Below are 97,343 nucleotides of genomic sequence, written 5' to 3'. Positions count from 1 at the left end.
TGGTGCCCTCCTCCGTCGCATGTGGCGCGCGGCCACGGTTGGTGGTACGACCATTGTCGCCCGACCCACGGAGCCGCGACAGGGGGAGGGCCCAATGTTCAGCTCATATCGTCTTGGGAAAAAAGTGCCTGTCCCTATTTTCCCTGGGAAAATAGGGACAGGCACTTTTTTCCCATTTTGCGGGCCCGCTCCGGATATGGGCAACCTGACGTCTGCGGGAACAGTCCCAATCGTTTTAGGGACGCACAGCAACGCAACCCCACCGCAGCGAACCTGTCCCCCGAGACGCCAAAGTGGCGCCTGCCACCCCGTCCCAACAGAGGCCACAAGGCCTGTCCCGGGAGAGGACATTTTGTCCCCTGGGACCCCCGTCCCCAATGGGGACAGAGCGGCGCCGGCGGGGGAAGTTCCCGCCGGCGCCGTGTTACACGTTGCAGCTCGAGACCTACTCCGCAGAGCGGGCGGAGAGGCTCATCATGAGGGCGGCCATCTCGGCACGCGTGCAAGCGCGGGTCGGCTGCAGCTCGCGCGCGCCGTCCGCGGTCTCGACACCGGAGAGTACGCCCTCGGCGACAGCCCAGGACAAGGCGTCAGACGCCCAAGGGGAAACCTCATCGGCATCGGGGAACGCGGAGAGGTCCGTGCGGGCAGACACATCGGCTCCCAGCACCGACGCGGCGTTCATGAGGACGCAGGCCGCCTGCTCGCGGGTGAGCGGGTCATCCGGCCCGAAGGAGCTCCCGTCGCCGTACCCGTTGAACACGCCGACACCAAGCGCCCAAGAAACACAAGAGGCGTACCAGGCGCCACCGTCGCAGTCCCCCGGCAGCCCAGACACATCCACATCAGGCTTGCCCGCCACGTTGTACAGCACCGCGGCCATCTGCGCGCGGGTGAGCGAGTCGTCCGTACCGAAGCGCCCCGAGCCGTCGGCGTAGCCGGTCATGATGCCGTGCAGCCACGTCCAGCGCACGGCCTCGGAGTACCACAGGTCCTCGTCGGCATCGGCAAACGGCAGCGCATGGCTGCGCGCATCGAGCGCGATGAGCCACGAGGAGGCATGGTCGATCGCAAGGCGAACGGTGCCGTCCTCATCCACAACACCGGACACCTCGAAGTCCAGCGCTTCCGCATCGTCGTCGTAGCGGTACAGGTTGGCATACATACCCGCGACGTCCTCACCCATGGGCGCGACAAGCGTCGCCTTGAAGCCAAACGGGCCATCGTGCTTGAGAGTGAGCTGCACCGTGCCTGCCTCGCCTGTGACAGAATTGATGAGGTTTACAGGGATGGTGCTGGTATTCAGGCTCACACCCATGTCAAGGTCGGTCAGGTCGGCGTTCTCCGGGATGTCCTGGCCGTTGACGGTCCAGGTGACGCCATTGCTCAGGCTGATCTCCAGGGTCACATCCCGGCCTGCCAGCTCCTCGAACACTTCTTTGTCCAGCTTGGTCTGGCCGGTGCGGAGGGTGATCTCCACGGTGCTGCCTTCCTTGGCGCTCTCGATCTTGTCCACGGCCTGCTGGCTGGGGGTCTTGCTGGGGGTGGTGGAGCCGCCGCTGGAATTGCGGTCAAAAATCGCCTGGATCTCCACATTTCCCGCAGGCATGGTGAATTGGTTATTCTGAATGGTGACGGTATTGGGAACAACGCTCCATCCATCAAAGTGGTACCCGCTGTCGGGGGTGGCGGTGAGGGTGACGGTTTCGCCCGCTGCCGCCGTGTTTTTGTCGGCGATGGCTGTGCCGTTACCCGACACATTGACAGTGACCGTATAGACCTGTTCAAACTTTGCGGTGAGGGTGCTGTCGCTGGTAGCGACGAAGGTAAAGGGATTGTCGCTACTCACCGACTGACCGCTCTGACCCACCCAGCCCACGAAGCGGTAGCCTGGATTGTTGGTAGCGGTGAGGGTGACAGATGTACCCTCTGTGTAATTGCCGCCGCCGGACACGCTGCCCGAACCTGCGGGGGTTACATCGGCCCTGATAGTGTAGGTGGTCGGTGGTGTATATGTCTCAACCGTCAGGGTGGCGGCTTGGCTGATGACGCTGACGCCGCCGGCGCTCTTCACCACGCAGCGGTATTGGTTGCCGCTCATACTGGTAGTGGTGCTGCTTATGGTATAGCTGGCGCTGGTTTCTTGGGAAATATCTGTCCAGTCACTTCCGCTGGCCGCAGTTTTCTGCTGCCACTGGTAGGTCGGGGTTTCACTCCCTGCGCTGGCCTCCACAGTAAAGGTGGCGCTTTGGCCCTTGGTCACCGTCTGGTCTGTGGGCTGGGCGGTGATGCTGGGGGTCGTGACCTCCGTGCCGTCGCTCAGGTTGCCCGACACGGTGCCGCCGTCCTCCACATTGATGGTGCCGTTGTTGGTCAATTTCTCATTGCAGTCGAGCTTGGAACCATCCGGGACGGTCAGGGTTTCGTCATTACCGATCTCCAAGTCCTCCTGCAAGGTCACATCGCCGTAGACAGTGCCGTTCTTGCCGTTAAAGACGATACCTCCGTTGCCATCGCCGCCTGCACCAACCTGAACACCCGTTTCCTCATTGTTAGTCAGTATTTTACTGTTTCTTGTATCTACCACTGCGTTGCCGCTGACGGTCAGGCTGGAAGTGCCAGCATTGCTCGTGCCAGACCAATAATAGTAAATTCCGACATTACCATTGCCACCGGTGGTCAGGCTGCCATTATTTACCGTAATAGTAGAAGTGGATGATGCGTCGGTACTAGAAATTAGATAAACTCCATACTGGGCAGGAGATGAAGCTGTAACATCCGCACCGTCGATATCCAGGTTCGTATTCTTTGAACTACATAGCGTAATTCCTGAATTACTCCCTTTCGGTTCGACATCTAAGCTGCCAGGACCCTTAATAGACAAGGAGGCATTTCCAGTCGTGGACTCTACACGAATCCCGCCGGTTCCCGTTATGGTACTATCTCCTTGTAATTCTATTTTGAGAGAAACATCGGCAGTTTGACTAAAGGCAATCACGCTACCTTCGTAGGTGTAACCTTCTGCAACATTCACAGTTCCATCGTAAGAAATCTCCGCCTGATTCAGCGTAAGGGTGACGCTGTCGGCGTCATAGTAAAACTGACCGCTGGAAGGACCTGTGCCCTCAACCTTTGTCCAAGTTCCATTTTGGTTTGCATAGCAGCCGCTTTCTTTGATTTGCTGACCGCCTACATACAGGTCAATTTCGTCCGCCGCCAGCGCCGTGACGGGCAGCAGGCCCAGGCAGAAGGCCAGGACGCAAAACAGGCTCAAAAATCGTTTTTTCATCTCACACTTCCTCCTTGGCTCTCACAGGGATTAAGGCGGCGATGGCCGCGGCCGCTGCAAGGACCGCGCCGATGGCAGCGAAAATGGCCCACCGCCGATTCCGCCGGTTGATCTCTCCAATGCGCCGCTTGACTGCGGCAACCCGTTCTTCCGTGGTTCGCATCATATTCCGCCTCCAATCTCCAAATTCCGAATGGTCAGCGCCCCGTCGGGGCGAGTGGTATAGCGGCTGTCCAGTTCTGACAGTGCCGCCACCAGTTCCGAGGCAGGCCGGGCCGTACAGCCCTGGGCCACCTGCTCCTGGGGTACCTCGTCCCCCTGGACGGACAGGCGCTGGTCATAGATGTTGTTATCAAACAGACGCGTCGTTGATGTTCAGGGAGACGTTGCCTGTTCCGCTTTTGACATATATTCCGTAACCAGAACCAGATACTCCCAGGCTGCCATTGTTTTCACCCGAAATAGTCAGGGTGGCGTTTGTACCATAGCTGGACGCGTCTATCTCTGCATTTAAAAAAATCCCATAGGTGCCTGTGATGGTATTCGTGCCAATCAGTTCGATGGTCAGGGCAACTGGTTGATCTTGGCTGCACAGAGCATAGATCCCGGCAGTGTGTGGATTATAGTATTGATGATAATTTCCTGTAATACTCGCACCTTTTAGCGTCAGGGTGGCGTTGGTAGGATTGTATCTGACACTCCAATTAGCAGAATTGTCGGTGGCATTTTCGACCCGTGTTAGCCCCCCACTGTTATCTGTAGTCCAGTAGGTGGTACTACTGCCACTTATAACCTGCCGATTTCCAACATAAAGCGTATTAGGCGCATCTTCTCCCGCCGCCAGCGCCGTGGCGGGCAGCGCGAGGGCGGAGACCACGAGCGCCGCGAGCAGCAGGCTCAACGACAGGGCTGCGGCGGCCAGCCGGCTCCGCCTCCGCGCGCCGCCCGTTTCCGACCGTTCGTTTCGTCTGATGTTCGGTGTCATGTCGCATGTTCCCCTCTCGGCGCATCGGGCCGCGTCGCCGGCGGCGGCAGGCCCGCGTGCCGCCTCTCGCGCCACGGCGATCGCCGTGCCCGCCGGGAGCGGCACCGGGATACTCTCGGCTTCATTATCCCAGCGCGCGGCCGGGCGCACATCACCCGCCCAAGGGGCGGACACGGGTGGTGGGCTCATGCGAGCATGAAGCGAGCGAGGTCCCTCCTGCTCGAGACGCCGAGCTTTCGCATGGACGCGGAGAGGCAGCTCTTCACCGTGTTCACGGAGACGCCCAGGTGCTCCGCGATCTGGGCGTTGGTCCAGTCGCGGGCCGCGAGCATGCACGCCGCGAACTCCGTGGTGGTGAGGTTGTCGGCGACGTCGTCGCCGGTCGCCGGGTTGTGGATGCGCCGCCACCCTGCGGAGAAGCGGTAGGTGATGTCGATGATGCGGCGGAAGTCGTCGGGCCACGCGGGCTTTATCGCCGCCTCGAGCATGCCGCCCAGAAGCCCGTGGTGCTCGCCGAAGCCCTCGATGAGGCCGTCGGGGCGCGCGAGCTCCCACGCGGCGAGAAGATGCGCGCGGGCCTCGTCGACGCGCCGCAGGGACACGAGGTCCATCACGGCGACAAGGTGCAGGTAGATCGACGGGATGGGGTGCACCGCGCCCTGAGCGAGCAACGCGGCCTCCGCGATGCCGAGGCTGCGGGCGTAGTCGCCCGAGAGGTATACGGCGTGCGCGCGCACGTAGAGCGCGAATGCGCGCAGGCCCGGGGACAGGAGCGGGAGCAGGGCGTCGGTGTCGGATACCGACGCGGGGACGGGCAGGTGCAGCAGCACGCTCGCCGTCTGCGCGATGAACGCCTCGGCGGCGCTGGCGCGCGGGTCGGCGGCGGACGTTTCGGCAAGGGCGCCGCGCGCCGCCGCAAGCGCCCGCTGAGCCCGGTCGATGCGGCCGAGTGGCAGGTTGGCATAGGCGCAGATCAGACAGGCCGACAGGCGCGCGCCCAGGTCCTCGTGGCAAAAGTAGGGCTCCGCGGCCGCCGCGGCGTCCTCGGCACGACCGCTGAAGTAGGCAAGCTCGGCCCGGGCGATGTCGCGGGCTGCGCCCTCGGGGAAGGACGCGGCGGCTTCCGCCGCGCTCCCGGGGACGAACGGCGTTGCCATGAGCGGCATGAGGCCGTCGAGGGGGAAGGGGGGCACACCGGCTCCGGCGTCTGCCGCATCATCGGTTTTGACATCGGTTTCCCCCGCGGGAGCCGGGGCGGCAACCGCGTGCGATGTGCTTGAGCGGCGCGGGTCGTCCGGCTTGGGCGCATCCTCGGGAATGCGCCACGCGCGACCGAAGCGCTCGGCGCCCGCGACGCGGCCCTCCGCACAGAGGACCTGCACGCGCCGGGGCGTGACGCCCCACTTCCTCGCGGCCTCCGCCGCCGTCATCCAGCCCATGGCGCCTCCGCTCCCTCGGTCTTTTCCCCATCATACTTGAACTGGCTTCGCGTACGCGAACACTTCGGCGCATGGCGGCTTTGTGACGCGACCGTAGCCTGTGCCCATCTGATGGGTGCGGGGTGGTTCTTTGCCCGCCCTACTGCAAGGACAGGCAGGTGGGTGGCTTGCAGGCCGAGGCGGGGCTCGAAGAGCAACGCGCGACGCGGCAGCCGTCGGAGCTGCAGAGCGGGCAGGCGTAGCAGTCCGCCCAGCAGGGCACAACGCCGAGGAGATCGTGGTCCGAGGATCGATGTCGCAGGCAAGCTTTTACCGCCAATGGCGGTAAAATGATGGCGGTAAAAGGAGGCGGCATGGCATACGAACCACCTTTTGAGCAGACAACCGAAATCAGCAACCTCTGCATGGAGATCGCCGAGCTCGTCGGCATGATCCACCCCACCTCGGAACTCAGCACGAGCCCGACGCTCCACCGCGAGCTCCGGATACGCACCATCCGCTCATCGCTCATGATCGAGGGCAACACCCTCTCTGAAGAGGCGGTGACCGCCATCATGGACGGCAAGCGCGCGCTGGGGCCAGCCAAGGACATCCTCGAAGTAAAGAACGCCCAGCGCGCCTACGCCCTCGCTCCGTCGCTCGATCCGTACAGCGTGGAGGACTTCTTGCGCGCGCATCGCGAAATGATGGAGGGGCTCGTCGAGGGCGCCGGCTGCTTCCGCGCCAAAAACGCCGGCGTCTTCGATGGGACCGAGCTCATCCATGCGGGAACGCCAGCCGGCTACGTCCCCAGCGTCATCGCCGACCTGTTCGCCTGGCTCGCCTCGACAGACCTCCATCCGCTTCTCTCCTCCTGCATCTTCCACTACGAATTCGAGTTCATCCACCCGTTCGCCGACGGGAACGGTAGGACGGGAAGGCTCTGGCACACGATGCTCCTCGCCCGCTGGCGTCCGGCCCTCGCTTGGCTCCCCGTCGAGAGCGTCATCCGAGAGCGCCAGCAGGACTACTACGCCGCGCTCGCGCAATCAAACCGCGACGGCTCGTCGGAGGCGTTCGTCACGTTCATGCTCAGGGTCATCCGCGACGCGCTGCGACCCTTCGCGACCCCCGAAGAAAAGCGACGTGAGCGAGGGCAACGGGCGCTCTCCTACTTCGCGGCGCACCCAAAGGGAACGGTACCCGAGCTGGCGGACGAGCTCGGCTGCTCCAAGCGCTCCGCCGAGCGCATCGTGGCCAAGCTGCGCGAAGACGGGCTGCTCGTTCGCGAAGGCAGCGCCCGCGGCGGAAGGTGGGTCGTCCCAGGCCGCCCCGATGGCGCCGATGCGCTCTAAGGCGGCTCAACGATTAACTTTGGACCAATACGCATCACATCGTGGCAATCCCGGCAGCAACGATGGCACGATGCAGACAAGACCTCCCATGCAAACAAGCGCGCCTTATCACCACTCAGCAATCAGATCGCACACTCCCATTGCCACTCGTCTACGTGGCGTACCGCCGTCTCGCCATTCACCGGAATCGGTCGGTTCTTGAGCGACTGAGTTGAACTCAAAAGCGAACTCAACCCCCTCCCTATCGGTCAGCGTCTCTCCGAGACAACCCACACAACACGAGGAAGGCAGACATCTCTAGCATAGACGGGCTCAGCAATTACCGCCGAGGCTTTCTACCGAGTTTCCTGCCCGATAGGTCGTCGACCTGCCGCGCCCCCACACAGCCCATGGGGTCGACTTCTCAGAGAGCGCGCTCCGCCGCCGTCGGGCGGTGCTCCAGCATGAGGCCAAGCCGCCCGACCTCGTCCAGGACCCTGAGGGCGGCGCGGTAGCGCTCGCGCCTTTCGGAGAGCGCCGCCTCGTCGGGCCGCCCGTAGCCCTCGAACCGCGTCTCGTCCAGGTTGTGCGCGAGGTCGGCGCGCCTGATCGTGCGGGCGACCGGGTTGGTGGCGAGGGCGCCCACATAGTCGCGGTAAGGCACGGCGGGATCGCGCGTGAGCAGGCGCAGGGCATCGGTCACCTCCGGCGGAAACTCGCGCTCCAGATCCTCGAGCGTTACGGGCGTGTCCTCCACCACGTCGTGCAGCAGGGCGACGCAGGTCGTGGTCTCGTCGGACATCTCGCACTTCGAGGTAGCGCTGCGCGAGCCGTACGACAGAACCCTCCGCGAGACGCGTTCCCGCCCACCGCCGTGGATGCCGACACCATCCGGCTGGCGTGCGACCTGCGCCCGAAGGCGGCGGAGACCGTACGGAGACAATGTTGAGACCTCCGTGGAGCACTACGTGCGCGAGGCCTGCCCACCACCCCGGGGCGTCCGCGATGGTCGGGGCGTTGAGGGTCGTCCACTCGCGTGCGGGCAGGCAGAAGGTCGCCGCCGAGCTCAATCGGACGTCCTCCCGGATGATACGCTCAAACGCACTGCCGATGAAGGAGGCGGCGCGGACGATTCGCGGGGAGCGGAAGACGTACTCAACCAGTTCTCCACGAGGCCGTCGAGCGGGATCCTCAAAGGGCATGAACACGGCTATCCAGTCACCCAGACGCGCCTCGAGGACTTCAGAAACATCGGGTGCTTCGCCACGATGATATTCCCCCGACCGGGCAGGCTCGGCTTCTCCGGCTGGCATCGACGTGCGCCGCCCGCCAAAATCGCCGAAAAGCCAGTTTTCATGGCGAGACGGGGCGCTCGTCGGCAACGTCACCCCTGCGGCGAACCCAAAGACGAAAGCGCGAGGCGGCAGCCCTGGGCCGAGCGCCCGCCGGAAGGAGTGCGGCATGGCAGGCCGCATGCGATGCGCAGCCACCCCAGCGCCTATCTCCCCTATCCCCTCGTGCAGATCTTGGTGACCCACAGCTGCAGGGCGAGCGCCGAGTCGGCAGAGCCCTTCAGGGCGGATTCGACCTCGACGGCGTCCGACAGCGCATCGATAAGCTCACTCATCTTGAAGCGCCGCGCCCACGTGAGGTGGTTTTTCACCTGCCAGCTCTGGACGCCGAGCACAGAGGCGAGCTCGCGGCCCGTTCCGCGCGCATCGAGCGCCTTGGCGGTAATGAGTTCGCGCAGCCGCGTTACCAACAGCGAAAACAGGCGCACCTCGCTGCGGTCCGGCTGGAGCGCCAGCAGCTCGAGGGCGCGCGGCAGGTCGCGGGCAGACACCGCGTTCAGGAAGTCCCAGGGCTTGACCTCGGCGGTGCGCATCACCAGGCGCTCGACGTCGGCAAGCGTGATCTCGGGGCCCTCCACCATCTGCGAGAGGCGCTTGAGCTCGTTGTCGAGCATGCGCGACTGCTCGCCGGCGCGGCTCACCAGCGCCTCGGCCGCCGGCAGCCCGATGGTCTTGCCGTGCGCGCGCGCCATCGACACGACCTGCTTGGGCATCTCCCACGCCTTCTTGGGCGTGCAGTCGACCACGGCCTTCTTGTCGATCTTGGCGATCGCCTTGTACAGCCGCGTGTTCTTGGCAAGCGTGTTCGCCACCACCAGGCACACGGTGGTGGGCGACGGGTCGGCGAAGTACTCCACGAGCGGCTCGCTCACGGCCTTGGGCAAGCGATCGCAGCCGTCCAGAATCACCAAGCGGAAGTCCGAGCCCATCGGGAAGGTGTTCAGCGAGGCGATGATGTCGTCGATGGCGGGATCGCGCGTCATATCCCGCTCGTCGAGGTTGAACTCGGCCATGCCGCTCTTCTCGAGGCGCGCCTTCATGCGCTCGATCGCGCGCGAGCGCTTGTACTCGTCGGCGCCCACGATGAGATACGCGGGCAGCAGCGCAGATGCGGCCATGGGTTCAGATCCTTCCTTCTCGGCGTTGCCCTATTCTACCCGCACGGGGCGCTGGGTGCGCACGCGGATTCCATCTGGGCACGACTCGACCGTGACATCGCCCGCATCGATCGTGCAGAGCATGCGCGCCCCGCTGCGCTCGACGGCCTCGACGCATTCCTCTGCGGGATGGCCGTAGGAGTTGCCCCGCCCCGCGCTCGCGATGGCAAGCGCGGGATCGAGCCGATCGAGCACCGCATCGTCCACCGATTCCGCCGAACCGTGATGACCGAGTTTGAGCACGTCCACACGACCCACCTCGGCTGCGTACAGCCGCTCCTGGTCCACCTCGGTGTCGCCGGTCAGCAGCGCATCGAGCCGGCCCGCCCGGCCCTTGTAGTCGACATCCAGCGCCAGCGACTCGGCGTTCTCGGTACCGACGACCTCCTTGCGCGGCCATACGGCCGTGCAGGCGAACCCGCCCACGACGAGCCGGTCGCCGACGCCGATCTCCTCGATGTCGGCAGCGCGGTTCCCGAGAGCGCCAACCGCCTCTTCCGGAATCCCCTCCGCGGCGCCGTTGGCAACAACGATACGGTCGACCTGCACCGTCTCCAGAATAGCTGGAAGTCCGCCCCAGTGATCGCGATCCCAGTGCGAGATGACCACCGTGTCGATCTGGTACACGTGGTTGCGCGCAAGGGCGCTCACCGCGGCATCGTCCACCCCCGCATCCATGAGCAGGCAGGCGGGGCCTTCGCGCACGAGGATCGCATCGGCCTGGCCGACGTCGAGCACCGTGATGGACGCGGGCGCGAACAGCAGCCAGTAGCCGAACCACGATCCGGCAAGCGCGCACGTTCCTCCAGCGCCCCATGCGATCTGGCACCTCGTCGGATCTGGCCAGCGGACATATACTGCCGCCGCAAGCGCGTAGAGCAAAAGCAGGTGTGCGTCCTCGATGGCAACGGGAATCGACGCGAGCGGGACGGACGAGAGCGCCTCGGCGGCAAAGATCGAAAGGGTTGCCAACGCGGAGGGAACCTCCATGACGCTCGCGGCCCAGGGCGCCACAAGGCATACGGGCACGGCGATAAGCCCCGCGATGAGCAGAGCGCTCATCAACGGCCCGACGACGAGGTTCGCAAGCGGCGCGATGAGCGAAAGCTGGCCGAACACCGGCAGCGTCAACGGCAGGGTCGCCCACTGCGCAGCCAGGGTGAGCGACAGGGCCTCGGCCACCATGGCGGGAAGCCCCAGGCGCGCGAGCAAACACGAAAGATAGCGGCCGAACACCTGGATGAACAGGACGCTTGCCGCCGACAGCTGAAAACCGAGGTCGTAGACAACGCCCGGGCGCACGACGATGAACGCGATGACCGTGATCGAAAGCGAGGACAACCCATGCCCACGGCGCCGTCCGCCCTGGGCCGTCATGGTCAGGCATACCATGGCGGCAGAACGCACCGCCGAGGGCGCAGCGCCGGTGAACACCACGTAGCACACGGCCATGGTCCCGATGATCGCGAAGCGCGTGCCGCGCGAGCACCGGGTGCGCGCAAGAGCCCGCTGGACGAACGACGCGATGAGCGCGAGATGGCTTCCCGACACCGCCACGAGATGCGACAGGCCGGTCGCGCTGAACACGCGCGACGCGTCGGAGTCGGAAAGCTCGGTCGTGCTGCCGCAGACGGTGCCCGCCACGAGGGCACGCGCCGGGCCGCTCTCGGGCGCGATAACGCCCAGCGCCGCGCGTCGCAGATCACGCAGGATGTCGATGCCCGCGGGCTCCCTGACGTTCAGGATGCGCATCGCGTCGACCGACGCAACCTCCCCGCGCATGAAGCGCGAACGCGCCCACTCGCTCGCATCGAGCGGCTCTATGCGCCCCACGATCGAAAGGCGACTGCCGATGGCAAACGCCTCATCCGCCGTAAGGCGCACCTTGGCGGCAAGGGCGCCGGTCTTGCCATCGCGCGCCTCCGCCGTGCACGAGATGCCGTATACGCCCCGGCTCGGCTCGGAGACGGCCGTGAACTCGTAGGCGCTCGCCGGCAATGCCATGCGGGCGCTGTCGGCCTCGAGCCCGCCCAGGTAGAAGGCAGACGCCAACGCCGCCGCGACCGACGCGGCTCCCGCCCAGCGCATCATGCTTGCCACAAAACGCGGCAGCCGGCGACGCAAGCAATACGTCGCAAGCGCCGCAGCGGCGCCCGCCGCGCAGCATGCGGCGGGCGCCGTACCGTTCAGCCAAGGCTCGGCCCTCAAGCACCTTCCCTGCCACCCAAGTTCCAGCAGAACCGCCGCGACCGCAAGCGCGGCGACGGCACCAGCAAACGAAGGCGGAAGGTACGGCCTGCTCGGCAGCTCCTCCCTCTCGCCCATGGTCACACGCAGATGAGCGACGAGAGCTTCTCGAACTTCTTCTCGCCGATGCCCGAGACGCGCATGATGTCCTCGACCGAGGCGAAGGGTCCGTTCTGCGTGCGATCGTCGATGATGGATTGCGCGGTCGAGGGGCCGATCCCGGGCAGCGCGTCGAGCTCATCGAGGCCGGCGCTGTTGATGTTGACGGGCGATGGCGCCGCGCTGCCCGAGGTCTCCAAGCCCGTAGCCCCCGTCGTCCCCGTAGCCCCCGCTGCCGCGGCATCGGCCCCCGATGTCGCCTCCTCCCCCTGCAGGGGCACGAACACCTGCGCGCCGTCCGCCAGGGGCGCCGCCCGGTTGATCTTCGACGCATCCGCCTCGGGGAGCAAGCCGCCCGCCGCGGCGATCGCATCGTTCACGCGTGCTCCTTGCGCAAGCGTCACCACCGAGGGGTTCACGACCGCACCGGCAACGTCGACGACGATCGTCGTGGGCACCGCGACCTCGACTTCTCCCCCATCGCCTTCTGCCGTCTCCGACGCGGCTCCGTCGCCCGAATCGTCTCCTGCAGCCGCGCCCTCGTCACCGGCCCCCGCGTCGTCATCGGCACGCAGCTCCTCGGTGCCCTCTGCGCCCTCGTCCTGGCGCTCGATGACCACCCCGCCCGCCTGCAGGGCCCCAAGGGCGCAGACCCCGGCGAGCAGGGCCAGCACAAGGGCCGCCACCGCCAGATACAGCGGACGGTCCTTCACCAGCCCCGCGGCACGCGCCATGCCGCTCTCATCACGCATCTCAACCTGTGCCATACCGCCACCTCCTTCCCGCCATGGTTTCACGGCGGGAGCATGCGGCGGCAGACGAAGCGCAATCGAATCCCCGCGGCCTTACGGGCATCTATACGCCATCTTGCCCTGCTGTCGGATTCGGGTGAGAACCAGCCAGATCGCAGGCCCAACGCATACGAAAAAGCCCCCTGGCTCATCCCGAAGCGACGTCGGAGAGACCCAGGGGGAAAAATGTGAAGAAACGCCTTCGAAAAACGCGTTTAGCCGCGCGGCGCCAACGTGTCGTGGCGCTCCGAAAGCGCGCGGGGCGCATGGTAGCAGGGCGCCGGGTAGTCGATGTACTCGGCGGCCTCGACCAGCTGCTCGATCATGGCATCGTGGTCGAACATGTCCCATGCCGCATGGACCGCGTCCATCTTGGCATGGGTCTCGGGACGCCGCGGCATGAACAGCGTGCAGCAGTCCGGCGCGTCCTGCGTCGAGATCTCGTAGGTGCCGATCTCCTTGGCGCGCGCGATGATCTCCTGCTTATCGGAGCCGATCAGCGGCCTGAACACCGGAAGGTCGACGACCTCGTTGACCGCCATGATGTTCTCGAGCGTCTGAGACGCCACCTGGCCGAGCGACTCGCCCGTGACGATAGCCTTGGCGCCCTCGAGGGCAGCCAGGCGCTCGGTCACGGCATACATGACGCGGCGGTACATGATCACGCGCAGGTCGCTCGGGCACGCAAGCGAGATCTCGCGCTGGCAGTCGCCGAAGGGGACGACGTACACGCGGCCGATCTGCACCGCGGGCGCCAGAGCCGAGACGATGTCCTGAACCAAAAACTCGCTCGTATCGGAGGTCTGCGGACGGCCCGAGAAGTGCACGGGCACCGGAACGGCGCCGCGGCGGGCGAGCATCCACGTGGCAACGGGCGAATCGATGCCGCTCGAGAGCAAGGTCATGACCTTGCCCGCACTGCCCTGGGGCAGGCCGCCCACGCCGCGGATGCTGCGCGCGTACACATAGACGCTGCCCTGCACCACCAGCACATGGACGGTGGCGTCGGGGTCGTGCATGCGCACGAGCTTGTCGGGATACGCCTCGCACAGCACCTCGCCCACCTGACGGTTCAAATCGATCGAGGTGAGCTCGTAGTCGGTATTGGACCGCTTTGCCGCGACCTTGAACGTGGTGAACTCCCCCGCCTCGGCAAGCGCCTTGACGGCGGCGTTGCAATACTCGTGCGGCTCGCGGTTCGTGTGGAACGCGAGCGACACGCGCGCCACGCCGGGCACGCGCGCGATCAGCTCGAAGGCGCGCTCGGCCTCGCCGGCCACGGAGAACGTGACCAGCAGGTGGCCGGAGATGCGCACGATCGTAGCCACGGAAAAGGCGGCCAAGGCCGCCTTGAGGTTATCCATGAGGATGCGCTCGAAATGAGCGCGGTTCTTTCCCTTGAGCCCGATCTCGTGATAGTGGACCAGGCAGACACGGCTTGCCATGGGGCCTTACGCCTCCGGCGTGCTGTGCCTGAGCGCATCGTGGAAGCGCTCGTGATCGAAGGAGATATCGCCGTCGAGGATCTCGTCCATCGCCATGGTGATGGTGTCGGCACCGGAGAGGGCGATCGTGATGTCGTCGACATCCTGCACCGCGAGCACGCGGCTGTGCTGGCCGCGCAGCATGCTGTTGATATCGCAGGCGCGCTTGGAAGCGAGCGAGGCCAGCAGGAAGCGGTTGTTCTCGGTCTTATCGAGCAGGTCGTCGATACGGGGCTTGATTACGGACACGGGGCCTCAGTTCCTTTCATGCTTCTTGATGACATCCAGGAGCTCCGCCGTGGAGCGCTCGAGGTCGTCGTTCACGACGATGTCGTCGTAGCGGTCGGACAGGGCCATCTCGCGCTCGGCGTTGGCAAGACGCAGGGACAGGGAGTCCTCGGTCTCGCTCCCGCGGGCGATCAGGCGCTCCTTAAGGACAGAGAGCGAGGGAGGCATGATGAACAGCAGGACCGCCTCGGGGAAGCGCTCCTTAACCTGAAAGGCACCCTGAACGTCGATCTCGAGCACGAGCGACTGGCCGGAGGCGAGCTTGGAGGAGACCTCGCTCACCAGCGTGCCGTAGCGGTGCCCGTGGACCTCGGCCCACTCGACGAACTCGCCGGCGTCCACGCGGCGGGCGAACTCGTCATCGGACAGGAAATAGTAGTTCAGGCCATCTACCTCGCCCTCGCGCGGCTCCCTCGTGGTAGCAGAAACCGTCAGGCCGAGATCGGGGTACTGCTCGCGCACGCGCGCGACCAAGGTACCCTTTCCCGCACCTGACGGACCGGAAATCACAAAGAGCTTAGGGCTTACGCAGCACACTTACTTGGAGAGCTGCTCGAGCAGCTGCTCGCGCTGACGGACGCCGAGGCCCTGGACGCGACGGGTGGCAGAGATGCCCAGCTCGTCCATGATCTTGGCAGCCTTGGCCTTGCCGTAACCCGGCAGCGACTCGATGAGGGTGGAAACCTTCATGCGGGAAGCGATCGGATCGTCGGAGTTGAGGACGGACTCGAGGGTGACCTCACCCTTCTTGATCTTCTCGCGAAGCTCGGCGCGGGCGTGACGGGCGGCAGCGGCCTTCTCGAGAGCGGCCTTGCGCTGCTCATCGGTGAGCTGAGGAAGCGCCATGATACCTCCAATACGTAGGTTTACATATGATTCTACGCGTCTGCGCACGTAGACCAGTGGTTTTCGTGCACGCGCGGAACTACCTTAGTCGATGTTCCTGCAAGTTTCAAGCAAAACCGCAGGAAGATACGACAAACGGTCACGCGCTCCATAGAACGTACGCGACCGGGGGCGGCGAGGGATGCCCGCGCCGCCCCGTGCGCTAAGCCTGCTCGACAAGCTCGGCGACGATGGCCTCGAAGGCCGCTACCGGGTCATCTGCACTGGTAATAGGCCTGCCGACCACGATATGGCTCGCGCCGCCAGCGATAGCGGCAGCGGGCGTGGCCACGCGGCTCTGGTCGCCGAGGGCTGCGCCGGCGGGACGAACGCCCGGCGTGACGATGAGCGCATCCTCACCTAGAAGTTCACGCATGCGGGTCGCTTCCTGCGGAGAGCACACGACGCCGTCGATACCGTTATCGCGCGCGAGCCGCGCCAGACGGTCGGCCTCGTCGGCCACCGGGGCGTCGACGCCGATGGAATCGAGCGCCTGCTGGTCCATGCTCGTGAGCACCGTGACGGCGATCACCTTGGCGCGCTCGCCATCGCCGGCGGCGGCAGCGGCGCCCTCGACGGCGGCGGCCATCATGGGACCCGCGCCGAGACCATGGACGGTCAGCAGGTCGGCGCCCGTGGACGCGGCTGCCTCGGCGGCGCCGCGCACCTGATGCGGGATGTCATGGAGCTTGAGGTCCAAGAACACCTTGAAGCCGCGCTCGCGAATCTCGCGCACGATGGCGGGGCCCTCGGCGTAGAAGAGCGTCATGCCGACCTTGAGCCAGCAAGCATGGCCTGAAAGCGCGTCGGCCAGCTCGAGGGCGCGCTCGCGCCCGCAGTCGATGGCGACGATCACGCGCTCGCGCGCATCGGTCTCTAGCATATGACGGCCCCCCTGAGCTCGTTGATGTCGGACACGCCCTGGCTTTCGGCCCACTCCTCGAGCTCGTGCAGGATGCGAACCGAGGAGGTGGGGTCGTTGAAGTTGGCCATGCCGACCGAGACGCAGGTCGCGCCGGCAAGGATGAACTCGGCCGCGTCCTCGCCGGTCATGACGCCGCCCACGCCGTTGATGGGCAGGTCGACGGCGTTGGCGACCTCCCAGACCATGCGCACGGCGATGTGGTGGCACAGCGGGCCCGACATACCGCCCGTGGGCTTGGACAGACGCGAGCGCCTGGTGTGGACGTCGATGGCCATGCCCGAGATGGAGTTGATCACCGAAAGGCCGTCGGCGCCCTCCGCCTCGAGGGCGCGGGCGATCTCGGCCACATTGACCGGGGCCATCTTGACGAGCAGCGGCTTGTCGGTGACCTTTCGGCAGGCGCGCATGACCTCGGCGGCGCCCGCAGGCGTCGAGCCGCACGCGGCGCCACCCGCGGCGATATTCGGGCAGCTCACGTTGATCTCGAAGCCGGCGGCCCAGGGGCACAGCTCGCAGAACAGCTCGAGCGCGCGGACGTACTCCTCGGTGGAGTGGCCGGCGACCTGGCAGATGACCTGCGTGCCCTTAGCGGTGAGGTCGGCCAGGTACTCGCCGGACTCCTCGGCAAAACCGCGGACGCCGGGGTTCTGCAGGCCCACGGAGTTCATCATGCCGCCGGGGATCTCGCACATGCGCGGAGCGGGGTTGCCCGGCCACGGCTCGGCGGCGCAGCCCTTCGTGGTGATGGCGCCCAGGTCGCTCACGTTGATGAACGGCTCGAACTGCCATCCCTGGCCGAACGTGCCGGCAGCCGTATTGATGGGATTCTTCATCTTGATGCCGCCGAAGTCGACGGCCATGCTCACCTGGCTCACCAGACCACCACCTTGCTCGCATCGAACACGGGGCCGCACATGCAGGCGCCCTTCATACCCTCGGTCGTCTCGACGTTGCACGTGTTGCAGGCGCCGAAGCCGCAGCTCATCATGCGCTCGAGCGAGGCCTCGCAGTACACGCCCGCACCGACAGCAGCCTCAGCCACCTTTTGCATCATGATGCCGGGGCCGCAGGTCGCCACGTAGCCGTAGGCGCCCTGCTCGAGCAGCTCGGTGGCGACGTCGGTCACGAAGCCGTGACGGCCCTCGGTGCCGTCGTCGGTGGCGACCTCGATGCGCTCGGCACCGAGGGCGTCGAGCTCGGACTCGCCGACGAGCACATCGGCGCTCTTGGCGCCAAGGCAGACATCGAACGGGATGCCCACGCTCCTCAGCGCGGCCGCCAGCGGAACGAGGGGCGGAACGCCAATGCCGCCGCCCACGAGCAGCGCGCGGGAACAGCCCTCGGGAACAGTCCAGCCATGACCACCCGGGCCGAGCACCGTGGAGTAGTCGCCCGGCTTCATGGCCGAAAGGCGACGCGTGCCGTCGCCCACGACGGCATACCAGACCTCGACCGTGCCGGTGCCCTCGTCGGCGCGCGCGTAAGACAGCGGGATGCGCAGCAGCGACTGGGCGTTGCCGGGCACATCGAAGTTCATGAACTGGCCGGGCTTGATGGCGGAGGCGAGAGCCGGGGCCTCGATGACGAGCGAGAAGATGCCCTGGGCGATCTTGTCGTTCGAGACGACCCTGAACTCATGCAGCCGCGCGGAAGAAGGTTGGGGCATACGCTGTTCCTCTCCTCGGTTGGATCTCTGCAGTACGCAAGCGGGCCGCGGCCCCTTTCCGCCGAAGCGAAAGGGGGACGAGCGGCCCGCGGTGTTGCCTATGGGCACTCCGGCAGCATGCAGCGCCGGGCGGCACCCTCAAAAGCTATGTTAGCAGACGACGCCGTCGCGCATCGTCGCCACGCCGCCCACGAACACGTCCGTGGCACGGCCGGTGAGCTCGGCACCCTTGAAGCCCGAGTTCTTGGCCTGGCTCTCGAAGTCGGCCTCGTCCACCGTCCAGGTGGCCTCGGGATCGAAGACGGTGATGTCGGCGAGCGAGCCGGCGGCGATGGTGACCTGCTCCAGGCCGAGGATGCGGCGCGGGCCGATGGCCATGAGCTCGACCATGCGGTCGTAGCCGATCTTGCCGGTCTTGACGAGGTTCGTCAGCACGAGGCCGAGCGAGGTCTCCAGGCCGGTCATGCCGAAGGGAGCGAGCTCGAACTCTCGGGACTTCTCCCAATCGGCGTGCGGGGCGTGATCGGTCGCGATGGCATCCACGGTGCCGTCGGCAACGGCCTCGACGAGCGCGGCGGCATCGTCGGCGGTGCGCAGCGGCGGATTCACCTTGAGGCAGGTGTCGTAGGTGCCGGTGATGGCGTCCTCGGTGAGGAACATGTGGTGCGGGGTGGCCTCGCAGGTCACGGGCAGGCCCTTGGCCTTGGCCTCGCGCACGAGCTCGATGCCGTGGGCGGTCGAGATGTGCTGGATGTGCAGCTTGGCGCCGGTGAGCTCGGCGATGGCGATGTCGCGGGCGATCTGGATCTCCTCGCCGACCGCCGGCCAGCCGAGCAGGCCCAGGCGCGTGGAGGCGACGCCCTCGTTGACCATGCCGTCACCCACGAGGTCCTCGTCCTGGCAGTGGCTCATGAAGGTCTTGCCGAACATCTTGCCGTAGTCCATGGCGCGGCGCAGCATGCCGGCGCCCTGAACGCCGCGGCCGTCGTCGGTGAACGCGACGCAGCCGTGGGCGACCATGTCGCCCATCTCGGAGATGATCTCGCCCTTGAGGCCCTTGGTCATGGCGCCCGCAGGGTACACGCGGCAGTGGCCCTTCGCGGCGGCGACGGACTTCACGTACTCGATCGTCACGCCGTTATCGGTCACCGGATCGGTGTTGGGCATCGAGCACACGCCGGTGAAGCCACCGTGCGCGGCGGCACGCGTGCCGCTCTCGATGTCCTCCTTGTGCTCGTAGCCCGGCTCGCGCAGGTGGACATGCATGTCCACGAGGCCGGGAACGAGATACTTGCCGGTGAGGTCGATGACCTCGGCGCCAGCGGCGTCGATGCCCTCCCCCACCTGCGCGATGCGTTCGCCGTCGATGAGCACGTCAGCGACTCCGTCGATGCCGGCAGCGGGATCGACGATATGGGCGTTCTTAAGAAGCAAGGCCATTATCGGCACCTCCAAGCAGCAGATACAGGGCGGCCATGCGCACGCAGATGCCCGCATAGACCTGGTCCAGGATGACCGAGCGCTCGGGATGGTCGGCCATGTAGGAATCGAACTCCACGCCGCGGTTGATCGGGCCGGGGTGGCAGATGATCGCGTCCGGCTTCATCAGGTGCTCGCGCTTCTTGGTGAGGCCGAAGAGCTGATGGTACTCGCGCAGGCTCGGGAACGGCGCGCCCTCGAGGCGCTCGCGCTGGATGCGGAGCATGTAGACGACGTCGAGCTCGGGCAGGACATCGTCCAGGCAGTAGCTCACGTGATCGGCGCCCAGGACCTCCGGGCAGGCGGGAATGAGCGTGCCGGGGGCCACGATGGTGACCTCGGCGCCCATGATCTTCAGGGCGGGGATGAGCGAGCCGCACACGCGGGAGTGCGCGATGTCGCCCACGATGCCGACCTTCAGGCCGTTGAAGTCGTGCTTGCGCTCCCAGATGGAGTACAGGTCAAGCAGGGCCTGGGTGGGATGGCCGTGCTTGCCGTCGCCGGCGTCGATGACCGAAACCGGGCTGGACTGGGTGATCATGTAGGGCGCGCCGGCGTGCTTGTCGCGCACGACGATCATGTCGATCTTGTAGGAGTTGAGCGTCATGACCGTGTCGATGAGGCTCTCGCCCTTGACCGTGGAGGTCGAGGAGCCGCCGAAGTTCAGGGTGTCGGCGGACAGGCGCTTCTCGGCGAGCTCGAAGGAGCTGCGGGTACGGGTGGACGGCTCGTTGAACATGTTGACGATCGTCTTGCCCTTGAGCGTGGGAACCTTCTTGATGGCGCGCTCGTTCACCTGCGAGAAGGCCTTGGCCGTCTCGAGGATGGTCATAAGATCGGTATCGGAGTACTCCGTGATATCGATCAGGTGCTTATGATTGAAAGCCATGGGTGCTACTCCCCTCCCAGCGGCGCGGAGCCGACGTGGGCGCCAGCCGCGACTTCCGTGATCTCGACGGCCGTGCGGCCATCGACATCCTTGAGGTACAGGCGGACGTTCTCCTCATGGGAGGACGGAACGTTCTTGCCCACGAAATCGGGGCAGATGGGCAGCTCGCGATGGCCGCGATCGACCAGCACCGCCAGCTCGACACGGGAAGGACGACCGAGGTCCATGATGGCGTCGAGCGCGCAGCGGATGGTGCGGCCCGTGTAGAGGATGTCGTCGACCAGCACGATGCGCTTGCCATCGACATCGAAGGGGATGTTCGTGGCGTGGACCTCCGGCGAGAAGTGGGTCAAGAAGTCATCGCGGTAGAAGCTGATATCGAGGCTGCCCAGGGGAACATCCACCCCCTCGATCTCCTTGATGCGCTCCACGAGCTCCTTGGCGAGCAGGTCGCCGCGGGTCACGATGCCGACGACGGCAAGGTTCTCGCAGCCCTCGTTGCGCTCGAGAATCTCGTGCGCGATACGCGTCATCGCGCGCGAGACCGCAGCCTCGTCCATGATGACTGCCTTGGGTGAAGACGTGCTCATCAAACTCCTTCCCTTAGGTAGGGGCGGCAGGCAGAACCTGGCCGCACATGAAAAAAGATGCCCGACCGCGCACGGCGAGACATCCACAGGAAAGAGCTGAGAACAGCTTTTATGTTGCTCCTTGCGGTATCTCGTACGCGCTTAAAGGTCGAAACTCAGTATAGCCGCGCCCGTCGTCGAGACGCCTGACTGAATAAAAGATTTCGTCAGCTGCATATAATCCCCCGCAAACGGCAGGAAACGCGCATGTCCCCATCCGCCCCGCCACGATTCGTCCACATCTCCCCCATGTCCACTTTCAGGACGGAGATGTTTTCGGACATTTCGCCCGTACAAGACGAGGGGACGCCTCGCGTGCGTCCCCTCGCTCCTGTCAACCTATGGGTTCGGCGGCGTATCGGCCTGTTCCTAGTCGAGCCAGACTTGATCGTCGGCAAGCTGCTCGAAGAAGATGCGGCCCTGGTACTTCTCGTCGCGGGCGCTGTGCACCTTGAAGGCGGCGCGGCCGTCGTCGATGAAGCCGACCATCTGCACCTTGCCCAAGCGGTGGCTCATGATGTAGCGGAAGCTGTTGGCCATGCCGCTCATCTGCGCCTTGGCCTCGCCCACGATGCGGATGCCCTCGGCGAGCGGCACCTGCAGATGGTCCTCGAACCCGGCGGGAACGCGGCACTGATACAGGTAGTAGGGCACCACGCCGATGGAAACGAGACCGGTCATGAGCTCGCGCAGGGTCTTGGCATCGTCGTTCACGCCGCGCAGGAGGACGCCCTCGTTGCGGACCGTGCAGCCAGCCTCGCGCAGCAGGCGGATGGCGGTGTACGCCTCTTCCGTGATCTCGCGCGGATGGTTGAACTGCGTGACGACGATGATGGCCTTCGCCTTGGCGTAGCGCGCAAGGAGCGCGAGCAGCTCGCCGTCGTCCTCGGTGATGCGCTGCGGGAAGGTCGCGGGAACGCTCGTGGTAAAGCGGATGTAGTCGACGTTCGGCAGGAACGCGAACGCCTTCAGGTACTCGCCGATGCGCTCGTTGGTGTTCAGGAAGGCATCGCCGCCGGACACCGAGATGTTGTCGATCTCGGGGTGGTCGCCGATGTACTCGGCGAGCTTGGGGATGCGCAGCGACGCCTCGTCCTCATCGAGGCGCGCAAAGTCGCGGCGATAGCAATGGCGCGCGTAGCCGAGGGCCTGATTGTTGGAGATGATCAGCACGGACTTCTGGTACTTGTGCTGGCCGCCCTGGATGACCGACTCGGTGTTCTTGCCGGCCTCGGCATCGATGGTCGCCGGGACGCTCAGGTCGGGCACGACCATCTTCTTGATGGGATCGTCCGCATCGAGACGGTTCATGAGACGCAAGTAATACGGAGTGACGAGGATCGGATAGTTCTCCTCGAAGGGCGCGAGCTCGGCGTAGCGCTCGTCGCTGATCCCCAGAGGCTCTTTCAGGTCGGACAGGCTGCGATAGCTCTCGTCCAGAAGTTTCTGCCAACGCTTCATTGCATGACCTCGCTTCGATTACTGCCGGGACGCGTGGCCCTTAAGCCCGCGCCTGAACGGCGCCCCTACATCGCACGGAAGCCGGCGATGCCGAGCTTCCTCGCAAGAAGCGGACATCCCTGGCGGGGTGCCCGCAAACCGTGGTCCGGTATGGTCTTATAGATACCAGCATTAGCTGTTCTTTATGCGTTTCTCCCGCTGTATGGTCGTAATTCGGCTGCAACCGGATGAAGCGGACAGCCGCATCGAGCATGACAGTTAGGACGGGGCCCAGTGTCATAAAAAAGTCCCCGAAATTGCCTCTTGCGCGGCTCGAGGATTTGCCTATACTATTTCTTGTTGCGAACAGGCAACCGAGATTCCTCGATAGCTCAATGGTAGAGCCCGCGGCTGTTAACCGCGTTGTTGTAGGTTCGAGTCCTACTCGAGGAGCCAGAACTTGATGCCCCGTCAGCTCAGCTGGCGGGGTTTTTGTTTGATGGGGCGCTCTCCCCGTTCTAGGGATTGTTTTACAGTGCTCATCCAGCCCCTCTGCCCCATGGTGGCATTCGTGGCGAGCAGGCGCACGCGCCGATCGTCCGCCCACCTTAGGCTCAGCATCCCATTACCTTCAAGCTGTATACTGTGTCCCGTCATCCAAAGCCATGTAGGCAGGAGATTCCTGATGTTTCTTCGCATGGTAGCCACGATGTTTTGCACGCTTTGTCTTGCCGCCCTATCTGGTTGCTCGCAAACGGGCGGTGGAGAGAACGGGCCGGTCGCCCATTACGAATACGTGCGCATCATCTCGGTTGATCGGAAAAGTCAATCCGCCAATGTTTGCATCCTTGAGTGGCCAGACGATATGGACATCGCGCAAAGCGCGCTTGCTGCGGGTGCCGAGGGCATGGCAGACTTTGAAGGCATGATGCCAACCGAGCTGCCGGCAGCGGGCGAAAAAGTGATTCTATACTGGATCGGAACGCCATCGGAAGAAAGCTCTTTTCCCATCGATGTGTATAGATGGAATACCGTGGAGAACTTCATAGCGGGCATGGAAGAAGGCTGGGAGCAGCCGAGTGCTTCATAGCGAGCGTGTTGCCACGCCACATTGCAGCGTGAACGGCCATTAAACTTGTCGCGGACCGTCGAAGAAAGGGCTCACATTCCCGCATTCGAAGCGACAACATGCCTAGCGATCCTGCACGAGGGCGTCCCGACTAAAAAGTTCGTCAAAAAAGGCTTGCGCACGGCAGGTATTTGGCTATACTAATCTTCGTTGCATAGCCGCAACCACATTCCTCGATAGCTCAATGGTAGAGCCCGCGGCTGTTAACCGCGTTGTTGTAGGTTCGAGTCCTACTCGAGGAGCCAGAACTTGATACCCCGTCAGCCCAGCTGGCGGGGTTTTTCATGACAGTCAGGACGGTTCCCAGTGTCATGAAACCGGAGTTCGGAAGCCATGCTCCCAATCGCTCCGATTCATGACACTGGGAACCGTCCTGACTGTCATGAAAAAGGGCCCCGAAGGGCCCTTGTTTTGACTAGCTTTCGATGTAGTCCTTGAGCTTGCTCGAGCGGCTCGGATGGCGCAGCTTGGCGAGCGTCTTGGACTCGATCTGGCGGATGCGCTCGCGGGTGACGCCGAACTCGCGGCCGACCTCCTCGAGCGTGCGCGGATGGCCGTCGACGAGGCCGAAGCGCAGCTCGATGACCTTGCGCTCGCGGTCCGCAAGCGAATCGAGCACCTGCGTGAGCTGCTCCTGCAGCATCGAGAAGCTCGCGGCATCGGGCGGAACCTCCGCGTTGGAATCCTCGATGAAGTCACCCAGCTGGGAATCCTCTTCCTCACCGATAGGCGTCTCGAGCGAGACGGGCTCCTGGCTGATCTTCTGGATCTCGCGCACGCGGTCGGCGCTCATGTCCATCTCGGCGCCGATCTCCTCGGGCGTCGGGTCGCGACCGAGGTCCTGAAGCAGCTGGCGCTGCACGCGGACGAGCTTGTTGATGGTCTCGACCATGTGCACCGGAATGCGGATGGTACGGGCCTGGTCGGCGATGGCGCGCGTGATGGCCTGGCGGATCCACCAGGTGGCATACGTCGAGAACTTGAAGCCCTTCTCGTAATCGAACTTCTCCACGGCGCGGATCAGGCCGAGGTTGCCCTCCTGGATCAGATCGAGGAACAGCATGCCGCGACCGACATAGCGCTTGGCGATGGACACGACCAGACGGAGGTTCGCCGAGATCAGGGCCTGCTTGGCCTCGAGACCGACCTGCTCGACGCGGGTCAGGCGGCGCATCTCGGCGCGCGTGAGCTCGAGCTCGCCGGCGTCGGCCGCCTCGAGCTTGCTCGTGGCGTCGAGTCCGGCCTCGATCTTCATGGCGAGATCGACCTCGTCGGCGGCCGTCAGAAGATCGACCTTGCCGATCTCCTTGAGGTACATGCGCACGGGGTCGCCGGTGAGCATGACGGTGGAAGCGTCGATGCCGCGAGCGCGCGAACGGGAACGCGAGGTGCGCACGCGGGACTTGCGCTTCGTCTTGACCGACGCCATCTCGGCATCGGCGTTCTTGGCAACCTTGATCTCGTGGTCCTCGATGCTCTCGTCGCCGAGTTCATCGTCGTCGAGGACATCGTCGGTATCGTCCACGCCGAGCCCGGGATCATCATCTTCAGACGCGGACACGATGTCCACGCCATGGTCCCGCAGGCTTCGGTACACGGAGTTCAGCTGTGCATCGGACACATCGACATCTTTGAGGGCGACCTGGATGTCGTCCTCGGTCACGGTACCGGTCCTCGACCCCTGGTCCAGGAGCTTTTCGATATACGAATCGAGCTCGGTACCCATGCTATCGGTCTTTTTAGGCACAGATTCTCCCTTCATGACACGGACCCACTACTTTAGCACAACGTTCTATACCCGCCTAGCCGAAAGATGAGCATTCGTCAAGGATTCTCCCCACAGACGGCAGAGCTTCGCGGATACCCGTTTCTTCCCGCCGGCGGCCGGCATCGCGCCTCCCCTATCCCGCATCGATCGTCCGGAACGGATCGGCCACGCCCTCGACGGCTCGTTCGAGCTCGCGCACGCGCGCGGCGTCGCGGCTCGCCTGAATGGCCATCTCGCGCCGCTCCTCGGGCGTGAGGCTGCGGTCGCTGCGCAGGCGCGCCTGCATGGAGCGCATCCGTCGCCGCGCGGTATACAGCTCGAGCGTATCGAGCAGAAACTCGATATTCGTCTCGGTGGGGTGCGCGCTCGTGGCGGCGATGGTGCCCGCGCTCACGAGCTGCGGCGCCTCGGGGCACACGGCACGCACCGCTGCCATCACATCGGCAACGGCCGTTCCATCCGGCGTGGCGAGCACCGCCCAGGCGATGGCCTCGCCGCGCGGGTCGACCCAATCGATCTCGGTGATGCGCTCGGCAAACGGCCTGAAGCTATCGGGATAGGTCGTAAGCAGGCACAGAAGTTCGCGCTCGCCCGTGAGGGAACGGCGCTCGAGATCGGTCAGGACCGTCGGCTGCGCGTCCTCGCGGGGCAGCGCGACCTCGCCCGCCGGAGCGGACCCACCCGCCTCGGGCGGCAGGTAGTCGTAGGGCTCCTCGTCCTCCGGATACTCGCCGTACGGCACGCTCGGGTCGCCCGGAACGGCATCGCGAGCCGGCGTGCCGGCGGGACGCTGCCCACCGGACCCCGAGTTCGCACCTGCGCCGCGCGCCTGGACGGCAGCCCTCCTGCTCTCGCGCTCGCGGGCAGTCCGCTCCTCGCGCTCCACCTCGCGGAACACGCGCGCGGCCGCCTGGCGCACCATGTCGACATCGGCACCCACGCGGTCGGCGATCTGCATGTAATACGTATCGATCATGTAGCTCGACCGAAGCGGGTAGATGAGGCGGCAGGCGTCCTCGAGCGCGCGGGCGCGACCGCCCGGCGTGGACGTGTCGGCGCGCTCCTCGAGCTTGCGGAACACGAAGTCGAGCAGCGGCTCGGCGCCCTCGAGCAGCCCACGGAGCTCCTCGCCGCCGCGCTGGGCGATGAAGTCGGCAGGATCGAGGTCGTCGGGCAGAATCACGCAGCGCAGGTCGATCGACCCATGCTCCACGAACTGGATGGCGCGCTCGGCGGCCTTCTGACCTGCGGCATCGCCGTCGAACAGGTAGACAATCCGCTTGGCGAAGCGCGAGAGCGTCTTCACGTGGTGCTCGGTGAGCGCCGTGCCGAGCGTCGCCACGACGTTTTTGATCCCGGCCTCCCAGCAGCCGATGGCATCGGTATAGCCTTCGACCACCACGGCCTCGTTGGCGGCCACGATATGCTCCTTGGCCCAGTTGAAGCCGTACAGGTTGCGCTTCTTATGGAAGACGGAGGTCTCGGCGGTATTCAGGTACTTGGGCTCGCCCTGCCCCATGATGCGGCCGCCGAACGCGATACAGCGGCCCTGCTCGTCGAAGATCGGGAACATCACGCGCTCGTAGAAGCGGTCGGACAGGCCACCGCGATCGCGCCGGATGGCCACGTTCGCGTCGATCATCTCCCGCGGCGTGAAGCCCTTCTGCGACAGATGCGCCACGAGCGCACCGCGCCCCGGGGCGTACCCGAGCCGATAGCGCTGGCAGATATCGGAGCCCAGGCCGCGCGAGGAGAAGTACTCGCGCCCACGGCCGTCCTTGCCGCGCATGAGCATCGTATGGTAGAAGGCGCAGGTCTCCTCGCACACGTCGATGATGCGCGAGCGCTTCGTGCCCTGGCGGGCCCGCGGGGCGTCGTCGGCGATCTCGATGCCGGCGCGGTCGGCGAGGTACCTGATGGACTCGGGGAACGAGAGGTTCTCGCGCTTCATGATGTAGGTGAAGCAATCGCCGCCCTCGCCGCAGCCGAAGCAGTGCCACACCTGCGTAGCGGGGATGATATGGAACGACGGCGTCTTCTCGCCATGGAAGGGGCAGCAGCCCCAGAACTCCTGGCCACGCGGCTTGAGCTCGACCGTCTCCTGAACAAGCTGGACCAGATCGGTCGCCGCGCGCACGCGGTCCTTGTCCTCGTCGGAAATCATCCGATCGCCACCCCGCTTCCACCGAAATCAGAACGGATCTCGTCGATGTTGGCGAGCACGGTCGAAACCAGCTCGTCGTTGGTCGCAAACACCCGGGACGGCCGGATGAACCGGCAGAACGCGAGCGCGATATCGTGGCCCCGAACGTTATCGGAAAGCCCGATGAGGTTCGCCTCGAGATGCGCCGAACCCGGAAGGGAGGCGAAGGTCGGCGGAAGCCCCACGTTCACGGCAGCGGGCCAGACGATGTCGTCGAGCAGCGCCAAGCCAGCGTAGACGCCATCGGCCGGCATCTGCATGGCGGCGTCCACGGAGATGTTCGCCGTGGGGAACCCCATGCCGGTGCCCTTGCCGCGGCCGCTCACCACCGTCCCGCGCACGAGGTGCGGGCGGCCGAGCTCATAGGCGGCACCCGCCACATCGCCCTCGGCAAGAAGCGAGCGGATGCGCGTCGCGGAAACCACGGTGCCGTCGGCGAGCACGAGCGTGTGGCCGAACACCTCGATACCATGCGCATCGCCCCACGAGCGCAGCGCGGCGACGTCGGATGCGCCGCCCGCGCCCATGCGGAAATCGCTCCCCACGTGCACGGCGCACACGTCGAGCGACGGCAGAAGCACCTGCTCGAAGAAGGCTGCGTGGTCGAGGCGCGCGAGCTCGGGCGTGAACGGGACCACGACCACGCCATCGACGCCCGAGGCGGCAAGCGCGCGCAGGCGGTCATCGAGACAAAGCAGCCGCGGCGCGGGACCGGGCCCCACCACGCAATCGGGATCGGGGTCGAAGGTGACCACGAAGGCGCCGGCGCCGCGCTCGCGCGCATCGGCGATGGTCTTGGCGATGAGCGTCTGGTGGCCGATATGGAAGCCGTCGAAGGCGCCGATGGCGATGACGGCCCGGCCGAGGGGCATCCCGCTGCCCGGCTCGAGGCGAACGACCGGGCAGGTGGACCCTGCAACCAAAAAGGCGCGCTGCAGCTCGCTGCGAGCCGGCATCATAGGCACACGCCCCCAATGGGCTGGGGAAACACGTCGGACATGGCGAGCCGTCCGCCCTCGAAGCGCGCGATGGCGAGCAGCTCGCCCGCACGCACGAGCGCCACGGACTCGCCCTCCCCCACCGGCGCGGTGGCGGAGGCGACAAGCGCGGTCGGCAGCCTGCGGCCACAGCGGATATCCTCATCGAAGCGCTCGGGAACCTCGATCGCGGGGCAGCCGAGCACCTGCACGGGGTCGAGCATGTGCTCGCGTGCGGCAGCCTCGTCCAGGCCATCCAGGTCGGCGCACGACGCCAGGGTCACGCAGCCGGAGGCCGTACGCCTCAGCGAGGCCACATGCGCCGCTCCGCCCACCGCGCGGCCGAGGTCGCGCGCGAGCGCACGGATATAGGTGCCCTTGCTCACCGTATAGGCGACGGTCCACACGGGGGCGCCGTCGACCTCGCCGACCGCGATCAGGTCGGCGGCGTAAACGGTGACGTCGCGGGCAGGAAGCTCGACATCCTCCCCCTCGCGGGCGCGGCGATAGGCCCGCACGCCGTTGACGGAGATGGCGGAAAACGCCGGGGGAACCTGCTGCTGCGGACCGACGCTCGCCGCGACGGCCTCACAGGCGAAGGCCTCGTCGAGCAGCTTCGCCTCGGGCGCCACGACACGGGTCGGCTCGCCCTCGGCGTCGTCGGTATTGGTCTCGCAGCCGAACGCGATGTCGGCGATATAGCTCTTCGTGTCGAGCGTCACCCGGCCGAGCAGGCGCGTCGCCTGCCCCACGCCGACGACCATCACGCCCGAGGCAAGCGGATCGAGCGTGCCGGCATGGCCGACCCGCCGCTCCGACAGGGCGCGCCGGACGCGCGCAACCACGTCGTGAGAGGTGCAACCCACGGGCTTATCGACCGCGAGCAGCAGATTGATTGTGCTGGGAGTGCGTTTGGCCATGGCCGCTCCGCTACAGCTCGACGCGCAGGCCGGTCGGGTCCTCGCCCACGAGCTCGCAGAGCATCGGCAGGGCGTCGTTCAGCGTCTCGACGATGCTGCCCTCATAGGTGAAGCCCGCAGCCGCCGTATGACCGCCGCCGCCGAAGCGCGCGGCCACGCCGGACACATCGAGGTCGCACTTGGAGCGCAGGTTGCCGCGCACCTGGTGGCACACCTCGGTCTCCTTGACGAACAGGCAGACCTCGACTCCCTGCACGGACCTGACGACATCCACCAGGCCGTCGCACTCGTCGGGCGTCACGTGGAGCCGCGTGAGGTCGGAGGCGTAGGCGTAGCTGTAGGCGACGCGCCCGTTTGCCACCGTGCGGATGCGCCCCATGACGAGCGACTCGAGCTTGAGGTACTCGAGGCGCTGGCTCTGGTAGACCTCGAGCGCCACGAGCGAGGGCTGGGCGCCGGCGTCGACCAGACGGGCGGCGCAGGCGAAAGCCGCAGGGTCGGCGTTTTGGTACTGGAAGCGCCCGGTGTCGGTCATGAGACCGCACAGCAGGCAGGTCGCGACATCGCTCGAGAGCGGGATGTCGCTCAGGCGCAGGAAGCTGTCGATGAGGACGGCCGTCGCCGCGGCGGAGACGCTGCGCACGCAGCGCTCCGCGAACTCCTCGCGCGCGGGATGGTGGTCGAAGCAGGCAACGTGCTTCGCTCGGGCGAGGGCGCGGGCCGAATCGGCCAGGCGCTCGACCACCGGGCAGTCGACCGCGATGAACAGATCGGGGTCGGCTTCGTACTCGGCAGCGGGCACGAAGCGCTCGGAGCCCTTCATGAACTTGTAGATGCGCGGCACGCAGCCCCGGTCGGCGAGCAGGAAGGCAACGTCCTTTTCGGGATAGCGGTCGGCAAGCGCGAGGCCGAGTCCGAGCACGGAGCCGAGTGCATCGCCGTCGGGCGAGGTATGGCCCGAGATGGCGATGGTGGACGCATCCTCGATGAGCTCGAGGATGCGTCGGCATTCTTGCTGCATCTCGGCGGAAAGGCTCTGACAGCAGCTAGTCATCGAGGTGCGCCTCCTGATCGGCGGCGGAGTCCGTCGGGCCCTCCGCCGTATCCGTCGTCACGGGGTACCCGTCCTCGTCCTTCTCGACACCCATGGTGGCGGGAACGTTCTCGAGGGCACGGGCGATCGCCTCGGCCTCATCGGTCGAGCGATCGATCCTGAAATCGAGCTCGGGCACGACGCGCCAGTCGAGCGAGCGCGCGAGCAGGCTGCGGATGCGGCCGCGCGCGCTCTCAAGCGCCTCGAGCACCTCGCCGTATCGCTCGGGATCGCACGACACGTACACGCGGGCGTACGTGCGGTCGACGCTCACCTCGGCACCCGTCAGGGTGACAAGGTCCAAGCGGGGGTCCGAAACCTCGAACAGCAGGATGTAGCCGAGCTTCTCGCGAAGCTGCTCGCCGGTTCGGCGGGTGGCGGCGGTCTGCTTCACTCTCGCGCCTCCTACTCCGTACGGGCGACCTCGACGACCTTATAGGCCTCGAGGATATCGCCCACCTTGATATCCTGGAACTTCTCGATGCCGAGACCGCACTCGTAACCGCTCTTGACGCTCTTGACGTCGTCCTTGAAGCGGCGCATCGAGGCGAAGGAGCCGTCGAACACGACGACGCCGTCGCGCACGACACGTACCGAGTCGCTGCGCTCGATCTCGCCCTCGGTGACCATGCAGCCGGCGATGAGACCGACCTTGGGCACGCGGAAGGTCTCGCGGACTTCGGCCTCGCCGGTGCGGATCTCTTCCTCCGTGGGCTTGAGCAGACCGACGCGGGCGGCGTCGATGTCCTCGATGGCCTTGTAGATGATGGAGTACGTCTTGATCTGCACGTTCTCCTTCTCCGCAAGGTCGCGAGCCTTGCCCTGCGGGCGCACGCCGAAGCCGATGATGATGGCGTTCGAGGCGGCAGCCAGCACGACGTCGGTCTCGGTGATGGCGCCGACGGCGGAGTGGATGATGTTGATGCGGACCTCGGACTGATCCATCTTGCCGAGCGCGTCGGCAAGCGCCTCGATAGAGCCCTGGACATCGGCCTTGACGACGAGGTTGAGCTCGGCGAGCTCGTTTTCGCTCATCTCGGAGAACAGGGTCTCGAGCGTGACGTGCTTGACCTTGTTCTGCTCCTCGATGCGGGCCTTGAGCGAGCGCTGCTCGGCGAGGTCGCGCGCGTCGCGCTCGTCCTCGAAGACGCGGAACTCGTCGCCCGCGGCGGGCACGGAGGACAGGCCGAGGATCTCGACGGCGTCGCTCGGACGGGCCTCCTTGACGGGCAGGCCGTGCTGGTCGAGCATGGCGCGCACGCGGCCGTAGCTCATGCCGGCGACGAGGGTATCGCCCACGTGCAGGGTGCCGCGGTTCACGAGCACGGTGGCAACCGGGCCGCGGCCGCGATCGAGCTTGGCCTCGATGATGTAGCCGGACGCGAAGGTGTCGGGGTTCGCCTTGAGCTCGAGCACGTCGGCCTGCAGCAGGATGGTCTCGAGCAGGTCGTCGATACCCGTCTTCTGGCGCGCGGACACGTTCACGAACATGTTCTGGCCGCCCCACTCCTCGGGGATGACGCCGTGCTCGACGAGCTCCTGGCGCACGCGGTCGGGGTTCGCATCGGGCTTATCGCACTTGTTGACGGCCACGACGATGGGCACGCCGGCAGCCTTGGAGTGGTTGATGGCCTCGACGGTCTGCGGCATGACGCCGTCGTCGGCAGCCACGACCAGCACGACGACGTCGGTGATCTTGGCGCCGCGGGCACGCATGGCGGTGAACGCCTCGTGGCCCGGGGTGTCGACGAACGTGATCTGACGGCCGTTGATGGTGACCTGGGATGCACCGATGTGCTGGGTGATGCCGCCGGCCTCGTGGCTCGCCACGCCGGTGTGGCGGATGGCGTCGAGCAGCGAGGTCTTGCCGTGGTCGACGTGGCCCATGACGGTGACCACGGGCGGACGCGGCTTGAGGTCGGCCGGGTCGTCGTAGAAGCTGAAGGAGTTCTCCTCCTCGGGCGTGACGATCTTGATCTGGCGGCCGAGGTCGTCGGCCACGAGCTCGACGAGGTCATCGGACATGGACTGCGTCATGGTGAGCGGGGTGCCCAGCAGGAACAGGCGCTTGATGATGTCGTTGGCAGAGACGTCGAGGGCCTCGGCGAGCTCCTGGACGGTCACGCCCTGGGACACGCGCACGGCATCGAGCTCGTCGGGGTTCACGCCCTGGGCGATAGCCTCCTCGAGCTTCTTCTCCTCGCGCATCTGCGCGGCCTCGCGCTCGCGCTTCTCCTTGCGCTTCTTGCGGCGGCCGGTGGACTCGCGCGAAGCCTCGGCGACGGCGGCACGGGCCTCCTCGAGCACGCGCTCGCGGCTGTACTCCTCCGCCTCGCGGGCCATGCGGGAGTAATGGTCGCCGTGGCTCTCCTCGTGGCCGCCGCGGCGCTTCTTGCTGCCGCGACCGGCCTTGTCGGGCGCGGGAACGTCCATGGCGGCGGGAACGGGAGCGGAACCGGAGCTGCGGCGTGCGCGGGGCGCGCTGTCGCTGTTTGCACGCTCCTGCTTGCGGCCGCGACCGCGCTCGCCGCGCGGGGCGTCGGAATCGGACTTCTTCTTGGTCTCGGCTTCCTTCTTCTCCTTGAGCACGACCTCCTGCTGCGCGATCTGGTCGAGCAGGGAGCGGAAGCGCGAGCCGGAATCGGACGCCGGCACGGCGCGGCGCTTGGCCTCGAGCTCGGCCTGGCGGACGGCCTCGGCGGCACGCTCGCGCTCGCGGCGCTCAGCCTCGGCGGCGGCGGCGCGGGCGGCCTCCTCGGCAGCCTGCGCGGCCTGGGACAGGCGGCGCTCCTCCTCGCGGCGGCGCTCGGCCTCGATGCGCTCGGCCTCGGCGGCGGCGGCGCGGGCGGCCTCCTCGGCAGCGGTCGCCTCCTCCTCGGCGCGCTTGGCGGCCTCGATCTCGGCGGCGCGGGCCTCGAGCACGGGCGCGAGCTTCTTCTTGACCATCGACACGTAGGCGTCCTCAAGGGCGCTCGACGCGGACTTTGCAGGAATCTTCATCTCGGCGAGCTGCTCGAGCAGCTCTTTGGACGTCATTCCGAATTCCTTGGCCAGGCTGGATACACGAACCTTCGCCATATGCCAATCACCTACCTCTCGGGCGCTTTTCGCGCCCACATCAATCCAACGGGTACCGACTCTTCGGGTGCGCCCGGTCTGGCGGACGCGCTACCCGTTAGATGAGGTCCTCGGCATCCTCGAAGGCATCCGAGGCGTCCATGTCCTCGGGGTCATGGACACCGCAGTAGCGGGAGCCGGGACGGGCCTGGTTGCGGCAGCGGATGCCGGACTCCGAAACGTATGCGCAGCGCTCGGGCTCGTCGTCGGAAAGCAGGTCCTCCGCAACGGGGGCGGCGGGCACGACGGGCACGTTGCGCAGGATGTCAGCGGCGAGCGACTCGCTCTTGATGTCGATGTGCCAGCCGGTGAGGCGGGCGGCCAGGCGGGCGTTCTGGCCCTCCTTGCCGATGGCGAGCGAGAGCTGGTCGTCGGGAACGATCACGCCGGCGTAGTTCTTCTCCTCGTCGATGAGCACGCGGGTCACCTTCGCGGGCGAAAGCGCGTTGGCCACATAGGCCGCCGGGTCGGCATCCCACAGGATGACGTCGACGCGCTCGCCGCGCAGCTCGGACACGACGGTGCGCACGCGGCTGCCCTTGGGGCCGACGCAGGCGCCCACCGGATCGAGGCGGTCGTCGAGCGAGCGGACGGCGACCTTGGAGCGCTGGCCAGGCTCGCGGGCGATGGACATGACCTCGACGGTGCCCTCGTAGATCTCGGGGACCTCGAGCTCGAAGAGGCGACGGATGAGCGCGGGATGCGTGCGCGAGATGACGATGGGCGGACGGGAGTGCTCGCCGCGCACCGGGGGCAGCGTGGAGTTCGGGTCGCGCACGTCGATGATGACGGCCTTGATGCGCTGGTTGTGCATGTAGCGCTCGCCCTGCGGACGCTCGTTGCGCTCGTTCTCGTAGCGACGCAGGTCGAAGTGCGGCAGCTCGGCCTCGACGCCCTCGCGGATCTTCACGATGGTGAAGTCGGGCGTGGACTGCAGGACGGTGCCGGTGATGATGTCGCCGATGCGGCTCGAGAACTCCTCGTAGATCTGCTCGCGGGCGGAGTTGCGCACGATGGCGTTGATCTCGGCCTTGGCGTGCTGCGCCGCGATGCGGGAGGTGTCCTTCGGCGTGACGTCGATCTCCTCGAACTCGGTGTAGTTGCCCTCCTCATCCATGGAGTCGTCGATGGGGATGAGCTTGTAGACGTAGATCTTGCCGGTGGCGCGGTCGATGGTGACCTTCGCACCCCAGTCGAGATGGAGGATCTCGGCGTAGCTCTTGGCGAGCGACTGCTCGAGACGGTCGATAAGATAGAGCTGGTCGATATGCTTCTCCTGGCAAAGAGCCATGAGCGCTTCCATCATCTCCGATGCCATTACTTGCCACCCTTTCCGCCCTTGAAGTCATAGACCGGCTTCAAGGTGCACTTCTTGATCTCGTCATGGAGAATCGTCACGGTTTCGTCGCCGTCCAGGGCGAGCGTGACGCCGGCGTCGTCCGCGCTGGCGATGGAACCCTTGAACTTGCGGCGACCCTCCGTTGCCGTGGTCGTGAGCTCGACATCGGAGCCCGCGAAGCGGATGAAGTCCTGGGGCCGACGCAGCGGACGCGCCATGCCCGGGCTCGACACCTCGAGGGTATACGACCCCGAGATGGGATCGAGCTCCTCCACGGTATCGCTCACCCACTTGCTCTGCGCGGTGACCTCATCGAGCGAGATGGCCTCGCCATCGGCCCGATCGATGCGCACGCGGACGCACGGGGCCTTCGTCGCGCCCACGACCTCGACGTCGACGACGTCGATGCCGTGCTCGCCGGCGACCGCCTCCAGCGCATCGATGATCTGCTGCTCGAGCGCACTCTTGACCATGCAACACCTCCCCAAACAAAAAAGAAGCGCGGGCGGACCCGCACTCCTTTCACGTTACAGCTTCAATTGCCCAGCAATCATAGCACACGCAGGTGAAATGCGTCATCCTGCGCCGTCAGCGGCGGTTTTCCGGGCATCCGCCTTCGCAAATTGCACACATTATCGGCATGAAAGCTTGGGGACAGGTCCCAAACTTTCATGGGGGGCCGGTTGGTCAGGGGTCGTTCTGGGGTACTGCCGAGAATATATATATATTGTCGGAAGGCGCGAAGAACGAATCCTGCGGAAACGCCAAATGGGGTTCCGAGAATAGATATATTCTCGGAACGGCCCAGCTAGGCGCGGGGCAAGGCAACGCAAGCGCCCGTGAATGTCCCAAAACATCTCCGTCCTGAAAGCGGACAAAGCGCCTGCCGCGTGAAAGTTTGGGACCTGTCCCCGAACTTGCAAAACGCCCCGCTCGCCGGGGCGAACGGGGCGCGAAGGGAGATTCCCATTGATGCGCGGACGTTACTCCAAAAGGGCTACTCCTCCAGGTAGGCAGACGGGGCTGCGGGCACGCCGCGCTTCCACTCGATGGCGTTCACGACGAAGAACACCACGCAGGAGACGAAGCAGCCGAACACGACGGGCAGGATGCCGAACAGGAAGTCGCCGCCGGAGAGCACCTGCCAGAAGATGAAGCCGATCGTACCGCCGACAAGCGAGATGATGCCGGAGTTCTTCGTGGCGTTCTTGACCACGAGGCCCAGGCCGTATGCCGCGAACGGGCCGGCGCAGCGGATGCCGAAGGCGAACGTGTTCATCGTCACGATGGGCACGCCGAACATCGAGATGCAGATGGCGATGATGGCAAACACGACGTTGCAGGCGCGGGTGTAGAAGACCTTCTGCTTGTCGGTGAGCTCGCGGCCGCCGAACTTGAGGTATAGGTCGTTCATGATGATCGTAGACATGCACAGCAGGTTGGAGTCGGCCGACGACATGGTCGCGCAGATGATGGCCGCGCACACGATGCCGGAGATGAAGCCCGGCGCATGGGCGGTCGTGACCTCGAGCATGGCGTTGGCGCCCCCGTTGGCAAGGCCGGGCATGGTCGCCGCGGCGCAGAGGCCGAGCAGCGTCGGGAAGAACGCCATGGCGGCCATCAGGATGGCGGACAGCCAAGCGGCGCCCGTAGCGGTCTTCTCGTCCTTGGCGGACTCGAAGCGCGAAACCATCTCGGGGCCGGCCAGGAAGGTGCAGAAGTAGTTGAATATGTAGCCGATGATCGTCACGACGCCGATGGTCGTGAAGTCGAGCTGCGCCGGGGGCAGGGCCGCGGAGACGGCATCCCAGCCGCCGCAGCCCTCGATGACGATAGGCGTCGCGATGCCGAGGCCGACGAGGATGACGCAGAACTGGATCAGGTCGGCCACCTGGTCGGCGACCATGCCGCCGAAGGTGGTGTAGAAGATCACGACAAAGCCGGCGGCCACGAGCGCGACGTTGGTCGGGATGCCCAGCAGCGTGGAGACGACGCTGCCCGCTGCGGTGATCTGCGAGGACGTCAGGCAGAACAGCGACAACACGGACAGCACGGCGGTGATGGTGCTCGAGGTGGCGCCGAAACGACGGCCAACGACCTCGGGGATCGTCACGGCCATGGTCTTGCGAATCTTCGGCGCAAAGTACGCGAGCGGGATCATGGCGATGGACGCTGCGAGCACGTACCACACGGCGCTGATGCCCCACTCGCCGTAGGCGCGCTGCGCCAGGCCGGTGGTGGAACCGCCGCCGATGTTGTTGGCCGACAGCGAGAACGCCACGAACAGCAGGCCCATCCTGCGGCCCGCGACCATGTAGTCCTCACTGCTCTTGATGTTGAGCTTACCGACGATGTAGCCGATCGAGAGCATGACCACCAGGTACACGCCCACAATCACCAACGCCTGCGTCTGCAGCTGCATGCGATCGCCTCTTCCCTCTTCCCTCTCCGTATGGACATATGCAATAAGAATTTATTGCAATCGGTAAGGAAATCTTACTGCTTCATCCATCACAGTCACAACACATCTGGATAAACGGTTCAATCCGACGGATGGGCGTAAGGGGCGTAACGAAGAAGGCGGGTCGCTTCCGGCAAAACCGGAGGCGACCCGCCTTGGGAGGCACATGTCCTAAAACATCTCCGTCCTGAAAGTGGACAAGGCTACTTCACGACGAGGTTCACGAGCTTGCCGGGAACGCAGATGGCCTTGACGACCGTCTTGCCCTCGAGCCACTTGCCGGCGACGGCGATGGCCGCCTCCTGCATCTGCTCGGTCGTGGCGTTCGTGGGCACCATGGCGTGGGCGCGCATCTTGCCGAGCACCTGCACGGCGATCTCGACCTCGTCCTCGACGGTCTCGGCAAGGTCGAACTCGGGCCACGCCGCCGCGTAGGCGTACGTATCGTGGCTGAGCGCGGCGTGCCACAGTTCATCGGCCCAGAACGGGCAGATCGGCGCCATGACCGACACGATATCGGTCGCCACGAGCGTGCTCAGCGCGGGGTCAAGCGCCTCACCGGTGTTGATATAGGCACTGGCCGCGTTCACGAGCTCCATGATCGCCGAGATCGCGGTGTTGAACTGCTGGCGGTCGAAGTCCTCGGTGCACTTGGCGATGGTGCGATGGCGCTCGCGGTACAGCTTCATCGCCGCGGCGGACAGCGCGCCCTTGTCGAGCTTCGCCTCGGCGTCGCCGGCGTTGGCGAGCGTCCACACGATGCGCCACGCGCGCTTGAGGAAGCGGTTCGCGCCGGCCACGGCATCGGGATCCCAGTCGAAATCCTTCTCCGGCGGGGCGATGAACAGGATGGCGAGGCGCATGGTGTCAGCGCCGTAGGGCTCGATGACGCTCGAGGGCGGCACCACGTTGCCCTTGGACTTGGACATCGTGTCGCCGTTCTCGTCCTTCACCATGCCCTGGCACAGCAGGTTCGTAAACGGCTCGTCGACGTCGAGCATGCCCATGTCGCGCAGCGCCTTGGTGAAGAAGCGCGAGTACAGCAGGTGCAGGATGGCGTGCTCGATGCCGCCGATGTAGTTGTCGACGGGCATCCAGCGGTCGGCCGCCTCGCGGGAGAAGGGCAGTTCCTCGTTGTGTGGATCGCAATAGCGCAGGTAGTACCAGCTGGAGCACGTGAAGGTGTCCATGGTGTCGGTCTCACGACGAGCAGGACGGCCGCAGACCGGGCAGGTGGTCTCGTAGAAGTCGGCGCACTCGGCGAGTGTCTCGCCCGCACCGAGGTCGAGATTGTCGGGCAGCATGACCGGCAGCTGGTCCTCGGGCACCGGCACGATGCCGCAGTGCTCGCAGTGGATAGCCGGGATGGGGTTGCCCCAGTAGCGCTGACGGGAGATCAGCCAGTCGCGCAGGCGGAACTCGACCTTGCGGCGACCGGTGCCGGCGGCCTCGAGGTCGGCCACGATCGCAGCCTCGCCCTCGGAGTGCTTGCCGCCGCGCATGCCGGTGTACTTGCCGGACTGCACGAGCGTGCCCTCGGCGGCGTGAGCGTTCTCCCAGTCGACGGTCTCGGCGTGGTAGGTGTCGATGGACTCCCCCGCCTCCTCGAGCGCGGCGAGCTCGTCGTCCATCAGGATGATGGGCACGATGGGCAGGTCGTACTTGCGGGCGAACTCGAAGTCGCGCTGGTCGCCGCAGGGCACGGCCATGACGGCACCGGTGCCGTAGTCGGACACGATGTAGTCGGCGACCCACACGGGCACCTTGGCACCCGAGACCGGGTTCACCACATAGCGGCCCGTGAAGGCACCGTGCTTCTCGAGCGTGCCCTGGGCGCGCTCGACGGCCGAGATCTTCTTGGCGCCCTCGACGATCGCCATGACATCGTGCTCGTACTCGGTGCCGGCAACGAGGTCGTGCAGACCCTCGTACTCGGGAGCGAGCAGGAAGAACGTGCAGCCGAACAGCGTGTCGGCGCGCGTGGTGAAGACGGTGATCTTGCCCTCGTCGCCCTCGATGGGGTTGCCCTCGGCGTCGCAGAGGGTGAAGTCGACCTCAGCGCCCTCGGAGCGGCCGATCCAGTTGGCCTGCATCTGCTTCACGCGCTCGGGCCAGCCGGGCAGCTTCTCGAGGTCGTCGAGCAGCTCCTGGGCGTAGTCGGTGATCTTGAAGTACCACTGCTCGAGGTCACGCTTCTCGGGCTCGGAGCCGCAACGCCAGCACTTGCCCTCGGTGACCTGCTCGTTGGCGAGCACCGTCTTGCAGGTGGGGCACCAGTTGACCGGGCTCTTCTTGCGATAGACCAGGCCGCGCTCCCACATCTTCTCGAAGATCCACTGGCCCCAGCGGTAGTAGTCGGGGCTGCAGGTCTTCACGAGGCGATCCATATCGTAGGAGAAGCCCATGCGCTTCATGGTGGCGAGAGCCTGATCCATGTTCTTGTACGTCCAGGCGCCGGCCTGCGTGTTGTGCTTGATGGCTGCGTTCTCGGCGGGCAGGCCGAAGGCATCGAAGCCGATGGGATGCAGCACGTCGAAGCCGCGCATGCGGGCCTGGCGCGCCATGGCGTCGCCGATGGTGTAGTTGCGCGCATGGCCCATGTGCAGGTCGCCCGACGGATACGGGAACATCTCCAGCACGTACTTCTTCGGCTTATCGGAATCGGTGTCCACCGCGAACACGTTGTCGCGATCCCACGCCTCGATCCATTTGCTCTCGATCGCAGCAGCGTCGTACGCGGGGATCTCCTTATGATCGGTGCAGTCGCACATAGGGGCTCCTTAGAGGGTTCAAACAGTAACGGTTTCGAATTCTAGCAAAAAAGCCCTACGGGTTTAGGGCAGGTCCATTTCCTGCACAGGGCTTTTACCGTAGGGAGCCATGAGAAACAAAGCCGCTTCACGCACAAAAGCGGGGCCTGCAGCCACACGGCCGCAGGCCCCGCCTCATCGTTCGGAAAACGAGCGGTAACTCGCGAGCGGTTAGTTATAGCTCACGCTCTGCTGCGAGTCTTTGACGACGACGTCGTGCGCACCGCCCTCGACGATGGAGGTCGAGCTCACGAGCGTCAGACGCGCCTTGTCCTGCAGTTCCTTGATGGTGAGCGCGCCGCAGTTGCACATCGTCGACTTGATCTTGTAGATGGTCTGGCGCACGCCCTCCTTGAGCGAGCCGGCGTAGGGCACGTAGGAGTCGACGCCCTCGACGAAGCCGAGCTTGGTCTCGCCGCCCTGGTCGTAGCGCTGCCAGTTGCGGGCACGCGCAGAGCCCTCGCCCCAGTACTCCTTCATGTACTGGCCGTTCACGTTCACGCGGTCGGTCGGGCTCTCGTCGAAGCGGGCGAAGTAGCGGCCGAGCATCATGAAGTCAGCGCCCATGGCGAGCGCGAGCGTCATGTGGTAGTCGTAGACGATGCCGCCGTCAGAGCACACGGGCACGTAGATGCCGGTCTCCTCGAAGTACTCGTCGCGCGCGCGGCACACGTCGATGACGGCCGTGGCCTGGCCGCGGCCGATGCCCTTGGTCTCGCGGGTGATGCAGATGGAGCCACCGCCGATACCGACCTTGATGAAGTCGGCGCCGCAGTCGGCGAGGAAGCGGAAGCCGTCGGCGTCGACGACGTTGCCGGCGCCCACCTTGACGGAGGTGCCGTAGTTGGCGCGGATCCACTCGATGGTGCGCTTCTGCCACTCGGAGAAGCCCTCGGAGGAGTCGATGCACAGGACATCGACACCGGCCTCCACGAGCAGCGGCACGCGCTCGGCGTAGTCGCGCGTGTTGATGCCGGCGCCCACCATGTAGCGCTTGTTGGCGTCGAGCAGCTCGTTGGGGTTGGTCTTGTGGGAGTCGTAGTCCTTGCGGAACACGATGCCGACCAGGTGGTCGTTCTCGTCGACGCAGGGCAGGGCGTTCAGCTTGTTATCCCAGATGACGTCGTTGGCCTTCTTGAGGGTGATGTTCTTGTCGCCCACGATGAGCTTCTCGCGCGGGGTCATGAACTCGCTGACCTTCTTGGAGTGGTCGTCGCGAGAAGGACGGTAGTCGCGGCTCGTCACGATGCCCAGCAGGCGACCGCGCGGGGTGCCGTCGTCGGTCACGGGCATGGTGGAGTGGCCGGTTTTGTTCTTAAGGGCGATGACCTGCTCCATGGTCATGTCGGGCGTGAGGGTGGAGTCGGACTCGACGAAGCCCGCCTTGTGGTCCTTCACGGCCTTGACCATGGCCGCCTCCTGCTCGGGCGTCTGGTTGCCGTAGATGAAGGCCATGCCGCCCTCGGTGGCCAGCGCCACACCCATGCGCTCGCCGGAGACGGACTGCATGATGGCGGAGACCATGGGGATGTTCAGGCTGATCTCGGACTCCTCACCGCGCTTGAAGCGCACGAGCGGGGTCTTGAGCGAAACGTTGCCGGGAACGCACTCAGAAGACGAATAACCGGGAACCAGCAGATACTCAGAGAACGTGTGGGACTCGCCAGGGAAAAACATCGCCATAGGTACTCCTCTTCAGGTCGTGGTGCGCACCAGATGCGGGCTCAGCGGCACCGCCTCACGGCGCACGGTTTCGCGGATGAACCGCATGGCGTCGCGGTTCGCGGCTATTGTAGAGCAATCGCCGCTGCTACAATGCTCTATGTTTGAACTTTCACGGGGAATATGCGCGAGCCGTGGCAAACTCGAGCAAAGGCTTTAGCGAAGAGGAGCGAGTCGGATGACGATCAAGCCGAAAACGCGTCTGACGTTCATAAGCGACGAGAACCTGCCGGGCGCCTTCGGGCACGGCATCGCCCTGCTCATGGAGGGCGTGGAGCAGGAGCATTCGCTCAACGCCGCAGCGAAGCGCATGGGCATGGCCTACTCAAAGGCCTGGCGCATCGTCAAGGAGGCCGAGGCGCAGCTGGGCTACGAGCTGCTCGCCCGCGACGGCGCCCGCGGTTCGACCCTCACGCCCGAGGGCAAGCAGGCGCTCGCCACCTATCGCAGCATCCAGCAGGAGATGAACGAGCTCCTCTGCCGCCGCGCCCACGAACTCGAACTCGGACATGACAGGTAGGACGGGGCCCAGTGTCATGTTTTCCCGAACCGTCGCACACGTATGACAGGCAGGACGTGCTCCCCTGTCATACGTTCGCGCGCAGCTTCTGGTGAATGCCTGCGAAACGCGCTCCGTTAGCACCGAATGGCATCGCGGCGAAAAACATGATAGTGGGAACTGTCCTACCTGTCAGGTTTAGCTGATGAGGGCTTTGAGGCCGATGAGCAGCAGCACGATGCCACCGGCGATGGTGGCGCGCGGACCGAAGTGCGCACCGAGCCTGCGGCCGATGAAGATCACGGCCAGGCAGCACAGGAAGGTCGTGACGCCGATAGCGCCGCCGTACAGCACGATGTCCTTGCCGCTCGCCGCAAACGAGACGCCCACGACGAAGGCATCGATCGAGGTTGCGATAGCCTCCATGCCGATCGTCGCCCACGTCAGACGCGTCGGCGAGCAGCTCTCGGGCTCGCGCAGCTCATGTACCGCCTCCCAGATCATCTTGCCGCCGACGAACGCCAGGATCGCAAACGACACGATGCCCGCATACGCCTCGATAAGCGGTGCGACGAGGGTGCCTCCGAAGTATCCGGCGATGGGCATGCCCATCTGGAACAGCGCGAAGGCCACCGGCATGGCCAGCTTCTTCACGCGCGGCATATCCGGCTCGCACAGGGTGTTCGATAGGGTGACGGCCATGGCGTCCATGGCGAGCGCGACGCCCAAAAGCAGCGCCTCGATGAGGTTTGCAGAGGTAAATGAAGGGTCCATAACATCCTCCCCGATGCATGGATCGAACATGTCATATCAGGTTGTGGCGGCGAAATCTCCCGCCTGCGCATCGCTTCCTATCAGGCGTGGGGAGGATTGCAGTACAGGCGCATGGCCTGCTCGAGACTGTCCACGATGTCCAGCGGGTCGTCGACGCCCGCGAACAGGCGGATGAAGCGCGCGTCGTCGCCATCGAGGGCCGACAGGCGCGTGTAGGGACCGCCGGCGGCTTGGGCGCGGCCGGCGCAGGAGCAGCCTTCGATGAAGGAGCCGGCAGTCGCGGAACCCGGGAGCTCGAAATCGATAGCAGGGCCGAAGCCGTGGGTCAGCACGTTGGCGGCGATGCCGTGATCGGGATGCCCCTTGAGTCCCGGATAGCTCACGCTGGGAACGAACGGGTTGGCAGAAAGGTACTCGGCGATAACGCGTGCGTGGTCCATGTGGCGCTGCATGCGGTCGGCAAGCGTCTCCATGCCGGCAGCGATGACGGAAAGGTCCTCGTCGTCCACGTTGAAGCGAACCTGCAAGTACTCCCCTCCCAAGCGCTGGGCAAGCATGCAGTACGCCTGATGCGCAAGCGCATCGACCTGTTGCTTTCTCCCCTTCCCCACGATGTCGCGGGCAACGGAGATGGCAACGGCCTTGGTACGGAGGAGACCGGCTGCCACGCGGTCGAGCGCCTCGAAAACCATATGGGCGCCGAGCGCGAGCGGCTGGCAGCAGTACGTCGAGGCGACGGTATTGTCCACGATGAGCAATGCCCCGGCTTCGCGAGCGGCAGCGGCAAGTGAACGCAGGTCGGGCACGCGCAGGCCACGGCAGCCGATGGAGTTCACGAACCAGAACACCCGGTCGAAGCGGGCGCCGGCACCGTCGGCGTAGGAGGCGTGCCCCTCCTCGCGCGGCTCCATGCGGCCAGTCGCCGCAGGATGCTGAGCCGACCAGGTGGCATCGACGAAAGCCTCGGCGGAATCGTCCTTCGCGAAGGTGAGCACGCCGGAGCCGAAATGGCGCAGGAAGGCCTTGGTGAAATCGTTAGCGCGCACGACAAGGCGGTCGGAGGGGCCGATGAGCCCGAGCTTCGCGATTGCCTCGGGAACGTTTCCGGCACGAACGAACCAGGACGCACGTGCATGTGCGGCAGCAGAGAACTCCTGAGCGAGCTCTGTATTCGCCTGCGTCACGCGCAATCACCCTCCCCGTTCGTGCGTACTCGTCTAGTATACCTGCCGCACGCCTGCACCGCGCAAACTAATTGATGTCCACTTTCAGGACGGAGATGTTTTGGGACATTGCGCGGGCGCGCCCGATGGCCGGTGCCCCGCACGCCGCCGCTGCGCGCCCGGCTGCGCGCTATCGGAACATCGCCCGCGGCCGGATGCGCGCCAAGGGAACATCCCAGGGCCCCGATGCGTTCCGAAAGCGCACAGGGCGGCCTTGGCCTCATTGGGGACGTAGCCGGGAGGCGCCATTTTTGGCGCCTCCCGGCTACGTCCCCAATGAGGCCAACATGGAACGGGCCGCTCCCAAGGGAGCGGCCCGGCAATCGGTCGTTAGCTGCGGCGCTCGGAGATCTCGACGGCGAGCTGCGCGATGAAGTCCTCGACGGTCGACTCGTGCGTCTCGTTCGTGCGGTCGCGCACCGAGATGTTGCCGGCCTCGGCCTCCTTCTCGCCCAAGATCAGCATGTAGGGCACACGGTCCACGCCGCGGGCCTCGCGAATCTTGTAGCCGATCTTCTCGTCACGGTCATCCACGACCACGCGGATACCGGCGGCGTCAAGCTGATCGGCAACGGTGTGCGCGTAGGCGCGGCTCTTCTCGGACACGGGCAGAACCTTCACCTGAACCGGCGCGAGCCAGGTGGGGAACTTGCCCGCGTAGTGCTCGATCAGGATGCCGATGAAGCGCTCGATGGAGCCGAAGGCCACGCGATGCAGCATGATCGGACGCTTCTTGGTGCCATCAGCGTCGGCGTACTCCAGGTCGAAGTTGATCGGCATCTGGAAGTCGAGCTGGACGGTGCCGCACTGCCAGGTACGACCGAGCGAGTCCTCCAGGTGGAAGTCGATCTTGGGACCGTAGAAGGCGCCATCGCCCTCGTTGATGACGTAGTCCTTGCCCAGGCGGTCGAGCGCCTCGCGCAGGCCGGCCTCGGCGCGCTCCCAATCCTCATCGGAGCCCATGGAGTCCTCGGGGCGCGTGGAAAGCTCGAGGTGATAGGTGAAGCCGAACTTCTGGTACACGGAGTCGATCAGGTTCACCACGCCCACGATCTCATCGGTCAGCTGGTCGGGACGCACGAACAGGTGCGCATCATCCTGGTTGAAGCAGCGCACGCGGAACAGGCCGTGCAGGGCGCCCTTGAGCTCGTGGCGGTGCACCAGGCCGATCTCGCCGGCGCGGATGGGCAGCTCGCGATAGCTGTGCGGATGGCTCTTGTACACGAGCACGCCGCCCGGGCAGTTCATCGGCTTGATGCAGTACTCCTCCTCGTCGATGATCGTGGAGTACATGTTGTCCTTGTAGTGATCCCAATGGCCGGAGGTCTTCCACAGCTGCTTGTTCATGATGAGCGGCGTGGAGATCTCGACGTAGCCCGCCTTATGATGGATCTCGCGCCAGTAATCGAGCAGCTGGTTCTTCAGGATCATGCCGTTGGGCAGGAAGAACGGGAAGCCCGGGGCCTCGTCGCGCATCATGAACAGGTCCATCTCGCGGCCGATCTTGCGGTGGTCGCGCTTCTTGGCCTCCTCGAGCATGCGCAGGTGCTCGTCGAGCTCCTCCTTGGTGGCAAACGCCGTGCCGTTCACGCGCGTGAGCATCTTGTTGTTCTTATCGGCCTTCCAGTAGGCGCCGGACACGCCCGTGAGCTTGAAGGCCTTGAGCGCCTTCGTGTAGGTGATGTGCGGGCCGACGCACATGTCGATGTACTCGCCCTGCTGGAAGAAGGTGATGCGCGCGTCCTCATCGAGGTCGCCGATGTGCTCGACCTTGTACTTCTCGCCGCGCTCCTCCATGAGCTTGATGGCCTCGGCGCGAGGCAGCTCGAAGGTCGTGAACTTGAGGTTCTCCTTCACGATCTTCTTCATCTCGGCCTCGATGGCGGGAAGGTCGTCCTCGGAGAGCTTGGCCTCACCCAGGTCGACATCGTAGTAGAAGCCGTTGTCGGTCGCCGGGCCGTAGGCGAAGTCGGCCTCGGGGTACAGGCGCTTGATGGCCTGGGCCATGATATGGGCCGCGGAGTGACGGATGACGTGCGTGACCTCGTCAGCCGGAAGCTCGGCTACGGAACCGTCGTTATACAGCGCTTTCATGTGAATCCTCTTTCTGGAGACGTCGGGGTCAAGAAAAACGCCCGCTCGTCACGGTATGTGACGGCGAGCGATATGCGGCGCCTGTCCGTGGCCTGCCGGCCATGCGATGAGACAGACGCCTAGATAGTCTGAGTTCGAACGTTATGTGCGAACGCGATCTGCATGAATTCAAACCCCTTCGTGTCGTGGGTGCATCTGTTGTACCACTGTTAGCGTCCGAGGTCTAGCACCACCGCTCGCCACCCCGAAACCGTTACATGTCCACTTTCAGGACGGAGATGTTTTGGGACATTGCGCGGGCGCGCCCGATGGCCGGGGTCCCGCACGCCGCCGCTGCGCGCCCGGCTGCGCGCTATCGGAACATCGCCCACGGCCGGATGCGCGCCAAGGGAACATCCCAGGGCCCCGATGCGTTCCGAAAGCGCACAGGGCGGCCTTGGCCTCATTGGGGACGTAGCCGGGAGGCGCCAAGCCCCGCCCCGCCCCGTCGCGCCGTTTTCTGCGCGGCGGGGCGGGGCGGGGCTTGGCGCCTCCCGGCTACGTCCCCAATGAGGCCAAAAGCGCCCCCGGCTGTGGGGCCGGGGGCGCTGAGCATTCCGTGTTACTGGATGTGGGTGCGGCAGTACGGGCAGACCTTCCAGTGCGCGTCGAGCGGGCGATGGCAGCTCGGGCACACGTTGCGCACCTGCGTGTTGCACACGGGGCACACCACGAAGTCCTTCTCGATGGGGCTTCCGCACTGCGGGCAGGTGCCGTACTGGGCGAGCTGACGCTCACGCAGCGCCATGTCGAGCTCCTGCTCCTCGCGATCGGCGAGGTAGGAGTTGGGACGCAGCACCAGGTAGGCGATGAGACCCACGAACGGGATGAGCGCGACGATGCCCCACACCCAGAACAGACCCGCACCGCGGCGCTTGGCGTCGATGAACACGTACACGACGGAGAGCACGTAGAGCGCGGCGATGAAGCCCACGAAAGCGTAGATGGCCCCCATGAGCTCAGGCGACATGATCTCCTGGATGTATTGAGACATGGCAGAACAACCTTTCAGTCTCGTTCGCGATACAATTCGGTTCATTTTACCGCGTGTCCTCACACGCCCGCGCGGCGACACGCTTTCGACATAGTGTACACCGACGCGCCCCGGGGCAATGGGCGACCAAGCGCGGGGCGCTGCCCTACCGGTCGATCCGGCACGGCTCCTTGGTGTAGGAGTTCAGGATCTCGCAGCCGTCCTCGGTCACGAGCACCAGGTCCTCGATGCGCACGCCCGTGCGTCCGGGCAGGTAGATGCCCGGCTCGATGGAAAACGTCATGCCCGCTTCCACGACAGCCTCGTTCACGGCCGACACGTCGCCCGGCTCGTGGTCCTGAAGGCCGATGGAGTGACCCAACCGATGGGTGAAGTACGGGCCGTAGCCGGCGTCCTCGATCACCCGGCGCGCCGCGCGATCGAGGTCGCAGAAGCGGACGCCCGGCGCCACGAGCGTCTCGGCGGCCTCGTTCGCCCGCCGCACGATATCGTAGATGCGCCGCGACTCCTCGTCGGGCTCACCCCAGAAGAAGGTGCGGGTCATATCGGAGCAGTAGCCTTCGTACTGACCGCCGATGTCGAACAGCGCGACCTGCCCGGTGGCAAGCGCCGTGTCGTCGGGCTCATGATGCGGGTTCGCCGCGTTCCCGCCGAAGCTCACGATCGGCGGGAACGAAAAGCCCTGCGCACCGTGCTTGCGGTAGAGAGTGAGCATCTGCGAGGCGATCTCGTGCTCGGTGACGCCCTCGTGCACGAGGGCGGGCAGCTCGGCCATCACCGCGTCGTTGATGCGACTCGACTGCCGCATGAGCTCCCGCTCGCGGGCATCCTTGTGCGCACGGGTATCGGCCACGGCATAGGAGCCGAGGAAAAACGAGGACGCAGCCTCGCGCTCCTGCAGCGGGATGAGGAAGCCCGAGCGCATGCTCGCGTCGATGCCGAGCGGTGCGGTCGGATCGATGCGATCCATGAGGACGGAGGCAAGGTCATCGGTGTCGTTGAACACCACGACGTCCGCGTTGTCGTAGGCATCGATGGGATACAGGGCGTTGTCGAAGATGACCGGGCGCGCACCCGCGCGCAGCAGCACACCCGAGAAGCGCTCGAACATCTCAGCGTAAAAGCCCGTAAGGTAGAAGATCGACCAGGGATCCGTCACCAGAAGCTGGCTTCCCGGATGCCCCGCCTCGAGCCGCTCCAGGACCCGCGCGACACGCGCCTCGTCAACCTGTGCCATCTCTCCTCGATTCTCTTGCGTCTGGATTCGGTCCCGCCCATTGTAGTCCAGACGGCAGGACGGCGGGACGGCTCGCGCGGCACGGCGCTCGGGCACGCGACAGCAAGGCGCCCCGCAACATCTGCCGCAGGGCGCCTTGAGGTCGCATTCAGTTCAGGTGCGCTACAGGAAGCGATACTCCACCGTGCCGACGCCGACGGACAGGAATCCGAGCGCGCGGGCAACAGCGGGCTGCATGTCGATCACGCGGCCGTGCACGTAAGGACCGCGGTCGTTCACCACGGCGACGACCGACTTGCCGTTATAGCGGATCTCGACATAAGTGCCCAGCGGCACATCGAGCATGGCCACGCCCATGGAGGTCTCGGTCACGATATCGCCGCTCGCGGTGGTACCGCCCATGAAGCCGTCACCCGTGCCGTAGTGGGAGGCCACGCCCGACATCCAGCCGCTCGCGTTGGACGAGGAATCGTCCTCGACCGGCTGCTCGGGCTCGGGGTCCTCGGCAGGCTGCTGCTCGGGGGTCTCCTGCGTCGGCTCGGACGGCGTCGCATCCTGCTCGGGTGCAGGCTGGGTGTCCTGTGCGGGCTGCTGCTCGGGCTGGGCGGTCTGCTGCTCCTGGGCCGCCGTCTGCTGCTCAGCTGCGGCCTTCTCCTCCATCTGGCGCTGCAGGGCTGCAGCCTCCTCGGCGGCCTTGCGCGCAGCCTCCGCCTCGGCGGCATCCTCGCTGTTAGCGCGCTGCTGCATGGCGGCCTGCGCCTCGCTCACCTGCTGGAGCGCATCGGAGGCGAGCTGCTCCTGCTGGACGGCCTGGTCCTTCATGGACGAGAGCTCCGCCAGGCGGGTCGAGAGCTCGGAGCGCGTCTCCTCGAGGTCCTCCAGGATATCGACGTTGCCGTCCTGGATGGTGGTCAGATACTTCATCGAGGTGATGAAGTCGGAAAGCGAGCTTGTGGAGAAGAGCATCGAGACGATGTTGCCCGACGTCTCGCGCATCTTGTAGAGATTGGCGGCAGCCTGGGAGGCGCGCTCGCGCTGGGCGGGCAGGACCTCCTGCTCGATGTGGACGATCTCGGCCGCCTGGGTGGAGATCTGGGCATCGAGGTCGGCGGCGGTCGCCATCGCCTCGTCGTGGGCTGCAGCGGCATCGCGCACCTGGGCGGTCAGCTGCTCAAGCTCGGCCATCGTGGCGCTCGAGGCGGCGTACGCGCTCCCCGCCCACGGGGTCAGGGCGCCCGCGCAGGTAAGGACGGCCGTCAGGCCGGCCGTGCAGGCCACGCGAGCCCAAGGGCGCACCATGGCGCGATGCGAGACTACGGTTTTGCTCATACGGTGGTACCGCTCCAATCGTTATCGATTGGAATCAGTATAGAGCAGACATTAACCTTTAAGTCCAACTTGACGGTTTGACCACACCTCTGCCATGTACCGATGACCCAAAACATCTCCGTCCTGAAAGTGGACATCGAGAGGTTGAGGGGCAACTAGGAGCGCAGCAGACCCGCGACCTCGCCCGCAAGCGTGATCGTGCCGGCGGCGACAACGGGCTCACCTGCCGCCGTCAGGGCATCGAGCGCCTCTGCGACCGTCGGGTACACCGCAGCGAGGTCCGTCTTCGGCCTCCCCTCGCGGGTGAGCTCGTCGCCAACGAGGCGCGCGAGCTCGTCCGGGGCAAGCGCACGGTCGGATGCCGTCGCCGTCACGGCCACCCGCGGAAACGCCGGGACCAGCGTGCGGACGATGCCGTCGACGTCCTTGTCGGAAAGCGCCGCCATGAGCAGCAGGGGGCGCGCAGCAACGTCATCGCCGAACTCATCGAGCGCGCTGACGAAGTTCTCGCAGCTCTGAGGATTATGGCAGGCATCGATCAGCACGAGCGGATCGGTGCGCACCACGTCGAAGCGGCCCGGCGTGGGACAAGTCGCCAGGCTTTCCTGGAGCACAGCGGCATCAAGCGCGCGGCCGAGATAGGCCTCCGCCAGAAATACGGAGCAGGCAGCGTTTTGCGGCTGGTAGCTCGGCTTGGGAATGCTCAGCTCGTAGGAGGCGCGCGGGGTATCGACAGAGAACGCCACCGGCTCCCCCAGCGCGCTCGGCAGCGAACGCACCCGGCGCGCGACCACGAGAGGGTCGACACCGCAGGCCGAACAGCGCTCGTCCATCACGCGCTGGACGCTGGGCTCGTGCGTGCCCTCCCCCAACACCACTGCGCGGCCCGGCTTGATGACGGCAGCCTTCTCGCCCGCGATGGCCTCGAGCGTATCGCCCAGGATGCGGATGTGGTCGAGGCCGATGCCCGTGATGGCGACGGCAACCGGATCGGTCGCGCTCGTGGCGTCCCAGCGGCCTCCCATGCCGACCTCGAGCACCGCGACGTCGACGCGCGCCTCGGCGAACACGACGAGCGCCGCCACGGTCAGCAGGTCGAAGGGCGTGATGGTGTAGGCTCGCTCCCCCGCCGCCGCGCGGGCAGCGTTGACGCGGCGGCCCGCCTCCACGGCTGCCGACACACCATGGGCGAACGCGTCGTCGGAAACCACCTGGCCATCTATCTCCATGCGCTCGGGATAGCGCACGAGCTGCGGCGACGTATAGAGGGCAGTCTTCAACCCCTCGCCGTGCAGGATCGCCGCGGTAAAGCGCGTGGTCGACGTCTTGCCGTTGGTGCCGGCAACTTGAATGCAGTCGTAGTGCTCATCGGGCCGCTTGAGCTCGTCGAGCATGTCGATAACGGTCTCCAGCAGCGGACCCGCGTCGCCGGAGATCTTGCCGGTATCGGCGGCGAGCGCCACCGCCTCGTCAAAGGAAAGCTCCGGCACCTCGAAGGGCACCGCGTACACATCGGTTCGTTGAGGCATAGAGGGTCAGCTCCTACGTTTCATGTGATCCAGAGCGCCGCGTCACCTGAGGCGGCACGCTAGATACTACCACGCGCCGTCCCCGCCCGGGCCGATGCGGGCAAACCGGCAGCGACACCCCGCGCCGCGGCGAACCCGTAGGTACCGGTACCTGATTCGCAGCCTGTATTCGCCTCCGCTGCTGGCGCATAGAACAAAACCACATTAAGAGCACGTTGCCGCACGCTATCGAGCGCGCAAAACCTCTATGTTAGAGATAGCCGCACACCATTTCGGCGTCAAAGCAGAACGCAACGTAAGCGATGGGAGAAGAGCATGTCGATTCATGTTGTTGAAGAAGCCAACCGGTGTCTCGGGTGCAAGCGCGCGATGTGCCAGATCAAGGGATGTCCCGTCCACACGCCCATCCCCGAGGTCATCCGCCTGTTCAAGGAGCGCAAGATGGACGAGGCGGGCGCGCTGCTGTTCGACAACAACCCCATGAGCGCCGTGTGCTCGCTTATCTGCAACCACTCCAACCAGTGCGAGGGCAACTGCATCCAGGGTCGCAAGGGGAACCCGGTGCACTTCTCGAGCATCGAGAGCTACATCTCCCGCACCTTCCTCGACCGCTATCAGCCCAAGCGCGCGGAGCCGAACGGCAAGTCCGTCGCCGTCATCGGATCGGGCCCCGCGGGCATCACCGTCGCCATCAAGATGGCCGAGGCCGGCTGCGACGTCACCGTGTTCGAGCAGAAGGCCGAGGTTGGCGGCGTGCTGCGCTACGGAATCCCGGAGTTCCGCCTGTCGAAGGAGCTCGTGAGCCGCTATCGCGACATCATGACCTCGCTTGGCGTACACCTGCGCCCCTCGACCACCATCGGCGGCTCCCTGCACATCGACGACCTCTTCCGCGACGGCTACGACTGCGTGTTCGTGGGCACGGGCACCTGGCGCGCCCGCAAGCTCGACATCCGCGGCCAGGCGCGCGGCAACGTCCTGTTCGGCATCGATTACCTCGTCGACCCCGATTCCGTGACCGTGGGGCAAGACGTGGCGATCATCGGCGTGGGCAACGTCGCCATGGACGTGGCGCGCACAGCCCTGCGCCACGGCGCGCACCGGGTGACCCTGTACTCCAACACCAACAGCGTCACGGCGAGCTCGGAAGAGGTCGAGTACGCGGAGCTCGAGGGCTGCGAGATCGTGCGCGGCAAAGACGTTATCGCCATCGAGAAGGAGGGCCCGGTCTTCCGCACGGCGATCTTCGACGAGAACGGCGAGGTCGTAGGCTACGAAGACGAACTCGACCACGTAAGGTGCGACACCGTCATGATCGCCGTGTCGCAGCTGCCTAAGAACAAGCTCGTGCTCACCACCGACGGCCTGGCCACCAACGACCGCGGCCTGCTCGAGGTGGATGAGAAGAACATGTGCACCGTCCCCGGCATCTTTGCGGCAGGCGACGTGGCGACGGGCCCCCGCACCGTCGTGCATGCGGTCGCGGGCGCGAAGGTGGCCATCGAGGGCATGAAGGAATACATGGGCATCGCCTAGGCAATACCCTAAGGACCCATTGCAGCAATCATGCAGCGGGCAAGGTATGGGGCGCATGCAATTCGGGAATGCGCCCCAACATATAGCGTACATTCCGGCAAATCGGGTACCTGACTTTTATTCTGTACGATTTTGAAGAGCGATTCGTCCACACGCGCCGTACCGCCCGACAACGCCGCAGGAAATACCTGCGGCGTTGTCGGGCGGTACGGCGCGTGTGGAGCGAAGAGACTCGAAAATCAAACACAATTTCACCGAAGCGGAAAACCGCTCCATCATCATCATCTTGTGTCCCTGTGCTCGGCATAATGTTTTATGATGCACACTCCTACATTCGGGGGCAGAAAAGAGCGCCGCCCCAGACTAACTGTCTGGAGCGGCGCAAAATCAACCTCAATCGGTCGCATCCGATTTCATCGGAACGAACTCAAACCGTTACGCGAAATCGGTCAACTGAGCCTTCAGCGCGGCGATCTCGGCGGCCAGCTCCTCGGCGCGCTCGCGCTTCTTGGCGACGACCTCGGGCGCGGCCTTGGCGATGAAACCCTCATTGGAAAGCGTCTTGTTGGCGCTCGCGAGCTCCTTCTCGTCCTTGGCGATGGCCTTCTCGATGCGCGCCTTCTCGGCGGCGAAGTCCACAAGGTCGCCCACGACCACATACGCATCGAAGTCGGGACCGGCGAGAGCGATGGCGGCCTCGGGCTTGGCGAAGCCCTCCTCGCCGGCAACCGTGAGCTCGCTCACGTTCGCCAGGCTGCAGATGAAGCCGTTCATGCCGTCGATGGCCTGCGCGGCGACGTCGCTATGGGCGCACACCACGACCGGCAGGGCCTCCTTGGGGCTCAGGCGGTACCGGGCGCGCGTGGAGCGCACGTCGGTCACCACGGCGCGGGTCAGCTCGAAGGCGAGCTCGGCGGGCTCATTTACCCACTTCTCGTAGTCAGCGGGCTCGGGCCACGCGGCAATCATGAGGGCCTCGGCGCGCTCGCCGTCCATATCGAGGCAGCTCGCGGGCATGGCGTCCCAGATGGCCTCGGTCACGAACGGCATGAGCGGGTGCATGAGGCGCAGCGAGGTGTCCAGCACGAAGATGAGGTTGCGCTGCGCCTGTAGGCGGGCGCCCTCGTCCTTGAGGCGGGCCTTCGTGACCTCGACGTACCAGTCGCAGACCTCGTTCCAGAAGAACGACTGGACGCTGCGTGCCACGTCGCCGAAGGTGTAGCCCTCGACGCCCTCGGTCACGGACTTCACGGTCTTGGCCAGGCGGCTGAACATCCAGGCGTCAGCGGCGGTCTCGGCAACCGGCTCGCCCGGCGTATAGCCCTCCATGTTCATCAGCAGGAAGCGGCTGGCGTTCCAGATCTTGGTCACGAACGCGCGCGCCTGCTCGGTGCGCGGGCTACCCAAAAACTCGTGCGTCTTCTTGTCGATATCGGCGTCGAACTTGACGTCCTGGTTGTTGGTGAAAAGCGACAGCAGGTTGAAGCGCATGGCGTCGGCGCCATACTTGTCCATGAGGTCCATGGGGTCGACGCCGTTGCCCTTCGACTTGGACATGCGGCTGCCGTCCTTGGCGAGGATCGTCGGGTAGATGACGACGTCGCGGAACGGCTCCTCGCCCAGGAAGTACTCGGAGCTCATGATCATGCGGGCGACCCACAGCGCGATGATGTCGCGCGCGGTCACGAGCGCCGTCGTGGGGTGATGCCCCTCGAGCGCCGCGGGATTCTGCGGCCAGCCCTGCGTGGCGAAGGTCCACAGCTGCGAGCTGAACCAGGTGTCGAGCACGTTCTCGTCCTGATGCACGTGGTGGCCGCCGCACTTCGGGCACACGTCGATGTCCTCCATCGACGCGTCCTCCCAGCCGCAGTCCTCGCAGTAGAACACGGGGATGCGATGGCCCCACCACAGCTGGCGCGAGATGCACCAGTCCTTCAGGTTCTCCATCCAGGTGAGGTAGCTCTGCTTCCAGCGCTCGGCGTTGAAGCGCACGCGGCCGCTCTCGACGGCCTCGATGGCAGCGCCCTTCAGCTTGTCGACGGCAACGAACCACTGCTCGGACAGCCAGGGCTCGAGCGTGGTGTCGCAGCGGTAGCAGTGCATGACGGAGTGGTCGTGCTCCTCGATGTGATCGAGCAGGCCGTGCTCTTCGAACCACGCGACGACGGCCTCGCGGCACTCGTCACGGGTCATGCCGGAAAACTCGCCGTAGCCCTCGACCACGACGGCGTGCTCGTCGAAGATGTTGATCTGCGGCAGGTCGTGCGCGGCGCCCATGGCGTAGTCGTTGGGGTCATGCGCAGGCGTGACCTTCACGAAGCCGGAGCCGAAGCCCGCGTCCACGTGCCAGTCCTCGAAGATGGGGATCTCGCGGTTCACGATGGGCAGCATCACGGTCTTGCCCACGAAGGCGGCCTTCTCGGGGTCCTTCGGGGAGACGGCAACGCCCGTGTCGCCGAGCATGGTTTCGGGGCGCGTCGTGGCGACGACGATGTACTCCTGGCCGTTGACCGGCTCGGTCAGCGGGTAGCGCAGGTGCCACAGGTGGCCGGACTCCTCCTTGTACTCCGCCTCGTCGTCCGAGATCGCGGTCGTGCAGGAGGGGCACCAGTTGACGATGCGCTTGCCGCGGTAGATCAGGCCGTCGTGGTACCAGTCGCAGAAGACCTTACGGACCGCCTCGGCGTAGTCGGCGTCCATGGTGAAGCGCTCGTTGTCGAAGTCGACCGAGCAGCCCATGCGCTTGATCTGCTCCTTGATGGTGCCGCCGTACTCATGGGTCCAGTCCCAGCAGGCGTCGATGAAGGCGTCGCGGCCCATCTCGAGGCGGTTCTTGCCCTCCTCCTTGAGCTTCTTGTCGACCTTCGTCTGCGTGGCGATGCCGGCGTGGTCGGTGCCGAGGATCCACTGCGTGGAGCGACCGCGCATGCGCGCCTGGCGCACGATGGCGTCCTGGATGGAGTCGTCGAGCGCGTGGCCCATGTGCAGCTTGCCGGTGACGTTCGGCGGCGGGATGGTGACGGTGCAGTCGCCCACACCCGGACGGCGCTGGTAGTAGCCGCCGTCAAGCCACTTCTGGAGGATCTTGGGCTCGTTTTCCGCCGGATCGTATGTCTTGGGCATCTCTTCCATGGAAGTTCCCTTCTATCGCGATACACAAACGTTGAGGATACCACGCATCTTTGATGACAATTAGGACGGGTTCAGCTGTCACAAAAACGGACGGCCGGGGCGCTTCCACCCCGGCCGTCCGCGTTTATGACGGCTGAACCCGTCCTGGTGAAAGTTTGGGACCTGTCCCCGAACTTTCAGTAGCGCTTCTGGGCGACGTCGACCTCGGTGAAGCCGATGCGGCGGATACGGCGGAACACGCGCAGCAGCAGGCCGTACACGCCGTAGAGGTGCAGCATGTGCTTGCCCTCGTCGACGAGGTAGCTCATGCGCTCGCCGGTGAACTTCACCTTGGGGCAGGGCTTGTCCTGCATCGCGAAGTAGAACTTCTTGCGGCCCTTGTTGAGGCTCACCATCGAGACCACGAGGTCGTCGTCCATCATCGCGAAGACCTCGCGGATCTTCTTCTGGACGACCGGGTGCTTGAAACCGTCATCGGTGATGGCGCCGCGGATGTAGTTGAAGCCGCGCATGTAGTGCGCCTCCCACACCCCGCGGTCGGTGACGCCGATGCGCTGCATGATCTTCGTCATGGTCATCCAGCGGTCGAACGGGCGCGCGACGAGGTCCTCCGTCTTGTGGTTCCACGTCGAGCCGAGCAGGTCGCAGCGATAGTTGTAGTACGGCTTGTCGAAGTACACGATGGCGTCGGTCTGGCAAAAGGCCTCGACGAGGAAGGGGTTGTCAGCCCAACCGGAGCCGGGGTACTCGATGAACTTGATGCCCTTCTTTTCCAGGAAGGCGCGGCGGTAGATGGCCGACCAGATGGAAGGGTGCATCTCGATGAGGCGCGGCATGGCGGTCAGCGGCGCGGGCGCCGTCGACGTCGGGTACAGGCCGTCGAGCGTGCAGCGCACGGCGTTCTGCTTCTTGGGGTTATTCCAGTCGACGATATCGGTCCACGGGCACTTGACGATGTCGATCGTCTCCTCGAAGCTCGCGGCGAAGGTCAGCATATCGCCGTACATGCCGGCATCGATCCAGTCATCGGGCTCGATGATCGAGATCCACTCGCCGCGCGCCTCGGACAGGCCGCGGTTGCAGGCCATGCCGTAGCCGCCGTTCTCCTTGTCGATCATGCGGACGCGCGGGTCCTTGGCGGCAAAGCGGCGGATGATCTCGGGCGACGAATCGGTGCTGCCGTCGTTGATGCACAGGACCTCGATGTTGCGGTAGGTCTGCCCGAGCACGCTCTCCAGGCACTGGTCGAGAAACTTCTCGACGTTGTAGATGGGGATGATGACGGACACGAGCGATTGGGCATCTCGATGCATCGAGGGTCCTCCTCAGGGGTCAAAAGCAAGCAGGCGCCCGACGGCTGCCGGGCGCGAATCGTTCATATAGGTCTCTAGGATACCACCGCGCGTATACGCCGGGTGATGCCGTCGAGCATGCCCTCCATATGCGCAACATCGTCAAAGCGCAGGAAGAAGATTCCGAGCGCCTTGCCGGCGCCGTCGAAGCGCTCGACCGGCTGCCCGGGCTCCACGTACATCACCGAGCGGTAGATGCACGGCGCGATGTCGGGATCCGTCTCGACGCCGCGCAGGATACCTTCGCGGTCGGTGTGCAGCACATAGGTGGCAAAGGCGGCATCGGAGCCGTCGAAGGCGACGTCAAGCGAGGAATCGCCCATGGCGTAGCGCACGTTCGCCTCGATGAGGTCCACGCCGGAGATATCCGAAAGCTGGACGGGGATCATGTTGCCGCCGGCGCGCGCCCCGAGCTCGAGGAAGTACGGGGTGTCGTCCTCGCCGACGATGATCTCGACGTTGAACTCGCCGAAGCGCATGCCGAGCGAGGTCACGAGCGCTTGAATCTGCTCGCGGACGGCACGCTCCTGGGCGGCGGACAGCCCCGAGGGGCAGCGCTCGCCGATGGGCACAAGGCCGCCGAGCTCCTCGTCGCGCAAACACGACATGAGGCCCCAGAAGCGGACCTCGCCGTCGACGACGAACACGTCGCCGCCGATGACGCGCGGGAACCCCGCGCGGATGTACTCCTCGAGCAGCAGCACGCCGTTGCGCGAGTACGCGGCCGCAGCCTCAAGGGCGCGGCGCACCTCCTCGGCATCGGGTCCGTCGAGCACGCTCACGCCCTTGGAGCCGCTCGAATCGGTCGGCTTGATGACGACCGGCTGCCTCATGGTCGCCGCCAGCTGCGCGACCTCGCTCGGGTCCGCATCCACCGTGACGGGATGGGCGGCGGGCGCGGGGAACCCGTGCTCGGACAGATAGCGGCGGAACAGGTGCTTCGTGCTCAGGGTCTCCACCGAAGCGAGCGGGTTCGTGGGAAGCCCGAGCTCCTCGGCCACATAGGCCGCCGTCAGCGCGGCGGGGTCGGAGGCGTAGGCGAGCACGCCGGACACGCCCTCGGCCCGCGCGATCTCGAGCATGCGCGCGCGGTCGGTCGTGCTCTCCTGGTAGAAGACGTCCGCCGCGTACTGACCGGGGTTGTCGGGCAGATAGTCGCAGAGCACCGTGTGGTACCCGAGGCGCTTGGCGCACTCGATCGCCACGACCTGCTGGCGCGATCCTCCCAAAAGCAGGATCGAGCGTTGTTCACGTTCCATGTCGGCGAATCACCCGCGCCTAGCGTGCCCAGGCGTTGCGGCGCGCGATGGCCTCGTCGTCCAGAGCGTCGATCTTCGCGAGCTTGTCGGAAAAGAACTCGTTCATGAAGGCGTCGGCGCGATACGGACGGAAGACCTGCAGGTACTTGCAGCCGGAGTGGGAGTTGATCTCCATGAGCTTCACGCCCTTGTCGGTGATGCCCACGTCGTAGCCCAGGTACTCGAGCGGGCCGATGCGCAGCGACATCTCGGCGAGCATCTTCTTGATCTCGGGCCACTCCTCGATGGTGCCCGCGGCCTCCACGCCGCTGTCGGGGTGCAGGTCGGTGTCGATGCGCTTGTAGCCGTAGATGATGTGGCCGCCACCGAAGTGGCCGGTCTCCATGTCGAAGCCCACGTTGTAGGAGCTGATGTCGCGCGACTCGGGACGGTGGTAGTTGGCCTTGGAGTCGTCGCCACCCGTGCCCATGGCGAAGCGCAGGTAGGCCGACGCCGGATAGGGATTCGCGCCATCGCGGTTGACCATGAGGATGCGCAGGGTGTGGATGAGCGGGTCGATGCGGGCCATCTCGGCGCTCGGATGGAAGAACTCGGTGTAGATCAGGTTCTTCTTCTCGGCGACGAAGGTGCGCACGGAGGCCTCGTCGGAAGGCTTGTTGTCGATGAGATAGGAGCCGTCGATGTAGGACAGCTTGTGGAAGCCGCGCGCCCACTCGCCGTTGCACGGCTTGGCGGCGTACTCCCCCTTCTCGCGCAGCAGCGCGAGGAAGCCGTCGACCGTTGGATCCATATTGCTATCCAGCAGCGGCACGAGGCGGTCCTGCGCGCAGTAGTAGTACGACTCGGGCAGGTACTTCTGGAACTCGGTGCCCCAGAACATGTAGGCGAAGGTGAGCTTGTCGTTGATCCAGATGCGCTGCCAGTCGTTCAGCGGCCACACGCGGCAGTAGTCGTAATCGGACAGGTAGTTGTCGATAGTGTCCTCGGTCAGGTTGTAGGCCGTGGCGGACTCGCCGTAGAAGCCGTGCTCGTGCGCCCATGCGAGGTAATCGGCATCGAAGAAACCGTCGCGCTTCTCGCGCTCAAGGTTATTCAGATAGAGCGTGGCCATCTTCTTCGAGAAGCCACGCTTGAGCATCGCATCGAGATTGTTCTCCACTGTAACGGCCATAACAGACCCTCCCACAAAACGGTTACCGACAGGCCCCATTATGACACAGGGTATGACAATTAGGACGGGTCCCACTGTCATGCTTTCCCCTTTGTCCACTTTCAGGACGGAGATGTTTTCGGACACCCGGCGGACGGGGCGGCTGGCCTCTCTGGGGACGTAGCCGGGAGGCGCCACGCCGGCCACCGCGGTGAAGACGTCAGCCGGAGTCCACGGCGTGGCGCCTCCCGGCTACGTCCCCAGAGAGGCCAGCCGCCTCCGTCCCCAGGGGGCCAGCGGGCCCGCGCCGCCGGGTGTCCGAAAACATCTCCGTCCTGAAAGTGGACAAAAAGACCCCGCGGGGAGCGGGGTCTTCGTTGCAGAGGTTGTCGGCGAGCCTAGTAGCGACGCCAGATGTAGACCTTCGTGCCGTTGGCGCAGTTGTCCCACAGCCACTTGGCGTCCACCTCCAGCAGGCGCACGCAGCCGTCGGAGATGTACTTCTCGAGCTGCTGCTCAGCGGGGATGGAGCTCGTGTACACGGTGCCGTGGAAGCCCTGGTCCCAGATGTAGTGGATCCTCCAGCGGACGCCCGAGGTGGTGTCGTTCTCCATGCGGTCGTAGTTGGCGCGCCACAGATCGTCGGGCACCGGGTAGGACGGGACGTTCTCGCCCAGGTACCAGACGCCTTCCTGCGTGCCGCGGCCCATGTTGGCATCGGGACGGCCGAGACCGCACTTGAAGACCTTCAGAACATCCCAGTCGTTGCCGACACGCTGGAAGATGATCGTGCGGAAGTTGTCCTTGTCGACGCAGATGTACTTGTCGGTCTTGCTCGTGCCGTCGTACATGCGCAGCCAGCTGTCGTGGGCGGCGTTGCCGCGGTCGTCCTGGGTCATGCACTCGCCGGTGTAGCGGTTGAAGAAGTGCCAGTTGGTGTTGTTGCCGACCACCTTGTCGCCGGTGTCGACCCAACCGTACTTCATCCAGCCGAGAACGCGGTCGTAGAAGACGACCTTGCCGGAGGCGGGAATGGTCCACCAGCCGTAGGTAACGGCGCCGGTGTAGTCGTTGAGGTAGTACCAGTGATACGTGTTGTCGGTCTTGTTGGAGGTCTTGTACTGCTCGCCGTAGAGCATCTGGCCGGTGATCTCGTCGTAGAAGACCCACTTGCCCTGGCCGCCGTTGGCAGGCGTCACGTAGGCGAAGTGCTTCACCATCTCGCTGGTCGTGGTATCGAAGTAATACCAGTGATCGTTGTAGTAGTTCTCGCCCTTGACCATGACGTAGTTGTTGTCAAAGCGGACCCACTTGCCGTTGGCGTTGCGGTAGTCGGCATCGTTCAGGAAGCGATCCATGTCGACGGAGCTGTCCTTCGGGATGAAGGCGTCCTTGCCGTGGGCGATGGTGCCGTCGGCATCGGCCCAGTACCAGTTGTTGGTCACGGGATCGTAGAACGAGTGGCTCGCGACGATCTCGCCGCCCTCGTACCAATAGCGCTTGCCGGTCGTCGGGTCGTTGAAGAACACGCAGTCGGGGTTGGTCGCCACGCCGTCCTTGTAGTAGGTGCGGTTGCCGTTCTTGTCGACGCTCCAGACGAGCTTGCCGTTCTCATAGTAGTTCGCGTTGCCGGCGGAGTCGGAGCCCCAGCCGGTGCCGCTCTCGGGCTTGCCATCGGGAATATCGGGGGTGTCGGGGTCCTCCTCGTCGTCGCCCTCGCCCTCGCCGGGCTTCTCCTCCTCGGACTGATCGCCCTCGCCGGGCTTGGTCTCCTCGTCGGGGTCGGTCGTGGGGTCGGACTCCTCCTCACCCGTACCGGGCTTGGTCTCCTCCTCGGACTCCTCGCCCTCGTCGGGATCGGTCGCGGTCGTGATGTCGCCATCGGTCGCAGCGTCGCCGGTCTGATCCTCGACGTCGGTCGCAGGCTGCTTGGTGTCGTCGACATCCTCGGTGGTCTCGGTCGTGATGACGGAGCCCTCGAGGGCAGCGCCGCCGGTCACGACATCGGTCGTGTCAGTGGCGGGCACGGTCGCGACGTCGTCGACGACGGTCTCCTCGACCGTGGCGGTCTCGATCGCCTCGACCTGCTCGGTCTCGGAGATGACTGCAGGCTCGAGAAGGGTCACAGCGGGGGTCTCGGCGGGAACGGTCGGCTCGGTAGCGTACGCGGCGGTCGCGCCGAAGGCGAGACCAACGGACATTGTGGAGGCGAGCGCAAGCTTGACGGCATTGCGGCGCCACCAGGATGTGGAGCAATCTGCCATAGCTCAAAACCTTTCTGCAGATACGAAACGTCCGGATTGAATCCGGACGCGAACGTACCACATTCTAACACAGCCGTTTTTATTGGAACCCGCCATCGGGAGTCCACACACCTCTCATGCCAAACGCCGTTCGCCGCCGTTCGCCTATGCAGGGCAACCGCAAGCGAGGTGTGACGCATACCACCTGGCGCATGAGGGGTATGGTTGAACGTAGGCACATCAGCGGCACTCGTGCGCCCACAGAAAGGAGTCGCAAATGACCAAGAAGGTTCTTATGCTCTGCGGTGATTTCACCGAGGATTACGAGACCATGGTGCCCTTCCAGGCGCTGTCCATGCTCGGCTACCAGGTCGACGCCGTCTGCCCCGACAAGAAGGCCGGCGACACGGTTGCCACCGCCGTCCACGACTTCCTCGGCGAGCAGACTTACACCGAGCTGCGCGGCCACAACTTCGCCCTCACCGCCGATTTCGACGCCGTCGACACGGCCGATTACGTGGGCCTATTCATCACCGGCGGTCGTGCACCCGAGTACATCCGCCTGAATGAGCGCGTCCTCGAAATCACCCGCGAGTTCTTCGCCGACGGCAAGCCCGTCGCCGCCATCTGCCACGGCCCGCAGGTGCTCGCCGCCGCCGGCGTCCTCGAGGGCTACAAGGCCACGGCCTATCCCGCCGTCGGCCCCGACATCACCCTTGCGGGCGGCACCTATGTGCCCGTCGATGTCGATCAGGCCGTCGTCGACCGCAACCTCGTGACCGCTCCCGCCTGGCCGGGCGACACCGCGATCTGCCGCGAGTTCGCCAAGCTCATGGGCGCCACCTTCGAGGTGTAGGCGCAGGCGACTGAATCCATCTTGCAAAAGCGGGCCCCGCATCGAGCGCTCGATGCGGGGCCCGCTTTGTGAACGTTGCCGCTCGCGCGGCATTTTGGTACCGGACGGCCGCCCCTGAAGCGGATGACCGCTGTCCGATCAGGCAGCATCCTCCGGCGCCACGTCGACGCCCTCCACCCGGTACAAGCGCATGTCGCCCTCTGAGAGCACGACGGTAAAGCCCGGCGTGCCGTCCTCGATGCGGTTGATGCCGCACCAGCCTTCCTTGCCGTAGCCGCTCAGGTAGAACGAGCCGTCCTCGTTCATGTCGGCCGGTCCCCTGCCCTGATCGAGCTGCAGCACGTAGGCCGCGTCGAGCTCCTCGAAGGCCTCCTGGACCGAGGGGCTTCCCGCAACGGCCAGGCCGCGCAGCCGCACGGTCGTCGACGCCTCGTCGTCCATCGGGTTGTACTGCTTGAACAGAAGGTTCAAATCGTCGATCGCATAGCCGAACACGCTGCCGTCATAGGGCTGGTTCACGATCATCGCCTCGGTGCCCACCTCGTCGACGACGCGATCAAGAAAATCGCGCTCCTCCTGCTCGAGCGGACCGGTCTCGCCGTTCTCGCCGATGCCGTACATGTCGCGCATCTCGTACATCACGGCGTCGTAGGCGTACGACCTACGTTCATCGGGCAGAAACGACACCGGGTTGCTGTTCAGGACATACATGAAGGTGAGCACGGCGCAGATGAGCACGCCGGCAACGACGCCGGCGGGACGCGTGATGCGACCCGCGGCATCGTGCGAGATCTTGCGGAACACGAAGAAGATCGCCGAGACCACGTAGTCGAGGGCAACCGCGAGCGGAACGATCGCGAACACGCTCGCCGCAGCTGCCATGCGATGGTAGTCGTTGTACCAAAAACCGGTGAACACCTCGCGCAGGCGCCCGCCCACGCTGATGGAGATGACGAACAGCAGGGCGGTCAGGCCATAGCCGAAGACGATCCAGCGGCGCCGGCGCTCGAGCAGCAGGAAGAGGCTGCCGAACACGACGAGCCAGCCCGCCATGTACTGGGGGCGCTGAATGACATACGAGAAGTGAAGGGCCCATCTGCAGGCGTCCTCCACGTTGAGCGGCGTGTCGCGCGGATAGGTGACGATAGCGTCGAAGAACGGCACGTGGAGCAGGCCGACCCAGATGGCGGCAATGGCAGCCCCGACCGCGAGCGCCGCCGCGATTGCCACGAGCACGCCAGCCCTCCCCCGCCACGCCGCGCGCGCATACGTGCCGGCGGCGTACAGGCAAAACGGGATCAGGAACACGCCCGCCGAGAACACGCCGTTGGGCTGCGCGATAGCCAGCGACACGCCGCCTACCACGAACAGCACGGCGGCGCGGATACGGGCCGCGCGCTCGGTCTCGCGCTGCACCATGACGACGAATAGGCCGACGACGGCCGGCATGAGCGAGAACGACAGCACGTTGGGATAGAGCGGTCCGAACAGCATGATGCGCCAGGGGAAGTACGCGATGGCCGTGCACGCGAGCGCACCGAGGACCACGCGCTTCGGCCGGTCGGGGAACAGGGCGGCGAGCAGGGCCACCATGCTCAGCGGGTAGGCGACGCCCTCGATGGTAACGAGCGAGGCGTTGACCGCCAGGGGCACCGACGCCGCGGTCGAGGTGCCGATGAGGGCGACGAGGCAGTGCCAGGCGGAAGGATAGAAGCCGCCCGCAAGCGAGCTGAAGACCCCGGTGTCCATGAAGGTGCGCACGCGGCTCAGGTGGAAGGCGTTGTCGTAGTTCTGCGAGAAGGCCTCGGGATCGCCCAGACTCGGCAAAAACACCGTGCAGCAGGTGACGATTCCGACAGCCACCGCGACGATGGCGGCCAGCGTCAACCAGGAGATGTCGCGCCCGGCAACCGTGAAGGCGCGCTTTGCGACGGGGATGGCGCGCCCGGGCACCGCACGCGCATGGGCGCCCGCCGGCGCATCTTCGCGGCGGGCGCCGCGGACGCGAAGGCAGACCAGCGCGACCACGGCAAGCAGCGCGGTTGGGGCGGCGAAGAGCGTGAGCGGGCCGCTCGGGATACCCACGAGGGCATATGCCGTTCCAAGCACGCCATACAGCGCGATCGAGACGGCGGGGGCAAGCATCGTCGCGACGACGGGGCGCGTGCCGATGGCGCGCACGGCGAGCCAGCCCGGAAGCATGAGGATGACGATGGCGGCAAGGCAGGAGATAGCGAGGTGGAGCATAAGCCCTTCCCGAATAGATGAAACAGATGGTACGCCCGATTATAACCTGCACAGAAATCGTGAGGACGCGGAGGTTCCCCGCCGTGAAGGGGGTCATCAAGGTCACAGACGGGTATCATGGACGATTAGGAATGAAGCCCGAACCATTTGGAGGCTGCATGAAGAACAACCGCAACGCCAAGCTGACCTTCGCCCCGCTTCTCGCGGGCGCCGGAATCGCGTGCGCCCTCATGGCCGCGCCCGCCCCTGCCTTGGCTGTTGACTGCGGCGCGGAAAACGTGATCGCCGATAGCGAGGTTGCGAACCACCCCGGCTACAACGGCTGGACGCGCGCCGACGACGGCGAGATGTACTGGTACGACTACGGTGTCCAGGCGAAGTACAAGGAGGTCTACGACCCCGAGACCAACGCCTGGTACTGGTTCGACATTGATGGCACCCTGGCCTTCGATAAGGACGTGCTCATCCCCAACCAGCTCAAGTGGGTCCGCTACGACAAGAACGGCCACATGGTCTACGGCGAGGACGTCCGCGTCTCTCCCATCGACAACAAGGAGCACCGCTGGTACTTCGACACCATCACCGGCGAGATGCTGAAGGGCTTCCAGGTCGTCCCCGATGGCGAAGGCGGCACCAAGACCGTCTACTACGACATGACCTTCGGCTGGATGCTCCTCGGCAAGCACATCGTCAACGGCGTCGAGATCGAGTTCGACAAGGTTACCGGCGAAATCGTTGTCGATCTTCCCGCCGACGTGACCGCCGAAGAGGCCCGTATCATCTCCATCGCCGAGAGCAAGCTCGGCTGCCCCTATAAGCACGCCGGCCTCGGCCCCAACGAGTTCAGCTGCGACGGCTTCACCTACTGGGTGTACAACGAGGCGGGCTACCAGCTCTGGGAGTCCATGGCCGACAGCTCCTTCAACGCCCAGTCCAAGTGGCTGCGCGAGCGCGGTCTGCTCAAGTACAGCAAGGACGAGCTCGAGCCGGGCGATATCGTGTTCTTCGGCTACGGCACCAACCCCAGCTGGGATAACCTGCGCCACGCCGCCATCTACCTCGGTGTGAACGAGGAGACCGGTGTCCGCGAGATCATCCACTCCTCCGGCCACTGGGTCGATGGCGTCAAGGTCGGCGTCTGCATCAGCCCGCTCGACGGCGACCAAGGCTTCCTCGGCGGCGGCTCCCCCATCCACGCGAACTAACCGCCACCGCAACGCAACGCAAAAGCGCCCCGGCAGCACCGGGGCGCTTTTTGGTATCCGCGGGCCTTGGCCTCTCTGGGGACGTAGCCGGAAGGCGCCAGGGCGTGAAAAGGGGACAGGGGTTATTTCACATGGGACAGGCGCAATCGCCGTCCCATGTGAAATAACCCCTGTCCCCTTTTCACGCCCTGGCGCCTTCCGGCTACGTCCCCAGAGAGGCCAAGCTGTTAGCGGGCGCAGGAACGGACGATGGCGCAGATGCGGTCAACCTGCTCCATCGTCAGGTCGGCGAACATCGGCAACGTGAGCACGTGGGTCGACACATGGGCCGCGATGGGCGTCTCGTACGAATCGAAGCGACCGCGGTAGCAGTCGAACTGCGTCGTGAGCGGATAGAAGTACTTGCGCGCGAAGATATCCTGGGCGCGCAGGGCGGCGTACACGTCGTCGCGGGTGGCGCCGAACTCGTCCTCGAACACCACGGGCAGATAGCAGTAATTGGACTCGATGCCCTCCGCCGGACGGTGCACCACGATGCCGGGCACGTCCTCGAGGTTGTCCCAGTAGCGCTCGGCCACGAGCTTGCGCTTGGCGATCTCGTCGGGCAGATGGCGCAGGTTGCACACGCCCATCGCCGCGCAGAACTCGTTCATCTTCGCGTTGCCGCCGGCGTACTCGACCTCCTCGAGTCCCGAGATGCCGAAGTTCTTCCAGTGGTCGAGCTTCTCCTTGAGGTCGTGGTCGCGGTAGCACACCGCGCCGCCCTCGATGGTGTTGAAAACCTTGGTGGCGTGGAACGAGAACATCGACGCATCGCCGAACATCGCCGAGCTGACGCCGTTCTTGCGCACGCCGAAGGCATGCGCCGCGTCGTAGATCACCTTGAGGCCATGGCGCGCGGCGATGTCCTGGATCGCCTCGACGTCGCACAGGTTGCCGTACACATGCACCGGCAGGATGGCCGTCGTCTCGCCGTCGATCAGCTCCTCGATCTTGGCGGGGTCGAGCGTGTAGTTATCGGGCCTGATGTCGGCGAACACCGGCGTGAGGCCCTTGCGCACGATGGCGTGCGTGGTCGAGGCGAAGGTGAAGGGCGTCGTGATGACCTTGCCGTGCAGGTCCATGGCCTCGAGCACGCACTCGAGGGCGTTGTGGCCGTTCACGAACAGCGTGATGTTGTCGACGTCGAGATAGCTCAGAAGGTCGCGCTCGAGCTGCTGATGCTTCTCGCCCATGTTCGTCAGGAAGTGCGAATCCCACAGCGGGGCGATCTCGTTCACATACTCCTCGAGTGTCGGCATCGAGGAACGGGTTACCAGAATTCTCTCGTCAGGCATAACGTCTCCTGTCGTTGCGGGTTGGCCCCTATCATACGCCTCAGCGCGCATCGGCGCCCGAACGGCCGCCGCGCATGCCTTTGAGCGTGTTGAGCAGATACGTCAGCTCCTCCACCCGAAGGAGCTTGGCGAGCACCAGGTACAGCACCATCATGGCGACGCACATGAGCGCGATCGTCGGGATCTCATGCAGCCCCAGCCACGAGATGGGGTACACGGCGAGGCCGCAGACGATCGACAGCGCGAACGCGGGCGCGATGTCGCGCAGCTGCTCGCTATAGGCATAGCCGAGCACGCGCTTGCTCGGCGAGGCGTTCACGAAGGTGCAGATGACTCCGCTCACGGCATAGCCGAACACGATGGCGGTGAGGTCGTGCAGCACGAAAGCGGCAAAGCAGAGGATGACCAGGCCGATGATCTTCTTGACTACCTCGAGCTTCAAAAACAGATCGCTGCGGCCGACGCCGTTGAACGCCTGGAGGTTCGTGCTGTGGATGGGAAGCAGCCCGTACACGAAGCAGTAGACCTGCAGGTAGGGCACGCAGGCGACCCATTTCTCGCCCAGCAGCAGCGTCACGAGCGGCTCGGCGGCCACCGCGAAGAGCGTCATGGCGGGCATGATGAAAAACGTGCTCGTCTTGAGCGCGCGGCGCACGAGGCGGCGAACCCGGGCGCGGTCGTCCTGCACATGGGCCACGGCCGACAGCATGACGGGCTGCACCGCGCCGTCGAGCACGGTGCCGAGGGCCTGCGGGTACTTCTTGCCCTGCGAGACGTACCCCAGCTGCGTGCTGTTGAAGAGCTTGCCGATGATCAGGTCGGACAGGCTCTGGTACATCTGGTCGAGCAGGCCCGAGGCCAGAAGCTTCCAACCGAAGCGAAACAGGCGGACCGCACGCGCGCGCTCGAACACCAGATGCGGTTTCCAGGGAACCTGAGCCGCCAGGACGATGCACTTGCACAGCTGGTAGAGCAGCTGCTGGACCACGAGCGCCCAGATGCCGCCGCCGGCGAGCGCCACGCCGATGCCGATGCTGCCCGACACCACGGCGGCCGTCACCGTGGAGCGAAATGTCTTGAAGAACTCGAGCTGGCGGGCGACGATCGCCTCCTGGATGGAGTTGTAGGAGTTCACGATCAGCACGAGCACGAGCACGCGCAGGGGCGCCACGATCGCGGGCATGGCGTAGAACGCCGCCACGACCGGTGCCAGGAAGAACACGAACGCATACAGCACGAGCGAGACGACGAAGCACATCCAGAAGACGGTCGAGTAGTCGCGCTCGGTGATGTCGGGCGCCTGGATGACCGCCGTGTTCAGGCCCGACTGCACGACCACGTTGCCGATGTTCACGAACACCAGCATGATGGCGAGCATGCCGAACTCGTCCGGCGCGAGGATGCGCGCCATGACGATCTGGACGATGAGCGTGATGGCCGCCGCACCGCCCTGCTCGAACAGCTTCCAGAACAGCGAGCCGATCGTTCTTTCCTTCAAGCTACCCGTAGGCAAAATCAACAACCTTTCCGAGCGTCAGCCGCGCGGGCGATGGCACCCTGCGGCTCCCGCCGTGCGCTAGAGCTTGCAGTACACCTTGAGCGCGAGCTTGTGGAGCGGGCGCGCATAGGTGTACAGGTGCAGGTCGACCTTCGCGAGGAAGCCCTCCGCCTTCAGGCGCTCGGGCCAGCGGCGGCGCAGGGTGCGCAGGTCGCGGATGTCGCGGTAGTAGGCGTAGTGGATGCAGTCGATACCGCGCTCGATGGCGTCGTGATAGGCTCCGTTCGTCTCGTTATCGGCAAGCTGGAGCAGCTCGACGCGGTTGTCGTGCTTCTTCTTGGCCACGCCCGAGGTGTCACCGCCCAGCAGCATGGAGCGGTTGACGGAGTTCTTGGAGAGCACGCGGTAGGCGCTCATCACGCGGTCGAGGTAGTAGATGCCGCCGCCGATGAGGCCGAAGTGCACGAGCATCTTGTGGTCGCCATCGGCGCGCAGGGTAAAAAACGACGACTCGTGGTAGGCGCGCATGGCCTCGGCGCGCACGAACAGGCTGTTCGTCGCATAGCACTGCGAGCGCGACGTGATGTCGGCAAGGGAGATCATGCAGTCGCCCTGGGCATAGCGCACGGTCGAGATGCGGTGCTTCGTGGCCGCCTGCACGTTGTCGTTGGCGTGCACGCAGGCGGCGATCTCCGGGCGCTCCTGCATCACCTTGAGCTGACGGGAGAGCTTGGTGGGATCGGTCCAGTAATCGTCGCCCTCGCACATGGCGATGAAGCGGCCGCGCGCGAGCGGCACGAGGAACTGCCCCATGGGGCTGAAGCCGAGGGAGTACTGGTTCTCCTCATGGGTGACGATGCGGAACACGTCCGGACGGCGACGCTGGTAGTCCAGCAGCACGTCGGTTGTGCCGTCGGTCGAGCAGTCGTCGTTCACCAGGATCTCGACCGGCACGTCGATGTCCTGGGCAAGGAAGCTGTCGAGGGCGTCGGCGATGTAGTCGATCTGGTTGAAGGTGATGCACAGGATGCTGACGACCGGCTCGGCGGAGAGCAGCTCGGTGTTCTCGACGATCTTCATCGCTCCACCCCGTTGGCCTCGCACCAGACGGCGAAGGTCGGATGGCGGCGGTCCTTGTCGGAGAGCACGGGGGTGATGCCCTCGGGGATCGGCCAGTCGATGCCGATCTCGGGGTCGTCCCACATGAGGCCGCCCTCGTCGTTGGGATGGTACTCGTCGTCGCACTTGTAGGCGAAGGTCGCGGTGTCGCTCAGCACGAAGAACCCGTGCGCGAAGCCGTGCGGGATGTACAGCTGGCGATGGTTCTCGCCCGTGAGAAGGGCGCCCTCCCAGGCACCAAGCGTGGGGCTGCCCGGACGCAGGTCGACGCAGACGTCGAATACCTCGCCCGAGATGACGCGCACGAGCTTTGCCTGGGGATGGTTGATCTGGAAGTGGAGGCCACGCAGGACGCCCTTCGTGCTCATGGACTGGTTGTCCTGCACGAACGTCGTGTCGATGCCGCCCGCGACGAAATCGGAGCGCTTGTACGTCTCCATGAACGAGCCGCGCTGGTCGCCATAGGACGTGCAGTCCACCAGGACGACCCCCTCGATGCTCGTCGGGATGAACGTGAAATTACCTGACTTCACAGACTCTGCCATAGGGTCCCTCCACCTCGAATGTACCTATGACAGTATACGCGCCGGCCGCGCCAGCGCCCGTACCCTCCAAAAGATATGCACGGTGTGGTGCGCGCCTTCGCACCTGCGGCAGTGTCGTACGCATGTGGTACCATTTTGGCCGTGACCAGCTCACGACGGTAAGCCCACAAAAGAAAGCACCCTCACGATGAAGATCCTGGCGGTCATCCCAGCCTACAACGAGCAAGAATGCATCGTCGACACGGTCGATTGGCTTCGCCGCGAATGTCCCGATATCGATTACCTCGTCGTCAACGACGGCTCGAAGGACGCGACGGCCGACCTGTGCCGTGCGCACGGCTTCAGCTACGTGTCGCTGCCCATCAACACGCGCCTCACCTCGGCGTTCCGCTGCGGCATGAAGTACGCCTACCGCAACGGCTACGACGCGGTGGTCCAGTTCGATGCCGACGGGCAGCACCTGCCCTCATACATCCCCAAGCTCGCCGCGGCGATGCAGGAGCACGACGCCGACATCGTGATCGCCTCGCGCTTCCTCGACGGCACGAAGCCCACCGGCGCGCGCGGCGTGGGCCAGCGACTCATCACGGCGCTCATCAAACTCACGACCGGCACCACGATCACCGACCCCACGAGCGGCATGCGCCTGTTCAACAGAAACATGATCGAGCACTTCACCAAGGATTTCGACATCGCGCCCGAGCCCGACACCGTGGCGCTCATGGCCCGCAAGCACAAGACGATCGTCGAGATCCCCGCCAAGATGCAGGAGCGCCAGGGCGGCACGAGCTACTTAGACCTGCCGCATATCGTGAGCTACATGGGCCGCACGTGCCTGTCCATCCTTCTGTTCCAGTGGCTAAGGTAGGTGCCCGCACATGTCTATCGCATTGAGAATCCTGCTCGTCGCCGGCGCGGTCCTGGCGTTCGCCTTCGTGGCGCAGCGCATCCGCAAGTCGACCGTCCTCATGGGCGACGCCATCTTCTGGGTTGCGCTCTCCGGCCTGCTCATCGTGCTCGCGGTCTTCCCCGAAATCACGTTCTTCTTCTCCGACCTCTTCGGCTTCGTGAGCCCGTCGAACTTCATCTTCCTGTTCATCATCGTGCTGCTCATGGCCAAGATGTTCGCGAACTCCTCGGAGATCTCGCTGCTCAAGCACCGTGTGAACGAGCTCGCTCAGGAAAATGCCCTGCTCGAGCGCTCGCTGCGCGACCGCATGGGCGAACTCGAGCAGAAGAAGTAGCGCCTGCGCGCAGATTGACCGGCGCTCAGCCCGTGAAGGCTACCCGCTGGAAAACCGGGGCCCGCGTGGAGGACGATTCCCACGCGGGCCCCGGCATGTATGGGCATTTAGCACCAGATGTCCGTTTTCCGCCCTTTGGGAAGGCCGATTCCGGGCATCCGGTACCAGACGGACATCGCCGGCGGCCCGGCTAGGCCCGGCTAACACGCCTTACCGGCAGTAGGCCCTCTGTGCGAGCGCGAACAGGCGCGGATGGCGCGCGAACAGCCAGACGGCAACCCGGTTGGCCAGCGCATCGCTTGCGGGCTGCGACGGCTTCGCGTACGGATCGCGCCGCCATCCCGGCAGGTTCGCATCGAGCCAGGCGATGTAATGCGAGCGCTGCCTCGCAGCCTCGGCGGCGCCGTCGCCGCGGCAGGTGTACATCAGATACCACGCCACGAACCGGATGAGATAGTGCCGCACCATATCGGACACCGACAGGCCGTGCCGCTTGAGCTCGGCAATGAGCGCGTCGAGCGTCTTCTCGAAAGCAAGGCCGCTCGAGGTGCGGTGCGCCGTGGACGACACGCTCTCGGTGTTGTAGAACCAGTTGTACGCCACGCGATCGAGCACGACCGTGCGACGCGACAGCTCGACGGCGGGCAGCGTGAACACGAGGTCCTCGCCGATATTCGTATCGAAGAAGGCCAGGCCATGCTCGCGCACGAACGCGGTGCGGAAGATCTTCGCCCACGCCGCGACGATGGCATAGGGCGCCCAATCCGATGACGGATCGGGGATGATCCCGTCCACGATGGCACCCTTCTCGTCGGGACGCTGGAAGCCGGCGCACACGAGGTCCGCATCGGCATCGAGCGCGGCGTCGACGAGCATCGTCACGCATCCCGGCTCGAAATAGTCGTCGTTATCGGAGAACATGAGGTACTCACCAGCAGCGAGCTCGATCGCGCGGTTGCGCGCGGCGGCCACTCCCCCGTTCGCGCGGTGCTCGACCCGAACGCGCCCGGGATACTTGGCGGCATAGGCGTCGAGCAGCGCCGGCGAGCCGTCACGCGAGCCGTCGTCCACCGCCACGATCTCGATGTTCGGATAGTCCTGCGAAAGCACGCTGTCGAGGCAGCGCGCCAGGTAGCGCTCCGCGTTGTAGACGGGGATGAGCACCGACACGAGCGGCGCGGCGGCGCGATCAGAGGTCATTGCTCTCAGTCCCCTTCGCATAGAAGCGCTCGATGAGGCCGGCTACGGGACGGGGCCAGAAGCGCTCGAGCATGGCCAGGTCCTCGGCATCGCGCTGATGCGACGCGATGAGCTCGGAGGTCGCCGAGTCCTCGTGGATCCGGTGGTGCATGCGCACGGCGGGGTCGTACAGGAAGGCGCCCGAAAGACGCGACAGCGACTCCCAGGTCGCCCAATCGAGATTCGACTTCATGCCCACCACGAACGGCGGCATGGGGCAGCGCTCGACGTTGAAGGTGACGGCCGGGCAGCAGATGGCCGAGCCGAAACGCAGCGCGGCGCGCTTGCGCCACCGGGCAGCCGCGGCGCGGGGCGCGCAGCGCAGGGGACGCAGCAGCGTGCGCTTCACGCGCAACAGGCGGTTGTCGTCCACGCGCTCGCCGGCACGCAGCTCGCCGTAGTCGCTGAAATAGATCAGCGCATCGGGCGTGGCATCCAGCGCAGCCACCGCAGCCTCGGCGTAGGTGGGCTCATAGGTGTCGTCCTGATGCGCAATGGTCACATAGCGGGCGTGGGCATGGCGATAGGCGAAGTTCCAGTCCTGCCCGATGCCCGAGGCTCCCGTGTTCACGTAGACGGGCAGGGCGAACGACTTGGCGATGTCGTAGAGCCAGTCGCTCGGGGTCGAGGTCGCGATGAACACCTCGCTGTCGCCATAGGTCTGCGCCGCCAGCGAGGCGAGGCATTCGGGCAGATAAGGGCTCTTCCCGTACGCGCAGACCGCGAACGCGTGCTTGACGTCGGCCATCGCCATCATGCCCCGAGATGCTCGAGGTTGGCCATATAGGTGTCGAGCGCGGCCTCCCACGGGCGCATCTCGTCGCCCACGGTGCGAGCCAGATGGGCGTTCGCCAGCGCGGAGAACGCCGGACGGCGCGCCGCATCGGGATGCGCGGCGGCGTACTCGTCGGAGGTGCACGACGTCACGATCGCCGGGTCGTAGCCAGCGCGCTCCACGATGGCGCGGGCGAAGTCGGCCCAGGAGCAGATGCCGTTGTTCGTGCAGTGGTAGATGCCGTAGTCGTCGGTGAGCGCGATCTTGAGCAGCTCGTAGGCGAGGTCGTTTGCCGACGTGGGGTTGCCCAGCTGGTCGGCCACGACCGTGAGCGCACCCAGGCTGTCTGCCAGGCGCAGCATCGTCTTGACGAAGTTCTTGCCCACATAGCCGTACAGCCAGGCGGTGCGGACCACGAACGACTTCTCCCAGGTCTCGAGCACGGCACGCTCGCCGGCGAGCTTCGTGCGGCCGTAGGCGCTCACCGGGTCGGTTTGATCCTCCTCGGTGCGCTCCCCCGCCTCGGTGCCCGGGAACACGTAGTCGGTGGACACGTGCACGAGCTTGGCGCCCTGCGCGGCGCAGGCGCGCGCGAGGTTGCGCGGTCCCTCGGCGTTGACGGCATAGGCGAGCTCCTCGTTCGCCTCGCAGCCGTCGACGTTCGTGTAGGCGGCGCCATTGATCACCACGTCGAAGGCGTGCTCGGCAAAAAACGCGTCGACCGCGGCGGCGTCGGTGATGTCGAGGTCGTCGACATCCGCCGCGAGCACCTTTGCGCCCTCATAGGCCGAAGGGATGGGGCCGATCTCGGCCATGCCGCACGACAGCAGGCGCTTGAGCTCGCAGCCCAGCTGGCCGTTGCATCCCGTGATGAAGATTCGCATGCTCAGATGACCTCCCTGATCCTACTGACCCTGCGCGGCGTACTTCCGCTCAGTTGCCTCCTTGGCGGGGCGCCACCATGCCTCGTGGTCGCGATACCACTGGATGGTCTGCGCCAAGCCGGCGTCGAAGTCGGTATGCGCGGGCTGCCAGCCGAGCTCGCGGCGGAGCTTCGTCGAGTCGATCGCATAGCGGCGGTCGTGGCCGGGACGGTCGCGGACCCAATCGAAATCGTCCTCCGCGCGGCCCATGGCGCGCAGGATCGCGCGCAGCACGTCGATATTGCCCTTCTCGCCATCGGCGCCGATCAGGTAGGTCTCGCCGATCCTGCCCTTCGTGAGGATCGTCCACACCGCGGAGCTGTGGTCCTCGGTGTGGATCCAGTCGCGGACGTTCCTGCCGTCGCCGTAAAGCTTCGGGCGCACCCCGTCGATGATATTGGTGATCTGGCGCGGGATGAACTTCTCCACGTGCTGGTAGGGACCGTAGTTGTTCGAGCAGTTCGAGATCGTCGCAGCGAGTCCGTAGGTGCGCACCCAGGCGCGCACGAGCATATCGGAGCTCGCCTTGGTGGAGCTGTAGGGCGAGCTAGGATGGTACGGCGTCTCCTCCGTGAAGCGCGCGGGGTCGTCGAGCGCGAGGTCGCCGTAGACCTCGTCGGTGCTCACGTGGTGGTAGCGCACGCCGTGCTTGCGGCAGGCCTCGATGAGGGTGAAGGTGCCCATGACGTTCGTGCGCACGAAGGGCTCGGGATCGGCGATGGAGTTGTCGTTGTGCGACTCCGCCGCGTAGTGCACGACGGCATCGGTCTCGGACACCAGCCGGTCTACGAGCTCGGCGTCGCAGATATCGCCCACCACGAGCTCGACGCGCTCGGGATCCAGGCCCGCGATGTTCTCCGGGTTGCCCGCGTAGGTGAGCTTGTCGAGCACCGTCACGTGGACGTCAGGATGCTCGCGGACGACATGGTGCACGAAGTTGCTGCCGATGAATCCGCAGCCTCCGGTGACGATGATGCGCTCGGGCTGGAACTCTTCCGCCATCTCAGCGCTCCCCCTTCCCGCCCGACGCGCGGGCGCTAACCTTTCGCCGCAGCCGGTTGGGCCGGGCGCTTTTTGTCCTTTGACGATCAACCTGCCGTCTTTGGCTACCAATCGCGCCTCGGGGCCACGTAGGCGCCCTCAGCGACCTTCCTCAGGTGCTGGCCGTAGACGCTCTTGCCGTAGCGCTCGGCGCAGGCAAGCAGGGTCTCGCGGTCGATCCAGCCGTTCTCGTAGGCGATCTCCTCGAGCACCGACACGGGCTGGTCCTGGGCGCGCTCCACGGCTCGGACGAACTCGCCCGCCTCGTAGAGGCTCTCCATCGTGCCGGTGTCGAGCCACGCGTAGCCCCGGCCGAGCGTGACCACGTCGAGCGTGCCGTCATCCAGATACATCCGGTTGAGGTCGGTGATCTCGAGCTCGCCGCGGGCCGACGGACGCACGCGCTCCGCGAAGTCGCAGACGCGCTCGTCGTAGAAGTACAGGCCCGTGACGGCATAGGAGCTCTTCGGATGCTCCGGCTTCTCCTCGATGGACAGGGCGCGGCCCTCCGCATCGAACTCGACGACGCCGAAGCGCTCGGGATCGTCCACATGGTAGCCGAACACGGTCGCGCCGCCCCGCTCCTCAGCGCGCGCCACGGCGCGACGCAGATGGCGGGAAAGGCCGTTGCCGAAGAAGATGTTGTCGCCCAGCACGAGCGCGCAGGGCTCGCCTGCGATCCACTCGCGGCCGATGAGGAAGGCCTGCGCAAGACCGTCCGGCGAGGGCTGCTCGGCGTAGGAGAGGCTCACGCCGAAGTCGGAGCCGTCCTTCAGGAGGCGCTCGAAATTGGGCAGGTCCGTCGGCGTCGAGATGATCAGGATGTCGCGGATACCCGCCATCATGAGGACCGAGAGCGGGTAGTAGATCATCGGCTTGTCGTAGACCGGCAGCAGCTGCTTGCTCGTCACGAGCGTGAGCGGATAGAGCCGGGTGCCTGAGCCGCCCGCAAGGATGATGCCCTTCATTCGGGTCTCCTTCATCGTCTGATCAACATACGCTTCCATACTACCAGCCATGCGCGTCCCGTGCCCGCCAAATGATATCCCCATGCATCGCGGCGGGAACCAGCGATGGCACGCTGCGCACCGCCGCCCGCCAGAACGAAGCCCCCGCGTCCACGGCGCTTGCGCGTCGAGGCCGCGGGGGCTTATCAACCGTTGTTCGAGAGCCGGGCTACGCAGCGTCGAGCACGCGGCGAGGCTGCTCCTCGCCGCGGACGCTCGCAGCCGTGACCACGACCTTCGCCACACCCGTCTCGGAGGGAAGGTCGAACATGGTCTGCTGCAGCAGATCCTCGCAGATGGAGCGCAGGCCGCGCGCACCCGTCTTGCGCTCGAGCGCCAGACGGGCAATCTCGTGCAGTGCCTCGTCCTCGAACTCAAGATCGCAGTCCTCGAGCTGGAACATGCGGCGGTACTGGCGCACGATGGCGTTCTTGGGCTCAGTCAGGATGGACACGAGGTCGTCCTCGGTGAGCGCATTGGTCTGCGTGATGACCGGCGTGCGGCCCACGAACTCCGGAATCATGCCAAAGGCGTTCAGATCCTGCGGGAGCACCTGCCTGAGCAGATCGTTCTCGTCGGCCGAAGTGGGGCCGGCGATCTCGGAGTTGAAGCCGACGCCCTTGTTGCCCACGCGGTCGCTCACGATCTTGTCGAGGCCCACGAAGGCGCCGCCGCAGATGAACAGGATGTTCGTCGTGTCGATCTGGATGAGCTCCTGCTGCGGGTGCTTGCGGCCGCCCGTCGGCGGGACGCTCGCCACCGTGCCCTCGAGGATCTTGAGCAGCGCCTGCTGCACGCCCTCGCCGGAGACGTCGCGCGTGATGGAGAGGTTCTCCGCCTTACGCGCGATCTTGTCGATCTCGTCGACGTAGATGATGCCGATCTGCGCGCGGGCGACGTCGCCATCCGCCGCGTTGATGAGCTTGAGCAGGATGTTCTCCACGTCCTCGCCCACGTAGCCCGCCTCGGTGAGGGCGGTGGCGTCGGCGATGGCGAAGGGCACCTCGAGGATGCGCGCGAGCGTCTGCGCGAGCAGCGTCTTGCCCGTGCCGGTGGGGCCGAGCAGCAGGATGTTGCTCTTCGCCAGCTCGACGTCCTCGAGGCTCGCGTCGGTCGCATGCGAGCCCTGCTGCTGGGATGTCTCGCCGTTCGCGGCGGCCTCACCCTGCAGCACGCGACGGTAGTGGTTGTACACCGCCACCGACATGGCGCGCTTCGCGGCCTCCTGGCCCATCACGTACTCGGAGAGCTCGTCGTAGATCTCGTGCGGCGTGGGCACGCGCTTGATGAGGTTCGTCGCCACGTGGGCGTCGTCATCAACCTCGGGCTCAGCCTCAGGTTCAGGCGCATAGCCCATGTTCCCGAACGGGAAGGACATGTCCTGCTGGGCCGCCAGGAAGTCCTGCGCCAGCGACTCCTCGAGGATCTCGGAGCAGGCGGCCACGCACTCGTCGCAGATATAGATGTTGCTCGGGCCCTTGACGAGCTTGCGCACCTGGTCCTGCGTCTTGCCGCAAAACGAGCAGTGGATGGGGCCGAGCCCCATCGGATCGCGCGGCATATCGTTTCTGGCCATTACTGCTCGCTTCCCTGGGTGGCCGCACGGGAGGTCACGATGCGGTCGACCAGACCGTACTCGAGGGCGGCAGCGGCACGCATGTAGTGATCGCGCTCGGTGTCGGCCTCGACCTTCTCGAACGGCTGGCCGGTGGCGTCGGACAGGATCTGGTTCAGGTTGCGGCGCGTCTCCTTGATCTCGCGCGCGGCGATCTCGATCTCGGTCTGCTGACCCTGGGCGCCGCCGCTCGGCTGGTGGATCATGATCATGGAGTTCGGCAGGCAGAAGCGCTTGCCCTTAGCGCCGCTCGCCAGCAGCACGGCCGCCATGCTCGCCGCCATGCCTACGCAGATGGTGGACACGTCGGGCTTGATGAAGTTCATGGTGTCGAGGATGGCCAGACCCGAATACACCTCGCCGCCGGGCGAGTTGATGTACAGGGAGATGTCCTTCTCGGCATCCTGGCTCTCGAGATGGAGCAGCTGCGCGATCACCAGGTTGGCGGTCGTGGAGTTGATCTCCTCGCCCAGGAAGATGATGCGGTCGTTCAGCAGGCGGGAATAGATGTCATAGCTGCGCTCGCCGCGCGGCGTCTGCTCGATGACGTAGGGCACGAGCGCGGAATCAATCCGGTACATGGAAGCATTCCCCTTTCGCGTTCAGTCGTACATACGCGTTACGGTGCCCGCCCGCGATAAGCGCGGAGTCGAAGCACCGTAACGTCAGATCCGGTCTCCCGGTATGATACCCCGTTGCGGGGACAGCCTACTCGGCGTCGTCAGCCTTGGCGTACTCGTCGACCTCGGTCACGACCGCGTTGTCGACCAGCCAGTCGACGGCCTTGGAGCGACGGATGGAGTCGCGGACGGCGGGCATGCGGCCCTCGGCGATGAACTGAGCCTTGGAGGCCTCGACATCCTGGATGCCGGCGCGCTCGAACTCGGCGTCAACGTCCTCGTCGGTGACCTCGATCTCGAGCTTGCGGGCCAGAGCGTCGAGAGCCAGGGACTCGCGGGCGACGTCATCGGCCTGACGGTGCAGGTCGGCCAGGAAGGCGTCGGTGGACATGCCGGCGGTCTTCAGCCAGCCGTCGAGGGTCATGCCGCGGCCGGACAGGCTCTGCAGGAAGTTCTGACCCAGCTCGGAGAAGACGGACTGCTCGTAATCCTCGTCGATCTTCTCGGCCTCGAGGCGCTCGGCCAGCTTGGCCACGGCGCGGTTCTCCTTGATGCCGGGGAGCTTGGAGGTCTTGTCGGCGTCGAGCTCGATCTTGACGGCGTCGCGCATGGCGGCGATGTCATCGAAGCCGAAGGAGGCCTTGGCGAACTCGTCGGTGAGCTCGGGCAGGATGCGCTCCTTGATGTTCTTGACGGTCACCTTGACGGAGGCCTCCTCGGCGCCCTCGACCTCGGGGGTCCAGGAGATCTCCTTGGACTCGTCGACATTCATGCCGGTCAGGCCCTCATCGAAGGCAGCGGGCAGGTTGCCGGAGCCGACGACGACCATGCGGCCCTCGCCGTTGAGCGCCTCGGCGTTCTTGATGTTCTCGATGTCGACGGTGACGTAGTCGCCCTCGGCAACGGCGCGCTCGGCGTCCTTGAAGGAGGCGTGATAACCCATGAGCATCTCGATCTGGGCGTCGATCTCGCCCTCGGTGACCTCCGCGGGAGGCATCTCGATCTCGACGGGATCATAGGAGTTGAGCTCGTAGCTCGGACGGAGCTGGAACTCGATGGTGTAGGTGTAGTCCTCGTGGTCCTTGACCATCTCGTCGATGTTGCCGTAGTCGCCGGACTTGACGGGGACGATGTCGAGCTCGTTCAGGACAGCGGACTCGTTGGCACCGATCAGGTCGTTGGTGGCCTGAGCGAGCACGGCGCCGGCGCCGAGCATGTTGTCGATAACGGGACGGGGCGCATGACCAGCGCGGAAGCCCGGGAAGCGATACCTCTTGGCAGCCTCCTTGTAGGCCTTCTTGATGGCAGCGTCGACGTCGGCGGCCGGGATGGTGACCGTCGCGGTGAGCTTGGCGTCCTTCACGTCAGAAGTGATGTTCAACGTTCCTCCTCTTACAGTACGTCGGCATATCGTGGGTGCCGATAGCCCGTTGTAACCAATCACGGCGTTTTGGTGCGGGCGAAAGGACTCGAACCTTCACGGGAAGCCCACTGGAACCTAAATCCAGCGCGTCTACCAATTCCGCCACGCCCGCAGTTTACGCACAGTTTCTGAATGATAGCAGATACGGCCAGCGTGCGTGCGGTGAAGCTTTCCCGCACAGCACGCGCACATAGCCGCCGAGCATGACAGTTAGGACGGGGCCCAGTGTCATGTTCATGACACTGGGCCCCGTCCTAACTGTCATGCGCCTCGGCACCGCACATCGCTGTGCGCTAACGGAACATAGGCCAATGCAAACTGTGCGCTATCGGAACATCCAAAGCGCCCCCGTGTTCCGAAAACGCACAGTTAAACGCTACAAGACGTTCCAAAAGCGCACATGCCAAGCCAGCGACAAGTTTGCACCCGGCACCATCTTGTCCACGCCTGGCGACAAGTTTGTGCCTGGCACCATCTTGTCCACGCCTGGCGACAAGTTTGTGCCTGGCACCATCTTGTCGGCAACGGAGACGGCCGGCTGAGGTGCCGCAGATTGCCACGAAAGCCGAGGGCGCACGCCTGGCGTGCGGCGCCCGAAGGCTTGAGCGGCAAGGTGCGGTGCCTCAGCCGGCCGGACGGGTCGGGCTATTCGCCGAAGAGGGCCTTTTCGGGAGTGATGGGCAGCGTGCGGACGTAGTGGCCGGTCGCATGCGCCACGGCGCTCGCGATGGCGGGCGACGGCGTGTTGATGACGACCTCGCCGATCGACTTGGCGCCGAACGGGCCGGTGGGCTCGTAGCTCGGTGCGAACTCCATGCGGATGTTCGGCAGGTCGAGGCGCGTCGGCACCTTGTACGTCATGAACGAGCGCGTGCGCATGCGGCCGCGATCGCTGTACTGCACGTCCTCGGTAAGCGCCATGCCGATGCCCTGGCCGATGCCGCCTTCGGCCTGCACGCGCGCGAGGTTCTCGTTCACCACCGTGCCGCAGTCGACGACGCTCACATAGTCGACCACGGTGACCTTGCCGGTGGCCTTGTCGACATCCACCTCGGCGATACCGCTCATGAACGGCGGCGGGCTGGTGGGCGAGCTCGCGGCGGCATGGGCCGTCAGGCAGTCGCCGTCGCCGCCTGCCACGAGCTTGTTCGCAAGCTCGGTGAGCGACATCTTCGCCACGGGCTCGGCATCCGGGGAGGCCTGGGCGAGCTGGTAGGAGCGCGCGATGGCCTCGACGTCGTCGTAGATGCCGGAGAACTCCGGCTTGTCCACATCGGCGGGAACATCGAGCACACCCGGCTCGAAAGCGAGCATGTCGTCGCCATCGAACAGGACGTCGTTCACGTCGACGCCCATGAAGCCCGCTGCGCGACGGCGCAGCTCGGCGATGAGCTGCTCGGCGGCCTTCAGCACGGCCATACCGGTCAGGTAGGTGGATGCGCTCGCGTAGGAACCCGTGTCGAAGGGCGACACGTCGGTATCGACGCCGTGCACGACGATGCGGTCGGTGTCGCAGCGCAGCGCCTCGGCGGCGAACTGCGCGAGGATCGTGTCACAGCCCGTGCCCATGTCGGTGGCACCGATGGACAGCGTGTAGAAGCCGGACTCCTCGACGCGCAGGTCGACCGAGCCGATGTCGATCTTGGCGATGGCCGAGCCCTGCATGGAGAGCGCCACGCCCAGGCCGCGCACGCGGTCGCCCAGGTCCTGTCGCAGCGGCTTGTCGGCCCAGCCGATCATCTCCATCGCGCGGCGCAGGCAGTCGGCGGCGGTGCAGGAATACAGCTCGTTGTCGTCGTACTGCGCCAGGCGCTCACCCGGCGTGACCAGGTTCTTCAGGCGGATCTCGCAGGGATCCATGCCCAGGCGGTCGGCCAGCTCGTTCACGGCGGACTCGACGGCGAACAGGCCCTGGGTCGCGCCGTAGCCGCGGTAGGCGCCCGCTGGCATGGTGTTGGAGTACACCACGTCGAAGGCAAAACGACTCGCCTTGGCGTGGTTGTACAGCGGCAGGCTTTTGTGGCCCGAAAGGCCGACGGTCGTGGGACCGTGCTCGCCGTAGGCACCCTGGTTGGAGAGCGTGTACAGGTCGATGGCCACGATCGTGCCGTCGTTCTTGGCGCCGAGGCGCACGTGCAGCTGCATCTCGTGGCGCGAGTTAGACGACGCGAGCGTCTCCTCGCGCGTGTAGATGATCTTGGAGGGACGCCCGGTCTTCGCGGTCACGAAGGCGCAGAAGATCTCGTTGCAGCCCGTCTGCTTGGCGCCGAAGCCGCCGCCGATGCGGGGCTTGACCACGCGCACGCGCGACTGCGGGATATCCAGGGCGTTGGCGACCATGCGGCGCACGTGGAACGGCACCTGCGTGGAGGAGGTCACCGTGATGCGGCCGTAGGCGTCGATCTCGGCGAAGGAGCGGAACGTCTCCATCATCGCCTGGGCGTCGGCCAGCGTGTGGTAGGTCTCGTCGACGACGATATCGCACTCGTCGAAGGCCGCCTCGAGGTCGCCGTGCTCCGACAGACCGGAGGCCACGACGTTGTTCATGCGGTCGTTGTTGATCCACGCACCGTTCACGTGGTAGTTGTCCTCGGTGTGGATGACGACCGGGTTGCCCTTGGCGCGCGTGAAGTCGAGCACGGGCTCCATGACCTCGTAGTCGACCTTGATGAGCTTGAGCGCACGCTCGGCCGCGTCCTCGGTCTCGGCCGCCACGATGGCGACCTCGTCGCCCACGTAGCGCACGACCTCGTCGAGGATGAGGCGGTCATACGGGCTCGCCTCGGGATAGCTCTGGCCGGCGAGCGTGAAGCGCTTGTTCGGCACATCCTTATAGGTGTAGACGGCAACGACGCCCGGGATCTTCTCCGCGCGCGACGTGTCGATGGACCGGATGCGCGCGAAGGCGTGCGGGCTGTGCAGGATCTTGAGGGTGAGGACATCGGCGGGCACGATGTCGTTCGTGTAGAGCGGCTTGCCGGCAAGCAGGGCGTAGGCGTCCTTCTTGACGGTCTTCGCGCCGATATGGGTCAGGTTCTCGCGCTCGCTTTCGCGCGTGACGATCATGCTCATGGGCTACTCCCCCTCTCCAGCCGCCGCGGAAGCCTCGCCGGCTGCGGCGAAGCGGCTCTCCATATAGCGGCGGATGGCGCGGCGCTGGCTCGTATATCCCGTGCAACGGCAGAGATTGCCGGCCAGATAGCTGTTCATGTCATCCTCGGTGGGCATGGCGGGCGCGGTGCCCTCGGCCTCCGCGCGCTCGCGGATCTCGCGCTCCATTGCGAGCACGTTCATGATCAGGCCGGGCGAGCAGAAGCCGCACTGCTCCGCGCCCTCCTCGGCCATGCAGCGCGCGAAATCGGCCGACTCCGCCTGCAGGCCCTCGAGCGTCGTGACCTCGTGGCCGTTCGCGCGGGCCATCGGCACGGCGCACGACAGCACCGCGCGGCCATCGAGCCACACCGTGCATAGACCGCAGTTCGTGGTCTCGCAGGCGCACTTCACGGACTTGCAGCCGTGATCGCGCACGAAGGCGAGCAGCGACTGGTCGGGCGCCACGGAGGCGGCGACCTTCTTGCCGTTCAAGACGACGGTGACGTCCATCAGCTTTCCGCTCATGCGATCGCCTCCTCACCGGAGCAGACGGCCCGTGCGGCATCGGCCGCCTCGGGCGAGGAATACGGGGCCGCCTCAACGATGGCGCGGGCAGCAAGCACGCCGGCAAGGTGGCGGCGGTAGCGCTCGGAGCCCCACAGGTTGGAGCTGTATTTCAGGCTGCGAACCGCCTCGATGGCGCACGCGATCTCCTCGGCGGTGGGCTCTGCAGAGGCGATACCCAGGGCATCGCCGGCAAGCAGGCGCGCCTTCGCGGGACGCGCACCCACCGAAACGTGCCAGGAGCCGTCCCAGTACGCGGCGCACGCATTGGCGGAAGCGAAGTCCGTCGCCGCCTTGCGCATGCACTGGTACGCCGCGCGGTAATCGCGCTTGCGAACGATCACATGGGTCAGAACATCGAGCTCATAGGGCATGTCGATAAACTGCGCCAGCGGCATGCGGCCAGCGCCGGCGAGCTCCACGTCCGTGTCGAGCGCCAGAAGCGCGCAGATGACATCGGAGAAGCCGAAACGTCCGAAGACGCTGCCGCCCACCGTCGCGAGCTGGCGCATCTGCACGCCCACGATATCGTGGACGGCGTCGCGCAGCACGTTGCCCGTCACCGCGTTGAGCTTGCCGGCGACCTCGAGGTCGCGCAGGGTGACGTAGGCGCCGATGCGGAACTCGTCGTCGGTCTCCTCGATCGTGTTGAGACCGCAGTCCGAAAGGTCGATCACGCAGGGCACCGTACGGTTCGAAAGACGCATCCAAATGCCGCCGCCGAGGACCATAGCGCCCTTCTTGAACCGCAGCACCTCCAGAGCGTCATCGATGTTCGCCGCGCGAACATAGCTCCCAAACTTGAGCATTGCTCTCCCATCTGCAAAGATTGGCTGCTTTTATGCACATCTTCACAGTGTACCTGAGGGCCCGGCTCCCCGCTCACGGCGCTTCGGCGACACGCAAAATACCCGCTGCGCACGGCGCTGGCGCATCATCGACAGGATGGCGCTGCAGAGAACAGCTTTGTGTTAGATAGTATTCATTTGTTGATAAGTTCAATAACCGGTGGAAAACTCCCTGCCATTCCTGCAATTTCGGGGACAGGTCCCAAACTTTCATCGATGCCCTGGAGGGCATCGATGAAAGTTTGGGACCTGTCCCCGAAATTGCAGGAATGGCAGGGAGGGACGGCCTCGATGACCGTCCCTCCACATAACGATTCGATTGGCAGCGCTATTACTAGCAGACGCCCTGGGCCATCATGGCGTCGGCAACCTTCAGGAAGCCGGCGATGTTGGCGCCCATCACGAAGTCGCCCTCGTGGCCATAGGTGCGGGCGGTGTCGTCCACGTTGTGGAACATGCCGCGCATGAGGCTCTCAAGCTTGCCGTCGACCTCATCGAACGTCCAGGACAGGTGCTCGGCGTTCTGGCTCATCTCGAGGCCGGACACGAGCACGCCGCCGGCGTTCGCGGCCTTGCCGGGCATGAAGGCAACGCCGTTCTGCTGCAGGTAGATGGTCGCGTCGGGCGTGGTGGGCATGTTGGCACCCTCGCCGACGATCTTGCAGCCGTTGGCGACGAGCGCCTGGGCATCCTCGAGCAACAGCGTGTTCTCGCGGGCGCAGGGCAGCGCGATGTCGCAGGGCAGCTGCCAGACGCCGCGGCCGTCCTCGGCGTGCCAGATGGCGTTCGGACGCTCGTCCACGTACATGGCCAGGCTCACGCCGGCGTCGTGGCCGGAGCGCTTCTTGTTGTAGATGTTCTCGAGCACCTTGTAGTCGATGCCGTCGGGGTCCTCGACCCAGCCCTTGGTGTCGGAAGCGGCGATAACCTTGCCGCCGAGCTGCGACACCTTCTGGATCGCGTAGATGGCGACGTTGCCGGAGCCGTGAACGACGACCGTCTTGCCCTCGAAGGAGTCGCCGTTGCTCTTGAGATACTCGTCGACGAAGTACACGAGACCGTAACCGGTGGCCTCAGTACGGGCAAGCGAGCCGCCGAAGGTGAGGCCCTTGCCGGTGAGCACGCCGCTCCACTCGTTGCGCAGGCGCTTGTACTGACCGAACATGTAGCCGATCTCGCGGCCGCCGACGCCCAGGTCACCGGCGGGAACGTCGGTGTTGGGGCCGATGTGGCGGGAAAGCTCGGTCATGAAGCTCTGGCAGAATGCCATGACCTCGCGGTTGGACTTGCCCTTGGGGTCGAAGTCCGAACCGCCCTTGCCGCCGCCCATGGGAAGCGTGGTCAGGGCGTTCTTGAAGATCTGCTCGAAACCGAGGAACTTGAGCATGCCGAGGGTGACCGTCGGGTTGAAGCGCAGGCCGCCCTTGTAGGGGCCGATCGCAGAATTGAACTCGACGCGGAAGCCGCGGTTGACCTGGACCTTACCCTCGTCATCGACCCACGGCACGCGGAACATGACCACGCGCTCGGGCTCGACGAGGCGCTCGAGGAGCGCCTGCTCCTCGAACTCGGGATGCACATCGAGAGCGGGCTGGATGGTCTCGAGGACCTCGGTGGCCGCCTGCAGGAACTCGGGCTGGTCGGCATAGCGCTCGCGCAGCTCAGCGATGACCTTCTCGGAATACGTCATGGAGAACCCCCTCGGAAACGTTGTTATGTCAAAAAAACCTGACCCATGGTACTACGGCAGATTGACGCGCTTTACCTAAAAGCAATGAGCCCGCTACAGAGATTTCAACGTTTGGCCTGCTAAATATCTATGTCGTATCCGTGATGTTGCGAAAACGTTTCACCCGTGTTTCTCAACTGCGCAGATGTCGTATGTCGCACGGCAAATCAGGACGTACGGGACCCGCCTGGATACTTTTGCGAGTTTTGTACCGCAAGGGCACCCTCCCCCGCCGCTGAATAGCCCAACTGAACCCCGAAGCGATGTAAATAGCTCCTCCGGCGGGGCTCTGAGCCTCCGCCCATGCGCCGGAGCGGGTACAAAACCCGCGAAAGCATCCAGGAGAGCGGCATGAAACCGCCGCGCGCAGCCCTCAAACAGCGAACGAGGATGGCAAAAGGTACAACCTATGCACGACACCGCCGATTCTATGCAGTTTGAGTTTCCCGGCTGAGCGAGCAGACCTCAAAGCGAGGCGTCGAGCGCTCGGACACACGGTGCCCGCTTGAGAGCCCTACCGCACGCGAACGCGCGCCCCGCCCTCGTAGCTCCGCACGACGCCGATCCGCTGCGCCGCGGGCACCGCGCCGTCAAGCGCCGCCATGAGAGCATCGGCATCGGAGGCGTCGACTGCGAACAACAGGCCACCGGAGGTCTGAGGGTCAAAAAGAGCGTCGGCAACGGAAAGCGAAACCTCGGGCGCAATCTCGACCTCCGCCTCCGCATAGCGCCGATTGCGGTACACGCCGGCAGGCAGAATACCCATTGCGGCGAAGTCCAGGGCTCCGGGCAAGAACTCGAACGCAGCGGAATCGAGCTCGATGCAGGTGTCGGACCCTTGCGCGAGCTCGAGCATGTGCCCCAGCACCGCGAAACCCGTGATGTCGGTGCAGGCGTGCACCGCAAAGGGGCGCGCCGCCTCCGCAGCAGCGCGGTTGAGCGTGCACATGAGCCCCTCGACGCGCGCGCGATCCTCCTCGCCGGCAAGGCCACCCTTGAGGGCTGTGGTCATGATTCCGATGCCCACGGGCTTGGTGTAGATGAGCACGTCGCCGACCTGCGCGGTGTCGTTGCGCAGCAGCTTCGCCGGGTCGATGACGCCCGTCACGGACAGGCCGTACTTGGGCTCCGCATCGTAGATGCTATGGCCGCCCGCCACGATGGCACCCGCCTCGGCGACCTTCGTGGCGCCTCCGCGCAGGATCTCGCGCACGGCGTCCTTGGGCATGTCTTCCGGCACCGCCATGATGTTCAGCGCCGTGATGGGGCGTCCACCCATGGCGTAGATATCCGACAGGGCGTTTGCCGCCGCGATCTGACCGAACGTGAAGGGGTCGTCCGCGATGGGCGGGAAGAAGTCGAGCGTCTGCACGATCGCCAGGTCATCGCGCAGCTTGTAGACGGCGGCGTCGTCGGCATGATCGAATCCCACCAGCAGGTTGGGATCGTGAACATCGGGAAAGCCCTCGAACAGCTGCGCGAGCTCACCGGCTCCGACCTTCGCCCCGCAGCCCGCGCAGTCCGCGAGCTTGGTGAGCTTGACCGTGGTCTCCATGGCTAAAACCTCCCCATGCCGCCTGCTGGACCAGCCCAACAGGCATCAGAACCTCTTACAACATCAGGTGATGGATGCCCTCGGGAACAAGGTGCCCCTCGGTTGCCGCGTTAAATGCGGCAAGCACCGCATCGTCATCGGTGGGCATGGACCACGCCAGCCCGCATTCGGAATCGATCTCGACGGGAAGCGGGATGATGCGCCCCGCGACACCCGCCTCCTGGCACAGGCGCTCCGCCTCCATGGCATCGAAGGTGCTGGAAAACGAAACGACGATGCGCTCGGTCCGCTCACGCCCCATGCGCTCCCCTTCCCTCCATCAGTCGAGCTCCGCCGCGATTGCGGCAAGAGCCTCCACGGCGGCATCGATGTCGCTTGCGGTGGTGTACCAGCCGAACGAGAACCGAACCGCGCCCTGCTCGAGTGTACCCAGCGCCGCGTGCATGCGCGGGGCGCAGTGCAAGCCGGCGCGCGTGGCGATGCCGTGCTCGTAGGCCAAGCGATCGGCCAGCGTCGAGGAATCCATGCCGGCAAGGTTCAGCGCCACCACGCCCGCGTGCCCATGGCCGTCATCTTGACCGTACACGGTGACGCCCGCGGCGCCAGCCACACCTGCGCAGAAGCGCTCGCGCAAATCGCGCTCGTGGCGCTCCACCTGATCGACACCCAGGTCGAGCAGGAACTCCAGAGCGGCATCGAGGCCGGCCAGGCCGTGCCCGTTCATAGTGCCTGCCTCCAGATGCTCCGGATAGCTTTCGGGCTGGAGGGGATCAGCGCTCTTGACGCCTGTACCCCCGTGCACGAGGGGTGCGAGCTCCACGTCGGAAACCACGGCAAGACCGCCGGTGCCCTGCGGGCCCATAAGGGCCTTGTGACCCGTGAAGCACAGGATGTCGGCCCCGAGCGCCACCATGTCTACCGGCAGCGCGCCGAGTGTCTGCGAGGCATCGAGCACGAACCGGGCGCCATGCGCATGGGCCGCCTCGGCGAGCGCGGCGGCGTCCACGATGGCGCCCGTCAGGTTGGACGCATGCGTGGACACGACAGCAGCCGTGTTGGGGCGGAAGAGCCCCTCGAGGTCCTCCATATGCAGGCGGCCCGATGCGTCGGCGCGCAGGTAATCGAGGTCGATGACGCCGCGGCGCTCGAGCTCGTGCAGCGGACGCAGCACCGAGTTGTGCTCGAAATCCGTCGTGATCACATGATCGCCCGGACGCAGCAGGCCGAAGATGGCCGTGTTCAGCGCCATCGTCGCGTTTTGGGTGAAGATCACGCGCTCGGGGTGCGAAAAGCCGATAAGGCGCGCGAGCCGTACGCGCGCGCCCGCGACGGAGCGCGCCGCTGCAAGGTCGTTGGCGGACGCCCCGCGCGAGCTGCTGCCTGCGCCCGCCATGGCGGCGACGACCGCCTCGGCGACCGCCGGCGGCTTCTGGATGGTCGTCGCGGCGTTGTTCAGGTAGATCATGGTCGGTGCGGCCCTCTCTGCGCTACAGCGTCACGACCTTGTCGGGGCCGAGCACGAACTCGGAGATGGCATACAGGTTGGTCACGCCGCCCACGGCGAGCTTGTCGCGCAGACCATGGAAATCGAGGCAGGTGCCGCAGGTCAGCACCTCGCAGCCGCGGCGCTCCAGCTCGCGCACATCGTCGACGAGCTCGGAGCCCTCGCAGGTGAGGGCGGCGCCGTCGTTGAAGAACACGATACGATGCGGCACCTCGTCGGCCTGCGACATCGCGTAGACGAGACCCTTGATGAGGATATTTCCGAGCTCGGGCGCACCCTGGCCGAGTGCCTTTGAGCCCACGAAGACGGTAACCTGCTGCTTGGCAGGCGCGGCCTCGGGCACGGGGCAGGCGATACCCGCCTCGGCGAGCGCGGCTTCCTCCCCCGCCGGGTTTTCGGCAGCGGCGGCGGTGACGCCGGCGATCGTGACGGCCCAACCGCCCTCGATCTCCTCGACCTCCGCCGTACCCTGCTTGCTGGCGGCCAGGCGCTTGAGGTTCTCCACGGCAACCGTGTTGTCCACGAGCACGCGGACGGCGCCTTCTGCCGCGGACTCCTGCAGCGCCTTCATGGCGCGGATGACAGGTTTGGGACAGGTTTCGCCAAAGCAGTTGAGCTCGATCATGGGAGGTCCTTTCGTCTACGGCGTCTCAGCCGAGATGTCCGCTTGATTATCCTCATTGCTAGGATAATGACAATGATAATAAAACATTCTCGGGCAAGGCTGGGCGGCGCGGCGCAATCGGCGACCGGTCGTTTCTGGCGCGGCACAAGGTCGGGTGCACCCCCATATCGCCAACGCATGAAAAAGCAGGCCATGGCATATGCCCTGGCCTGCTATGTACGTAGGCTCTCGCATCGATCCCGCGCCATCAGATTGGAAGCCTGCGGATGCTGCTCGATGGTCGCCCCTTACCCCTTGCGGTGGTAGACGAACCAGTACGCAAGCGCGACAAGCACCGCTCCGCCCACGATGTTGCCGAGCGTCACGAACGCCAAGTTGTAGAAGATACCCGCGACGTTCAGCGACGCCGCCCCGGCGATGTCGGCCCCGTAACCGTTGGCCACCATGGCGGCGCCCATCGGCAAAAAGTACATGTTGGCCACGCAGTGCTCGAATCCGCAGGCCACGAATCCCGAGATGGGCAGCAGGATACCGACGACCTTGTCGGTGACCGTCTTTCCCGCGAAACCGATCCACACGGCCAGGCACACGAAGACGTTGCACAGGATGCCGCGGAAGAACAGCGTCACCGCGTCGGGCGTCACCTTGCCCGCAGCGATGGAGACCATCGTCGCAGCGACAGCCTCGCCGTTCATCTGGTAGATGCGCGCAAAGAACACGATGGCGGTGACGATGAGGGCGCCCGCGAAGTTGCCGAGCCACACGATCACCCAGTTGCGCAAAAGCCCGCGCACATCGATCTTGCCCGAAGCGAGCGCACACACCATGAGCGAGTTGCCCGTGAAGAGCTCCGCGCCGCAGACGAGCACGAGTACGAGGCCGATGCAGAACACGAGGCCTCCGACCACGCGCTGAGGCCCCCAGCTGAGCGCCGTGTCAGATAGAAACACCGTGAAGTACAGACCGCCGAAGGCGATGAACGCACCGGCGAGCATCGCCAGCACGAACATCTTGCCTGCGGGCAAGGCCGCCTTCGTTATGGCCGCCGCCTCGACCTTCGCCTCGATCTGCGCCGGCGCGAGGCATTCCGTTGTCGGAAACTCCTTGGATTCTTGCACGGCCATACGCCACCTTCCCCCATATCGACCGATGCTTGAACGTCGCGCCGAAACGCGACACTACGACTATACGAGCTTTCAGGGCGTCAGTTCGCGTCGTTCGCGGCATGTAACATCAAAACGGCGCGGCATGGCTGGAAGATGGGCGCCGGGATGTAGCGAGCAGGGCCGTGGGCTGCCCGAGGCCAGGCAGCGCGCTGAGAATCGTCGCCATGGTGATGCGCCTGCTAGGGGGCCAAGGCGCCAAGCGAGCAGGACCGGGGCCGCTACCCAGACTGTGCGCTATCGGAACACCCAGCCACCCTAGGCTGTGCGTTTTCGGAACATCGCGGCGCCATGGATGTTCCTTTAGCGCACAGTGAAGGCATGGCAGTGTTCCGAAAGCGCACAGCCGCGATATCGGCGCCCCGAAAGCGCAGCCAGTGGACCGCGCGGCACGCAAAGAGCCCGGCACCGCGAGGGCGCCGGGCTCCGTAACGTTCTGGAGCGGGCGACGGGAATCGAACCCGCGTCATCAGCTTGGAAGGCTGGGGTTCTACCATTGAACTACGCCCGCATGTATGGTCGGGACGACAGGATTCGAACCTGCGACATCCTGCTCCCAAAGCAGGCGCGCTACCAAACTGCGCCACGTCCCGAAGGTGTTGAGCAGCTGGGGTCTTTGACCCTGCTTGTCCCAAGGCCAGATGATTATAGGGCATGGAGCATCTCGGGGCAACGGCGCGAACCAACTTCACGTTGTCTCCCCTAGCGATCCTCCCCCGGCGATGGCCCGGCCGCGCATCAGGCGCGGCGACGCGCAGAGGTCGCGCGGTTCACCTTCTCCGCAGCGACGACCATCACCGCCAGCAGCGCCGCAAGGTATACCGGGTACAGGCTGATATCGATGGCCTGCGCGATGACGCCGAACAGCGGAGACATCGCCAGCGAGCCGATGTAGGCGAAGGCCATCTGCATACCGGTGAGCTCGAGGGCGACGTCATCGCCGAAGCGCCGGGGCGTCGCGTGGATGATCGAAGGGTAGATGGGTGCGCAGCCGAGTCCCAGCAGAATAAAGCCCGCAGCCAGGAAATCCCGCGCCCACGGAACGAAGAAGATGACCAGTCCCACTGCGACCAGCAGCTGACCGAGGCGAATCATGCCCTCGTCCGATACGCGGAACGACAGAAAGCCGCTCGCCAAGCGGCCGATGGTGATGCCGATGAAGAACAGCGAGGCCCAGCTCGCCGCGGTCTCAGCGGGAATGCCCGCCTCGAGCGTGCAGTACGACGCGGCCCAGCTGCCGCAGGTCCCCTCAAGCGCGCAGTAGCAGAAGAAGCAGATGAGCACCGCGATGACGCCATCGATTCGCAGCAGCTCGCGACGGCTGCGGGCGGCCGGGACCGCCTCGACCCCGCTCTCCCGCGTGCCGTGAGGAAGCTTGCGGTCGCGCCATAGCGGAAGCGACAGCGTGAGCACCACCACGATCGCAAGCTGGATGGCGCCGAGCGCGCGGAAGCCATCGCCCCAGGTACCGATACCCAAGCAAGCGCTCATGATCATCGGTCCGCCGCTCGCGCCGACGCCCCACATGCAGTGCAGCCAGCTCATGTGCTGGCTTTCGTAATGCACGGCCACAAAGGCGTTAAGTGCGGCGTCGACCGCTCCGGCGCCGAGACCGTAGGGAATCGCCCACAGCAGCAGATGCCAGAACTCGCCGGAGATCGAGAAGCCCAGCAGCGCCAGAGCGGTCAGGGCAACGCTTGCCACCGTGACCTTTCCGGTGCCGAACCGCTCCACAACGCGCACCGACATGAGACTCGACACGATCGTGCCGGCGGAAATGATCATGGTGACGATACCCACCCACGACAGCCCCGCGCCGAGCGATGGGCCCATGACCGGCCAGGCGGATCCGAGCGCGGAATCTGGAAGACCGAGGCTGATGAAGGCCAGATAGATGATGGGCAGCAATCCTGCCGGCATGGTGTCCCCCTCCGTGATGCGTCGTCGCGCGCCTGCGCCCGACCATGCTAGCACATCTTGTCCGAACAGGTGAGAACGTTCTCAGGCTGTGGCAGAAGGCGTGCGCGCGGTCCCTAGCCGTGCCTGAAGCCCCATTTGAAGCAGCTTGCAGGGGGTGTTTGTTGGAAATCTGTTGGGTACGATGCCGGTAACGGTCACCCGCGCTAGAAAGGACACGCACATGGGCAAGTTCGTCATCAAGAGCACCGAGAAGGGCGTTCGCTTCGTGCTCAAGGCCTCCAACGGCGAGATCATCGCGACGTCGCAGGTCTACAAGTCCATGGACTCCTGCAAGAAGGGTATCGAGAGCGTGAAGAAGAACGCCCCGGACGCCGATGTCGTCATCGAGGAGGACTAGCCTCCGCGGCAAGCTCGCGAGGTCCCGGATGGCGCTAGGCCCCAGCCTCTCGCCCATCACCCACAACTGAGGCCCACAACTTGAGGGTAAACCGGTTTCGGATACGGCTTTTCCTCAGGTTGTGGGCCTTGGTTGTGGGTTGTTTCTACCGCGGGAGCTGCAGCGTCTAGCTGCGCGCCAGCGCGAGCGCCCGATCGGCGGCGCCCAGGGCGCCGGCATAGCGCGCCTCGGGACAGGTGGCCACCGGCTCACTCAGCAGGGCGGACAGCCGCTCGACCACGAAGCCGTTGTCGCAGAGGCCGCCGGTCAAGAAGTACGGAGCTGCCGCCGCCTGCCCGACGAGCGCGACCACGCGGGTCACAACCGAGTCGATCACGCCCCGCGCGATGTCCTCGCGCGGCACGCCGCGCCCGATGAGGCTGATGACCTCCGACTCGGCAAACACCGTGCACATGCTGGAGATCTTGGTCTCGGCACCGCGGCGCGCCATGGAGGCCATGTCCCGCTGCGATACGCCGAGCCGATCGGCCATGATCTCCAGGAAGCGGCCGGTACCTGCAGCGCATTTGTCGTTCATGGCGAACTTGGCCACGCGCCCGCCCTTGAGCTGGATAACCTTGGTGTCCTGCCCGCCCACGTCGATGACGGTGCCAGACGCGCCGAACAGCCGCACAGCACCGATGCCGTGGCAGGTGATCTCGGTCACCACCTTGTCGGCATAGGGCACCGCGATGCGGCCGTAACCGGTCGCGACCACGCGGGTTCCCCGCCCGCCGACCGGGAAGCCGGAGCTGACCAACGCGTCCGCAACCCGCTCGGCCGCGTCCACGCTCGAGAACCCCGTGGGCATGAGCTCGGTGTGCACGATCGCGCCTGCGCCATCGAGCACCGCGACCTTGGTCGCCGTGGAGCCGATATCCACACCGATGCCGAATATCTCAGCCATGGTCAAACAGACCTTCCCCTAAAAATCCTGTATCGTCCATCCGCGAAAGCATGACAGCGGGCCCCGTCCTACCTGTCATGCCCCGCGAAAACATGACAGTTGGCCCCGTCCTATCTGTCACAAGGTTTCGATGAAGGCGGCTATGCGGGTGTCGATCTGGCCCTGGTCGCCGGCGCTGTAGTCGGTCTCGACCTTCATGTACGGCAAGCCCGCAACCTCGACGGCGCGCTCCATGAGCGTCGCCTCGACATTGAAGGTGTGACAGGCGGTCAGCACGCTCTCGATCACGCCATCGACGTGGTATTTCTCCACCATGGCAAGGGTATTCTCCATGCGCGCGGCGTTCGGTGTCATGACCGAGCAGTTGATATCCAGGTAGCGATCGGCGATGGCGCGCAGGATGTCGTCGGCGTCCTCGTCGACCAGGCTCGCCTGCGTGCGCTCGCCCGAGCAGTCGTCGGCGCACACGACCACGCCGCCGTTGCGCTCGATGGTGCGGCCGATCTTGTTGATGACGCCGCCGATGGGACAACCGGTCACCAAGATGCGCTTGGCGTCCGCCGGCACGGGGCGCTCCCCCGTCTTGTACTGCGCTTGGCGCTCGGCCGCCAGCGCCTCGAGCTTCGCCGTGAACTCCTCGATGTCGAAGCTGAAGGTCGCCGCGAACATGGTGCTCATGAGCTCGACACCGCTCAGCGCGGGCGGCTCGTTCGCCTGCAGGTTGTAGAGCGCGATCATCGCCCGGCGCATGCGGTTGCGGCGGTGCGCCGCGGCGCGCAGGTCGTCATCGGTGATGGTGATGTCGTACAGCTTCTCCAAGCGCTCCTTCAAAAGGCGGCACTCCTCGTACCACGCATCGCGCTCGTACGCGCGGTCGCGCCCCTGCGGCAGGTGCAGGATATGCGTGGGCTTGAGCTCGCCGAGCAGCTCGTACATCTTCTTCTTGCCATCGCAGGTGGTCTCGCCCACGATGATGTCGGAAAAGAATGTGAACGGGCATTTCTCCGAGGCGGCGAAGCCGTAGGTCGACTTGATAAGCGGGCAGAGGTTCGCCGGCAGCATCAGCTCGGCGGTGGGGATCACCTCGTCGGACGTGCCGCAAAGCGCCACACCCGAGGCGCCGGCGGCGTCGATGATCTCGAGCGGCGTGTAGCTGCACAGGTAGCCAACCAGACGGCCGCCTGCCTGCTTGAAATCCTTCACGCGGATAAAGCTCGCCCGGCGCTGCTCGTTGAACTCCTCGAACGTGCGGGGCAGCGGGTAGCGGTCGGTATCGGTCATGGACGTTCCCTCCTAACGGTTGCGCGGATCGCGCGGCTGACATCATTATCCTCAAAGCGAGGATAATGATAGTAAATTATTCTCACCTTGAGGATAAAGCCCGCCGCCATCCGGCAAACGGCGCCAATCGGGCTGCCAGCGCGCAGCGCAAGCGAATCGCCTGGCGCTGGCACCCGTCGTAAACGCGACAGGTAGGACGGTTCCCAGCGTCATGTTTTTCCGCTCCCCGAATGGTCCGCCTACGAGGGGACATGCCGCCTACACTGGAATCTAGATAGCGCTGCCGTCCGTCTTCCGGGTACGGCACGCCAATGAAGGAGCAACGGGGAGGTCCCATGTCGTATCGACCGCGCCACATGCTTGTTATCGCATCGCTCGTCTCCGCTCTCGCCTGCGTGCCCATGGCTCCTGCATGGGCAGTATCCGACCCTGGGCAGCCGGCGCAGGAGGACGCGGTGAAGAGCGCTTCGGCAACGCTTGAGGCCACGGGGGCCACGGGGTCCTCGCAGGCCGAGGAAGACCAGACGACGCCCACGCTGGATGCCGCTGGGGCAGAGGCCGATTCGACGACGGCAGGTCCTGAGAACCAGATTTCCCCTTCCACTGAGCCGGAAGAGGATGTGCCGGAGGCATCCGAGCCGGAAGAGGACGTGCCGACGGGCCCCGAATCGGAAGAGGAAGCCGACCCGGCCGAACCGGCAGGCCCGACCGACCCGGCCGACCCCGACGATCCCGACC

General features: G+C 65.3%; 77 protein-coding genes and 5 tRNA genes. 12 read left to right on the top strand and 70 right to left on the bottom strand.

Annotation, left to right across the window (positions count from 1 at the left end; translation table 11 throughout):
• Nucleotides 1-445 precede the first annotated feature (445 nt).
• From H6A16_RS06570 to H6A16_RS06560, 3 genes are all read right to left on the bottom strand, one after another.
• Nucleotides 446-3,289 carry an InlB B-repeat-containing protein gene (locus H6A16_RS06570; protein WP_204617347.1) on the bottom strand — a complete coding sequence of 948 codons (2,844 nt, stop codon included), beginning with the start codon at nt 3,287-3,289 and terminating at the stop codon, nt 446-448.
• Between the two features lie 352 nt (nt 3,290-3,641).
• Nucleotides 3,642-4,274, bottom strand: a complete 633-nt coding sequence (locus tag H6A16_RS06565) for a hypothetical protein (RefSeq protein WP_204617345.1) — start codon at nt 4,272-4,274, stop codon at nt 3,642-3,644.
• Between the two features lie 185 nt (nt 4,275-4,459).
• Complete coding sequence (locus H6A16_RS06560) at nt 4,460-5,713, bottom strand: helix-turn-helix domain-containing protein (RefSeq protein WP_204617343.1); 1,254 nt, start codon at nt 5,711-5,713, stop codon at nt 4,460-4,462.
• 353 nt (nt 5,714-6,066) lie between these two features.
• On the opposite strand from H6A16_RS06560, the gene H6A16_RS06555 reads away from it, so the two are divergent.
• Nucleotides 6,067-7,047 carry a Fic family protein gene (locus H6A16_RS06555; protein WP_204617341.1) on the top strand — a complete coding sequence of 327 codons (981 nt, stop codon included), beginning with the start codon at nt 6,067-6,069 and terminating at the stop codon, nt 7,045-7,047.
• 403 nt (nt 7,048-7,450) lie between these two features.
• On the opposite strand, the gene H6A16_RS06550 is transcribed toward H6A16_RS06555, so the two are convergent.
• The 15 genes from H6A16_RS06550 to H6A16_RS06480 all read right to left on the bottom strand — a co-directional run bounded on the left by H6A16_RS06550 (nt 7,451) and on the right by H6A16_RS06480 (nt 22,378).
• Nucleotides 7,451-7,828 carry a hypothetical protein gene (locus H6A16_RS06550; RefSeq protein ID WP_204617339.1) on the bottom strand — a complete coding sequence of 126 codons (378 nt, stop codon included), beginning with the start codon at nt 7,826-7,828 and terminating at the stop codon, nt 7,451-7,453.
• Between the two features lie 705 nt (nt 7,829-8,533).
• A complete protein-coding gene (gene holA / locus H6A16_RS06545; RefSeq protein WP_204617337.1) occupies nt 8,534-9,496 on the bottom strand; it encodes a DNA polymerase III subunit delta in 963 nt (320 codons plus the stop codon).
• A 30-nt stretch (nt 9,497-9,526) separates the two neighbouring features.
• Entirely contained in the window at nt 9,527-11,743 is a 2,217-nt protein-coding gene (locus H6A16_RS06540; protein ID WP_204617334.1) for a DNA internalization-related competence protein ComEC/Rec2, read from the bottom strand.
• 119 nt (nt 11,744-11,862) lie between these two features.
• A complete protein-coding gene (locus tag H6A16_RS06535; protein ID WP_204617332.1) occupies nt 11,863-12,648 on the bottom strand; it encodes a helix-hairpin-helix domain-containing protein in 786 nt (261 codons plus the stop codon).
• Between the two features lie 239 nt (nt 12,649-12,887).
• The gene (gene thiI, locus H6A16_RS06530) at nt 12,888-14,117 is read right to left on the bottom strand and encodes a tRNA uracil 4-sulfurtransferase ThiI (protein WP_204617330.1); all 1,230 of its coding nucleotides are present in this window, start codon (nt 14,115-14,117) and stop codon (nt 12,888-12,890) included.
• Nucleotides 14,118-14,123: 6 nt separating this feature from the next.
• Complete coding sequence (locus H6A16_RS06525) at nt 14,124-14,405, bottom strand: DNA-directed RNA polymerase subunit omega (protein WP_204617327.1); 282 nt, start codon at nt 14,403-14,405, stop codon at nt 14,124-14,126.
• A 6-nt stretch (nt 14,406-14,411) separates the two neighbouring features.
• A complete protein-coding gene (gene gmk, locus H6A16_RS06520) occupies nt 14,412-14,981 on the bottom strand; it encodes a guanylate kinase (RefSeq protein ID WP_204617325.1) in 570 nt (189 codons plus the stop codon).
• Entirely contained in the window at nt 14,982-15,290 is a 309-nt protein-coding gene (mihF, locus tag H6A16_RS06515; RefSeq protein ID WP_204560051.1) for an integration host factor, actinobacterial type, read from the bottom strand. It abuts the gene before it with no gap.
• Nucleotides 15,291-15,492: 202 nt separating this feature from the next.
• Nucleotides 15,493-16,212, bottom strand: a complete 720-nt coding sequence (gene pyrF / locus H6A16_RS06510) for an orotidine-5'-phosphate decarboxylase (RefSeq protein WP_204617323.1) — start codon at nt 16,210-16,212, stop codon at nt 15,493-15,495.
• Nucleotides 16,206-17,114, bottom strand: a complete 909-nt coding sequence (locus tag H6A16_RS06505; RefSeq protein ID WP_204617359.1) for a dihydroorotate dehydrogenase — start codon at nt 17,112-17,114, stop codon at nt 16,206-16,208. The genes pyrF and H6A16_RS06505 overlap by 7 nt, the downstream gene beginning before the upstream one ends.
• An 11-nt stretch (nt 17,115-17,125) precedes the next feature.
• On the bottom strand, nt 17,126-17,920 hold the full coding sequence (locus H6A16_RS06500) for a dihydroorotate dehydrogenase electron transfer subunit (RefSeq protein WP_204617321.1): 795 nt from the start codon (nt 17,918-17,920) through the stop codon (nt 17,126-17,128).
• 150 nt (nt 17,921-18,070) lie between these two features.
• Nucleotides 18,071-19,360 (bottom strand): dihydroorotase, encoded by a 1,290-nt coding sequence (locus H6A16_RS06495; protein ID WP_204617318.1) that lies wholly within the window; start codon nt 19,358-19,360, stop codon nt 18,071-18,073.
• The gene (locus H6A16_RS06490; RefSeq protein ID WP_204617316.1) at nt 19,344-20,288 is read right to left on the bottom strand and encodes an aspartate carbamoyltransferase catalytic subunit; all 945 of its coding nucleotides are present in this window, start codon (nt 20,286-20,288) and stop codon (nt 19,344-19,346) included. The genes H6A16_RS06495 and H6A16_RS06490 overlap by 17 nt, the downstream gene beginning before the upstream one ends.
• Before the next feature lie 5 nt (nt 20,289-20,293).
• Complete coding sequence (pyrR, locus tag H6A16_RS06485; RefSeq protein WP_204617313.1) at nt 20,294-20,878, bottom strand: bifunctional pyr operon transcriptional regulator/uracil phosphoribosyltransferase PyrR; 585 nt, start codon at nt 20,876-20,878, stop codon at nt 20,294-20,296.
• A 408-nt stretch (nt 20,879-21,286) separates the two neighbouring features.
• A complete protein-coding gene (locus tag H6A16_RS06480; RefSeq protein ID WP_204617311.1) occupies nt 21,287-22,378 on the bottom strand; it encodes a KamA family radical SAM protein in 1,092 nt (363 codons plus the stop codon).
• Nucleotides 22,379-22,738: 360 nt separating this feature from the next.
• Here H6A16_RS06480 and H6A16_RS06475 point away from each other — a divergent pair.
• From H6A16_RS06475 to H6A16_RS06465, 3 genes are all read left to right on the top strand, one after another.
• A tRNA-Asn gene (locus tag H6A16_RS06475) sits at nt 22,739-22,813 on the top strand.
• A 229-nt stretch (nt 22,814-23,042) separates the two neighbouring features.
• Nucleotides 23,043-23,447, top strand: a complete 405-nt coding sequence (locus tag H6A16_RS06470) for a hypothetical protein (RefSeq protein WP_204617309.1) — start codon at nt 23,043-23,045, stop codon at nt 23,445-23,447.
• Between the two features lie 209 nt (nt 23,448-23,656).
• Nucleotides 23,657-23,731, top strand: a tRNA-Asn gene (locus H6A16_RS06465).
• Between the two features lie 170 nt (nt 23,732-23,901).
• On the opposite strand, the gene rpoD is transcribed toward H6A16_RS06465, so the two are convergent.
• The 12 genes from rpoD to H6A16_RS06405 form a co-directional block, all read right to left on the bottom strand.
• Entirely contained in the window at nt 23,902-25,233 is a 1,332-nt protein-coding gene (rpoD, locus tag H6A16_RS06460) for an RNA polymerase sigma factor RpoD (RefSeq protein WP_204617307.1), read from the bottom strand.
• Nucleotides 25,234-25,387: 154 nt separating this feature from the next.
• Nucleotides 25,388-27,418 (bottom strand): DNA primase, encoded by a 2,031-nt coding sequence (dnaG, locus tag H6A16_RS06455; RefSeq protein WP_204617305.1) that lies wholly within the window; start codon nt 27,416-27,418, stop codon nt 25,388-25,390.
• Entirely contained in the window at nt 27,415-28,416 is a 1,002-nt protein-coding gene (gene ribF / locus H6A16_RS06450; RefSeq protein ID WP_204617303.1) for a riboflavin biosynthesis protein RibF, read from the bottom strand. The genes dnaG and ribF overlap by 4 nt, the downstream gene beginning before the upstream one ends.
• A complete protein-coding gene (gene truB / locus H6A16_RS06445; RefSeq protein ID WP_204617301.1) occupies nt 28,413-29,354 on the bottom strand; it encodes a tRNA pseudouridine(55) synthase TruB in 942 nt (313 codons plus the stop codon). The genes ribF and truB overlap by 4 nt, the downstream gene beginning before the upstream one ends.
• 10 nt (nt 29,355-29,364) lie before the next feature.
• Nucleotides 29,365-30,408 carry a DHH family phosphoesterase gene (locus H6A16_RS06440; protein WP_204617299.1) on the bottom strand — a complete coding sequence of 348 codons (1,044 nt, stop codon included), beginning with the start codon at nt 30,406-30,408 and terminating at the stop codon, nt 29,365-29,367.
• Nucleotides 30,401-30,841: a 30S ribosome-binding factor RbfA gene (gene rbfA / locus H6A16_RS06435; RefSeq protein ID WP_204617297.1), complete on the bottom strand. Its 441-nt coding sequence runs from the start codon at nt 30,839-30,841 to the stop codon at nt 30,401-30,403. Before rbfA ends, H6A16_RS06440 begins: the two co-directional genes overlap by 8 nt.
• Before the next feature lie 11 nt (nt 30,842-30,852).
• Nucleotides 30,853-33,525, bottom strand: a complete 2,673-nt coding sequence (gene infB, locus H6A16_RS06430) for a translation initiation factor IF-2 (RefSeq protein ID WP_204617295.1) — start codon at nt 33,523-33,525, stop codon at nt 30,853-30,855.
• Nucleotides 33,526-33,622: 97 nt separating this feature from the next.
• Nucleotides 33,623-34,882 (bottom strand): transcription termination factor NusA, encoded by a 1,260-nt coding sequence (gene nusA / locus H6A16_RS06425; RefSeq protein WP_204617293.1) that lies wholly within the window; start codon nt 34,880-34,882, stop codon nt 33,623-33,625.
• Nucleotides 34,882-35,376, bottom strand: coding sequence for a ribosome maturation factor RimP (gene rimP / locus H6A16_RS06420; RefSeq protein WP_204617290.1), 495 nt, complete (start codon nt 35,374-35,376; stop codon nt 34,882-34,884). The genes nusA and rimP overlap by 1 nt, the downstream gene beginning before the upstream one ends.
• 524 nt (nt 35,377-35,900) lie before the next feature.
• Complete coding sequence (locus tag H6A16_RS06415; protein WP_204617288.1) at nt 35,901-37,325, bottom strand: sodium:solute symporter family protein; 1,425 nt, start codon at nt 37,323-37,325, stop codon at nt 35,901-35,903.
• Nucleotides 37,326-37,567: 242 nt separating this feature from the next.
• Nucleotides 37,568-40,135 carry a leucine--tRNA ligase gene (leuS, locus tag H6A16_RS06410; protein ID WP_204617286.1) on the bottom strand — a complete coding sequence of 856 codons (2,568 nt, stop codon included), beginning with the start codon at nt 40,133-40,135 and terminating at the stop codon, nt 37,568-37,570.
• A 210-nt stretch (nt 40,136-40,345) separates the two neighbouring features.
• A complete protein-coding gene (locus H6A16_RS06405; protein WP_204617284.1) occupies nt 40,346-41,857 on the bottom strand; it encodes an IMP dehydrogenase in 1,512 nt (503 codons plus the stop codon).
• A gap of 217 nt (nt 41,858-42,074) precedes the next feature.
• Here H6A16_RS06405 and H6A16_RS06400 point away from each other — a divergent pair, with 217 nt between their 5' ends.
• The gene (locus H6A16_RS06400; protein WP_204617282.1) at nt 42,075-42,416 is read left to right on the top strand and encodes a winged helix-turn-helix domain-containing protein; all 342 of its coding nucleotides are present in this window, start codon (nt 42,075-42,077) and stop codon (nt 42,414-42,416) included.
• Between the two features lie 177 nt (nt 42,417-42,593).
• Here H6A16_RS06400 and H6A16_RS06395 read toward each other — a convergent pair whose 3' ends face one another.
• From H6A16_RS06395 to H6A16_RS06365, 7 genes are all read right to left on the bottom strand, one after another.
• The gene (locus tag H6A16_RS06395) at nt 42,594-43,169 is read right to left on the bottom strand and encodes a manganese efflux pump MntP family protein (RefSeq protein WP_204617280.1); all 576 of its coding nucleotides are present in this window, start codon (nt 43,167-43,169) and stop codon (nt 42,594-42,596) included.
• Nucleotides 43,170-43,249: 80 nt separating this feature from the next.
• Nucleotides 43,250-44,353 (bottom strand): PLP-dependent transferase, encoded by a 1,104-nt coding sequence (locus H6A16_RS06390; RefSeq protein WP_342589724.1) that lies wholly within the window; start codon nt 44,351-44,353, stop codon nt 43,250-43,252.
• Between the two features lie 369 nt (nt 44,354-44,722).
• The gene (gene thrS, locus H6A16_RS06385) at nt 44,723-46,486 is read right to left on the bottom strand and encodes a threonine--tRNA ligase (protein WP_204617278.1); all 1,764 of its coding nucleotides are present in this window, start codon (nt 46,484-46,486) and stop codon (nt 44,723-44,725) included.
• A gap of 601 nt (nt 46,487-47,087) precedes the next feature.
• Nucleotides 47,088-47,519: a double zinc ribbon domain-containing protein gene (locus H6A16_RS06380; RefSeq protein WP_204617276.1), complete on the bottom strand. Its 432-nt coding sequence runs from the start codon at nt 47,517-47,519 to the stop codon at nt 47,088-47,090.
• 145 nt (nt 47,520-47,664) lie between these two features.
• On the bottom strand, nt 47,665-48,756 hold the full coding sequence (locus tag H6A16_RS06375) for a M24 family metallopeptidase (RefSeq protein WP_204617274.1): 1,092 nt from the start codon (nt 48,754-48,756) through the stop codon (nt 47,665-47,667).
• 162 nt (nt 48,757-48,918) lie between these two features.
• A complete protein-coding gene (locus tag H6A16_RS06370) occupies nt 48,919-50,085 on the bottom strand; it encodes an RlpA-like double-psi beta-barrel domain-containing protein (RefSeq protein ID WP_239458247.1) in 1,167 nt (388 codons plus the stop codon).
• 155 nt (nt 50,086-50,240) lie between these two features.
• Nucleotides 50,241-51,614, bottom strand: a complete 1,374-nt coding sequence (locus tag H6A16_RS06365; protein WP_204617271.1) for a bifunctional folylpolyglutamate synthase/dihydrofolate synthase — start codon at nt 51,612-51,614, stop codon at nt 50,241-50,243.
• 315 nt (nt 51,615-51,929) lie between these two features.
• Here H6A16_RS06365 and H6A16_RS06360 point away from each other — a divergent pair, with 315 nt between their 5' ends.
• Nucleotides 51,930-53,150: an FAD-dependent oxidoreductase gene (locus H6A16_RS06360; protein WP_204617269.1), complete on the top strand. Its 1,221-nt coding sequence runs from the start codon at nt 51,930-51,932 to the stop codon at nt 53,148-53,150.
• Nucleotides 53,151-53,585: 435 nt separating this feature from the next.
• Here the strand turns inward: H6A16_RS06360 and H6A16_RS06355 are convergent, their stop codons facing one another.
• From H6A16_RS06355 to H6A16_RS06335, 5 genes are all read right to left on the bottom strand, one after another.
• A complete protein-coding gene (locus tag H6A16_RS06355; protein WP_204617267.1) occupies nt 53,586-56,282 on the bottom strand; it encodes a valine--tRNA ligase in 2,697 nt (898 codons plus the stop codon).
• Nucleotides 56,283-56,458: 176 nt separating this feature from the next.
• Nucleotides 56,459-57,595, bottom strand: a complete 1,137-nt coding sequence (locus H6A16_RS06350) for a glycosyltransferase (RefSeq protein WP_204617265.1) — start codon at nt 57,593-57,595, stop codon at nt 56,459-56,461.
• 74 nt (nt 57,596-57,669) lie between these two features.
• On the bottom strand, nt 57,670-58,893 hold the full coding sequence (locus tag H6A16_RS06345; protein ID WP_204617263.1) for a hypothetical protein: 1,224 nt from the start codon (nt 58,891-58,893) through the stop codon (nt 57,670-57,672).
• Nucleotides 58,894-58,912: 19 nt separating this feature from the next.
• Entirely contained in the window at nt 58,913-60,064 is a 1,152-nt protein-coding gene (locus H6A16_RS06340; protein WP_204617261.1) for a sugar-transfer associated ATP-grasp domain-containing protein, read from the bottom strand.
• Nucleotides 60,065-60,441: 377 nt separating this feature from the next.
• On the bottom strand, nt 60,442-62,307 hold the full coding sequence (locus H6A16_RS06335) for a L,D-transpeptidase (protein WP_204617258.1): 1,866 nt from the start codon (nt 62,305-62,307) through the stop codon (nt 60,442-60,444).
• Between the two features lie 256 nt (nt 62,308-62,563).
• Here H6A16_RS06335 and H6A16_RS06330 point away from each other — a divergent pair, with 256 nt between their 5' ends.
• Nucleotides 62,564-63,142: a DJ-1/PfpI family protein gene (locus tag H6A16_RS06330; RefSeq protein ID WP_204617256.1), complete on the top strand. Its 579-nt coding sequence runs from the start codon at nt 62,564-62,566 to the stop codon at nt 63,140-63,142.
• A gap of 138 nt (nt 63,143-63,280) precedes the next feature.
• Here the strand turns inward: H6A16_RS06330 and H6A16_RS06325 are convergent, their stop codons facing one another.
• Nucleotides 63,281-65,389 (bottom strand): DUF6541 family protein, encoded by a 2,109-nt coding sequence (locus tag H6A16_RS06325; protein ID WP_204617254.1) that lies wholly within the window; start codon nt 65,387-65,389, stop codon nt 63,281-63,283.
• A gap of 158 nt (nt 65,390-65,547) precedes the next feature.
• Between H6A16_RS06325 and H6A16_RS06320 the strand changes: the two genes are divergently transcribed.
• Complete coding sequence (locus H6A16_RS06320; protein WP_204617252.1) at nt 65,548-66,594, top strand: C40 family peptidase; 1,047 nt, start codon at nt 65,548-65,550, stop codon at nt 66,592-66,594.
• Between the two features lie 227 nt (nt 66,595-66,821).
• Here H6A16_RS06320 and H6A16_RS06315 read toward each other — a convergent pair whose 3' ends face one another.
• The 4 genes from H6A16_RS06315 to rfbC all read right to left on the bottom strand — a co-directional run bounded on the left by H6A16_RS06315 (nt 66,822) and on the right by rfbC (nt 71,093).
• On the bottom strand, nt 66,822-67,931 hold the full coding sequence (locus H6A16_RS06315; protein ID WP_204617250.1) for a DegT/DnrJ/EryC1/StrS family aminotransferase: 1,110 nt from the start codon (nt 67,929-67,931) through the stop codon (nt 66,822-66,824).
• Nucleotides 67,932-67,971: 40 nt separating this feature from the next.
• Nucleotides 67,972-69,444 carry a lipopolysaccharide biosynthesis protein gene (locus H6A16_RS06310; RefSeq protein ID WP_204617248.1) on the bottom strand — a complete coding sequence of 491 codons (1,473 nt, stop codon included), beginning with the start codon at nt 69,442-69,444 and terminating at the stop codon, nt 67,972-67,974.
• Between the two features lie 63 nt (nt 69,445-69,507).
• Nucleotides 69,508-70,509, bottom strand: coding sequence for a glycosyltransferase family 2 protein (locus H6A16_RS06305; RefSeq protein WP_204617246.1), 1,002 nt, complete (start codon nt 70,507-70,509; stop codon nt 69,508-69,510).
• Nucleotides 70,506-71,093 carry a dTDP-4-dehydrorhamnose 3,5-epimerase gene (gene rfbC / locus H6A16_RS06300; RefSeq protein ID WP_204617243.1) on the bottom strand — a complete coding sequence of 196 codons (588 nt, stop codon included), beginning with the start codon at nt 71,091-71,093 and terminating at the stop codon, nt 70,506-70,508. Before rfbC ends, H6A16_RS06305 begins: the two co-directional genes overlap by 4 nt.
• A 187-nt stretch (nt 71,094-71,280) precedes the next feature.
• Here rfbC and H6A16_RS06295 point away from each other — a divergent pair, with 187 nt between their 5' ends.
• Nucleotides 71,281-71,961, top strand: a complete 681-nt coding sequence (locus H6A16_RS06295; RefSeq protein WP_204617241.1) for a glycosyltransferase family 2 protein — start codon at nt 71,281-71,283, stop codon at nt 71,959-71,961.
• A 10-nt stretch (nt 71,962-71,971) separates the two neighbouring features.
• A complete protein-coding gene (locus tag H6A16_RS06290) occupies nt 71,972-72,337 on the top strand; it encodes a DUF2304 domain-containing protein (protein ID WP_204617239.1) in 366 nt (121 codons plus the stop codon).
• Between the two features lie 210 nt (nt 72,338-72,547).
• Here H6A16_RS06290 and H6A16_RS06285 read toward each other — a convergent pair whose 3' ends face one another.
• The 21 genes from H6A16_RS06285 to H6A16_RS06185 all read right to left on the bottom strand — a co-directional run bounded on the left by H6A16_RS06285 (nt 72,548) and on the right by H6A16_RS06185 (nt 93,981).
• Nucleotides 72,548-73,537, bottom strand: coding sequence for a glycosyltransferase (locus H6A16_RS06285; RefSeq protein WP_204617237.1), 990 nt, complete (start codon nt 73,535-73,537; stop codon nt 72,548-72,550).
• The gene (locus H6A16_RS06280; RefSeq protein WP_239458245.1) at nt 73,527-74,324 is read right to left on the bottom strand and encodes a glycosyltransferase family A protein; all 798 of its coding nucleotides are present in this window, start codon (nt 74,322-74,324) and stop codon (nt 73,527-73,529) included. The genes H6A16_RS06285 and H6A16_RS06280 overlap by 11 nt, the downstream gene beginning before the upstream one ends.
• 5 nt (nt 74,325-74,329) lie before the next feature.
• Nucleotides 74,330-75,235 (bottom strand): dTDP-4-dehydrorhamnose reductase, encoded by a 906-nt coding sequence (rfbD, locus tag H6A16_RS06275; protein WP_204617233.1) that lies wholly within the window; start codon nt 75,233-75,235, stop codon nt 74,330-74,332.
• A 21-nt stretch (nt 75,236-75,256) separates the two neighbouring features.
• Nucleotides 75,257-76,276, bottom strand: a complete 1,020-nt coding sequence (gene rfbB, locus H6A16_RS06270; protein WP_204617231.1) for a dTDP-glucose 4,6-dehydratase — start codon at nt 76,274-76,276, stop codon at nt 75,257-75,259.
• Between the two features lie 104 nt (nt 76,277-76,380).
• Nucleotides 76,381-77,283: a glucose-1-phosphate thymidylyltransferase RfbA gene (rfbA, locus tag H6A16_RS06265; RefSeq protein ID WP_204617229.1), complete on the bottom strand. Its 903-nt coding sequence runs from the start codon at nt 77,281-77,283 to the stop codon at nt 76,381-76,383.
• 208 nt (nt 77,284-77,491) lie between these two features.
• Nucleotides 77,492-78,898 (bottom strand): ATP-dependent Clp protease ATP-binding subunit ClpX, encoded by a 1,407-nt coding sequence (gene clpX / locus H6A16_RS06260; RefSeq protein WP_275052364.1) that lies wholly within the window; start codon nt 78,896-78,898, stop codon nt 77,492-77,494.
• On the bottom strand, nt 78,898-79,518 hold the full coding sequence (locus tag H6A16_RS06255; protein ID WP_204617226.1) for an ATP-dependent Clp protease proteolytic subunit: 621 nt from the start codon (nt 79,516-79,518) through the stop codon (nt 78,898-78,900). The genes clpX and H6A16_RS06255 overlap by 1 nt, the downstream gene beginning before the upstream one ends.
• A 127-nt stretch (nt 79,519-79,645) precedes the next feature.
• Nucleotides 79,646-80,938 (bottom strand): trigger factor, encoded by a 1,293-nt coding sequence (tig, locus tag H6A16_RS06250; protein WP_204617224.1) that lies wholly within the window; start codon nt 80,936-80,938, stop codon nt 79,646-79,648.
• A 70-nt stretch (nt 80,939-81,008) separates the two neighbouring features.
• Nucleotides 81,009-81,092, bottom strand: a tRNA-Leu gene (locus tag H6A16_RS06245).
• 533 nt (nt 81,093-81,625) lie between these two features.
• Nucleotides 81,626-84,052, bottom strand: a complete 2,427-nt coding sequence (locus tag H6A16_RS06240) for a xanthine dehydrogenase family protein molybdopterin-binding subunit (RefSeq protein ID WP_204617222.1) — start codon at nt 84,050-84,052, stop codon at nt 81,626-81,628.
• 3 nt (nt 84,053-84,055) lie between these two features.
• Nucleotides 84,056-84,598: a (2Fe-2S)-binding protein gene (locus H6A16_RS06235; RefSeq protein WP_204617220.1), complete on the bottom strand. Its 543-nt coding sequence runs from the start codon at nt 84,596-84,598 to the stop codon at nt 84,056-84,058.
• Nucleotides 84,595-85,446, bottom strand: a complete 852-nt coding sequence (locus tag H6A16_RS06230) for an FAD binding domain-containing protein (protein WP_204617217.1) — start codon at nt 85,444-85,446, stop codon at nt 84,595-84,597. The genes H6A16_RS06235 and H6A16_RS06230 overlap by 4 nt, the downstream gene beginning before the upstream one ends.
• 373 nt (nt 85,447-85,819) lie before the next feature.
• On the bottom strand, nt 85,820-87,175 hold the full coding sequence (gene gdhA, locus H6A16_RS06225; RefSeq protein WP_204617215.1) for an NADP-specific glutamate dehydrogenase: 1,356 nt from the start codon (nt 87,173-87,175) through the stop codon (nt 85,820-85,822).
• Nucleotides 87,176-87,728: 553 nt separating this feature from the next.
• Nucleotides 87,729-88,769: a selenide, water dikinase SelD gene (gene selD / locus H6A16_RS06220; protein ID WP_204617213.1), complete on the bottom strand. Its 1,041-nt coding sequence runs from the start codon at nt 88,767-88,769 to the stop codon at nt 87,729-87,731.
• A gap of 55 nt (nt 88,770-88,824) precedes the next feature.
• Complete coding sequence (locus H6A16_RS06215) at nt 88,825-89,070, bottom strand: DUF3343 domain-containing protein (protein WP_204617211.1); 246 nt, start codon at nt 89,068-89,070, stop codon at nt 88,825-88,827.
• Nucleotides 89,071-89,088: 18 nt separating this feature from the next.
• Entirely contained in the window at nt 89,089-90,234 is a 1,146-nt protein-coding gene (locus tag H6A16_RS06210; protein WP_204617209.1) for an aminotransferase class V-fold PLP-dependent enzyme, read from the bottom strand.
• 22 nt (nt 90,235-90,256) lie between these two features.
• The gene (gene yedF, locus H6A16_RS06205) at nt 90,257-90,898 is read right to left on the bottom strand and encodes a sulfurtransferase-like selenium metabolism protein YedF (RefSeq protein ID WP_204617207.1); all 642 of its coding nucleotides are present in this window, start codon (nt 90,896-90,898) and stop codon (nt 90,257-90,259) included.
• A gap of 287 nt (nt 90,899-91,185) precedes the next feature.
• Nucleotides 91,186-92,022, bottom strand: coding sequence for a formate/nitrite transporter family protein (locus tag H6A16_RS06200; protein WP_239458244.1), 837 nt, complete (start codon nt 92,020-92,022; stop codon nt 91,186-91,188).
• Between the two features lie 476 nt (nt 92,023-92,498).
• Nucleotides 92,499-92,572: transfer RNA gene (locus tag H6A16_RS06195), tRNA-Gly, on the bottom strand.
• Between the two features lie 5 nt (nt 92,573-92,577).
• Nucleotides 92,578-92,654 (bottom strand) — tRNA-Pro (locus H6A16_RS06190).
• Between the two features lie 145 nt (nt 92,655-92,799).
• Entirely contained in the window at nt 92,800-93,981 is a 1,182-nt protein-coding gene (locus H6A16_RS06185; protein WP_204617205.1) for an MFS transporter, read from the bottom strand.
• A gap of 220 nt (nt 93,982-94,201) precedes the next feature.
• On the opposite strand from H6A16_RS06185, the gene H6A16_RS06180 reads away from it, so the two are divergent.
• Nucleotides 94,202-94,378 (top strand): YegP family protein, encoded by a 177-nt coding sequence (locus tag H6A16_RS06180; protein WP_204617203.1) that lies wholly within the window; start codon nt 94,202-94,204, stop codon nt 94,376-94,378.
• Nucleotides 94,379-94,544: 166 nt separating this feature from the next.
• Here H6A16_RS06180 and H6A16_RS06175 read toward each other — a convergent pair whose 3' ends face one another.
• Together H6A16_RS06175 and H6A16_RS06170 are read right to left on the bottom strand one after the other, a co-directional pair.
• Entirely contained in the window at nt 94,545-95,324 is a 780-nt protein-coding gene (locus H6A16_RS06175; protein ID WP_239458243.1) for an acyl-CoA dehydratase activase, read from the bottom strand.
• Between the two features lie 117 nt (nt 95,325-95,441).
• Nucleotides 95,442-96,605, bottom strand: a complete 1,164-nt coding sequence (locus tag H6A16_RS06170; protein WP_204617201.1) for a double-cubane-cluster-containing anaerobic reductase — start codon at nt 96,603-96,605, stop codon at nt 95,442-95,444.
• Nucleotides 96,606-96,940: 335 nt separating this feature from the next.
• Here H6A16_RS06170 and H6A16_RS06165 point away from each other — a divergent pair.
• On the top strand, nt 96,941-97,343 hold a 403-nt coding region (locus tag H6A16_RS06165), incomplete at its 3' end, for a hypothetical protein (RefSeq protein WP_204617199.1).

The sequence above is a fragment of the Collinsella tanakaei genome (genome assembly GCF_016900375.1).
Lineage (GTDB): Bacteria > Actinomycetota > Coriobacteriia > Coriobacteriales > Coriobacteriaceae > Collinsella.
This window is presented reverse-complemented; position numbering and strand designations above follow the sequence as displayed.

Coding starts and splice junctions, on each gene's coding strand:
- selD (WP_204617213.1), bottom strand. CDS start 88,769: ATGGAGACCACGGTCAAGCTCACCAAGCTCGCGGACTGCGCGGGCTGC.
- H6A16_RS06280 (WP_239458245.1), bottom strand. CDS start 74,324: ATGGCCGACGTCAAGCACGCGTTCGCGGTCTGCGCGTACGGGAAGAGC.
- clpX (WP_275052364.1), bottom strand. CDS start 78,898: ATGGCCAGAAACGATATGCCGCGCGATCCGATGGGGCTCGGCCCCATC.
- H6A16_RS06355 (WP_204617267.1), bottom strand. CDS start 56,282: ATGGAAGAGATGCCCAAGACATACGATCCGGCGGAAAACGAGCCCAAG.
- H6A16_RS06240 (WP_204617222.1), bottom strand. CDS start 84,052: ATGAGCATGATCGTCACGCGCGAAAGCGAGCGCGAGAACCTGACCCAT.
- H6A16_RS06185 (WP_204617205.1), bottom strand. CDS start 93,981: ATGCCGGCAGGATTGCTGCCCATCATCTATCTGGCCTTCATCAGCCTC.
- H6A16_RS06535 (WP_204617332.1), bottom strand. CDS start 12,648: ATGGCACAGGTTGAGATGCGTGATGAGAGCGGCATGGCGCGTGCCGCG.
- H6A16_RS06175 (WP_239458243.1), bottom strand. CDS start 95,324: ATGGCTGAGATATTCGGCATCGGTGTGGATATCGGCTCCACGGCGACC.
- yedF (WP_204617207.1), bottom strand. CDS start 90,898: ATGATCGAGCTCAACTGCTTTGGCGAAACCTGTCCCAAACCTGTCATC.
- H6A16_RS06440 (WP_204617299.1), bottom strand. CDS start 30,408: ATGACTAGCTGCTGTCAGAGCCTTTCCGCCGAGATGCAGCAAGAATGC.
- H6A16_RS06330 (WP_204617256.1), top strand. CDS start 62,564: ATGACCAAGAAGGTTCTTATGCTCTGCGGTGATTTCACCGAGGATTAC.
- H6A16_RS06230 (WP_204617217.1), bottom strand. CDS start 85,446: ATGCTCAAGTTTGGGAGCTATGTTCGCGCGGCGAACATCGATGACGCT.
- rfbC (WP_204617243.1), bottom strand. CDS start 71,093: ATGGCAGAGTCTGTGAAGTCAGGTAATTTCACGTTCATCCCGACGAGC.
- H6A16_RS06470 (WP_204617309.1), top strand. CDS start 23,043: ATGTTTCTTCGCATGGTAGCCACGATGTTTTGCACGCTTTGTCTTGCC.
- rfbB (WP_204617231.1), bottom strand. CDS start 76,276: ATGGCGGAAGAGTTCCAGCCCGAGCGCATCATCGTCACCGGAGGCTGC.
- H6A16_RS06405 (WP_204617284.1), bottom strand. CDS start 41,857: ATGGCGATGTTTTTCCCTGGCGAGTCCCACACGTTCTCTGAGTATCTG.
- H6A16_RS06505 (WP_204617359.1), bottom strand. CDS start 17,114: ATGGCCGTCGACTTCGGCGGCATCAAGATGAAGAATCCCATCAATACG.
- pyrR (WP_204617313.1), bottom strand. CDS start 20,878: ATGAGCACGTCTTCACCCAAGGCAGTCATCATGGACGAGGCTGCGGTC.
- H6A16_RS06345 (WP_204617263.1), bottom strand. CDS start 58,893: ATGGAACGTGAACAACGCTCGATCCTGCTTTTGGGAGGATCGCGCCAG.
- H6A16_RS06215 (WP_204617211.1), bottom strand. CDS start 89,070: ATGGGGCGTGAGCGGACCGAGCGCATCGTCGTTTCGTTTTCCAGCACC.
- H6A16_RS06365 (WP_204617271.1), bottom strand. CDS start 51,614: ATGCCTCAACGAACCGATGTGTACGCGGTGCCCTTCGAGGTGCCGGAG.
- gdhA (WP_204617215.1), bottom strand. CDS start 87,175: ATGACGTATTCCGAGAAGGTCATCGCTGAGCTGCGCGAGCGCTATGCC.
- nusA (WP_204617293.1), bottom strand. CDS start 34,882: ATGGCATCGGAGATGATGGAAGCGCTCATGGCTCTTTGCCAGGAGAAG.
- H6A16_RS06490 (WP_204617316.1), bottom strand. CDS start 20,288: ATGGCTTTCAATCATAAGCACCTGATCGATATCACGGAGTACTCCGAT.
- H6A16_RS06550 (WP_204617339.1), bottom strand. CDS start 7,828: ATGTCCGACGAGACCACGACCTGCGTCGCCCTGCTGCACGACGTGGTG.
- H6A16_RS06210 (WP_204617209.1), bottom strand. CDS start 90,234: ATGATCTACCTGAACAACGCCGCGACGACCATCCAGAAGCCGCCGGCG.
- H6A16_RS06400 (WP_204617282.1), top strand. CDS start 42,075: ATGACGATCAAGCCGAAAACGCGTCTGACGTTCATAAGCGACGAGAAC.
- H6A16_RS06255 (WP_204617226.1), bottom strand. CDS start 79,518: ATGTACCGGATTGATTCCGCGCTCGTGCCCTACGTCATCGAGCAGACG.
- infB (WP_204617295.1), bottom strand. CDS start 33,525: ATGGCGAAGGTTCGTGTATCCAGCCTGGCCAAGGAATTCGGAATGACG.
- H6A16_RS06305 (WP_204617246.1), bottom strand. CDS start 70,509: ATGAAGATCGTCGAGAACACCGAGCTGCTCTCCGCCGAGCCGGTCGTC.
- H6A16_RS06335 (WP_204617258.1), bottom strand. CDS start 62,307: ATGGCAGATTGCTCCACATCCTGGTGGCGCCGCAATGCCGTCAAGCTT.
- H6A16_RS06290 (WP_204617239.1), top strand. CDS start 71,972: ATGTCTATCGCATTGAGAATCCTGCTCGTCGCCGGCGCGGTCCTGGCG.
- H6A16_RS06380 (WP_204617276.1), bottom strand. CDS start 47,519: ATGTCTCAATACATCCAGGAGATCATGTCGCCTGAGCTCATGGGGGCC.
- H6A16_RS06495 (WP_204617318.1), bottom strand. CDS start 19,360: ATGGCCTTGCTTCTTAAGAACGCCCATATCGTCGATCCCGCTGCCGGC.
- H6A16_RS06325 (WP_204617254.1), bottom strand. CDS start 65,389: ATGCTCCACCTCGCTATCTCCTGCCTTGCCGCCATCGTCATCCTCATG.
- dnaG (WP_204617305.1), bottom strand. CDS start 27,418: ATGATTTCCGACGAGGACAAGGACCGCGTGCGCGCGGCGACCGATCTG.
- H6A16_RS06320 (WP_204617252.1), top strand. CDS start 65,548: ATGAAGAACAACCGCAACGCCAAGCTGACCTTCGCCCCGCTTCTCGCG.
- ribF (WP_204617303.1), bottom strand. CDS start 28,416: ATGATGCCGGCTCGCAGCGAGCTGCAGCGCGCCTTTTTGGTTGCAGGG.
- H6A16_RS06395 (WP_204617280.1), bottom strand. CDS start 43,169: ATGGACCCTTCATTTACCTCTGCAAACCTCATCGAGGCGCTGCTTTTG.
- H6A16_RS06200 (WP_239458244.1), bottom strand. CDS start 92,022: ATGGCCGTGCAAGAATCCAAGGAGTTTCCGACAACGGAATGCCTCGCG.
- H6A16_RS06235 (WP_204617220.1), bottom strand. CDS start 84,598: ATGAGCGGAAAGCTGATGGACGTCACCGTCGTCTTGAACGGCAAGAAG.
- H6A16_RS06340 (WP_204617261.1), bottom strand. CDS start 60,064: ATGGCCGTTACAGTGGAGAACAATCTCGATGCGATGCTCAAGCGTGGC.
- H6A16_RS06565 (WP_204617345.1), bottom strand. CDS start 4,274: ATGACACCGAACATCAGACGAAACGAACGGTCGGAAACGGGCGGCGCG.
- leuS (WP_204617286.1), bottom strand. CDS start 40,135: ATGTGCGACTGCACCGATCATAAGGAGATCCCCGCGTACGACGCTGCT.
- H6A16_RS06315 (WP_204617250.1), bottom strand. CDS start 67,931: ATGCCTGACGAGAGAATTCTGGTAACCCGTTCCTCGATGCCGACACTC.
- thiI (WP_204617330.1), bottom strand. CDS start 14,117: ATGGCAAGCCGTGTCTGCCTGGTCCACTATCACGAGATCGGGCTCAAG.
- H6A16_RS06170 (WP_204617201.1), bottom strand. CDS start 96,605: ATGACCGATACCGACCGCTACCCGCTGCCCCGCACGTTCGAGGAGTTC.
- rfbA (WP_204617229.1), bottom strand. CDS start 77,283: ATGAAGGGCATCATCCTTGCGGGCGGCTCAGGCACCCGGCTCTATCCG.
- H6A16_RS06180 (WP_204617203.1), top strand. CDS start 94,202: ATGGGCAAGTTCGTCATCAAGAGCACCGAGAAGGGCGTTCGCTTCGTG.
- H6A16_RS06415 (WP_204617288.1), bottom strand. CDS start 37,325: ATGCAGCTGCAGACGCAGGCGTTGGTGATTGTGGGCGTGTACCTGGTG.
- rfbD (WP_204617233.1), bottom strand. CDS start 75,235: ATGCGAATCTTCATCACGGGATGCAACGGCCAGCTGGGCTGCGAGCTC.
- H6A16_RS06560 (WP_204617343.1), bottom strand. CDS start 5,713: ATGGGCTGGATGACGGCGGCGGAGGCCGCGAGGAAGTGGGGCGTCACG.
- holA (WP_204617337.1), bottom strand. CDS start 9,496: ATGGCCGCATCTGCGCTGCTGCCCGCGTATCTCATCGTGGGCGCCGAC.
- mihF (WP_204560051.1), bottom strand. CDS start 15,290: ATGGCGCTTCCTCAGCTCACCGATGAGCAGCGCAAGGCCGCTCTCGAG.
- pyrF (WP_204617323.1), bottom strand. CDS start 16,212: ATGCTAGAGACCGATGCGCGCGAGCGCGTGATCGTCGCCATCGACTGC.
- H6A16_RS06360 (WP_204617269.1), top strand. CDS start 51,930: ATGTCGATTCATGTTGTTGAAGAAGCCAACCGGTGTCTCGGGTGCAAG.
- H6A16_RS06375 (WP_204617274.1), bottom strand. CDS start 48,756: ATGGCACAGGTTGACGAGGCGCGTGTCGCGCGGGTCCTGGAGCGGCTC.
- H6A16_RS06480 (WP_204617311.1), bottom strand. CDS start 22,378: ATGAAGCGTTGGCAGAAACTTCTGGACGAGAGCTATCGCAGCCTGTCC.
- H6A16_RS06570 (WP_204617347.1), bottom strand. CDS start 3,289: ATGAAAAAACGATTTTTGAGCCTGTTTTGCGTCCTGGCCTTCTGCCTG.
- thrS (WP_204617278.1), bottom strand. CDS start 46,486: ATGAAAGCGCTGTATAACGACGGTTCCGTAGCCGAGCTTCCGGCTGAC.
- H6A16_RS06500 (WP_204617321.1), bottom strand. CDS start 17,920: ATGCCCCAACCTTCTTCCGCGCGGCTGCATGAGTTCAGGGTCGTCTCG.
- H6A16_RS06295 (WP_204617241.1), top strand. CDS start 71,281: ATGAAGATCCTGGCGGTCATCCCAGCCTACAACGAGCAAGAATGCATC.
- H6A16_RS06350 (WP_204617265.1), bottom strand. CDS start 57,595: ATGCATCGAGATGCCCAATCGCTCGTGTCCGTCATCATCCCCATCTAC.
- rimP (WP_204617290.1), bottom strand. CDS start 35,376: ATGGTCAAGAGTGCGCTCGAGCAGCAGATCATCGATGCGCTGGAGGCG.
- H6A16_RS06370 (WP_239458247.1), bottom strand. CDS start 50,085: ATGAGCAAAACCGTAGTCTCGCATCGCGCCATGGTGCGCCCTTGGGCT.
- H6A16_RS06285 (WP_204617237.1), bottom strand. CDS start 73,537: ATGACCTCTGATCGCGCCGCCGCGCCGCTCGTGTCGGTGCTCATCCCC.
- truB (WP_204617301.1), bottom strand. CDS start 29,354: ATGGCCAAACGCACTCCCAGCACAATCAATCTGCTGCTCGCGGTCGAT.
- H6A16_RS06555 (WP_204617341.1), top strand. CDS start 6,067: ATGGCATACGAACCACCTTTTGAGCAGACAACCGAAATCAGCAACCTC.